Source organism: Corynebacterium sp. HMSC06C06 (assembly GCF_001807295.1).
GTDB lineage: Bacteria > Actinomycetota > Actinomycetes > Mycobacteriales > Mycobacteriaceae > Corynebacterium > Corynebacterium striatum.
In genome coordinates this window covers 1-81,127 of record NZ_KV788482.1, presented here as the reverse complement: position 1 = coordinate 81,127, position 81,127 = coordinate 1, and the positions used below count along the sequence as shown (strand labels likewise).

71 protein-coding genes, 4 tRNA genes, 1 pseudogene and 1 riboswitch are annotated in these 81,127 nt (G+C 60.8%); of the genes and pseudogenes, 27 read left to right on the top strand and 49 right to left on the bottom strand.

All coding sequences use genetic code 11. The features are described 5' to 3' along the window. Window positions 1-26 precede the first annotated feature (26 nt). From HMPREF3153_RS12840 to HMPREF3153_RS04070, 10 genes are all read right to left on the bottom strand, one after another. Window positions 27-293, bottom strand: a complete 267-nt coding sequence (locus tag HMPREF3153_RS12840; protein WP_070420095.1) for a type I restriction-modification system subunit M N-terminal domain-containing protein — start codon at window positions 291-293, stop codon at window positions 27-29. A gap of 496 nt (window positions 294-789) precedes the next feature. After that, entirely contained in the window at window positions 790-1,494 is a 705-nt protein-coding gene (gene rplA, locus HMPREF3153_RS04110) for a 50S ribosomal protein L1 (protein ID WP_005527671.1), read from the bottom strand. Window positions 1,495-1,597: 103 nt separating this feature from the next. After that, on the bottom strand, window positions 1,598-2,041 hold the full coding sequence (gene rplK, locus HMPREF3153_RS04105; RefSeq protein WP_005527670.1) for a 50S ribosomal protein L11: 444 nt from the start codon (window positions 2,039-2,041) through the stop codon (window positions 1,598-1,600). 206 nt (window positions 2,042-2,247) lie between these two features. Further along, the gene (gene nusG, locus HMPREF3153_RS04100) at window positions 2,248-3,093 is read right to left on the bottom strand and encodes a transcription termination/antitermination protein NusG (protein ID WP_005527669.1); all 846 of its coding nucleotides are present in this window, start codon (window positions 3,091-3,093) and stop codon (window positions 2,248-2,250) included. Between the two features lie 194 nt (window positions 3,094-3,287). Then, window positions 3,288-3,620 (bottom strand): preprotein translocase subunit SecE, encoded by a 333-nt coding sequence (secE, locus tag HMPREF3153_RS04095; protein WP_046646506.1) that lies wholly within the window; start codon window positions 3,618-3,620, stop codon window positions 3,288-3,290. A gap of 25 nt (window positions 3,621-3,645) precedes the next feature. After that, window positions 3,646-3,721: transfer RNA gene (locus HMPREF3153_RS04090), tRNA-Trp, on the bottom strand. 132 nt (window positions 3,722-3,853) lie between these two features. Beyond that, a tRNA-Met gene (locus HMPREF3153_RS04085) sits at window positions 3,854-3,925 on the bottom strand. 31 nt (window positions 3,926-3,956) lie between these two features. Beyond that, window positions 3,957-4,032: transfer RNA gene (locus HMPREF3153_RS04080), tRNA-Thr, on the bottom strand. A 289-nt stretch (window positions 4,033-4,321) separates the two neighbouring features. After that, window positions 4,322-4,403: transfer RNA gene (locus HMPREF3153_RS04075), tRNA-Tyr, on the bottom strand. 98 nt (window positions 4,404-4,501) lie between these two features. Beyond that, window positions 4,502-5,506 (bottom strand): polyprenyl synthetase family protein, encoded by a 1,005-nt coding sequence (locus HMPREF3153_RS04070; RefSeq protein ID WP_070420094.1) that lies wholly within the window; start codon window positions 5,504-5,506, stop codon window positions 4,502-4,504. A 99-nt stretch (window positions 5,507-5,605) separates the two neighbouring features. Here HMPREF3153_RS04070 and HMPREF3153_RS04065 point away from each other — a divergent pair, with 99 nt between their 5' ends. Beyond that, the gene (locus HMPREF3153_RS04065) at window positions 5,606-6,865 is read left to right on the top strand and encodes a geranylgeranyl reductase family protein (protein WP_070420093.1); all 1,260 of its coding nucleotides are present in this window, start codon (window positions 5,606-5,608) and stop codon (window positions 6,863-6,865) included. A 205-nt stretch (window positions 6,866-7,070) separates the two neighbouring features. Here the strand turns inward: HMPREF3153_RS04065 and HMPREF3153_RS04060 are convergent, their stop codons facing one another. The 7 genes from HMPREF3153_RS04060 to HMPREF3153_RS04030 all read right to left on the bottom strand — a co-directional run bounded on the left by HMPREF3153_RS04060 (window position 7,071) and on the right by HMPREF3153_RS04030 (window position 15,489). Further along, window positions 7,071-7,763 carry a demethylmenaquinone methyltransferase gene (locus HMPREF3153_RS04060; protein WP_070420092.1) on the bottom strand — a complete coding sequence of 231 codons (693 nt, stop codon included), beginning with the start codon at window positions 7,761-7,763 and terminating at the stop codon, window positions 7,071-7,073. 11 nt (window positions 7,764-7,774) lie between these two features. Continuing rightward, on the bottom strand, window positions 7,775-8,971 hold the full coding sequence (locus tag HMPREF3153_RS04055; RefSeq protein WP_049192499.1) for a glycosyltransferase family 4 protein: 1,197 nt from the start codon (window positions 8,969-8,971) through the stop codon (window positions 7,775-7,777). A gap of 15 nt (window positions 8,972-8,986) precedes the next feature. Further along, the gene (locus HMPREF3153_RS04050; protein WP_070420091.1) at window positions 8,987-9,508 is read right to left on the bottom strand and encodes a DUF3592 domain-containing protein; all 522 of its coding nucleotides are present in this window, start codon (window positions 9,506-9,508) and stop codon (window positions 8,987-8,989) included. Between the two features lie 27 nt (window positions 9,509-9,535). Then, a complete protein-coding gene (gene menD, locus HMPREF3153_RS04045; RefSeq protein ID WP_046646475.1) occupies window positions 9,536-11,161 on the bottom strand; it encodes a 2-succinyl-5-enolpyruvyl-6-hydroxy-3-cyclohexene-1-carboxylic-acid synthase in 1,626 nt (541 codons plus the stop codon). A 31-nt stretch (window positions 11,162-11,192) separates the two neighbouring features. After that, window positions 11,193-11,822 (bottom strand): hypothetical protein, encoded by a 630-nt coding sequence (locus HMPREF3153_RS04040; RefSeq protein ID WP_070420090.1) that lies wholly within the window; start codon window positions 11,820-11,822, stop codon window positions 11,193-11,195. Between the two features lie 58 nt (window positions 11,823-11,880). Beyond that, window positions 11,881-14,307: an excinuclease ABC subunit UvrA gene (locus HMPREF3153_RS04035; RefSeq protein WP_070420089.1), complete on the bottom strand. Its 2,427-nt coding sequence runs from the start codon at window positions 14,305-14,307 to the stop codon at window positions 11,881-11,883. Window positions 14,308-14,469: 162 nt separating this feature from the next. Continuing rightward, on the bottom strand, window positions 14,470-15,489 hold the full coding sequence (locus HMPREF3153_RS04030) for an o-succinylbenzoate synthase (RefSeq protein ID WP_046646478.1): 1,020 nt from the start codon (window positions 15,487-15,489) through the stop codon (window positions 14,470-14,472). Between the two features lie 169 nt (window positions 15,490-15,658). Between HMPREF3153_RS04030 and dcuC the strand changes: the two genes are divergently transcribed. The 9 genes and pseudogenes from dcuC (at window position 15,659) to menE (ending at window position 23,533) form a co-directional block, all read left to right on the top strand. Continuing rightward, complete coding sequence (dcuC, locus tag HMPREF3153_RS04025) at window positions 15,659-17,077, top strand: C4-dicarboxylate transporter DcuC (protein ID WP_070420088.1); 1,419 nt, start codon at window positions 15,659-15,661, stop codon at window positions 17,075-17,077. Between the two features lie 60 nt (window positions 17,078-17,137). Continuing rightward, the gene (locus HMPREF3153_RS04020; protein WP_070420087.1) at window positions 17,138-18,118 is read left to right on the top strand and encodes a 1,4-dihydroxy-2-naphthoyl-CoA synthase; all 981 of its coding nucleotides are present in this window, start codon (window positions 17,138-17,140) and stop codon (window positions 18,116-18,118) included. Between the two features lie 15 nt (window positions 18,119-18,133). After that, window positions 18,134-18,283, top strand: coding sequence for a hypothetical protein (locus HMPREF3153_RS12705; protein ID WP_005527653.1), 150 nt, complete (start codon window positions 18,134-18,136; stop codon window positions 18,281-18,283). A gap of 177 nt (window positions 18,284-18,460) precedes the next feature. Beyond that, window positions 18,461-18,712, top strand: a pseudogene (locus HMPREF3153_RS12995) (hypothetical protein); the annotation flags it as partial. 114 nt (window positions 18,713-18,826) lie between these two features. Beyond that, window positions 18,827-19,993 carry a metal ABC transporter substrate-binding protein gene (locus HMPREF3153_RS04010; RefSeq protein ID WP_049192219.1) on the top strand — a complete coding sequence of 389 codons (1,167 nt, stop codon included), beginning with the start codon at window positions 18,827-18,829 and terminating at the stop codon, window positions 19,991-19,993. Between the two features lie 6 nt (window positions 19,994-19,999). Then, window positions 20,000-20,686 (top strand): metal ABC transporter ATP-binding protein, encoded by a 687-nt coding sequence (locus tag HMPREF3153_RS04005; RefSeq protein WP_049151533.1) that lies wholly within the window; start codon window positions 20,000-20,002, stop codon window positions 20,684-20,686. Further along, complete coding sequence (locus HMPREF3153_RS04000) at window positions 20,683-21,516, top strand: metal ABC transporter permease (RefSeq protein ID WP_235429996.1); 834 nt, start codon at window positions 20,683-20,685, stop codon at window positions 21,514-21,516. The genes HMPREF3153_RS04005 and HMPREF3153_RS04000 overlap by 4 nt, the downstream gene beginning before the upstream one ends. After that, window positions 21,516-22,343 carry a metal ABC transporter permease gene (locus HMPREF3153_RS03995; protein ID WP_049159080.1) on the top strand — a complete coding sequence of 276 codons (828 nt, stop codon included), beginning with the start codon at window positions 21,516-21,518 and terminating at the stop codon, window positions 22,341-22,343. The genes HMPREF3153_RS04000 and HMPREF3153_RS03995 overlap by 1 nt, the downstream gene beginning before the upstream one ends. Before the next feature lie 56 nt (window positions 22,344-22,399). Next, window positions 22,400-23,533, top strand: coding sequence for an o-succinylbenzoate--CoA ligase (gene menE, locus HMPREF3153_RS03990; protein WP_070420086.1), 1,134 nt, complete (start codon window positions 22,400-22,402; stop codon window positions 23,531-23,533). Here menE and HMPREF3153_RS03985 read toward each other — a convergent pair whose 3' ends face one another. Next, entirely contained in the window at window positions 23,534-24,205 is a 672-nt protein-coding gene (locus tag HMPREF3153_RS03985) for a metal-dependent transcriptional regulator (RefSeq protein ID WP_070420100.1), read from the bottom strand. It abuts the gene before it with no gap. 216 nt (window positions 24,206-24,421) lie between these two features. Between HMPREF3153_RS03985 and HMPREF3153_RS03980 the strand changes: the two genes are divergently transcribed. Both HMPREF3153_RS03980 and HMPREF3153_RS03975 read left to right on the top strand, forming a co-directional pair. Further along, entirely contained in the window at window positions 24,422-25,312 is an 891-nt protein-coding gene (locus tag HMPREF3153_RS03980; RefSeq protein WP_070420085.1) for a 1,4-dihydroxy-2-naphthoate polyprenyltransferase, read from the top strand. Window positions 25,313-25,887: 575 nt separating this feature from the next. Further along, the gene (locus HMPREF3153_RS03975; protein ID WP_070420099.1) at window positions 25,888-27,117 is read left to right on the top strand and encodes an MFS transporter; all 1,230 of its coding nucleotides are present in this window, start codon (window positions 25,888-25,890) and stop codon (window positions 27,115-27,117) included. A gap of 17 nt (window positions 27,118-27,134) precedes the next feature. On the opposite strand, the gene HMPREF3153_RS03970 is transcribed toward HMPREF3153_RS03975, so the two are convergent. Beyond that, window positions 27,135-27,464 carry a DUF4229 domain-containing protein gene (locus HMPREF3153_RS03970; protein WP_005527641.1) on the bottom strand — a complete coding sequence of 110 codons (330 nt, stop codon included), beginning with the start codon at window positions 27,462-27,464 and terminating at the stop codon, window positions 27,135-27,137. A 41-nt stretch (window positions 27,465-27,505) separates the two neighbouring features. On the opposite strand from HMPREF3153_RS03970, the gene HMPREF3153_RS03965 reads away from it, so the two are divergent. After that, window positions 27,506-27,790 (top strand): hypothetical protein, encoded by a 285-nt coding sequence (locus HMPREF3153_RS03965; protein WP_005527640.1) that lies wholly within the window; start codon window positions 27,506-27,508, stop codon window positions 27,788-27,790. A 162-nt stretch (window positions 27,791-27,952) separates the two neighbouring features. Here HMPREF3153_RS03965 and HMPREF3153_RS03960 read toward each other — a convergent pair whose 3' ends face one another. The 7 genes from HMPREF3153_RS03960 to hemL form a co-directional block, all read right to left on the bottom strand. Continuing rightward, window positions 27,953-28,210 carry a helix-turn-helix domain-containing protein gene (locus HMPREF3153_RS03960; protein WP_005527639.1) on the bottom strand — a complete coding sequence of 86 codons (258 nt, stop codon included), beginning with the start codon at window positions 28,208-28,210 and terminating at the stop codon, window positions 27,953-27,955. Next, entirely contained in the window at window positions 28,210-29,250 is a 1,041-nt protein-coding gene (ccsB, locus tag HMPREF3153_RS03955; RefSeq protein ID WP_070420084.1) for a c-type cytochrome biogenesis protein CcsB, read from the bottom strand. Before ccsB ends, HMPREF3153_RS03960 begins: the two co-directional genes overlap by 1 nt. Window positions 29,251-29,334: 84 nt before the next feature. Next, the gene (locus tag HMPREF3153_RS03950; RefSeq protein WP_210385545.1) at window positions 29,335-30,978 is read right to left on the bottom strand and encodes a cytochrome c biogenesis protein ResB; all 1,644 of its coding nucleotides are present in this window, start codon (window positions 30,976-30,978) and stop codon (window positions 29,335-29,337) included. Between the two features lie 33 nt (window positions 30,979-31,011). After that, complete coding sequence (locus HMPREF3153_RS03945; RefSeq protein ID WP_070420083.1) at window positions 31,012-31,821, bottom strand: cytochrome c biogenesis CcdA family protein; 810 nt, start codon at window positions 31,819-31,821, stop codon at window positions 31,012-31,014. Next, the gene (locus HMPREF3153_RS03940) at window positions 31,822-32,424 is read right to left on the bottom strand and encodes a TlpA disulfide reductase family protein (protein WP_070420082.1); all 603 of its coding nucleotides are present in this window, start codon (window positions 32,422-32,424) and stop codon (window positions 31,822-31,824) included. A 9-nt stretch (window positions 32,425-32,433) separates the two neighbouring features. Continuing rightward, entirely contained in the window at window positions 32,434-33,042 is a 609-nt protein-coding gene (locus tag HMPREF3153_RS03935) for a histidine phosphatase family protein (protein ID WP_070420081.1), read from the bottom strand. A gap of 59 nt (window positions 33,043-33,101) precedes the next feature. Then, window positions 33,102-34,427 (bottom strand): glutamate-1-semialdehyde 2,1-aminomutase, encoded by a 1,326-nt coding sequence (gene hemL, locus HMPREF3153_RS03930; RefSeq protein ID WP_070420080.1) that lies wholly within the window; start codon window positions 34,425-34,427, stop codon window positions 33,102-33,104. Window positions 34,428-34,591: 164 nt separating this feature from the next. Between hemL and HMPREF3153_RS03925 the strand changes: the two genes are divergently transcribed. After that, on the top strand, window positions 34,592-35,128 hold the full coding sequence (locus HMPREF3153_RS03925) for a hypothetical protein (RefSeq protein WP_070420079.1): 537 nt from the start codon (window positions 34,592-34,594) through the stop codon (window positions 35,126-35,128). A 74-nt stretch (window positions 35,129-35,202) separates the two neighbouring features. Here HMPREF3153_RS03925 and HMPREF3153_RS03920 read toward each other — a convergent pair whose 3' ends face one another. Further along, window positions 35,203-35,370 (bottom strand): DMT family transporter, encoded by a 168-nt coding sequence (locus HMPREF3153_RS03920; protein WP_371440896.1) that lies wholly within the window; start codon window positions 35,368-35,370, stop codon window positions 35,203-35,205. A 75-nt stretch (window positions 35,371-35,445) separates the two neighbouring features. Further along, window positions 35,446-35,511: riboswitch (guanidine-III (ykkC-III) riboswitch) on the bottom strand. Between the two features lie 46 nt (window positions 35,512-35,557). Here HMPREF3153_RS03920 and HMPREF3153_RS03915 point away from each other — a divergent pair. The 6 genes from HMPREF3153_RS03915 to HMPREF3153_RS03890 all read left to right on the top strand — a co-directional run bounded on the left by HMPREF3153_RS03915 (window position 35,558) and on the right by HMPREF3153_RS03890 (window position 41,342). Continuing rightward, entirely contained in the window at window positions 35,558-36,397 is an 840-nt protein-coding gene (locus HMPREF3153_RS03915; RefSeq protein ID WP_070420077.1) for an NAD(P)-dependent oxidoreductase, read from the top strand. Window positions 36,398-36,504: 107 nt separating this feature from the next. Then, window positions 36,505-37,080, top strand: a complete 576-nt coding sequence (locus tag HMPREF3153_RS03910; RefSeq protein ID WP_070420076.1) for an ABC transporter ATP-binding protein — start codon at window positions 36,505-36,507, stop codon at window positions 37,078-37,080. Next, window positions 37,080-38,126 (top strand): ABC transporter permease, encoded by a 1,047-nt coding sequence (locus tag HMPREF3153_RS03905; RefSeq protein WP_246817158.1) that lies wholly within the window; start codon window positions 37,080-37,082, stop codon window positions 38,124-38,126. Before HMPREF3153_RS03910 ends, HMPREF3153_RS03905 begins: the two co-directional genes overlap by 1 nt. Window positions 38,127-38,246: 120 nt before the next feature. Continuing rightward, the gene (locus HMPREF3153_RS03900) at window positions 38,247-39,752 is read left to right on the top strand and encodes an ABC-F family ATP-binding cassette domain-containing protein (protein WP_070420075.1); all 1,506 of its coding nucleotides are present in this window, start codon (window positions 38,247-38,249) and stop codon (window positions 39,750-39,752) included. Between the two features lie 106 nt (window positions 39,753-39,858). After that, entirely contained in the window at window positions 39,859-40,227 is a 369-nt protein-coding gene (locus HMPREF3153_RS03895) for a GntR family transcriptional regulator (RefSeq protein ID WP_070420074.1), read from the top strand. Continuing rightward, window positions 40,224-41,342 (top strand): DUF1648 domain-containing protein, encoded by a 1,119-nt coding sequence (locus HMPREF3153_RS03890; protein WP_070420073.1) that lies wholly within the window; start codon window positions 40,224-40,226, stop codon window positions 41,340-41,342. The genes HMPREF3153_RS03895 and HMPREF3153_RS03890 overlap by 4 nt, the downstream gene beginning before the upstream one ends. A gap of 69 nt (window positions 41,343-41,411) precedes the next feature. Here the strand turns inward: HMPREF3153_RS03890 and HMPREF3153_RS03885 are convergent, their stop codons facing one another. The 9 genes from HMPREF3153_RS03885 to HMPREF3153_RS03845 all read right to left on the bottom strand — a co-directional run bounded on the left by HMPREF3153_RS03885 (window position 41,412) and on the right by HMPREF3153_RS03845 (window position 50,900). Beyond that, window positions 41,412-42,803 (bottom strand): protoporphyrinogen oxidase, encoded by a 1,392-nt coding sequence (locus tag HMPREF3153_RS03885; RefSeq protein WP_070420072.1) that lies wholly within the window; start codon window positions 42,801-42,803, stop codon window positions 41,412-41,414. After that, window positions 42,803-43,843 carry a uroporphyrinogen decarboxylase gene (hemE, locus tag HMPREF3153_RS03880; RefSeq protein WP_046645657.1) on the bottom strand — a complete coding sequence of 347 codons (1,041 nt, stop codon included), beginning with the start codon at window positions 43,841-43,843 and terminating at the stop codon, window positions 42,803-42,805. The genes HMPREF3153_RS03885 and hemE overlap by 1 nt, the downstream gene beginning before the upstream one ends. Before the next feature lie 87 nt (window positions 43,844-43,930). Beyond that, a complete protein-coding gene (locus HMPREF3153_RS03875) occupies window positions 43,931-44,482 on the bottom strand; it encodes a tellurium resistance protein TerC (protein WP_046645658.1) in 552 nt (183 codons plus the stop codon). Further along, window positions 44,479-45,240, bottom strand: a complete 762-nt coding sequence (locus tag HMPREF3153_RS03870) for an MFS transporter (RefSeq protein WP_070420071.1) — start codon at window positions 45,238-45,240, stop codon at window positions 44,479-44,481. Before HMPREF3153_RS03870 ends, HMPREF3153_RS03875 begins: the two co-directional genes overlap by 4 nt. A 73-nt stretch (window positions 45,241-45,313) precedes the next feature. Then, entirely contained in the window at window positions 45,314-46,291 is a 978-nt protein-coding gene (gene hemB, locus HMPREF3153_RS03865) for a porphobilinogen synthase (protein WP_070420070.1), read from the bottom strand. An 89-nt stretch (window positions 46,292-46,380) separates the two neighbouring features. Further along, the gene (locus HMPREF3153_RS03860) at window positions 46,381-48,060 is read right to left on the bottom strand and encodes a bifunctional uroporphyrinogen-III C-methyltransferase/uroporphyrinogen-III synthase (RefSeq protein ID WP_046645661.1); all 1,680 of its coding nucleotides are present in this window, start codon (window positions 48,058-48,060) and stop codon (window positions 46,381-46,383) included. 215 nt (window positions 48,061-48,275) lie between these two features. Beyond that, a complete protein-coding gene (gene hemC, locus HMPREF3153_RS03855; protein ID WP_046645662.1) occupies window positions 48,276-49,163 on the bottom strand; it encodes a hydroxymethylbilane synthase in 888 nt (295 codons plus the stop codon). Window positions 49,164-49,178: 15 nt separating this feature from the next. Then, window positions 49,179-50,546, bottom strand: a complete 1,368-nt coding sequence (locus HMPREF3153_RS03850) for a glutamyl-tRNA reductase (RefSeq protein ID WP_070420069.1) — start codon at window positions 50,544-50,546, stop codon at window positions 49,179-49,181. Window positions 50,547-50,657: 111 nt separating this feature from the next. Continuing rightward, the gene (locus tag HMPREF3153_RS03845) at window positions 50,658-50,900 is read right to left on the bottom strand and encodes a glutaredoxin family protein (RefSeq protein WP_005527603.1); all 243 of its coding nucleotides are present in this window, start codon (window positions 50,898-50,900) and stop codon (window positions 50,658-50,660) included. Window positions 50,901-51,053: 153 nt separating this feature from the next. Between HMPREF3153_RS03845 and HMPREF3153_RS03840 the strand changes: the two genes are divergently transcribed. Continuing rightward, the gene (locus HMPREF3153_RS03840) at window positions 51,054-52,070 is read left to right on the top strand and encodes an HAD-IB family hydrolase (RefSeq protein WP_005527602.1); all 1,017 of its coding nucleotides are present in this window, start codon (window positions 51,054-51,056) and stop codon (window positions 52,068-52,070) included. Between the two features lie 69 nt (window positions 52,071-52,139). On the opposite strand, the gene HMPREF3153_RS12385 is transcribed toward HMPREF3153_RS03840, so the two are convergent. The 5 genes from HMPREF3153_RS12385 to HMPREF3153_RS03820 all read right to left on the bottom strand — a co-directional run bounded on the left by HMPREF3153_RS12385 (window position 52,140) and on the right by HMPREF3153_RS03820 (window position 55,768). After that, window positions 52,140-52,241, bottom strand: a complete 102-nt coding sequence (locus HMPREF3153_RS12385) for a 30S ribosomal protein bS22 (RefSeq protein ID WP_003855542.1) — start codon at window positions 52,239-52,241, stop codon at window positions 52,140-52,142. 255 nt (window positions 52,242-52,496) lie between these two features. Beyond that, window positions 52,497-52,685: a helix-turn-helix domain-containing protein gene (locus HMPREF3153_RS03835; protein WP_005527601.1), complete on the bottom strand. Its 189-nt coding sequence runs from the start codon at window positions 52,683-52,685 to the stop codon at window positions 52,497-52,499. A 206-nt stretch (window positions 52,686-52,891) separates the two neighbouring features. Then, window positions 52,892-53,737: a pyrroline-5-carboxylate reductase gene (gene proC, locus HMPREF3153_RS03830; RefSeq protein ID WP_070420068.1), complete on the bottom strand. Its 846-nt coding sequence runs from the start codon at window positions 53,735-53,737 to the stop codon at window positions 52,892-52,894. A 141-nt stretch (window positions 53,738-53,878) separates the two neighbouring features. After that, window positions 53,879-54,829: a hypothetical protein gene (locus tag HMPREF3153_RS03825; protein WP_070420067.1), complete on the bottom strand. Its 951-nt coding sequence runs from the start codon at window positions 54,827-54,829 to the stop codon at window positions 53,879-53,881. 9 nt (window positions 54,830-54,838) lie between these two features. Further along, entirely contained in the window at window positions 54,839-55,768 is a 930-nt protein-coding gene (locus tag HMPREF3153_RS03820; protein ID WP_080548581.1) for a Ppx/GppA family phosphatase, read from the bottom strand. 33 nt (window positions 55,769-55,801) lie between these two features. Between HMPREF3153_RS03820 and HMPREF3153_RS03815 the strand changes: the two genes are divergently transcribed. Then, window positions 55,802-56,701 (top strand): DUF3109 family protein, encoded by a 900-nt coding sequence (locus HMPREF3153_RS03815; RefSeq protein WP_046645664.1) that lies wholly within the window; start codon window positions 55,802-55,804, stop codon window positions 56,699-56,701. On the opposite strand, the gene HMPREF3153_RS03810 is transcribed toward HMPREF3153_RS03815, so the two are convergent. The 3 genes from HMPREF3153_RS03810 to HMPREF3153_RS03800 form a co-directional block, all read right to left on the bottom strand. Further along, complete coding sequence (locus HMPREF3153_RS03810; RefSeq protein WP_070420066.1) at window positions 56,698-57,396, bottom strand: response regulator transcription factor; 699 nt, start codon at window positions 57,394-57,396, stop codon at window positions 56,698-56,700. The two genes, HMPREF3153_RS03815 and HMPREF3153_RS03810, sit on opposite strands and share 4 nt — an antisense overlap. After that, entirely contained in the window at window positions 57,393-58,655 is a 1,263-nt protein-coding gene (locus HMPREF3153_RS03805; RefSeq protein ID WP_046645665.1) for a sensor histidine kinase, read from the bottom strand. Before HMPREF3153_RS03805 ends, HMPREF3153_RS03810 begins: the two co-directional genes overlap by 4 nt. An 87-nt stretch (window positions 58,656-58,742) precedes the next feature. After that, a complete protein-coding gene (locus HMPREF3153_RS03800; RefSeq protein ID WP_070420096.1) occupies window positions 58,743-59,489 on the bottom strand; it encodes a phosphoglyceromutase in 747 nt (248 codons plus the stop codon). 146 nt (window positions 59,490-59,635) lie between these two features. Here HMPREF3153_RS03800 and HMPREF3153_RS03795 point away from each other — a divergent pair, with 146 nt between their 5' ends. Further along, window positions 59,636-59,935, top strand: coding sequence for a hypothetical protein (locus tag HMPREF3153_RS03795; RefSeq protein WP_070420065.1), 300 nt, complete (start codon window positions 59,636-59,638; stop codon window positions 59,933-59,935). Here the strand turns inward: HMPREF3153_RS03795 and HMPREF3153_RS03790 are convergent. The 5 genes from HMPREF3153_RS03790 to mshA all read right to left on the bottom strand — a co-directional run bounded on the left by HMPREF3153_RS03790 (window position 59,932) and on the right by mshA (window position 65,234). Beyond that, complete coding sequence (locus HMPREF3153_RS03790) at window positions 59,932-61,122, bottom strand: ABC-2 family transporter permease (protein ID WP_141740913.1); 1,191 nt, start codon at window positions 61,120-61,122, stop codon at window positions 59,932-59,934. The two genes, HMPREF3153_RS03795 and HMPREF3153_RS03790, sit on opposite strands and share 4 nt — an antisense overlap. Window positions 61,123-61,408: 286 nt before the next feature. Next, window positions 61,409-62,089, bottom strand: coding sequence for an ATP-binding cassette domain-containing protein (locus HMPREF3153_RS03785; RefSeq protein WP_034656496.1), 681 nt, complete (start codon window positions 62,087-62,089; stop codon window positions 61,409-61,411). A gap of 69 nt (window positions 62,090-62,158) precedes the next feature. Continuing rightward, window positions 62,159-62,815: a response regulator gene (locus HMPREF3153_RS03780; protein ID WP_070420063.1), complete on the bottom strand. Its 657-nt coding sequence runs from the start codon at window positions 62,813-62,815 to the stop codon at window positions 62,159-62,161. Beyond that, entirely contained in the window at window positions 62,815-63,948 is a 1,134-nt protein-coding gene (locus HMPREF3153_RS03775; protein ID WP_082778540.1) for a sensor histidine kinase, read from the bottom strand. The genes HMPREF3153_RS03780 and HMPREF3153_RS03775 overlap by 1 nt, the downstream gene beginning before the upstream one ends. Before the next feature lie 20 nt (window positions 63,949-63,968). Further along, window positions 63,969-65,234 carry a D-inositol-3-phosphate glycosyltransferase gene (mshA, locus tag HMPREF3153_RS03770; protein WP_070420062.1) on the bottom strand — a complete coding sequence of 422 codons (1,266 nt, stop codon included), beginning with the start codon at window positions 65,232-65,234 and terminating at the stop codon, window positions 63,969-63,971. 80 nt (window positions 65,235-65,314) lie between these two features. Here mshA and HMPREF3153_RS03765 point away from each other — a divergent pair, with 80 nt between their 5' ends. From HMPREF3153_RS03765 to HMPREF3153_RS03750, 4 genes are all read left to right on the top strand, one after another. Further along, window positions 65,315-67,033 (top strand): long-chain-fatty-acid--CoA ligase, encoded by a 1,719-nt coding sequence (locus HMPREF3153_RS03765; protein WP_070420061.1) that lies wholly within the window; start codon window positions 65,315-65,317, stop codon window positions 67,031-67,033. 706 nt (window positions 67,034-67,739) lie between these two features. Beyond that, window positions 67,740-69,473, top strand: coding sequence for a long-chain-fatty-acid--CoA ligase (locus HMPREF3153_RS03760; RefSeq protein ID WP_070420060.1), 1,734 nt, complete (start codon window positions 67,740-67,742; stop codon window positions 69,471-69,473). Between the two features lie 245 nt (window positions 69,474-69,718). Next, window positions 69,719-71,533, top strand: a complete 1,815-nt coding sequence (locus HMPREF3153_RS03755; protein ID WP_246817157.1) for a long-chain-fatty-acid--CoA ligase — start codon at window positions 69,719-69,721, stop codon at window positions 71,531-71,533. 128 nt (window positions 71,534-71,661) lie between these two features. Beyond that, window positions 71,662-80,748 carry a type I polyketide synthase gene (locus HMPREF3153_RS03750; RefSeq protein ID WP_070420058.1) on the top strand — a complete coding sequence of 3,029 codons (9,087 nt, stop codon included), beginning with the start codon at window positions 71,662-71,664 and terminating at the stop codon, window positions 80,746-80,748. The last annotated feature ends 379 nt before the right edge of the window (window positions 80,749-81,127 follow it).

Genomic DNA, 81,127 nt, shown 5'->3' with positions numbered 1-81,127 from the left:
CCCCCGACGTGTCCACTTTCCGGGGGTCAGGCCCGTTCCTCTGGCGAGTCAATGGCAGCCATCTCGCTGAAGCGAAGGTGGCGATGTTCCGCATCATAGAACATCTGACTTGGATCGGGTTCCCCACCCAGCAGGTTCGCGGCCTTCTCAGCGGTGCGCTGACGGTCATCGAGTTGGCGTATAAACAGCAGGTAGGTGAACTGTTCAATGACGGTAATCGGATTCGAAACGCCACCCGGCCAAAAGGCATTCCAGATGGTGTCTACTTGAGATTTTACAGAGCCAGTAATCATGTTCACGAGTCTAAAAAGAGGACCATACATTCTTGGGTTCCCGCTCCGGCGAAGCCTCGAACGGACATGCTAGGTCCTGGTTGGTCCTGGCGGGCGCTGGAACGGGCGGGGCTAGTCTGGGCAGTGGGCTAAATGGCGCACCTCGTCGCCAGCCCAGCTTACAAAACTACGAAAACACCGTGGGCCCCGACCTTCTGGTCGGGGCCCACGGTGTCTCTCTATGCGCTTTGGCTATCGCAACGGTTTCTCAGGCCGTCGCGCCCTGCAAAGCTCAGGGTGTTCTCTCTATCTCTCATGCGCCTCTCTCAAACGCACTACATAAGTATGGGGCATGGAACTTGCTAGACAATAGAATAAACCTGTAAGTCGCCTGAGTGTTCCTGCGAGTTTCCTGGCATCTGGGACTCATAAGGGAAAATAAAGAAGGCTCCGACCAAGAGTCGGAGCCTTCGGCAGTCAGCGTCTCGCACAGTGGCGAGTGCTATTCACGCAAGAATTACTCTGCGTAGTTCTTCTGAACAGAAGCGTCAACCGGGATACCAGGACCAGAGGTGGTGGAGATGGTTACCTTCTTGACGTAAACACCCTTGGAGGAGGACGGCTTCAGACGCAGGATCTCGTCGTACAGAGCGCCGTAGTTCTCAGCGATCTTCTCTGCGTCGAAGGAAGCCTTACCCAGAATTGCGTGCAGGTTGGAAGCCTTGTCAACGCGGAAGGAGATCTTGCCGCCCTTGACGTCGGAAATAGCCTTTGCAACGTCAGCGGTGACGGTGCCGGTCTTCGGGTTCGGCATCAGACCACGCGGGCCGAGGACGCGAGCAACGCGGCCAACCTTAGCCATCTGGTCCGGGGTAGCGATAGCAACGTCAAAGTCGATATTGCCCTCGTTGATAGCAGCGATCAGCTCGTCAGTGCCGACGATGTCAGCGCCTGCAGCCTTAGCGGCCTCAGCCTTCTCGCCCTCAGCGAAAACTGCGACGCGAACGTCCTTACCGGTGCCGTTAGGCAGGGAAACGGTGCCGCGAACCAGCTGGTCAGCCTTACGTGGGTCAACGCCCAGGCGGAAGACGACGTCGACGGTAGCGTCGAAGTTCTTGGAGGAGGTCTCCTTGGCCAGCTTGGAGGCCTCGAGCGGAGTGTACAGACGGGACTTGTCGACGAGCTCTGCTGCTGCCTTGTAAGCCTTAGACTTGGTGCTCATTTAAGCAATTCCTTTTCTTGGATTGATGTGGTGTTGGCGGGCCGTAGCTGGCCCTACCACGAGCGACCACACGAGATGGCCGCTCACTTTTTGATGAAGTTGTTTACTTGGCCGGGATGCCATCAACGGTGATGCCCATGGAACGAGCAGTACCGGCGATGATGCGTGCACCGTTGTCGATGTCGCGTGCGTTCAGATCCTCGAACTTGGTCTGTGCAATCTCCTTGCACTGTTCCCAGGTCACAGAGCCGACCTTGTCGGTGTGAGGAACGCCGGAGCCCTTCTTGATGCCAGCAGCCTTAAGCAGCAGCTTTGCAGCAGGCGGGGTCTTCAGCTTGAAATCGAAGGAGCGATCCTCGTAAACGGTGATCTCAACAGGCACAACGTTGCCGCGCTGGGACTCAGTCGCAGCGTTGTAAGCCTTGCAGAACTCCATGATGTTGACGCCGTGGGCACCCAGTGCCGGACCAACCGGCGGAGCCGGGTTAGCAGCACCAGCCTCGATCTGCAGCTTGATGAAGCCAGAAACCTTCTTCTTCGGAGCCATCGAATTACCTCTTTCCTGTGTTACCGGTGCGCTGCCACGATGAATAACAGCGCCCGTCCGGATGCTCACCTCAAGTGGGCCACCGGGGAGAAACGTTTAATTGTCCGTGCACGCAAAAGGCGCACGGCGTTTCATCTTAGAACACCGTGCGCCCTGCTACCAAATCGCGTAGCATGCCATTTTCCCAGGCTACGCGGCACCTGGTTTTAGGAGATGCGCTCGATCTCGGTCGGGGAAAGCTCTACCGGAGTCTCACGGCCGAAGATGGAAACCAGGCCCTGCATCTTGCCAGTCTCTGGGTCGATCTCGGAGATGGTTGCGGAAACGGATGCGAGCGGGCCAGACAGGATGGTGACTGCCTCGCCGACCTCGAAGTCGTGCGCGTAAGCCTTCGCAGCCGCCTTCTCCGGCATTGCGACGACCTGCTCGCCGTCTTGGTCGCCCGCGGAAGACTTTGCCTCCGGTGCAGCCTCGTTAGGCATGAGGAACTTGGCGACGTCGCGGATCTTGACCGGGGTGGCATTGCCCTCGTTGCCCACGAAGGAGGTAACGCCGGGGGTTTCGCGGACGACGGACCAGGCGGCGTCGTTCAGCTCCATGCGGACCAGGACGTAGCCCGGCAGCAGCTTGCGCTTGACGATCTTCTTCTTGCCGTCCTTGTTTTCCAGGATCTGCTCGACCGGAACAACAACCTCGAAGATGGAGTCCTCAACCTCGAGCGTCTGCGCACGCATGTCGAGGTTGGTCTTCACCTTGTTCTCGTAGCCGGAGTAGCACTGGATGATGTACCACTGGCCCGGCTGCTTCTTCAGCTCGCGGGTGAACTGGCGTAGGCGACGGCGGTAGTCATCGTCCTCGGCAGGAGCGGCCTCGGTGGCCTCAGCAGATGCAGCTTCCTCCGCCGGAGCGGACTGATCCTCAGCCTCTGTGTATGCCTCTTCGGTAGCGGTCTCAGACTCAGCCACTGCTTCTGCTGCCTGCTCCTGGACGCTGCCGATAAGAGCAGCTTCGAGGGAGGTCTCTGGGGTTTCGACGTTGTTCTCGTCGCTCATGGTCTCTACTCCATCTTGTCGCGCGCGAGCTTGAAGCAAGCAAGCGCTCTCAATTTTCTGCGCCCCAGCCTACCTGTGGAATGCCGGCGTGACCGCCAGCACCCCGCAAGCACACGAGGGCAAAAAGTATCCCGCCGTTTCCCTCGCCCTTGCGAGTGAAATCAGCGGGATAAAAGCTTCTGCTAAGCAGGTTACTAAGGAGTGAGGATCTTCTCAACTCCGAGTCCTGCCAGCGTGTCGACGCCCCACACAAGGGCAGTCAGAACGATGAGGAAGGCGAAGGTAATGAGGGTGTACTGCACCATTTCCTTTGTGGTTGGCCAGACAACCTTCTTCATTTCGGATGCGACTTCACCCGGGAAAGCGGCCAAGCCGCCGCCAACGGTGGCGTCATCTTTTTTGCCCTCTACGCGTACAACTCGCTTATCGGCATACGACTGGGAAGAGGTGGTAGCTACACCGGAGAGCTGACGCTTACCGGTGGGGCGTGCAGCGCCAGACTTAATCGGCTGCTGTTCATCGCTCACAGCTGGTTCCTCCTTGGAAAAGTTTTGGCAGGGGCGACAGGACTCGAACCTGCAACCTACGGTTTTGGAGACCGTTGCGCTACCAATTGCGCCACGCCCCTATGCATTTGTCTACCAAAGACAGCATGCACAACCCTACCAGAACGGCGATTTACTTAAGAAACCGCCAGCCCTTGGGCCGGAGTCGGTAGTAAAAAAGCACCCGCGCAATCACGGGCGCCTTTCTTTCCCGGTAGCGATGGCGAGAATTGAACTCGCGACACAGCGATTATGAGTCGCTTGCTCTACCACTGAGCTACACCGCCATAATCATGTGCACCAAGGTGCAGAAATGATTGGAGCCCCCTGACAGAATCGAACTGTCGACCTTTTCCTTACCATGGAAACGCTCTGCCGACTGAGCTAAGGGGGCACAGCCTCTTTGAGTAACGAAGTTTTCTTCGCTGCGCTCTCGTTGAAGCCTTGAAAAGATTAACCCGATTTACTCTAGTTACACAAATCGCCAGCTTAATCCACAAAAAATGGGGCTTTTTAAAGCTTTAGATTGCACACTTTTCGCGCTTTCCATAGACCTTGAACGAGCACTACGCTTGACGACGCCGCGACGGAAGAAGGCGCGGTCCCTGGATTCTGCTCCCTGGAATCTGCCCAGCGCTAGCAAAACCACGAAACCCCGTGGTCGAAACCACGGGGTTTATCTGTGCCAGGTAGAAGATTCGAACTTCTGAAGGCAATGCCGGCGGATTTACAGTCCGCTCCCTTTGGCCGCTCGGGCAACCTGGCGTGCACTTGAGGTGCGATTAGGTACTTTACTACGAAGCCCCCGTTGTCGTGCAAATCGGCAGGACACGGGGGCTTTCATAGCGTTAATACGAAGGCAGCTAGCCGACGCGGCGCACGGTGTAGTCAGCCAGCTGACGCAAAGCTTCGCTAGCTGCGCATTCCGGCAAGACGGAGAGCTGTTCCTCGACCACTCGCAGGTAACCGTGGACGTCGTTCATAGCCTTCTCACGGCCACCAGACTGACGCAGCAGTTCAATGGCACGTGTGACGGAAGCGTCGTCGCCAAGCGGGCCCGTAAGCAGGCCGCGCAGCTCGTCACCCACGGCGCCCTCTTCCTCCAGCGCGTAGAGGACTGGGAGGGTAAAGACGCCCTCGCGCAGGTCAGTCCCTGGAGTCTTTCCCGATTCCTTGGAATCAGAGAAGATGTCGATGATATCGTCGACAATCTGGAAGATCATGCCGATGGCGCCGCCAATCTGGCGCAAAGCCGCAGCCTGCTCCGGCGTAGCACCTGCATGATAGGCACCCAGATAACCCGCGGAAGCAATGAGAACCGCAGTCTTCTCACAGATAACCGCCATGTAGTGATCCACGGCGTTGGCCTCACCCGCACCGATGGTCTCACGCATCTGACCGGTCACGAGTTCCTCGAAGGTTTCAGAGAAATGCTCGACGGTATGTGTGTCCAGCTGGGACATCAAGCGTGAAGCGTGGGCGAGCAGGACGTCACCAGCCAGGATGGCCACCGAGTTAGTCCAGCGGAAGTTTGCGGATTCCACGCCGCGGCGACGCTCGGCTTCATCCATGACGTCGTCGTGATAGAGGGTTGCAACGTGCACCATCTCCACCACCGTGGCGGCCTTAACCACCTCGGGGGAGCCCGGACGCGCGCCAAATTCCGAGGCGAGCAGCGCCATCATGGGGCGGAAGCGCTTTCCGCCGGCGCTCGAAAGGTGGCTGACCTTCTCTTTGACGAAGTCCTGCCCACGATCGATCTCGTGGTGCAGCAGTTCCTCGACGGCAGCTATTCCAGCACTAATGCGCTCGCTTAGCTGCGGGTCACCCAAGTCCACATGCGTGGCATGAGTTTGGCCGTGAGACATTAACAGCGTTCCTTTAACTCAAAAATGCGAGTGATAATCGATTACTTACCGTAGTCCATACCACGGCCCTAAACACACTTAAGGTGGATAACCCGTGCAATGATAGTGCGTATGTCGGAGCATATCGATAACGCAAAACTCGTAGACGTGGCCATCATCGGCGCAGGGCCAGCAGGTTCCGCGGCCGCGATCCACGCGACCAACGCAGGCTACGACGCCTTGCTTATCGACGCTTCCCCCTTCCCCCGCGACAAAACCTGCGGCGACGGCCTGACCCCGCGCGCTATGTATCAGCTGGATCTATTGGGCTTGGACGTCAATTCGTCTTATCGCAATAAGGGTTTGAAGCTCCATGGCTATGGCGGGTCCGTCACTGCCCCGTGGCCGTCCAGCTACCCCACGACTGTGGGAACGGCACTGCCGCGCCACGAGTTCGACAACCTGCTTTTCGAAGCCGCTCGCACGGCTGGGGCCACGGTATGGACGGGCACCCCCGCGACTGCCCCTGAGCTCGCAGGAAATCGCGTGACGAGTTTCCGCGTGGGCGAGCAGACCGTGCGCGCAAAGTGGGTCATCGTGGCAGACGGCGTGCGTTCGACGTTTGGCAAGTTGTTGGGCCGCAAGTGGCATCAGGATGAGGTCTACGGAATCGCGGCGCGCAGCTATGCCACGTCCACCTCTGCGGGCGAGCCGTGGATGCACTCCCACGTAGAGCTCAAGGATCAGGACGGAAGTGTGCAGCCAGGCTATGGCTGGATATTCCCGCTTGGCGAGGAATTGGGTCAGGTCAACATTGGTTTGGGAGCTTTGTCTACCGCGCAGCGCCCGGCCCGCATCAATACGAAGAAGCTTCTTACCCACTACGCCGAGAGCCAGCGCGCCGACTGGGGCTTGGGCGACATCGAGAAGGTGGCCTCTGCCCTGCTTCCGATGGGTGGCGCGGTGTCCAACGTGGCCGGCGCCAACTGGATGCTCATTGGCGACGCCGCCGCCTGCGTCAATCCCCTCAACGGCGAGGGCATCGATTATGGCTTGGAGACAGCCCAGCTAGCCGTCTCCCTGCTGGGCACCAAGGACTTCACGCTGGCGTGGCCGGATCTTTTGCGAGCCCACTACGGCGAGGCCTTCGTCCTAGCGCGCACCGCGGCGCGGCTTTTGACCTATCCACAGTTCCTGCCCTTCGCGGGGCCGGTGGCGCTGCGCGGTCCGGTGGGCCGAATGCTCATGCCTGCCGCGGCGCGACTCATGGGCAACCTAGTCACGGACGAGGACCGCGACGTCATCGCTCGCGCGTGGAAACTCGCCGGGCGTGGGGTTTCGGCAGCGCGCCGCGATACGCCGCTGTGGAACTCGCTCTAGGCCCGCGCTCCTTTCCAAATGGTCCCTTTGATCGGGTCCGTTTAGGGGGTAAAGAAACCATTTGGCGGCATTTTTAGCGCCTAAAACCGCCAAAGGGACCACCCCAAAGGGACCTTTTGCGGGGGAGCCTGGCGAAAGCTCAGCAGAGGGCTCAGTGAGTGCTCGGCAGAGAGCTCGGCGGGGCCGGAGCCAGCGTTGCTGGGGCCTAGTGCAGCGGCTTCGTGGCCGAGTGCAGGGCCACGATTCCGAGGGTCATATTCTTCCAGCCGGCGCCTTCCCACCCATTGCGGTTGATGGCGGCGGCCAACTCTTCCTGGTCCGGCCAGGCGCGGATCGACTCAGCGAGGTAGACGTACGCCTCTGGGTTGGAGGAAACCAGCTTGGCAATCGGCGGCAGCAAGCGGGTCAGGTATTCCTTGTAGACGGTGCCAAAGACCGGGATGATCGGCTTGGAGAATTCCGCCACTGCCAGGCGGCCGCCCGGCTTGGTCACGCGGGCCATCTCACGCAGGCCGAGCTCAAAGTCGTGAATATTGCGCAGACCATAGGAGATGGTCACCGCGTCAAAGGTATTGTCCGCGAAAGGCAGTTTCATGCCGTCGCCCGCCACCTTGGGCACGTCACGCGCAGCGCCAGCCGCCAGCATTCCACGAGAGAAGTCGCAGGCCACACACCATGCGCCGGACTTGGACAGCTCTTCGGTGGACACCGCAGTGCCTGCCGCTAGATCGAGGACCTTCTCCCCTGGCTTAAGGTCCAAGCGCTCACGAGTGCGTTTGCGCCAAATCTTATCCTGGCCGAAGGACAACACCGTGTTGGTGATGTCGTACTTGGCACCGACGGCGTCGAACATCTGCGCAACGTCGAAGGGCTTCTTATCGAGATCTGCCTTTGACATAAATAGCTAGTTTAGGCCACTCGCGCACCGAGGGCACGCGCCGCCCACCGCGGCAGCTCGGGGCGCTGGCCCAGGATGGTCAGCGGCACGCGGCGGGTGTCTTCCAAGACTTCCTCGTAGTAGCCAACAAGCTGCTCACACAGTGCCTTCCACGTTTTATTTGAGATGGACTGCCGGGCGTTTTCGCGCAGCTCCGCGTGAATTTCTGGATTCAGCAGCGCATCGACGGCGTTGGGCAGATCCTCGACAAAGGTCGCGACGTCGAGAAGCAGCCCGTTGTAGCCCTCTTCAATGAGATCGACTGGGCCGCCCGCGCGCGGGCCGATGGTCGGAACGCCGGAAGCCTGTGCCTCCTGAATGGCCTGGCAGAAGGTCTCGAACTCACCCGCGTGTACAAAGACGTCGAGGGAAGCATAGGCCGCGGCGAGTTCCTCGCCACCCAGCGCACCGGTAAAAACTGCGCTGGGCAGCTGCGCCTCGAGTAGCGGGCGCTCGGGACCATCGCCGACGATGACCAGCTGGATATCTTTTCTGTCATTGAGCGAAGCCAAGCGGTGCACGCCCTTCTCCGCAGCCAGACGGCCAACGAAGCCCACGACCAACTTGTCCCCCACTCCCCACTTCTGGCGCAGCGCTGCGGAGCGCTTCGACGGGTGGAAGCGCTCGGAGTCCACGCCGCGCCCCCAGTGGCGCACGTTCTTAATGTGGTGATCTTCCAAGTCCTTGATGGTCAGGGAAGACGGAGCCAAGGTCATCTGGCACGCGTTATGAATGGTGCGCAGCCACTCCCATGTGGCATAGGCCAGCGCGGAGGCGTGGTACTTGGTGGCGAAACCGGCAACGTCGGTTTGGTAGAGGGCCACAGAAGGAATGCGCAGCTGCCGCGCCGAGAAAGCTCCTGCCGCACCCAGCACGAAGGGGCTGGCCAGGTGGATGATGTCCGGCTTGAACTCGCGCAGGGCCTCATCCACCGCCGTGGTGGGCACGCCGACCGGAAGCGAGTCGATGAGAGGAATGCGCACGGTTGGCACGCGGACAATGGGGAACCCAAGGTAGTCTGCGATTTCTTCCTGGCCTTCACGGGCACCTGGAGCAATGACCAGAGCCTCATGGCCGGTGTCCGCTAAGTGCTCCAACACTCGCAAGACAGAATTTGTCACTCCATTGACGTTTGGAAGAAAAGACTCAGCCACGATCGCAACACGCATGCGTTCCATCATCCCCTATTCCACTGTAGATTCTGGTGAAGCGTGCGGAAAATCTTGGTTAACATTCTCGTTTATTTGCATCCGGCGCTCAGCTGCACGGGTGCTCACACCCACCGTCCACCATGCACCGGCGGCGATGAGGCTAGCCACAAACATCGAGGACAGCGCAGGAATTAGTGAAAGCGTCCACTCGCGCCCCTCCACCTTCACTAGGTCGGGGTTCGCGCGGGAGTACAGCACCCACACCTGCTGGCCCTCGCCCAGTCCGGTGGGATACAGCAGCCCCGATTGAGGCGAATGATAGATGCCCTTGTTGTCTTGGAAGTCCACGGAGGTACGCGTGATTCCGACGTCAGTAACCGTGGCCAGCGCGCGCCCTGGGTTTGATTCAATGGAGCGGTCATTGAGAAACGCGCCCACAATCATTCCCAGCATGCCCACCAGCGAGGCCACATACAAAGCGATGATGAGCTGGTGCAGCCGGCGGCGATAGACGGCTGGCGTATATCGCGGGACCACCGCCGCTTTGGGGGTCATCGGCAGCCTTGCTGGTGTAGCGCCCACCTACTTGCCGACCTTCGCGGTGATCTCAGCCTGCAGCTGGCGGCGCGTCTCACGGGTGGTGTGCGCCTCCACCACGGTCACGCCCGCGGAGGTCTCCTTCAGCTCAGCCAGGGTATCCAGCAGCTCCTGCGCGGTATTAGCCTCGCGGTAGTCTGCGCCAAAGGCTTCCGCCAGCTTGGCGACGCCCACCCCATGCGGCGTTCCAAAAGCCTTCTCGAAGGAGGCGCGATAGGGCTCCGCCCCCTGCTCGAGCAGCTCGAAGATGCCGCAGCCGTCGTCGTTTGCCACGACGATGGTGAGGTTCTCCGGGCGTGCCTCTCCCTGCGGGATGAGGAGGGAGGTGGCGTCGTGGAGGAAGGTGACGTCGCCAAGCAAGGCGACGACGCGCGGGGCACGCCAAGCGTCTGCGTCGCGGGACTGGGTGGCCAGTGCCACGCCCATTGCCTGTGCGACCGTGCCGTCGATGCCGGCGGCGCCGCGGGGCGAGTAGGTGTCCACGCCGTCGAAGGGCAAGCCTACCAGGGAGGCGTCGCGCACCGGATTGGAAGCGCCCAAGACCAGGGTGTCATCGACAGACAACGTGTCTCCCACCGCTGCCGCGACGTGCAGTCCGGTAAAGCCCAGCTCGGGATTTTCGAGGGTCTCGCGGACGGCGTCGGAAGCCATCTGTGCTGCACCCTGGCAGATCTTCAGCCACTCGCGGGAAGGCTCACCGCTAACCTTGACTGTGGTTCCCAAGGTTGCGGCATCACCGCGTGGGTTGGTGAAGTCGGCGGTGCGGGAGAGCACGATGAGGTCGATGTCTGGATCGTTGATAAGGGCCAGCACGCTGCGGTGCAGCGTGGGGTGTCCGACCACGATGACCTGCTCGACCTTGGTGTTGACCACGTAGTCGTTGGCGGAGACCTGGGCGCGGCGGAAGATGTGCGCCGCTGCCGGGTGCACCGGGTGATACGGTGCGGGCGCGGTCGGCTCAGCGATGGTGGGAACGTCCTCGAGGCCTTCGACCTCCCAGGCTTCGTCGCCGGCGATGACGAGGGTGTTCTTGCTCAAGTCCACGGCTACCTCGCCGTGGTTTAGCGGGCGCGGAAGCGGGGCTTTGTGTTGCGTGAAGTCGGTGGGGGTGGCGGGCAGTTCGGCGTCGAGAAGCGGCATGTCAAACGCCACGTTGATGTGAACCTGGTGGTCTTTGGTGAAACGCTCAGCCACCGACGGGATGTCCTCGACCTCGGTGACCTGGGTGGTCTCGGCGTAGACGCCGAAAATGCCCTGCTGCTGAATGGTCTGGGAGGCGCCGGTGCCCACGAGGCGCGCAGGGCGGTCCGCGCTAATTACGGCCAACGGCGTGTGAGAATGCGCGGCCTCGACCATCGCGGGCAGTGCATTGGCAACGGCGGTGCCGGAGGTCATCACCACGCCCACGTGGCGGCGCTGCACGCGGGCCATGCCCAGCGCGGTAAAAGCGGCGGAGCGCTCGTCGAGGCGTGTATGAACGCGAATGTCCTGGCGAGCAAGCAAGGCCAGCGAGAGCGGTGCGTTGCGGGAACCAGGACAGATAATGACGTCAGCAAGGTGGCGCGCGAGTTGAGCGGCCACCGCCTCGGCCAGCTTCATGGAGTCAGTCATGCTGCCCCATAGTACTAGTGGCGTTTAGGCCTTAGGCACCCCGGCTATTGCCGTTGCCGTTGTTACCGGTGGCTCCATTCAAAAGCTCATCCAGAAGACCTTCAAGACCCTGGCCGCCCTGTTCGAGCTGGTCTTGGATATCCGGCGGCAGCTGGGTCGGCAGCTCTTCGATTGGGTTCGACGGCGCTTCCTCGGTGACGGTCTCAGTCACGGTGGTGGGCGTTTCCTCAGTAACAGTGGCCGTGGTGGTCACGGCCTCAGGCTGCGATTCTGCCTCCGAGGTGGCGTTGCGCCACATGAAAAACAGCGCGCCAGTTGCGATGACCGCGATTGCTGCAATCGCGGCAAAGACCCCAGTCAGGCCGCTGCCGCCACTCTTGTGGGAGCGCTCCGGCTCCACCTCGTAGCTCGACGGAACCGGGTCATAGTCGCGCTCCGGGCCTGGGGTGTAGCCCGAGCTGTAGCCGCTGGGCTGGCCATAGCTGCTCGCAGCTGGCTGCGAGGCACCCGGGAACACCTGGCGCGGGCGGTCATCCGGCGCACCGAACTGGCGAGTGGCGTCGTTGTTGTCAAAGCCTGAGCCGTAGCCCGTCACGCGGCCAATCTGGCGAGTCTCATCGTCAGAGTAGTTGCCGGAATTGTTGCCAAAGTTATTTGCCATGTCCCTAGAACTACCCTATTTCCCTGTGGGTTCGCAGGGAGATACCCGAAAAGTCTCGTTAACTCTTTCGCGCCAAGGCCCGACCGGTAGGCGTAGCCTGCTTAGCCACATCACCCGGCGCGCCCATCGCCACAATTTCTCCGCCCGCGGCGCCTGCCCCGGGGCCTAACTCGATGACGGTGTCTGCCTGCGCGATGACCGAGAGATCGTGCTCGACCACGATGACGGTCTGTCCGGCGTCGACAAGCTTGTGCAACTCTGCGTTAAGCAACGACACGTCCGCCGGATGCAGGCCCGTGGTGGGTTCGTCGAGGAGGTAAACCGTGTGGCCGCGGTGGGAGTTGCGCGAGCGCTGCAGCTCCGTCGCGAGCTTAATGCGCTGGGCCTCGCCTCCGGAAAGCTCCGGCGCGCCCTGTCCGAGGCGCAGGTAGCCAAGACCCACCGCTTGAAGCGTATCCAGCGCGCGGCGGATGGCCGTGACCGCGGAGGAGGTTTCTACCTCTGCGAAAAGCTCGGCAGCCTCGTCCACAGTCAGCTCGAGGACCTCAGCGATGGTGCGGTCTTCCCATGACACCTCGAGGGTCTCCGGGTTATAACGCTTGCCCTGGCAATCGGGGCACAGCGTATAAGAGCCCGGGAGAAAGACGAGCTCCACCTCGATTTGGCCCGCGCCGCCGCAGGTTGGGCATTGCCCCTGCTTGACGTTGTAGGAAAAACGCGAGACCGTCCACTTCCGTTGTTTGGCTTTTTGCGTGTTGGCAAAAAGCTTGCGCACGTGGTCAAACAGGCCGGTGTAGGTGGCCAAGGTGGAGCGCGGAGTACGCCCGATGGGCTTCTGCGTAATCTGCACTAGGCGCGTGACCTTATCGAGGTTCTCCACTTCTGCCACGCTCCACGGCTTGTCTAGTGACTCCTCCTCCGTTGCCTCGTCGGTAACGGCCGTGACAGATTCCCGAAGCAGGCCGGCCAACACGGTGGAGACCAAGGTGGACTTACCCGAGCCCGAAACGCCCGTGACGGCACTGAAGGTCCCGAGGCCGAAACTCACGTCAAGACCTCGCAGGTTGCGGGCCTGCACCCCGCGCAGGGTGAGCTCGGTGCTCGGGGTGCGTCGAGTGCTGCGGGGCGTGAGCTGCCGCTGAGCCAGCGCGTGGGCGGTGGGAGTATCGGCGAGGTAGTCGACTACTGGGCCCGAATAGATGACCTTGCCGCCGCCCTCGCCGGCGAGGGGGCCGACGTCGACAAGCCAGTCTGCCTGGGCCACCAAGTCCATGTCATGCTCCACCAACAGCACGGAGTTGCCGCCTGCGACGAACCTGCGGCAGATATCCATGACGGCCGCGCGTTCCTCGGGGTGCAAGCCTGCCGACGGCTCGTCAAGCACGTACGCAACACCAAACAGGCCGGAGCGCAGTTGCGCCGCGAGCCGGATTCTTTGTAATTCGCCGGCTGACAGGGTCTCCGTGGGTCGGTCAAGGCTCAGGTGCGCCAGGCCCAGCTCCAGTGCGGAACGCAATGCGGGAAGAATCTGTTTGAGCAGCAGATGCTCGGCGCTGTTTTCCTCGGGCTGCTGTTTGTCGAGCAGTGCGAGGAGTTCGTCGAGGGGCAGCTCGTTGAGGGCGTCGATAGGCAGCCCGGCGTAGGTCACCTTCAGCGCGTGGGGGTTGAGGCGGCGGCCGTCGCAGACCTCGCAGGTGTGTGACTCCATGAATTGGAGGGTGCGTTTGCGGAGGGTATCGGACTGGGTTTCGGCAAGCGTCTTATTCAGGTAGCTCGCGACGGAGCGCCACGTACCCTCGTAGTTGCGCTGAATCTGGTCGGCGCCGCGGAGCGGCTTGACGGTGACCACGGGGCGCTCCTCGGTAAAGAGAATCCAGTCGCGATCCTCTTTCGGCAGCTCCTGCCAGGGCGAGTCGAGGTCATAGCCCAGATTCAAAAGGATGTCGTGGAAGTTCTTGCCCGCCCAGGCTCCCGGCCAGGCGGCGATGGCGCCATCCTCGATGCTGAGGGTGGGATCGGGGACCATCGACTGCTCCGTGGCTACGTGCACGATGCCGGTGCCCTGGCAATTGGGGCACATTCCCTCGGGCGTGTTCGGCGAAAAGGAATCCGAATAAAGGCCCTCTGGGTTGTCCCCGGCGCGCGAATAAAGAAGGCGCACCGAATTTGAGATAGCGGAGATGGTGCCCACCGTGGAACGGGCGCCGCCGCCGGAGGTGGACTGCTCCAGGGCAACAGTGGGCGGCAGGCCCTCAATCTGGCTGACCTGCGAATCCACGGCGGAACCGATGAGGCGGCGTGCAAAGGGGGCCACGGATTCGAGGTAGCGGCGCTGCCCCTCGCCGTGGATCGTACCGAAGGCGAGGGAGGACTTGCCCGAGCCCGAAACGCCCGTAACGGCCACGACCTTGCCGCGCGGAATGTCGACATCGACATTCCTTAAGTTGTGGAGGTGAGCATCGCGGACACTGATAAATCCAGTCATGAGTTCCACCGTACCCACAGCGTCTCTGCGGGGTGAAAAGTGCGCATTTTGCCAAATATGGCCAGGAATCTTCGAAGAATCCAGCTCCTATTTGGCAAATTGTGCGCTGCTAGCGAGAAGGTGCCCCGTTAGCGAGAAGGTGCCCCTCCGCTAGCGCGAAATCTAAAGGTACTGCCAGCACTCGCGGACGCGCTCAAACCACCAGTCGCGGCGCTCGGGCGCGGCTGCGAGGTCAGCCAGGCGCGCGGGATCTGGGATCGCCGGAGTGGCTTCCAAATGGCCATCGATAAGCGGGCGCGGCTCGGTGACGTCCTCTATAAAGAGCGAGCCGGTGGCCAGGCCCGCGGCGGCGGGAGTGACGTCAATGTCTTCGTCGTCGAGAATCTTCGGCAGCGCTGCGACAGCCGCCAGCCCCATGCCGATACCCACGGATGTATCCAGGGCCGAGGCTACGGTGATGTCCATGTGGCGCGCACGCAGTTGCTTCGCGACATCCAGCACCCTACGCACTCCGCCCAAAGGCGCAGGTTTGACCACCGCGACGTCGGCAGCCTGCAGGTCCGCGACCCGGAAGGGATCCTCGACCTTCCGGATGGACTCGTCGGCGGCGACGCGCACGAAGAGGCCGTTGCGCATTAATTGGCGGCGAACCTCCGCGAGTTCTTCGGCGGTGGCGCACGGCTGCTCCATGTAGTCCAGGGGCATTAGGGCCTTGGCCGCCTCAATGGCTTGTTCCACGCTCCAGCCGCCGTTGGCGTCGACGCGCAGCACCGGAATGCGGCCCTGCGCGGTGATGTACTCACGCACTGCCTGCACACGGGCGACGTCGTCTGCAAGGCTCTGCCCTGGCTCTGCCACTTTGATCTTGAAAGTGCGGCAGCCCGGGTAGCGCTCCATTACCTCGGGAACCTGCGCGGCGGGTACGGCGGGGATGGTGCCGTTGACCTCGATGAGGTCGCGCACGGGTTCGGGGAAGCCTTCGTAGGCAGCCTCCAGGCCTGCGGCGAGCCAGTGTGCCGACTCCGCAGCTTCGTACTCTAGGAAAGGCGAGAACTCGCCCCAGCCGGCGGGGCCCTCGATGAGCAAGGCTTCGCGGGTGGTAATACCGCGGAACTTCACCGCCAAAGGCAGGGCAACAACATGGGAGCGGGAGAGGACATCATCAATTTCAACCTGGGACATGGAATGTAGCGTACCTGACCCAGTTTTAGCTGCTGCTTAGTTCGCTGCCTGTCACAACAGCTGTTAGAGTAAGAACAGAGGTTATAACAACCGCGGTTAGCCTTTAAGCCCTGCGTAAAGGGCATATTTCTGCATATCTTTTATCCAGCAAAAGGCAGGTCAAACCCGCATGCTTTACCTCATTATTGCCTTGGCGGCCATCGCCGCAGTGATGTGGCTGATTTACAAAAAGGTTCATGCCGCCGCAGCCATCTTCGGTGTCGGCGTCCTCCTCCTCATGATTGCCGCTCTCACTAACCGCGCGGATATGCGCACCGTAGAAATCGAAGCCACAGGCAATGCTTTTTATGACCAACTTTTGGTCGTAGATGCCCTGTTCAAATCCCGCTTTAGCGGCATCGGCATGGCCATCATGGTTTTGTTCGGCTTCGTGTCTTATATGCGGCACATCGGCGCCGACGCCAAGACCGTTGTCGTATTGTCTTCGCCCTTGAAACGCTTCCGCGGTAGCTACTGGCTCGTCCCGGTAGGTTTTCTTATCGGTTCGCTACTCTCACTGGTGATTCCCTCCGCCGCTGCGTTGTCGTTGCTGCTCGTCGCCACTCTCCTACCCGCCCTTATCGCCGCTGGTCTCACGCCTTTGACGGTGGCCGCGCTGGTAGTGACCTCGTCTACCATCATCCCGACGCCCCTTGAGGCAGGTCTGATTCAAGGCGCGGATCTGACAAACATGAGCGTGACCGAGTTTGTGTACGGCTCGGTTGCCCGCGCTACCGTCCCGGCGCTTCTCATTACCGCATTTGTCCATATGTGGTGGCAGAAGCATTGCGACAAAGTAGATGCACGCAAAGCCCACGCTGACGACGCCACCGCAGGCTCCGATACTCTGTCCGAATCCGACCGCGCCACCCGTGAAGCACTTGAGCGAGCAAAGGGACTGCCCGGTTTCTACGCCGTCCTTCCTCTTATGCCACTGTTGCTGATTATTGTTTCGGCAATCTTGAACCGCACCGGCGTCATCCCATTTGAAGCAGATATCCTGCCGGTGACCGTGGTCTCGCTGTTTATCGCCATGTTGATTGAGGCAATCCGCATCCGCTCCATCACAGAGTCGATGAATTCCACCGCGCACTTTTTCAAGGGCATGGGCGAAGGCGCCGCTGGCGTGGTTGCCCTGCTGGTTGCGGCAGCGGTCTTGGTCGAAGGCATCACCCAGATGGGCGTCATCGACATGCTCGTCAATGCTGCCGAGGGCTCTACTGGCGCCGCCGTAATTATTGTTCTCATCTTCGTCGGCGCTACGGCACTGATGGCAGCGTTGACAGGTTCCGGCACAGCCCCTTACTTTGCCTTCTCTGAGGTTGTTCCTGGCCTGGCCGCCCAGACCTCGATTAATGCACCACAAATGCTTACTGCCATTTGGGGCACCTCGAACCTCATACGTCAGGTCTCGCCGGTCAACGCCGCAGTTCTGATCGTCTCGGGCGCAATCAACGTCAACCCCATCCGCCTGGTCAAACGCACCTGCGTTCCGATGATCGCCGCAGCTGTGCTCAACGTGGTTTTTTCCTTCTTGTTCATCGGCTAAAAGCTAACCCGCTCTCTACCAACCGCCGTGACTAATCGCTGCGGCGGTTATTGTGTACCTATGACTTCCCAGGCAAAGGCAACTTCTAAATACAGCACCGACAACCCTTTCAAGGCCGAACTGTGGGACCCAGTGGAAGGCTTCTCGGATCTCACCGACATCACCTACCACAGGCTAATCGGAGACAAGCGCGAAGACGGCATCGTCCGCATCGCGTTTGACCGCCCGGAGGTGCGCAACGCGTTCCGCCCGCACACGGTGGATGAGCTCTACCGCGCGCTCGACCATGCACGTCGCACTCCTGATGTCGGCACGGTGTTGCTCACCGGCAACGGCCCCAGTGAGAAGGACGGAGGCTGGGCATTTTGCTCTGGCGGCGACCAGCGAATTCGCGGCCGCTCCGGTTACCGCTACGCCACCTCGCACGAGCACAACGACGCCGAGGCAGATGCCTCCACCGTGGACGAGGCACGCGAGAAGGTCGAGGGTGGACGCCTACACATCCTCGAGGTCCAACGCCTCATCCGCACCATGCCCAAGGTGGTCATAGCCGTGGTCAACGGCTGGGCGGCTGGCGGTGGGCATTCGTTGCACGTGGTCTGCGACATGACCATTGCGTCCCGCCAGGAGGCGCGCTTCAAGCAGACCGATGCCGACGTGGGCTCCTTTGATGCTGGCTATGGCTCGGCCTACCTGGCCAAGATGGTGGGCCAGAAGTACGCCCGCGAAATCTTCTTCCTGGGCCGCACTTACGACGCCCAGCGCATGTACGAGATGGGCGCCGTCAACGAGGTTGTGGATCACGCCGATCTTGAGGACGCCGCCATCCAGATGGGTCACGAAATCAACGGCAAGTCCCCGACCGCGCAGCGCATGCTGAAGTTCGCGTTCAACCTCACCGACGACGGACTCATGGGCCAGCAGGTCTTCGCCGGCGAGGCAACGCGCTTGGCTTACATGACCGACGAGGCCGTCGAGGGCAAGGAGGCGTTCCTGGAAAAGCGCGACCCAAACTGGGAGCAGTTCCCGTATTACTACTAGTCAGGAGTTAGCACGATGTGGGTTTTCGCCATCGGCTTGGCCACACTTGCACTGGCGGGCGTCATCGGCTCGCGAGTGTGGATGCTCAAGCACATCAAGAATGCGCAGGACCGCGGGGAGCGGCCTTTCGACCAAGAAGATGAGCTGCGAAACCCGTACATCTAGGGCAAACATGACACAAAACACTTAAACTTTTAAGTGAGGCATCACCGGCAATCGCGGACACATAAACACTTCATGTGCAAAGCGTCCAGCATGAAACTTGCCAACTCATTCGCCATACTCGCAGCCCGCGTCGTCCTGGACGCAATCCTCATCGCCCACGGTTGACAGAAGTTCTCCGAATGGACCATCGACGGCACCACTCAGTCCTTCGAGGGCATGGGCGTCCCAGCCGCTTCCATCGCAGCGCCAGCTGCAGCCATCATTGAGCTCGTCGGCGTCATCGCCGCAGCGGGCCTCATGCTCGTCGCAGCTGGCCCCGGAATGCACTCCCTTGACCAACTCTTCTTCAGCAAGAAGGCAAAAGTAGCAAGTAAGGCCACCACCTCCCAACCTCTCGCTTCACCCATTGAAGTGAGAGGAATTTTTTAATTTCAGCGACTCAAAGAGGAGATAGGGCTACCTAAGTTCATAGTATTGAACAATCTAGTTCAGTGGTGCTAGTGTTTGTTGAGTTCACTTCTCCTAATGCAAAGGAAGTTCATGATGAGCTCAAATCTCAGCACCCCACGCCGCCCCCTACAGCGCATTCTCGCAGGCACCTGCGCCCTCGCGCTCGGCGCCAGCCTCGCCGCTTGCAGCGCCTCGAATGAATCCACCGACGCTGCAAAGCCGAAGGATGACAACACCGTCAAGGCCGTGGCCACAACTACCCAGATCTGCGACTACCTCACCCAGATAGCCGCCGGCGGCGTCAAGCTCCACAAGGTCGACTCCCAGGGTGCGGAGACCACCTCCGGCGAGGGCCCAGTGACCCTCGACCTCACCTGTTTGCTCGCCCCTAACGCCAGCGCCCACGAGCACGAGATGACCCCACAGCAGATGCAGGCGCTCTCCCAGGCCGACTACATGTTCGTCAACGGAGTCGACCTCGAGCACTTCCTCGACCAAGCCGTGGACTCCTCCGGCTTCCACGGCGTCATGGCCGTAACCTCGGGCGTCAAGAGCGAAGGCATGGGCGATGGCAACGGCAAGTACACCATCGACGAGGGCATCGAGCACGTGAACCCGCGCCCGTGGCCTTTCCCGGGGGAGGACGGCGAGGCCCCAGAATTCAAGTACGACCCGCACGTGTGGACCTCCCCGAAGCAGGCCAAGATTCAGGTCGAAAACATCGTCAACACGTTGTCCCAGGCCTCCCCGCAGGCCAAGGACGCCTTCACCGCCGCCGGCAAGAAGTACACCGACCAGCTGGAGGACCTCGACAAGTGGGCCAGCGATTCCATGTCCGCAGTTCCTGAGCAAGACCGCGTGCTTTTCTCTTCCCACGACGCCTTCGGCTACTTCTCTAACGAGTATGGCGTGAAATTCATCGGCTCCGCACTGTCTGACTTCAACCACCAGCAGGACGCCACCTCGAGCCACATCGATGAGCAGGTAAAGAAGGTCCGCGAGTCCGGCGCCAAGGCCATCTTTGCGGAGAATTCCAACAACTCGAAGTCCATCGAGGCCATCGCCCGCGCCGCAGGCGTCAAGGCGGTTACATCCGACGACGCTTTGTACGGCGACTCGCTAGGTGTGCCAGGCAGTGAGGGCGAGACCTACATCGGATCCATCGTCCACAACATCAACACCTTGGTCAGCGCCTGGGGCTCCGAGCAGCAACCGTTGCCGGAATCGCTGCAGGCATTCGACTTTGCCAAGCGCAAGTAGCTCTATATGTCTTCCCCATTAGTCACTCTGCGTAATGCCACCTGCGGCTATGGTGCCCGGGATATCCTCACCGACGTTGATCTTGAGATCCGCGCGGGCGAGGCCGTGGCGCTCCTGGGTGCCAACGGTGCGGGCAAGTCTACTCTGCTCAAGGCAATCACTGGCCTGGCTGCCTTGCGCGGCATGGCCACCATCGACGCCTCGCTCGGATACGTCCCGCAGTACCAAGACTCCGACCTGAGCTTTCCCGTCACGGCTTACAAGGTCGTGGAAATGGGCCTTTTGCCCTCAGTGAGCTGGTGGCACAAGTGCACGAGCATGCGTAGCTACCGCGACCGCGTACTCAATGCCCTGCGACAAGTGGGGATGGAGCACCTCGCCGAGACGCGGTTTGGCCAGCTCTCGGGTGGGCAGCGCCAGCGCGTACTCATCGCGCGCGCGTTGGTTTCGGCCCCGGAGCTGGTGCTTCTCGACGAACCCTTCAACGGGCTTGATCAAGAAAGTCGCCGAATCCTGATTCAGATCATTGCGGATCTCAAGGAAGCAGGAATCGCCCTGCTCGTCTCCACTCACGACCCCATCTTGGCGCAGCACACCTGCGACTGGGCGGCGTTTGTGCTCGACGGCAAGGTCCACACCATGGGAACCGAGGAAGCAGTGGAAACCTATATGGAGCAAGGCGCGCGACTGTGATAGAGCAGATTCTCTTCGCCCCGTACCTGCGCAATGCCTTTCTCTTCCTGCTGTGTCTATCGATTGCGGGAGCTGCCATTAGCGTCCTCGTTAATCTTCGCCGCATGGAATTTACGGTGGAAGCCCTCGTGCACTCGGTTTTTCCGGGCATCGTGGTAGGGCTCATCGTGGGCGGCATCCCGGGCATCGTGCCGGGTGCGGCCGCGGTGGCCACGGTGACGGTGCTCGTGCTGGCTTCTCTGGGTTCTGGGCGGGGCCAGTCAGCGCGGAAGCTGGATATGGAAGCCGGAACGGCCGTGGTGCTGACCTTCATGTACGGCATCGGCGTGGTCATCAGTTTGGCCTATGGCGACAAGTCCGGGCAGCTGGAGGCCCTCATGTTTGGCCGGCTTCTCGACGTCACGCAGTCCAGGCTGGCAACCTCCGTCACGCTCTGCGTGATTGCGGCACTGCTCATCCTGACAACCTGGCGCATGCAGATTCTCGTCGCTTTCGATACCACAGCGGCCCGCGCCATGGGCATCAACGTGGCGGCTTATGAGCTCATTGCGAATATCGCGGTTGGCCTAATCGTGGTGGCGGCTAGCTCGGCAGTGGGTGTGTTGCTGGTTATCGGTTTTATTGTCATTCCAGGCCTCTCGGCGCGCTTGATCGCTAGATCCCCGCGCAGCATGTGCTTCTGGGCTGCGGGTTTGTCCACACTGGCAGTGGTGGTGGGATTTGCCATCATGTTGTCCCAAACCACGCATCAGATTTCGCCGCAGGCAATCGTCAGCTTGATGCTGGTTGCCACCGTGCCGTTAGCGGGCTTGAAGGGGGTATTTAGCTGATGGGCCTATCTCATCTTGATCCAGAGATCCTGCGGTTGCCCCTCCTTGAGGCCATCGCTGTGGGATGTTTATCTGGCTTGGTTGGAACCTTGATGGTCATGGGCAAGCGCGTCTTTTTCGCTGAGAGCCTGTCACACGGAATCTTCCCCGGCGCGGTGCTCGGTGTAGTGGTGGCCAACCTTCTGAGCTTGGATCTCTCCACGGGTTTGATGGTGGGCGCGGCACTGTTCTGCCTGCCTTTGGCCTGGCTTATGCGGTGGCTGAGTACCGTCGAGGGCATTTCTTCGACTGCTGCCGCCGGCGTGACGCTCACCCTGGGATTTTCCCTGGGCATCTTGTTGCTGCGCTGGTTCCAACCGCTACCTATCCACGTGGATAGCTTTCTCGTGGGCTCGCTGACCACTGTCAATGCGCAGGATGTCTGGTTTGTCGGCGCCCTGGTGGTGGTCAGCCTTGGCGTGCTGGTGGCATTTCGCCGGACGTTGGTCTCCTTCTACTTCGACCAAACGTTCTTCCGCGCACAAGGCGGAAAGCCCGGCCGCTACGACTTGCTTACCCTCACGCTTATCAGCGTGACCATGGTGGTGGTGATTCCCGCGGTGGGCACTATCTTGTCCTTGGCGCTGCTGGTAGCCCCGGCGGCGGCGTTGCAGCCGTGGATCAAGCGCCCGACCCAGCTCATGCTCGGTGCAGGTTTCGCGGGCATTGCGCTGGCATGCGGCGGGCTCTGGCTGGCGGCCGCACTCAGTTTGTCGGCGGGCGGCTGCATCGCGGTGCTGGCGGGTGTGTTCTATTTGCTCAGCATGGGGCTGCGCGCCTTGCTCTAAACGCCCGGCGCGCCGCCTCCCGGGACGAGCGATATGCCCGGGTAACCTGATTATTCGTGACTCATATCCTCGCCCCACTCCCAGTCGATCCCCGCAATCCCGCAGCTATTTTGGATGAGCTCGAAAAAGCCATCGCTGGGCAGACCACGCTCTTGCCCCTTCCCGCAGCGGACCGCACGCGGGCGGAATTGCTGCGCAACCACATGCGCGCGGGCGAATCGATTGCTGAGGACATTGCTTTGGTGGTGGCCACCTCGGGTTCCACGGGCACACCGAAGGGTGCGCAGCTAAGCCCGCTTAACCTGGTGGCGAGTGCGGATGCCACCCATTCTTTCCTGGGTGGGCCCGGCCAATGGCTACTGGCCATGCCCGCCCACCACATAGCGGGCATCCAAGTGCTCGTGCGTTCGTTGGTGGCGGGTGTGGAGCCACTGTGCCTCGACCTGTCCCAAGGCTTTAACATCGCCGAGTTCGCCCGCGCAGCAGAAGAACTCGCCCACACCGAGGACCGCATGTACACCGCGCTCACGCCGATGCAGCTGCACAAGGCACTCGATTCGCTGGACGGCATCCAAGCGCTACGCCATTTCAACTCCATCCTGGTGGGTGGAGCAGCGCCGCATCCCCAGCTATTAGAATCTGCGCGCAAGCTCAACATCACCGTGGTAACCACCTATGGCTCCTCGGAGACTGCGGGCGGATGCGTCTACAACGGCACTCCCCTGCCCGGCACTGAGGTGCGCATCGGGGAGGATAACCGCATTTTCTTGGGCGGGCCGACCATTGCGCAGGGCTACCGCAATGTGGAATCGCGCGACTTCGTCGATGGCTGGTTCGCCACTTCCGACGCCGGGGAGCTCGACGCCCACGGTCAACTCACCGTCACTGGGCGTCTGGACAACATCATCAACTCGGGGGGCCTGAAGTTGCACCCAGAACAGCTGGAACAGCTCTTGTTGCAGGTACCGGGCGTCGACAGTGCATGCGTGGTGGGCATCCCCGATCCACGCCTTGGCCAGATGATCGCCGCAGCTTACACCGGCTGGGCCTCGCGTACCGACATCCTCGAAGCGCTCGATGACCTGCCTCGGTGGCAGATTCCGCGCGAGATTATCCGCATTGCTGAGATGCCGCTGACCGGTCCCGGCAAGGTGGACCGTCGTGGTGTCGCAGGGCTCTTTAAGAACTGATTAGGCTTCGTTAGCGCGCACCGTCACGTCGGCGGCCGCGACTTCCGCAAGGGAGAACTCCTTGTCCCCTGCGTGCAGGTTAAGCAGGCCCGCAACGCGGGAATCGACTACGACCTCGACGCCTAGGCCGACGCCGTGGCTGTCGAGGTAGCGCAACAGCTCGGTGTCCCCGTCACATACCCGCTCGATGGTGACAGGGGTGTGAAGGGGGACGTCGTCAAGCGTGAGCATGCCAAGGTCCTCGATGCTGCCCTGCGCGTCGGGGATGGGATCGCCGTGGGGATCGCGCTGAGGATGGCCCAGGTGCTGATCGAGGCGATCGATGAAGCGATCGGAGCATGCATGCTCGAGGAGATCGGCGTCCTCGTGAACCTCGTCCCAAGTGTAGCCCAGCTCTTTGACCAGGAAGGTCTCGAGGAGACGATGGCGGCGGACCATGCCCATGGACAGTGCCTGGCCCTCGGGGGTCAGTGAAACTCCAGCGTAGCGCTCGTGTTCCACCAGCCCTTGGGCAACGAGACGCTTTACGGCTTCCGACGCCGTGGGCACCTTTTGGTTCAATCGCCCCGCCAGCTCCTTGAGCGCGATGGGCGCGCCGCCGGAGTGCTCGGAGAGGTCCCACAGGGCTTTGAGGTAGTCCTGGGTACGTTCAGGGAGATCGCTTAAGTGCATGACATTCATCGTAGTAAAGTCCTTGCCCTGCGAGCGATTCACATGATAACTTTTAAGAAAGTTCAACGCATTGAACTTTTGCCACGGGTGTGGCCCACAGCCGTCCTTTCTTGGGTACGTACGACGCGCTTTTGGCATACCCGTGGCTTTTATATGTCCGCCGTGTACGTCCCCTTGTGCACAACATGCCCGCGGTGGCGTGGCACAATAACTGACATGTCATTTTCTGCCTATCCCGCAACTGCCAAAGACTGGTTCCAAGGCGCTCGCCCACATACATGGGCAAATGCTTTCGCCCCAGTCATCGCTGGCACTGGCGCCGCGGCCGCGCTCAATGGCGCGCACTGGGGCCGCGCTTTTCTCGCACTCATTGTGGCGTGGGCGCTCATCATCGGTGTCAACTACGCCAATGATTACTCGGATGGCATCCGCGGCACCGACGACGACCGTACTGGCCCGCAGCGCCTGACCGGCGGCGGGCTGGCGAAGCCGCAGCACGTGAAGTGGGCGGCCTTTGCTTCGTTCGCAGTTGCCGCCGTGGCTGGCATTGCGTTGTCTTTGGTAGCGAACGCCGCGTGGCTCATCTTGGTAGGCGCGCTTTGTATTGCCGGCGCATGGTTTTATACCGGAGGCAAGAATCCCTACGGCTACCGTGGCCTCGGCGAGGTCGCCATCTTCATCTTCTTCGGTTTGGTGGCCGTACTGGGCACGCAGTTCACGCAGGCTGGCCGCATCAGCCTGACGGGTCTTGCGCTGGCGATAGGCATTGGTGGCATGAGCTCCGCAGTCAACTTGGCCAACAACATTCGCGACATCCCCTCCGACACTGAGGCCGGCAAGATCACCTTGGCCGTGCGCTTGGGCGATAAAAAGTCGCGCAACCTATTCACGTGGCTGCTGCTCATCCCGGTTATGCTGACCATTGTCATCGCATTCGATTCCTGGCTGACATTGGCTGCCTTGGTGTACTTCCCGTTTGCACTCCAAGCCGTCCGCACGGTCAACCGCGGCGCCCGCGGCCCCCAGCTCATCCCGGTGCTCGGGATCACTGGCCGCGCAATGCTGGTGTGGGCGCTGGTCAGCGCGATTGCGCTTTTTCTCGTCTAAAAATACTTACTGTCAGCCTTCCCTGTAGGGAAAACGTACGCCGAAGGGCAAGACCTCCAAGCGAAGTTAAAAGTTGCCGATTTAAAATTTTCTGAAATTTAAATCACAAACATTACTCAGAGTGATACACTTCACTCACTTCGTTTTATCTGTCCGCACAGAAAGGTCGAAAGTTGTTTATTTTCGATGAGATTCCAAAAATCGAATCTGTTGGGGGTCTACCCCATCACGGGTAAGAGGGCGAGAGGCTGTGGCCGAGAGTAAGGTCACAATCCAACTGCCCAATGCCGTAAGTCTGGAAAAGTGTCTCCGACAGCTTGAAATTTCTGACCAAAGGCTTTCAAAAATGGGCCCGAATAGACCAGGCGGCCCCAACGATTGGCAATTCGTTTTAAGCGAGTCATTCGACGACGGCAGCGCATGTGTTCACTTTGGCGTTTCTTGGTATGACTTAGAATCTTTCTTAGAAAAGAAAGACAGTTTCCGCGACAACCGGCATACCTCAATACTGCAAAATATAGGAATCGATCCTTCGAGAATATCCGTAGACCACTGGGTGAGGACCAAATAGAGTGTTGAAAACTCCACTAGGTAATGATGGGTCAAAAGGCAAAGTCTTTAGTCTCGTCATTGCCTACTTTTTTATGTCTCTGTGCGGAGCGATGACTTCAATCGCAATCTCACTCAACTTCGCCACTCGGCCAAACGGTGAAGCACTTGTGGCCACAGTTCTAGTAACAGGGGCCTGCGCTCAGGTATTTGTGTCCCCTCTTTTGACACCATTCTTTGATCGAGCAAATCCTTTTACGGTGGCAAAGCTTGGAACAATATTTGAGTGCCTTACTCTCATTTTCTTGTGCGGCTTTCCATCAACGCTCACTCTCATCGCAGGAAATATCGTAGTAGCTACGTTGAGTGGGATTACCATTCCAGCCTATTACGCAATTGCAGATTCAAGCCTAGATGCCTCGGACCAAGCCCGGGCTTTTTCCTACTTGGACACGGCTCGGCTATGTGGCAGCTTCGTAGGCCCTGTACTCGGCGGCGGATTCCTAGACGTCGCCTCACTACGCACAGTATTTGCATTGGAGGCCCTAGCCGTCGGGAGCTCAATTATTGTGGTGCAGCGTTTGCAAAGACAAGATTGGCCCCTAGTTCCATCAACTTCCCCCCACACTCTCAAGGCCGAGGCCCCAAGTCCTCTGCACAGCATTGTTGAAGCTCCAAAAATACTTCTTAACAATCCACGTTCGCGTCAGGCGCTGACAAGCATCTGGGCCGCGATTATCTTCACATCGATTTTTAACGTGGCTCTCGTGTTCTTCGCCACTCAGTCCCTGAATACCAGCGGGTTTTTATATGCAATAGTCGCCCAGTGTTTTGTCGTGGGACGGATTTTAGGCGCAAGATTTTCAGCAAGACTCACGAAAGCAAACGCCCTAGCGACCTTGATCAAAAGTGGAATAGGAATGGGGATCTGCATCTCGATCCCAGGCTTTGTGCCCGCGTTATTTCTCTGTATTCCGCTTTTCGCATTGGCTGGAATGTTTAATGGACTCCAAGTGTCTGCTCTAAGAATAGTGGTCGTCAGCGCCGTCGATCCAAAGATTAAGCCCAAAGCGTTAGTAACGATGGGGACGATTAACAATTCGGCAATGCTGGTTGGATACATTGTGGGTGCACCGACGGTATCTGCCGCTGGACCGAACGCTGCATTAATCATCGCCGGCCTCGGCACAGCACTGTTTACTGCGCTTCCTTCGTTATGGAACAAGCTCACAAAGCCGTTCCTCCGAAGTGATTGAATGCCACGATGTGAAAGCTAGCGGCCTGCCAACTCCGCTTGGACCCAGGCCTTATGAGCCTTGCGCTGAGCGGAATACTCAGCCAAGGTCTCGGTGGCTTCTACGCGCCATTTCTTAAACACGAGCATCGACAGCGGCAGCGCCACGAATAGGGCAAGCAGCGCTGCAAGCAGTACGGGAATGGGGAAACCTGCCAGGATGGCGATGAGCTCGATGACCACCGTGAGAAGGATAAAAAGCACCACGCGGGCCAAGCCGTACCTCCAAAGCGCGGCGCGGGAGCGACGGCGCAGCTCAGGGTCCGGCGTCGGCGGCTCTGGGTGGGATGCGGAAGAAGTATCAGTCATGTGGCTAAAGTCTACGCTTTCGATTCCGTAGGATATAACGCATGGGTCGTTTGATTTTACTTGTCTTGGTTGTCCTTGCCGTCTACTTGGTGTGGAAGGCGTTTGGCCCTTCCAGCTGGAAGAAGCCGGAACAGGTCGAGCAGCGCCCAGCCATCAAGGGTCCAGACGACGATGAAGAGTTCCTGTGGAACCTCGAGAAAGAGCGCTTCAAGGAACGCCGCGCCCGCGAGTTGCAGGCCGAGCGGGAAGCCGAGGAGCGCCGCCGTCAACAGCGCCGCGAGAGCCACCGCGACGAGCCTCCGCGCGACGAAACGGACGAGAAGTAGGGTGCATTCTCCGCCGGCGCGGAATGGTCGCCCTCTAAAGGTCCCTCTCTACGGGTAGCTTTACGAGTAACGGCAACCCTGAAAACGCGCTTCATGGTCCCATTGCCCCACAAAGGGACCTAAGCAATGGGATCATGAAGAAAGTGATGGAAAGCTACGCCGCTAAGTGCGCGGCTGGAAGCTCATCTCTAAACCGAGGGCCTCGGCCACCGCGGTGACCTTCTCCCAGCGCACGCCGGTGCCGCCGTGTTCGATGGTGTGCAGAGTGGAGCGAGATACGCCTGCGGCATCGGCCAGTTGCTGCTGCAGGATGCCCAACTCGCGGCGGCGAGCCGCGAACTCCGCCCCGATGGCCAGCAGCTGCGGGTTATCGCCCGCCGGTTTGCCCTGTTTATTACGCGGCTTGTGAGTATCCGGCATTAGTTCAGCCCCGCGTAGGAGTGCAGGCCGGAGACAACCATGTTGATGAAGAACAGGTTGAAGATCATGAGCGACGTCGCCGCAATGTTGATCCACGGCGAGAACTTACGCCAGGACGGCGTCGCGCGAGCGTGCAGGTAAGCGGCGTAAAGAATCCAGGTCGCGAAGGAGACGGTCTCCTTCGGGTCCCAGCCCCAGAAGCGGCCCCAGGCGGACTCCGCCCAGATGGCGCCGAGGACGATACCCAGGCCCAAGGTCGGCAGCGTCACGATGCCCAGACGATATGCCAGCTGGTCCAGCTTCTTAGCCGAAGGCAGTGGCTTTGCCACCGTTCCAAAGAAGCCATGCTCCTTGCCCTTCGGCTGCCACACGCGCAGCATGCTCAGCAGCGAAGCGATACCGGAGATGATGCCGATAGAAGCACCAAGGGAAACCACGGTCACGTGGATGGGCAGCCAGTGCGACTGCAGCGCCGGAACCACCGGTGCCGACTCCGCATACAACTTGGTGGAGCCGTAGAACATCAGCGCCAAGATCGGGGTCAACATCCATGGCCACAGTGTGCGCCACTCTTTACGCTGCATCGCGATGTTAGCCACGATCAGGACACCGGCCGTGACCATCAAGACGTACTCGTAGAGGTTGCCGAATGGGAAGCGGTGCGTTGCCAGACCGCGCAGCACAATCGCGGTTACGTGCAAGACAATGCCGAGCCAGATGAGCATCTGGGTCATGCCGCCGAGCTTGTCAGCCTTTTCCTCACGCACGCGGGCTTCATCAGTGTGGAAAACGGAATCGGAGGTGTCGGCAGGGGTGGCGTCGGCAAGCGCGGCGTCGTCCTCAGACGCATAAGCGCTGCCGCCCGCAAGCACTGCCTGCTTGGACTCCGCCTTCTTGGCGGCTGCGGCGCGGCGGGCATCGATGACGCCCTGCATGCGACCGTAGTACACCAGCGAAATGAATAGCGCGATGGCGTAAATGACGAAGGCCGTTTGCACGGCAATGTCGGAGAAATTCGACAAATTCTGATCAATCAGCATGTAAAACCTTGCGCTTTAGCTCTCAATAGTTCCTGCATACAATACTCTCGTACGCTATCCACCTCAAACTTTTGGCGGATAGCTTTAATCCTCTACCCAGATCTCGTCTTCTTCGACCTCGTCTGGATCCGGCAGCTCCAGCAGTGCTCGGTGGACTGCGTAGAACTCCTCGGACCAACCAGCACGGTCGGTGCGCGCCAGTCCACCCATCTGGATGTCGGTGCCGCCGTCAGCGGCAGGGCTGATGCGTACCCAGATGCGGCGGCGCTTGATAACTAGCGAGCCCACCAGGGAAACCAGCATCACCAGTGCCGAGACCAGCACCCACTTCTGGAATGGGTCATAAGAAATCTGGTAATTCGCAAACTGGGAGGCACCGTTGAAGGTGACCTTGGTGCCGTCGTCCAACGTCACGGACTCGTTCTGCGAGAGATTCACGCGGTCAATCTTCTGCAACTGGCCCGAGTGCACCAGGGAGGAGTCCAGATCGAAGATGGACTGCGCGGTACCGGTATCCAGGCCGGCGTCGCCGCGGTAGATGTCAATGGCCAGCGCCGGATCGGTCAGGCCCGGGTAAGCAGAGGTGAGCAACTGGCCGTTCTCACCGGACCACTGTGCGGTCGGCGCGAAGAGACCCTGGATGGCGATCTGGTTCTGGCGGCGCTCAAACAAGTCCGGGTACATGCCGGCTGGTGGGTCGAAACGCATGACGCCAGAAGAAAGGAAGCGAACCATGTCATCGGGGCGGAACTGGATGGTCTGGGTGCGCTTCTCACCGTTGGGCCACTCCACCGTTACGGTCGGCGCGTAGCCGTGGCCCTGCAGGTAGACGCGGTTGTGGGACAGGCGCAGCGGGTGATTCACGCTGAGCTCATAGTCCTTCCAGGAGGAATGATCCGTGTAGATGTCATCGCCCTCCGCGTAGGACACGTTGGAGGTAAACATCTCCGCCTGGCCGTTATCCAGGTAATCCGCCGTGAAGTCATGCGCCACGAAGCAGAACGGGTGGAGCCCGGTGCCGTCGAAAAGCGAGCCCGCGCGGAAGGAGTCATAGTTCGAGGTCGAGGTATTGCAGAACTCAGTGGACTGCTCGAGGCTGGCTTCCTTGTCCTGGGAGCCCGACTCGGTCACCACGATGACCTGGCCTTCATAGTTGACCAAACGGCCCGCGGCCACGGTCAGCAGGATTGCCACGAGAGCGACGTGGAAGATGAGGTTGCACAGCTCGCGGGCGTATCCGCGCTCCGCGGAGAAGGACTTGAGGCCGGCGCGGTCATCTTCGGCGCTCGTCTCCGAAACGCGCCACTTTTTCAGCAGCTTGCGGGTGGCCTCTTCGATCTCTTCCGGGGAATGCTCAGAGTGGCCTTCTGCATGCAGCGGCATCTTGTCCAGGTACTTCGGCGCACGGGTAGGCGGAGTCTTCCATGCCTTGTAGTGCTCCCAGGAACGCGGGATGATGCAGCCCACCAGGGAAATCATCAGGAGGATGAAAATGGCCTGGAACCAGATGGAAGAGAAGACGTCGAAAAGCTGCAGCTTGTCGTAGATCTCCGCTACCTTGCCGTGGGACTCGATAAAGTCCGTGACGTTGGATTCGTTAAGGTCACGCTGCGGCAGCAGCGAACCGGGGATTGCGGCTAGGGCCAACAGGAACAACAGCGCCAGCGCGGTTCGCATGCTGGTCAGCCAATGCCATGCTTTACGCAGATAGCTCACTATAAGTTTCATGTCTCTCTGTGCCTTCTAAGCCTTATATGCCTTCTAGATCAGCGTCGCGCCGTACTCGACAGTCCACTGACGAATGAAGTTGATGAAATTACCCCACATGCCGGTAACCAGCGCGAGGCCCACGAGAATCATGGCGATGCCGCCGATGATCTGAATGGTACGAGAGTGCTTGCGCATCCACGAAATGGTGCGCATAGCGCGGGCGGAGCCCAAAGCAACGAGGAGAAAGGGCAAGCCAAGGCCCAAGCAATAACCAATGATGAGCAGGGTGCCGCGCACCGCGGTCATGCCCTGCGTGCCGACGGAAACGGAGATGATAGCCCCCAGAGTAGGGCCCAAGCACGGGGTCCAGCCAAGCGCGAATACGCCGCCCAGCAGCGGTGCGCCGAGCCACGTGGTCCAGCGGCGCGGAGCCATGCGGGTATCCTTCTGCAGCACTGGAACCACGCCCATGAACACCACGCCCATGAGGACGGTGATCACGCCACCGACGCGCATGAGCATCTCCGAATTCAGCGTGAGCGCGGAGATCGCACCAAAGACAGAAACGGTAGCGAGCACAAAGACCACCGTGAAGCCCAGGATGAACAGCAAAGCTGCTGCCACCACGGCCCATTGCCTGCGCTTTCCGACGCCCACCCCCAGCTCCGCGTCGTAGCTCACCTCACCACCGACCACGCTAGCCAGGTAAGAGATGTAGCCCGGAACCAAGGGCACCACGCAGGGGCTAGCAAAACTGACCAAACCCGCTGCTGCTGCGGCAAGAATTCCCAGCAGAAGCGGGCCGGCTGCGACGGTATCCGCAAAGGCCTCACCGACACCGGCGGCGAGAATGTGCTCCATTTATTCCTTCTCCAATGAGTCCACGACTGCGAGGACGTCCTTATCGGTGATTTCCCTCAAGAAAACTGCGGCTGGGCGATGCTGCTTGTCCAGCACGATGGTGGTGGGCACCACCGAGGTGGGCACACCGCCGAGAGCCGCCGCGGTCTTGAATGGCGGGTCATAGATGGACGGGTACTCAAGGCCGTTGTCCTCGAGGAAGTCACGCGAGATTTCCGGGTTGAAGTCGCGCACGTTGATTCCCAAGACCGTTCCGGTGCCGCGCTTGGCCAGCTCGGCATGGACGTTCTGGAGGTCATCGGACTCGGAGCGGCACGGCGCGCACCACTGTCCCCACGAGTTGAGCACGACGATCTGATCCGAAAAGTCATCCAGGGAAATTGTCTTGCCCTCGTTGCGGAGATCTTCACCGGTGAAAGACTTCAGCGGCTTGCGCTGATCCGGCGCGTACGTGATTTCCTTCTGACCGCCTGGGGCAAAGAACTCGAAAGTACCGCCGGTAGCTACGGCATTCTGCGCGTTATCGGCATCTTGACCGCAGCCCGCAAGAGTGGTCGCTGCAACGAGTACAGCTGCCGCCACGGGGAGGAATGTGTTTTTCAAAGCTCTGCCTTAAATCGCCTGTGCAGGTGAAGAATAGAAGATGTCGATCAGCTGGTCGTCCTGGAACACCAGGGAGGTGACCGAAGCCAGATCGCATTCGCGATCCCACGGGGCGTGCGCGAGGCGCTTGCCCAGTGCGGTGCGCTGCACCATCACGATGGGCAGCTGGTGAGAGACGATGATGGCCTCGTGGCCTTCTGCCTTCTGACGTGCGCGCTCGACGGCGTTCATCATGCGCGCGGCAATCTCTTCGAAGGGCTCGCCCCAAGAAGGCTGCAGCGGGTTACGCAGCAGCGGCCAGCGCTGTGGGTTCCACAGCTGGGAGTTCCAGCCCTTGGTGCGCAGGCCCTCGAAGCGATTGCCGGACTCAATGACGCTCTTGTCGACGTCCACATCAAGGCCGGTCACCTTCGAAATCGGCTGCGCGGTTTCCTGCGTGCGCTGCAGCGGGGAGGCCACCAGGTAGGTGACGTCGTGGCCGCGGAATGCCTCTGCCGTGCGCGCCGCCATGGAGTGTCCACGGGAAGACAGGTGGTAGCCCGGAATGCGCCCGTAGAGGATCTTGTGTGGGTTGTAGACCTCACCGTGGCGAACCAGATGGACGATGGTTGTCGACATAAATGCTCCTTTCGCTCTTTACGTGAGCTGCTGCGCTAGTGCGCAAGTAGACTAGCGCACTACTGCGGGCGAACTGCCGCTGCTGCCGCCTGCGCTGCCGGAGCAAGCGCCTTTTCGATTACCTCAAAATCATTGTCGGTCAGGGCGTCCGAAACAAACCAAGTCTCGAACGCTGACGGCGGAACGTAGACGCCGCCCTGCAAAAGCTCGTGGAAGAACGGTGCAAAGCGCCAGGTATCGGCAGCCTTCATGTCGTCGAAATTATTGCCCTGCCCCTCTGCGAAGCGGATGGAGAACATCGACGAGGCACGCTGGATGTTATGGGCCACGCCTTCCTTATCCAGGGCAGCGGTGATAAGGCCGGTGAGGCGGTCTGCATTGGCAGCCAGACGTGGGTAAAGCTCTTCGTTTGCCAGCTCGAGGGACTTCAGGCCAGAAGCCATTGCCACCGGGTTACCGGAAAGCGTGCCCGCCTGGTACACCGGGCCAACCGGTGCGAGATAAGCCATGATGTCGGCGCGGCCGCCAAAAGCTGCTGCGGGCAGGCCACCGGAGACAACCTTGCCGAAGGTGACCAAGTCTCCCGCCACATTGTCGACGCCGAACCACCCCTTGTGGGAGGTGCGGAAACCAGTCATGACCTCGTCGAGGATGAGCAGCGCGCCGTCGGCATGCGCGATGTCCTTCAGCGCTGCGTTAAAGCCTTCTACCGGGGCGACGGTGCCCATGTTGCCGGCCGCTGCTTCAGCGATGATGCAGGCGATTTCGCCTGGGTGCGCGGCAAAAGCCTCGCGCACGGCAGCGAGGTCGTTGTAAGGGACCACGATGGTGTCGGCAGCGGAAGCGCCGGTGACACCCGGGGAGTCAGGAAGGGCGAAGGTGGCCACACCAGAACCAGCAGAGGCCAACAGGGCGTCGACGTGGCCGTGGTAGCAACCGTCGAACTTCAGCACCTTGGCGCGGCCGGTGTAACCGCGGGCTAGGCGCACTGCGGACATGGTGGCCTCCGTGCCGGAGTTGACCAGGCGGACCTGCTCTACTGCGGTGCGCTCCACAATGCGCTCTGCCAGCAGGGTTTCCGCCTCGGTCGGCGCGCCAAAGGAGAGACCGTCGACTGCTGCCTTCTGAACAGCCTCCACGATTGCCGGGTGGGCGTTGCCGTGGATCATCGGGCCATAGGAGCTAACCAGGTCGACGTACTCGTTGCCGTCGACGTCCCACAGGCGGGAAGCTTCGCCGCGGGCGATGACGCGGGCCTGGCCGCCGACCGAGCCGAAGGCACGGACCGGGGAGTTCACACCACCTGGGGTGACCTTGGTGGCGCGCTCGAACCACTGGGTGGACTGGGAAACTGGCTGCTGACTCGTATTAGGCATAGCCAACATTGTAACTGTTCTAGCACTATACAAAAGTTGGAGTCTCCTGCGCGTCTTGCAGCACGTTCGCACACTCGCCGTGCGGGCTGTCCACAATGCGGTTACACTGACGGCACCACAAGTTCAGCGCAGGGGGTTGCGCTGGCAAACGTCACAACTTCGGGGGAAGAATTATGCGTTCGCGCTTGCTTATCTGTGCATTGGGTTTGGGCACTACACTGTGCGTTTCCTGCACAACACACGAGACCACTCCAGTAGCCGTGCAAGAGGACAAGACGGCTCGACCAACCACCTCAAGCGCCACTGCGTGGGATCCCGGCGCGGCTCCGCAACCCATCACCCGCTTGGCACCAGAGACTTCCGCCACAACGGCACCGGAAGTAGCGGCACCAAACCAGGAGCTGCAGTCTGCCGAAAATGCACTCGGCCAAGGCCAACTAGACCAGGAGCACCTGCCTCAAGCTCACACTGTCACCGTCCGCGCCCCGGCCCCTGCGCCACGGCCGGCTCCACGTCCAGCGCCTGCGCCGGGACCTGCCTTTCCGCAGATGCCCAAGCTGCCAGATTTTCCCGTGCCGGCTCTCCCACCTCCGCCAAAGATTCCAACAGCAATCCCGATACCGCCCGAGGTACAGGGAGGTATCGATCAGATCCCTAAGCCACCACCGCTGCCTCGCCCTGAGGACATCTACATTCCGTTGCCTCACTAACCGCATTAGCGAACTTCGCTAATGCGGTTAGTGATGTGATGCGTTTTAATGCACCACATTCAGGCCCACGATGCTTAATGCACCACTTTCAGGCCCACGATGCCGCCGATGATCATTGCGAGGAAAAGGACCTTCCACACGGTAGCGGCTTCGTGGCCGGCCAGGATTGAATAGCCGACAGTGACCACGGCACCGAAGCCGGCCCACACCGCATAGGCGGTGCCCACGGGGATGGTTTTCATGGCCCAGGCCAAGCCGCCCATACGGCTTCGAAAGCACCGGAGGCGATCAGTATGAACCAAGCCATAACTTTTCCTTCTGGCCGTCTTGTCGCGCTACCGGGTACGGCTCCCTCGTCCGGAACGCACAGGCTGCGCGTCTGCGCCTAATCATGGCACACCTGCGCCGGGTAATGGCACACTGGCAGCCATGAAGATTGCATTCCTTGGAACCGGCCGCATGGGCAGCGAGCTTGCTCGCCACCTCATCCCTAACCACGACGTCACCGTGTGGAACCGTACCGCCGAGCGCGCGCGGCCGCTTGTCCGCGAAGGCGCCACTCTCGCCGCCACCCCGGAGGATGCGGTAAAAGATGCTGAGGTCATCATCACTTCGCTGTTCGGCCCGGATGACATCCGGGAGCGTGTTATCGACACCAACCTCATTCCGGAGGGCGTGACCTGGATTGATACCACGACCGTCTCTCCGGAGGCCGCCCGCGAGTTCGCCGCGGCGGTGGAGTCCTACGTCCATGCCCCGGTGGTGGGCTCCCTTGGCCCGGCGCGAAATGGTGAGCTCGGCGTCTACGTGGGCACGCCTGACGACGCCCGCCGCGAACAGGCCATGGACCTGGTTGAGCCGTGGGCTGGTGAGAACAAGCTCATCGGTGTGGAATCGGCCGCCACCGCGGCAATTGGCAAGCTGCTTGCCAACTTGGCACTCGCTGTTACCGCTGAGGGCCTGCTCGAGGCTCTGCAGCTCGGCGAGTCCGAGGGCCTCGACTCTGAAGTCGTTCTGGAGATGCTCGACATCACCGGCTTGGCATTCATCAAGAACATGAAGGGCCCATTCATCACGGGTGAGCGCAACACCACTCCGGGTGACTTCACTGTCGACGCCCTGTGCAAGGACGCCAAGCTCATGGAGGCTACCTCTTCTAAGCCGCTGCCAGCAGTGCACGCCGCCATCGAACGCTTTGAGGAACAGCAGTCCATGGGCCACGGCGACCAGGACTTCTCTTCTATCTTTGTATTCCGCAACAAGGGCTAGCACGAGCTAGCGGTTGCCGACGATTTCGCGCAGCACCCGCGCCAGCTGCGCGTTATCGCCTGTGTCCTGGCAAAGCCTGCGAGCAGCCGAATTGATAGCCTTGCCATATGCTGAACATCGATGCCACTTACGGACACACCGCAGCCCTCGGCCATCTTGCCCGCGAGTTTGCCTCGGGGCGCATGTACGGCCTCAAGGGAGCTAACGGCTCAGGCAAGTCGACGTTGCTCGCCACTCTCGGTGGCGAGCTCGCAACTCTCGAGGGCACCGTCCGGGTTGATGGGGAGGAGGTGGGAACGAGGGCGTCGGCAAGCGCGGTGCTCACCGTGGCCGACCCCATCTTCCTACCGGACCTCACCGTGGGCGAGCACATCGATCTCATCGCCCGGACCACTGGCGTTGACTTCGCTGAAATCATCGAATTGTGGGCGCTTGAGGAGCTCCTGCCCCACCCCGCCACGCGTTTGTCCGCGGGCCAGCGCCAGCGCGTTTTCCTGACCATCCAGCTCTACCAGCCCGCGCAAGTACTGCTTATCGACGAACCCGAGCGCCACCTCGACGCCGAGTGGACGCAATTCCTCAGCAGCGAACTGCGCCACCTGGCGAAAGAAGGTCGCTGCATCATCGTGGCGTCCCACTCGCCTACCGTCACCGATGCGTGCGATGAGTTGGTGGAGCTATGATGCCTGACACCAACTCTCGTACTGGCATGACACGGGCCCTGTCGAAGTTCGGTGACGTCGTTGGAGCGATCGTCATGTTTGGTTGTCTCCTAGGCGTACTCTTTGGCGTATGGCAATACGCCGCCGACTATTTGCCTTTCGTTGTAATTCGCGCCGACGTTGCTCCTCTACAGGTAACGGGCGGCATCCTGGGGCTGCTGGCGCTGATTGTGCTTCTGGAGGCGCTGTTCCCGCTGCGTGGGATGCCAGGCCCCCGGTGGGTTTACTACCTCCGCCCACAAGGACGCCTGCGGGGCATGGATGCAATTTCAGTTCTGCAGCTGCTCGGGGTCACTGCACTCGTGTTGCTGCTTTGCGTGTCCCTCGGTACATCTCCTCTATTCGCGCTGGCAGCGCCAGCATTACGCATGGCCGTAGGCTGGCGTTCCTTCACCGTTGCGTCACTGCTCGCCGCTGGCCGTTCCCGTCAGGTGAGCAGTTCAGGTGTGAACCTGCTCGACTCTGAGGTCAGCTCCGACGCCCTGGCCAGCCAAAGCATGTGGTTGAAACCGCGGATCGGTTCGTCTGCTTCTTTAGCTGGCCTTTTCGCGCGCCGTCTAAGCAGGCGTTGGTACATCGGTGTCGGCGCACTGGCAGTTGCTGGTTTGAGCCTCGGGTTCGCACCGCACCTGGGTTCGCTGGGCATTCTTGCATTTGCCGCCGCTTGGTCCATGGTGGGTGCGGCCGTAAGCCGCGCAGGTTCCTTTGGGCGGATCGTGGAAGGACCTTGGGCAGAGTGGGGTCTTCCTATGAGCGCTGCGATAGGCACAGCGATTATAGGAACGGTCTTTGTTGCCATCGTGTGGCAGCTTTCACTTGCCGCACTTGCAGTCATCGCGGTAGGCCTGGCGTGGGCCGGCTACACTAGGTCCCGCCCTGCCCGCGTGACGCAAATGAGCATGGTCGATACGGGCGGTTTCGGTGCTTCCTTTTCTCCTGAAGTGGTGGGCTACTTAAGCCGTGGTTGGAAAGGCCTCGCAGTAGTGGCAGTGGCGCTTTTCTTGTAATCTCATTTCCCCACAAACTATGGACAGCACGCAGGCACGCTGCTACCCTTCCTTGCCATGAAGATCCGCTCTTAATTCGAAGCTCACATCAACACCTCTGACTCGAAGGCGGATCGATCCATGCCTATTTCTTTCACTGACCTCACCATTGTGTGGCCCGATGGTAAACCCTGTTTCTCGAATCTCAATGGGACTTTTAGTGCACAGTTCACCGGACTCGTTGGCACCAACGGCTCGGGCAAATCAACGCTGGCCAAGGCGCTGGCCGGGATACTCGAACCAACCTCAGGTACCGTCAGTGCCCCTAGCGTCGGGTACCTCGACCAAGACTTAGGTCTAAAAGTCTCCGATACTGTTGCCGACGTGTTCCACGCCCGTGAAGTATTGGAGGCCATCGAGCAAATCGAAGCGGGACACTACACCGACGAGCTCGTAGAGGTCGTCGGCGAGCATTGGGACCTCAAGGAAAAAATCAGTGCTGCGCTCGCGGCGTCGGAATTGCCCATTTCCTTGGATCGCACAATCGGTAGCCTATCGGGCGGCGAGGCCGTTACTGTCGCGCTTACTGCGCTCTTTTTCTCCGAACCTGACGTGATCATTTTGGATGAGCCCACAAACAACCTTGATGCGCAGTCCAAGGAACTTCTCCTTAGCTTGATCGCTGACTCGCCGGCCCAGGTTTTGGTCATTTCACACGACCGCGATCTACTCAATCACGCAGATTGCATCGCCGAGCTCTACCACGGCTCGTTACGCATGTTTACTGGGAACTATGCCTCCTATGAGGAGGCTATTGACCAAGAGCAGGACGCCGCGCTTGCCGACGTCCACCAGGCCAAGGCCGCCTTACGCAAAGAAGTCCGCCAGCGGTCAGCAATGCAAACGCGGCTAGCCCGGGATGAGCGTCGCGGAAAGAAATACGCGGCCTCCAAGCGCAAGCCACCTCTCGCAATGGGCCTGGACAAGAATCGCTCTCAAAACACAGCTGCCAAGCGCTCGCACGAAGCAGCCCAATCAGTGGCAAGCGCACAGCAGGAGTACGACAAAGCTCAGCTGCGGCTACGCGACGATTCTGCCGTCCATATCGAGCTTCCGAGCACTCAACTGCCTAACGCAACCCACGTTCTCCGCAGTGAGCTACTCAGCATCGTGGGCCCTGAGCGCGTCCGACTCGCAGGCCCCAACGGTTCCGGAAAGACAACGTTCCTCAACCGCGTGGCAAACGGCGACGTCGACTACGCACTAGCCTGTGGCTACTTGCGTCAGCGCATAACGCTTCCCGGCAATAAAAGCGTGTGGGAGTTAGTGACCGAGTCCAATCCTCACGCTGCGCCGCAGTATCTGCGCAATCAGCTTGCGCAATTACTGTTCCAGAACGACAGCGTACACGCTCCGCTTTCCCAGTTATCAGGCGGCGAGCGCTTTCGGGCCGAATGCGCCCGGGTCTTGTTGTCAGACCCAGCGCCGAAGTTTCTACTCCTCGACGAACCCACGAACAACCTCGACATTCCCACCGTGGATTGGCTTATCGACGTCCTCTCTGCATACTGCGGGGCAATGCTGGTGGTGAGTCACGACGAACACTTCTGTGCACGCTTGCTTCTCGATCGCACCGTTGAGCTTTAGGTAACTAGTTTCAGCCTAAGCTTGTATCATTGACACCAATACAATCTGTGCTATATTTACTAATACAACGTTGTATTAGTAAGAACAACACAGAAAGTGAGGGTGCATGTTCATCACCCTTAGCCCGGACTCTGACGTCCCACTGTTTAAACAAATCCACGACAAGATAGTTGCGGCCATCGCTCACGGTCAGCTCCGTGACGGCGACAAGCTTGATCCAGTTCGCCGTCTCGCAGCCGACTTCGGCATCAACCCGGCCACGGTCAAGAAGGCCTACGACCAGCTCGTAGCCGACGGCCTCGTAGAAACCGCTGGACGCTCCGGCACCGTGGTCCGCCCAGGCGCCCGCACTGCAGCCCAATCCCAGCAACTCGACGAGGGCCTCACCCGCGTCGCCTGGCTTGCACGCGCGCAGGGCTTCACCGTTTCCGAAATCCGTGACCATCTCGACGCCATCCTGAAGGAACTACCATGATTTTCGCATTATCAATGGCCGCGGTCACCTTAGCTGTGACGTGGGCCCTGGCGGCAGCACCGGCGATGGCCGTCTTGCCCCTTGGCGTTTCAGTACCCCAAGACAAACGCGCTGAGCCTGCAGTAACTGATGCCATTAAGCACTACCGCTGCCTCGTGTGGGCGATTGGTATCGCCGCCACCCTTATTTCAGTGGCCACATGGAAGTGGCCAGCATTCGCAGCGCTGCCTTCCCTTATCGTCATCTTTGGAGCACTCTTTGCTTACGTTAAATCGCGTCGCCGCATCATCGAGGCCAAAGCCGCGGGCGGCTGGTATGACGATGTCGAAACAGCCATTTCTGCACAGATAACTGCCACGTCGCTGAACAACAGCGCGCTGGCCGACCTCACCGCCCAGCCCCGCTTTCCCTGGATTTGGGTCCTCGGCTCACTGCTCATGACCGCAGCTTCCGCGGGCATCGTTGCCCAAGGCTGGGACACGATTCCCGAGACCATCCCTACGCACTGGGGCGCCTCCATGCAGCCCGACGCCTGGAGCGACAAAGGCATCGGCACTGTATTCGGGTTGACCTTCGTTAACTTCGGAATGATCGCAGTCTTCGCACTGATTTTTTGGTTCGTCTGCACCTCATCGGTCCATTCACGTTCGGACCGCTCCATCAAGGGTCAGCTGCGAAACCGCGCGGTAATGGACGCAACAAACCAGGCAACAGGTTTCTTACTCTTTGCAATCTGCCTACCCATGTCGCAGATTCAGGTTGCCTCCGCATTGCCTCGCTACGCCGGCTGGCTGCCTGTGGGATTCATCGGCGTTATCGTCATGAGCCTGGTCGGGGTCATCGCCCTCATCATGATGATCCTGCGCGCACAAACGCGCATCGATGATGCCCTGCGGGGCGTGAATTTCCCTGACGACGGCAAAGACTCCCCCGATAATGACGAGTTCTACAAGTGGGGCATGTTCTATTACAACCCTGACGACCCAGCCGTCATGGTAGACAAGCGCTTTGGCGCCGGCGTGAACTTCAACTACGCCCGCTGGCAGGCGAAGGTTTTCATGGCCGTCATTCTGCTACTGCTCATAGGTTCCGTCGCTTTGCCAATTTTGCTCTAGCAGCTTGTCGGTGGAGGTTTTTCGTAGGCGGCCTGGCTGGCGAAGGGCGAGGGGTTTCCTGCTCTCTAGCTACGCGAGCAGACGCTGCGCAGCCGCGCGGGCATCAGCGATGACGGCTGGCACGCCCACGCCACCGGACCAGGCACCGGTGGCTTCTATGCCAGGGACGTCGGCAAGCGCGGCGTGCGCCGCGGCAACCGTGGCCAGATGGGTCTCGTCGTAACGCGGGATGCCACCGAACCAGCGCTGGGTGAAGATTTCAGAAACGCCCGCCGCGCGGCCATCGAAACCAGTGATGTGCTGGAGGTCGTCCAACGCGTAATCCACCAGCTGATCTTCCTCAGCGCGCAGCAGTGCGTCGTCGCCAAAACGGCCGAAAGACGCGCGGACCAGGGCACCGCCGCGCTCAGCTAGGTGTGGCCACTTTCTCGAAGACAGCGTAAACGCTTTAGCGTTTACGCCCTCTTGATCCGTGCCCACCAGGATTCCGGTGTTATCGGGCAAGCGGTTGCCTTCCGGATCAGTATCCGAGTCGAACTTGAAGCCCACAACTACGGAGCCGGCCAGCTTCACCTTCTTCAGCGCGGCAGCAGCCGCAGGAGAAAGCGCTGGGAGTAGGCGCGCGGTGGTCGGCGCCGGGGTGGCAAAAAGCACGCGGTCATAAAGGCTGGTCTCGTTTGGTGCGCCCTTCACGCGGAAGCCTTCGCCCTCGCGGGTCACGCCGGAGATGAACGAATCCAGGTGGATAGCGGCCCCGGACTTCTCAGCCAATGCCTCGTAGACCTCGGCGTAGCCGCCGCGGAAAGTTTGGAACGGTGCTCCCTTGCCAGGCGTGCGAGGTCGGGCCTCCTCCATCGCCTTGACTGCGGCGGAAAGGGTCACGGGCCCCTCTGCGGCGAGCTTGTCCAAGGTCGCTGCCAACGCCGGGATGGTGGCGCGCAGCCCCAGGTCGTCCGCAGTGCATGAGTACACGCCGCCCAATAGAGCGGAGACCACGTGCTCGACGACGTCGTCGCCGAACTGCTGGCGCACCAGCTTGCCCACGGACACGTCGCCGCCGATTTCCCATTCAAAGGGCTCCTCGTTGTCGATGCGCTTCGCCGTCTCTTCGGAGACCAAAGGTGCAATGGTGGCCGAGGAAGACGGGATGCCCATCATGCCGCCGGAGGGCAGGGACTGCAGCTTCGAATCCACGTAGACCAGCGGGGAAAGGCCCGATGGGGAGACGAAGGAGTCCGCCAAGCCCAGCTGGGTGAAGAAGTCCACGACCTCAGCGTTGCGGGCGAGGAAGGCCTCCGCGCCCATGTCGGTTGGGCCGTCGTTGAAAGGCACGGTGTAGAGCTTTCCGCCAATACGGCCCTCTGCCTCGTAGACGTCGATCTCGTGGCCCTCGTTGCGGGAAGCGATCTCCCACGCGGCTGTAAGGCCCGCCAAGCCTGCACCAATAATTGCGATCTTCATTAGCCCTCCTCGTGGATGATGGCGACGGCGCGGGTGACAGCGTCGGCGTCAGTGGTAGGTAGTACTCCGTGGCCCAAGTTCCAGATATGCGTATCGATGTCGCCGGCCGCTTGGGCTGCCGCGACCTCGCCCTTGATGGCGCGCACTGCGCCGCGGATGGCGTCGTCGCCAGCGAACAAGAGCGCAGGATCCAGGTTGCCCTGCAAAGTGCGGGCGCTCACGCGCTTGGCTGCGGCATCCATGGAGACGCGGTAGTCCACGCCCATGACTTCAGAGCCGGCCTCGGACATCGCGCCGAGCAGCTCGCCGGTTCCCACACCAAAGTGGATGCGTGGCACGCGGCCCTCAGCAGCTGCGAGGATGCGCGTGGAATACGGCAGCACGAACTCGCGGTAATCACGCTCGTTGAGGTAGCCCGCCCAGGAGTCGAAGAGCTGCATCGCGTCGATGCCCGCCTCCATCTGCAGCTCCAAGAAGGAGATGATGGTGGGTGTCAGGCGCTCCATCAACACGTGCCAAGTCTCCGGCTCCGCGTGCATGAGGGCCTTGGTTTTCTCGTGGTTCTTGGACGGGCCGCCCTCCACGAGGTAGCTGGCCAGAGTGAAAGGCGCACCAACGAAACCAATGAGCGCCTGCTGCGGGTTCAGCTCGTCCAGGATAATGCGGATGCCTTCGCGGACCTCGGGAACGTCCTGGTCCAGGATGGGCAGGTTCTCCACGTCCTGACGGGTGCGGATGGGCGCGTCCATGACTGGGCCGCGGCCGGGAACGATGTTCACGCCTACTCCTGCTGCTTTGAGCGGAACGACGATATCGCTGAACAGGATGGCGCCGTCGACGTCGTGGCGGCGGACCGGCTGCAGGGTGATTTCGGCGAGCAGCTCCGGTATGAAGCAGGAGTCGAGCATGTCGATGCCCTCGCGCACTTTGCGGTACTCAGGCAGCGAACGTCCAGCTTGGCGCATGAACCACACCGGCGGACGAGAGGGAGTGCGGCCAGTGGCAGCGTCGATAAGCGGGGCGTTGTTGAGTCGTGACATGGTCCTCATTATGAATCAAAAGTTGGATACGAATCTAGTTAGCCACACCTTCGCTAGCGGGCCCGCGCATGCGATCCCACGCAAAAGCTAGAAGCGCGGGTTGTGCTCGCGAATGAACTGGTTGGAATCAGGGCGATAAAGCAAGAGCAAAGCCACCGCCAGAACCACTGGAATAACGATGAGGATGAGTCCACCCACACCCAGCGCCATCGCGGCGATGTTGACGAACAGCGTCACCGCAATCGCGATGGTGATGATGCGGCGCGACCACTTGGAGCCGTGCGCTAGCTGCGCGGAGCAAACAGCCATGATGATGGCGCACACGATGTTGGAAATAGCTACGAAGTTGCGGTTGCGGGAAAGGTACTCAGCCACTTCCGGGGAGGCAGCGACTTCCTCAGCGCCGGAGTCGCCGAAGAGGCCCACCATGCCAGAGACCAGCATGATGACTGCAGCAATGACGAGAACCCAGTAGGAAAAGCGCAGCGAACGCGGCCACCAGTTTGCATGGTTCGCTGCCGCAGCAGAGTCTTCCGCGCCCTTCTTCTTGCGTCCTGCACGGTTGTAATCAACCGGCCCCGGCCGGGATGGGTCACCTTTGGGTTGGCCGTTTCCTTGGCCCGGGAACATACTTGTCATCGCCGTGGCTCCTGGTCATAGCGACCGGAGTCGCGCGGGGCATCGTGTTCTGAAGTTTTCTGCTGCTTTTCCAACAGCTCTTTGCGTTCCTGTTCTCGGCGCTCGCGTTCTTTGTCGCGGCGTTCTTGCGCGAGTTCCTGCTCCAGCTTGCGCATTTCCTCGAGCTCGCCGGTGTAGTCCAGGGTTTCTTCCTTCACGGAGAATATTAGACCCATTACCGCAGCTACGCCGACCAAGATCTGCACGGTGCCATCGACCATGATGAGCCAGTCCGGCGCCTCGCTGCCGGCCGGGCTCGAGAGGAAGACGAGCAGCGTGCGAAAAGCAAAGAACAAGGAGAACGCGAACCACAGGCGACGTCCCGTGCCCGCAGACTTCTTGTTCTTGTTCAGCAAGTACAGCATCACCTCAAGGACCACGATGATGACCAAAGAAATCAGGCTGGAGAAGGCCACCGAGCCATAACCGATGATGCTGATCAAGGAGTCGGAGATTTCCTGCCCCGAATCCTTCGCGGCTTCCTCAGCAGTCTTGCGAGCCTCGGCAAACAGCACCGAGCGGTTGAGGAGCGTCATCACCACATTCAGTATCTGGTGAATGACCTCAAAGCCCAAGGCGCCGGCCCACAGCTTGAGCATGAGGCTTACTGCCTCAGGGCGCTCCTTTTCCGGTTGCGGAGCTTGTGGGGCTTGCGGGGCCTGGGCAGCAGTTGGAGCCTGCGGGGTCTGCTGAGGGGACTGAGGAGCCGGGAATGTCACAGATATCCTTTTGAAGGTTCGGTCGCTGTTTGAAGCTGGTGGGCCAAAATCACTTCTGAACTTAGTTCAGAAACTACTTCAGAAGTCGCGCTGCGTCGGTGGCGAAGTAGGTCAGAATCTGATCCGCACCTGCACGCTTGAATGCAGTCAAGGACTCCAGCATAACGGCCTCACCGTCAATCCAGCCATTCTGCGCAGCCGCCTTAATCATGGCGTACTCGCCAGAGACCTGGTACACGGCCACCGGCACGCAGGAGCGCTCCACCGCTGCCGCCAGCACATCGAGGTAAGGCAGGCCCGGCTTGACCATGACGAAGTCCGCGCCCTCTTCGATGTCGAGGTCGATCTCCAGCAGGGACTCGCGGAGGTTGCGCGGATCCTGCTGGTAGGTGCGGCGGTCGCCCTCCAGAGAGGAGCCCACGGCATCGCGGAACGGGCCAAAGAACGCAGAGGCGTACTTGGCCGAGTAGGCCATGATGGCGACGTCCTCGTGGCCGGCCTCGTCAAGGGCCTCGCGGATGGCGGCGATCTGGCCATCCATCATTCCAGATGGGCTAACCATGTGCGCGCCAGCGCGGGCTTGGGAGCGAGCCATGTCCTGGTAGAGCTTCACCGTCTCATCATTCTTGACGCGGCCCTTGTCATCCACCACGCCACAGTGTCCGTGGGAGGTGAACTCGTCCAGGCAGGTGTCCGCCATGACGATGAGGTCATCGCCGAATTCACGGCGCAGCTCCTCGATGCCGCGGTTCAGGATTCCCTGCGGATCCCATGCCACGGAACCGGTCTCATCCTTATCCTCGTCCAGCGGCACGCCGAAGAGGTCCACGCACTTGACGCCCGCATCGAGCGCCTCATGCGCGGCGCGCTTCAAGGAATCGAAGGTGTGCTGATAAACCCCCGGCATGGAGGGGATCTCGCGGGACTCGTCAATACCGTCAACGATGAACATTGGCAGAATCAGATCTGCCGGACGCAGTGTAGTTTCCGCAACAAGCTCGCGGAAAGCTGGGGACTGGCGCAGACGGCGGGGGCGACGAATAAGATCCATAATGACTTCTCCTTTGGGCTCACCCTGTCACAGGCGAGCACGCGTGAAGGCTTTTTCTTGTGCCCCGCTAGTCTACTCAGCCGCAGCGTCTATGCAGACTTGGCGCTCGTCTTACGCTTGCGACGCTTCTTACGCGGCGCAGGCAGGTTGCCAGCGGCGCGCAGTGCGGCGACGTGCTCGGCGAGGGCGTCGATAAGCGCAGGCACCTCAGCGACCTCCGGAACCACATCAACGCGCAGGCCCAACTCCTCAGCCGCGGCCTTCGTGGACGGTCCGATGCAAGCAATGATGGTGCGAGCGTGCGGCTTGCCAGCGATACCCACCAAGTTGCGCACGGTCGAGCCAGAGGTAAACGCCACGGCGTCAAAACCGCCCGACTTGATCATGTCGCGCACCTCAGCCGCAGGCGGTGCCGCACGCACGGTACGGTAAGCCACGACGTCGTCGACCTCCCAGCCCAGCTCCTCCAGGCCGGTCACCAGGGCGTCGCCAGCAATGTCAGCGCGCGGCAACAGCACGCGGCCCACAGCATCGATGTCCTCGACGTAGTTGGGGAAGACCTCAACCAGGCCCTCGGCGTTCTGCTTGCGCTTATTCGGCAACAGCTCCGGGACCATGCCCTTGGCGCGGATGGCGTCGGCGGTCTTGCTGCCCACCGCTGCCAGGTGCACGCCTGCGAAGTCGCGGGCATCCAGGCCCAGATCGGCGATCTTCTCCCACACAGCAGAGACTGCGTTGACAGAGGTAAACACGATCCACTTGTAGCGGCCTTCCACGATGCCCTTGATGGCGCGGTCCATCTGCGCCGGGTTACGCGGCGGCTCCACCGAGATGGTGGGCACAGACTGCGGGATAGCGCCGTAGCCAGCCAGACGCGCGGACATGGCAGCCGCCTGCTCCTTGGTGCGCGGCACGAGCACGCGCCAGCCGTACAGCGGGCGATTTTCCCACCAGGAGTACTTAGAACGATCGTCGAAGCTGCGGCCCAGGGTCACCACGAGGTCACCCGGCAGCTCGGCGTCGAGCTTGCCCAAGGTGCCCAAGGTGGTCTCGTGGGTGCGCTGCAGGCGGGTGGTGCCATGCACGGTGACGTAGGCTTCCATGTCCGCGGACATGCCACGGTCGATGAGCTCGCGAGAAATCAGCGGCAGGTCCTCAGCAGTAGCCTGCAGTACGAGCGGCTGCGTCGCACTTGCCAGGGAGTCCCAATCAGCGCCTTCGGTAATGTCCGCCTCGGTGTAGGTCGCGCCCAGCGCCAGACCTGCAAAGGAGGGGACGGTGGAAGGCAAGGACATGCCCGGAACAACCTGGAATTCCAGGCCTGCCGCGGCCACGGCGGAAATCTCCGCTTTGATGGACTCGCGGTTGAGCGGGTTGCCGCTTACCAGGCGGATGACATCGAGGCCGTCGGCTTCAACCAGCGCTTCACGCATTTGCTTGACGACGTCTTCCCCATCCGGGGCATAAAAGACAGCTGCGGTAGGCGCGGCAGGACGCGGCGGCTTGCGGCGTGCGCCAGCCTCCTTGGCCTCGGCGCAGATGCGTGCGTACTCGGCCTCGGCGGCGTCGAGAAGCTCCTGCGGCACGGGGACCGCACGGGCGACAACGTCGCGCACTCCGGAGGAAACCTCGGCGTCGACAATAGCGATGGCGTTCGCCTCGAGAACCTCGCGGGCGCGGACGGTCAACAGCTCAGGGTTGCCTGGGCCGGCGCCCACAAATACGACTTTGCCCAGTTCAGACTGGATGTCCGGCACAGCGTTGCTCATAAGGTTCTTTTCTACGTTTGGGTCTCAGGCGCCCCGCACGGACATGATCGTGCGCAGCGTTTTCCCTGCTACCAGCGGGCGGTGTTCTTCACAGCGTATTAACGGCCAAAATCCCAGGCCAGAAGTCCTGGGATCTGTTTAAGGGGGGCCAAATCATTGGAGGCCAATGATCGTGTGCTAGATACACCTTAAATTATCAAGGCCTAAACAAAAAATTAGTTGCCCAGCAGCTCGGCTGCACCGCGGGAGAAAAGCTCCTCGGAGACAGCGCTGCCCAGCTGGGCTGCATCGCTCAAAGGTCCCGTTGCGGAAGCCAAAAGCTGACGCGATCCGTCTAGGGCGAAGACGCCACCGCGCACGGTCAGCTGACCGTTCTCTATGGTGGAGGTTGCAGCCACGGGCGCGGTGCAGCCTGCCTCCAGGCGGGAGAGGACAGTGCGCTCGCCGAGGGAGGCGGCGGAAGCCTGCTCGTCAATCAAGGTCTCGATGGCACGGGCTGCGGCGGAGTCCTTGACTGCCTCAATGGCCAGCGCGCCCTGCGCTGGGGCCGGCATGAAGGTGTCCGGGGCAAAGACCTCGCTGGCCATATCCTGGTAATCGGCACGGACTAGGCCCGCGTAAGCCAAGACCACGGCGTCGAGTTCACCGGAGGTCACCTTGCCCATACGGGTGTCGATGTTGCCGCGCAGCGGCTGAATGTCGAGGTCTGGGCGCATCGCCTTGAGCTGGCTAATACGGCGCGGCGCCGAGGTACCCACGCGGGCCCCCTCGGGCAGCTGCGCTAAGGTCAGGCCGTCGCGTGCCACGAGGGCTTCGCGCACGTCTTGGCGCTCCGGCACGACGAGGAGGAAACGCTCGTCGGCCGCGGTGGGAAGGTCCTTGAAGGAGTGGACCGCGATGTCGCACTCGCCACCGTACAGCGCCTCGCGCAGGGCCTGCGTAAACACGCCCACACCGATGCGCTCGACGGGCGCCATGTTGACGTCACCATGGGTGGTGACAATGTGCAGCTCGGACTCAAAGCCGTTGACCTTCAGCCAGTCGCGCACGTGGCCCGACTGCGTGGTGGCCAGCTTGGAACCGCGAGTACCGATCTTGAACATAAAAAGTTTTTCCTCTTACTTGGCGTTGTTCTCTTGGCTCTTTTTGACTTCACTCAAGTCGGGCAGCTGGTCGACGTCGACCGCCACACCTGTGCCTTCAATCTGCAGGCCAAAGAGTTCCTGCAGGGCCGTCTCGTGGCTGACTGTACCGGAGTTAGCAGCCAGTTGCTTCGCACGAACGGTCGGCTCGTGCAGGAGCTTGTCCACCACGCGCTTCAAGGCGCGGTTGACGTCATCCATCTGCTTATCATCGAGCTCCGGGTGCTTCTGGGTCAGGCGCGCAACCTCGCACTCGACGAGGTCGGCGGCGCGGCGTCGCAAAGCAGAAACCGCGGGCACCACGTCGCGCACGCGTTGTGCGGAAGCGTAGGCCTCGAGCTCCTCGTTCACGATGCGGCGTGCCTGCGCGTGCGGGCTCGTACCAGCAGCGATGTCGGTATCCGCAGCGCTCAGGGAGCGGCTCAGGCGCTCAATGTTGACCAGGTCCACACCTTCAGCCTCCGCAGCTGCGTCCTCGATGTCACGCGGCAGGGACAGGACAATGAGCATGAGGGTGCGGCCGGTGACGCCATGCTTGGCGACGTCGTCTGCCTCAATGGTGAAGTTCTGTGCACCGGTAGCGGAGATGGCAAGGTCTACCCGGCTAAGCGCACGGGCGCGGTCTTCAAAGTCGATGACCTCGGCGTGAACCCCAGCCTCATGGGCATGGGAAGCCAGGCGCTCTGCGCGCTCGCGGGTGCGGTTAGCGATAATGAGCTCCGCGCCCAAGCGGCCCGCATGCGTTGCCGCGAGGGAAGCCATGGCCCCTGCCCCCAGAATGAGCGCGGTCTTGCCGTGGAGATCCTCTACGCCCATGCGCTGGGTGGCCTGGTCGAACGCAAAGGACACCATGGAGGAACCGGCCTCGTCGATCTCGGTTTCGGTGTGTACTCGCTTGCCAGTGTGCAGCGCGGACTGGGCCAAGGCGTGGATGCGCGGGCCCACAGTTCCTTGCTCAGCCGCGGACTGGTAGGCGGTGCGCACCTGGCCGATAATCTGCTGCTCGCCCATCACCATGGAGTCAAGACCGGAGGTAACCGTCATGAGATGTTCAGCAGCCGCGTCGGCATAACGCACATACAGATAACCGCGCAGCTCATCTTCCGGGACACCAGAAACCTCGGTCAGGACGTGCACGACGTCTTGGACTCCGGTGTGGAAGGAGTTGGTGACCGTGTATACCTCCATGCGATTGCACGTGGAGATAATCATGGCCTCGGACAGAGATTGTGCAGAAACCAGCTCCCCGCAAGCGGTCGTTTGCACCGCGGCATCCATGCTTAGCTTCTCCAGCAGCGCTACTGGTGCCGACTGGTGGGACATGCCCACGACGAGCACACTCATGCACAATCCTCCACTTTCAGATCAACCCTTTGATTGATGCAAATCAACCAAAAGACTACTAGTTGGTTCGGAAAAATCCGAACTAAGGCAGTACTAATTCGCCTGAATCAATTAAGAAGCGAGCTCCGCGGCCAGCTCGTCATTGTCGACTTCCCAGCAAGAGAACTCCTCGCCGTCAATAACCACAACGGGCACGCGGTCGCCATATTCCATGGCCAGCTCTTGATCCTCATCGACGTTGCGCACATTAAATTCGGCGTCAGCAGCCTCCACGACCGGAGTGATTTGTTCCCGGACTCGCTTGCAGGAACCGCAGGTAGTACGGACCATCAACTCGACGACGCGGCGCGACATATAACTATTTTCTCCTGACTTAGACGCTCGAAAAGACGCCATTGGCCTAAAGGTTTACTATGGACACGATAGTCTGCCACACCGTCGAAAGCTGCATGCGTGTCCGCATCCTCTAGTTCCCCTGGGGCCTCCCAGCCCCCTACCCCACCCATAATGCCCAATTCTCCGCGCGACTTCCTTGCAAACTGGACAGCCAGCCGCGGCAATCTCCGCAACTTCTTGGAGAACCAAGCCTTTGCTCCGCTTGATGATGAGGCGCAAAAGGCAGCAGGTGAAGCCGCTGCCAGCGCGGCGGTGGACAGCATCTTCGGGCTGGACCTTAAGTCCTACCACTCGGGCGTGGACTCTGTGCAGGGCTCTTTCGAATCCGCTGGCGCAAAGAAGATCACCCAGCCGGACCCCGACATCCCGCAGGACGCCGGCGCGGCCGCCTTCTTCGACGTGGACAACACGCTCATTCAAGGCTCCTCGCTCGTGGCCTTTGCCTTTGGTTTGTACCGCAAGCGTTACTTCAAGCTGCGGGAGATCCTGCCGATTGCGTGGAAACAGCTGAAATACCGCGTCTCCGGCAGTGAGAACGCCGACGATATCGCCGCCGGCCGCGTTCAGGCCTTGGAGTTTGTCAAAGGCCGCACAGTGGAAGACATGGTGGCACTGTGCGAGGAAATCGTGGACGCCTCGCTGGCTCGCCGCGCCTACCCGGGCACCAACCAGCTGGCGCAGATGCACATCGCGGCCGGCCAGCAAGTGTGGCTGGTGACCGCGACCCCGGTTCAGCTAGCCCAGGTTCTGGCAAAGCGCTTTGGCTTCACTGGCGCTCTGGGTACTGTCCCTGAGGTTGTCGATGGCAAATTCACCGGCCGTCTCGTGGGCGATATCCTCCACGGCCCCGGCAAGACCCACGCAGTCGCGGCATTGGCCACGATAGAGAACCTCGACTTGGAGCGCTGCACGGCCTACTCTGACTCCGTAAACGACGTTCCCATGCTCTCGATGGTGGGGACCCCCGTGGCCATTAACCCGGACTCCAAGCTGCGCGACGTGGCTGAGGACAACGGCTGGCTCATCCGCGACTACCGCTCGGTGCGCAAGGCAGTACGCACCTACGGCCTGCCTGCCATGGCCACTGCTGCCTTCTCCTACGGCAGCTGGCGTTTGATGCGCAAGTAAGGAATCAGTCAACTCCCGGGCTAAGTAGCAAGAAGGCCCTGACTCCCAAAGGAGCCAGGGCCTTAATGTTTACTTGCCAAGCTTACGACGCTGAACGCGGGTACGGCGCAGCATCTTGCGGTGCTTCTTCTTGGACATGCGCTTACGGCGCTTCTTGATGACAGAGCCCATAGTAGGTTTCCTCACTTTCGAGATCAGTACGTACTAAACCTGCCAGCAACAGCCTGGAAATGGCCGCTAAGGTGCACTTCTCAGCAACCCCGCACTCTCCTAGGAATGCTCCTCGGAAAAAGCGGAAGACGCAGGACCGCTGGCACGAATGGTCACTATCTTACCCAGAGTGCACCTGAGCACCAAAAAGGCAGCGCCCACCACCGCAGACCAAGCTGGTCAACAGAGGTGGGCGCTGCAAAGGCGCGAGTAAATTTAAGCTCCGTAAACGGAAGCCTCAAGGTACTCGTTAACAGCAGACTCGTGAACACGGAAAGAGCGTCCAACGCGAACTGCCGGCATCTCGCCTGCGTGAACCAAACGGTAGACAGTCATCTTGGAGACTCGCATGATCTCTGCGACCTCGGCGATGGTCAAAAAGGTTCCCTTATCTTCATTAGCCATAGTTAATCTAACCCTTCAGCCCGTGACGCGCTGTAGGCTTCCCCTCCCACAGGACATTCACGCACGTGCTTGTACTAGCCTAGCGTGAAACCTGTGACTAATGCGACCCAAGAGCCAAATTTTTTCTCAGGTGTCCCCCAGCTAACCTCAAACTCCCCGCACAACTGGTGTCACACCAGGATCACGCTATGAAGAATTTGGTCCACTCAAGGGGACACCCGCATAACAACGATGTCGTTTAAGGCCACAAAAGTCGGGTTCCAGCCAAGCTCCTTGGCGCGCTGCGCGCAGGCCTCAGCCGCGCGGTAGAAAGCACCTCGGATACCCGACTCTTCGAGCTCGCGGATCGCAGCAGCCGTAGTGCCACCAGGAGAGGTCACTCCAGCGCGCAACGCAAGCGGTTCGCGACCTGAGTCCACGAGCATCGCTCCTGCGCCCGCTGCGGTCTGTGTGGCGAGCTTGGTAGCGACGTCGCGTGTAAGGCCCAGCTGCACACCCGCATCAATCAGAGACTCCACCACGAGGAAGAAGTACGCCGGTGCCGAACCCGCCAGCGCGGCAGCAGCGTCGATGTCCTTCTCGGCCACCACAGCCACTTCACCGACGGCCTCCAAGAGCTTGACGACGCCCTCAAACTGCTCATCGCTCACGTGGGTACCCTTAGTTGCCGTACTCATGCCCTTCCCCACGAGCATCGGGGTATTTGGCATAACACGCACCACCGGTACGCCCTCACCAGCCGCAGTCTCCAGCTTTTCGAGCTGAACGCCGGCCGCAAGTGACACAGCGACGGCGGTCTTGGGCAGCTCGGCCTCCGCAAAGACTTCTTCGATGGCATAAGGCTTGACGCAGCCGAACACGAAGTCCGCATCCTGGGCGGCTTCCTTGTTATCGCTGGCCGTCTTCACACCATAGGCCTTCTCCAGCTCAGCGCGACGCTCCTCGCGACGATTAGTCACCACGATGTCTGCGCCGTCGTAGCCCGCATTCACGAGTCCAGAAACGAGCGCCTCACCGATTTGTCCTCCACCAAGTACTGCAATCTTTGTCATGGACACCACAGTGCCAGAAAGCCCGAAGTCTGGCCAAAGCCCACTGTTGGCAAACAAAAAGCGCGCCCCCGTTCTAGTGAACGATGGGGCGCGCTGTGCGTTAAGCGTGGCCGCTCAACCTTGGCGATGAGCGCGGTGGTGCTACATCACGATGAGCAGCGGGCCGAAGGTCAGCACGAGGCCAACGAATGCAGCCAGCGTCATCGAAATGCCGTCCCGGTTGGTGCGCAGTACGTGTACGAGCGCCACCATGAGAGCAGTAACCGCAATGGCGAGGATTGCCACAACAGAGCGGGAGAAGCTATCCCACAGGATTTCAAAGCCCTTAAAGACGACCGCACCAAGAACGATGCCAATGAGTGCAAGGAGAAGTACGGAGAACGGGTTGAGCTTCTCGTCCTCTTCCTCGAAGTCCTCCTCGGTCTCAACAACGTCAGTCTGGTCCTTCTTGTCCAGCTCCTTCTCGCTTGCCTTTACCGAGACACTAGCTTCGGTTGCGCCATCGGTGGGCGGGGTCAGGGCGTCGTCAAGCTTGGTGTCGGATTCCTTCTCCGCAAGCGTGGCCTCAGCCTTGTCCCCCTTCACCGCGTCGCCCTTAGCGACGCCGCCCTTAGCGACGCCGCTCTTAGCGACGCCGCTCTCGGCAGCGTCAGACTTAGCTGCAGCGCCCGCGCCTGCTGCTGCCGCAGCAACGCCAGCGCCGGCCGCAGCGGACTGCTTAGGCGCGGACTTCTCGTCCACGCGCTTGATGACGTGAGTGTCCTCAGTGGAAGGCTGGAATGCACTCTCCGTCTTAGCGTCCTTGACCTTGTCGCTCTCCGGCGCTTCAGCCTTCTTGGAGTCTTCTTCCTGCTTCGGTGCAGGAATGACCGGTGCGGTCTCGTCGATGGAAACGCTGGAGTGCTTCGACTGGGCCGGGGTGGCCGTTACCTTCTCAAGGTTGCCGGTAAGTTCGGCAACGGACACGCCACCGTCTTCCAAGCTACGGCGGCGGCGACGACGGCGCGAGCCGCCCTCAGATTCAGCACCAGCGTGCTCCTTCGCATTACGTGCGAGGAGCTCCGCTACTGTCAACTGTTTTTCATCAGCCACGTCTAATTCCTATTCCAGTCCCTTATCGGTGCGTCGCAGAATCACGCCTTCACGGAGTGCCCACGGGCAGATCTCCAGCTTCTCAATGCCCAAGGCGCGCATGCTTGCCTCGGCCACCAATGCGCCTGCGACGATTTGATGCGATCGGTTAGAACTTACTCCTTCAAGGTCCGCTCTGTCTGCTGCAGTCATGCGGGAGATGAAGGAAATGAGCTGTCGCAGACCCGGTGCAGTCAGCGTACGCTTCACATACGGACCCGCCGAAGAAGGCGCAGCACCCGTCAATCGGGCCAGCGTACGGAAGGTTTTCGAGGTACCCACCGCAAGGCCAGCTTCGCCCATGGCACGCATCTGCGAAGTCGCACTTACCAATTCAGCATCGATATAGTCACGGAGCATATTGACCTTAGCCTTTTCAGGCGGATCGGTATCAAACCAATTGTGGGTCAAGCGGCCTGCACCCAAGTCAAGGGAAAAGGCCAAGTCAGGGTGTTCATCGGCACCCGTGGACAGCTCCAGGGAGCCACCACCGATATCGAGGTTAGTGATGCGGCCAGCCGACCAGCCATACCAACGGCGAACCGCGAGAAACGTCAGGCGCGCTTCTTCCTCACCAGAGAGGATTTCCAGGCGTACGCCGGTTTCCTTCTCCACTGCGTCGAGCACGTGCTCCGAGTTCGGGGCAGAGCGAACCGCCGAGGTAGCAAAAGCCATGAACTCATCACAGCCCAGCTTCCTTCCCAGCTCATTCGCTTCACCGACGGCAGAAATCAGCTTCTTCAAGCCTTTTTCATGGATGTTGCCATCCTTGTCCAGCTGCTCCACAAGGCGCAGTGGGGTCTTCCAATCGCTCATCGGGCTCGGGCGTCCGCCCGTTGCGGCGTCTACCGCAACGAGATGAACGGTGTTGCTTCCGACGTCTAATACACCTAATCGCACACTCCTAGAGTAGTAGGTCTACCGTGGGTAGGTGTGAATCGCCCGAAATCTAAAGAGGTCTACCTCGGTTTTCCAGCTACCTCCCCCGCCGCCGCATCCATCCTCGCGGGCCGCGAAGAGGCTCCTGATTTTCCGCGCGAATGGTTCGAATTCACCAACCCAGCGGACCCGCTCCACGTCTTCTCCATCGATCTGACGTGGGTGGAATCGCACTACACGTGCCAATTTGGGACCTCAGCCTGCCACGGCATCGACAAGCAGCAGACCGACGTCGGGTGCTGCGTCCATGGCGCCTACATGGCCGACGAGACCGATAGGGAGCAGCTATACGACGCCGTCGAGCGCATGCCCGCCAAGTATTGGCAGCTGCGCCCGGCGGGGGTAGATAAATACCTCGCCGAAGAAGATCCCACCGAATTAGAACCATGGCTGGTGTGGGACGAGCTCGATGGTGATGACGGCGAACCAGAACCCGCGCTCAAGACCCCCATCGTGGATGGCGCGTGCATCTTTGCCAACCGCGCGGGCTGGGCCACCGGCGCCGGCTGCGCGCTCCACCAGTGGGCCATGGCGGAAGGCGAAGAGCTGACCGTGGTCAAACCGGAGGTGTGCTGGCAGCTGCCGCTGCGCCGCCACGAGGAATACGAGGAGCGCCCAGACGGCCAAGAAATCCTCCGCACCACCATTGGTGAGTATGACCGCCGCGGCTGGGGTGGCGGCGGCGAGGACTTCGACTGGTACTGCTCCACGGATGCAGCCTGCCACACCTCACCAGAGCCGATGTGGCGCTCTCAAAAGACCGAACTCATCGCTCTTATGGGCGAAGAATGCTACGCCATCTTGGCAGATCACTGCGCGGCCCGAGCACAGGCCGCAGCGGCAGGCGTAAAACTCACCCGCCACCCAGCAAGCGTGAAAGCCGACGCTTACTAAAGCTCAAACTTGTAACCGAGCCCACGCACCGTAACTAGGTGCTGCGGGCGAGAGGGCTCAGCCTCAATCTTGGAGCGCAGGCGCTTGACGTGGACGTCGAGAGTCTTGGTGTCGCCAACGTAATCGGCGCCCCAAATGCGATCGATGAGCTGCCCGCGGGTCAGCACGCGGCCCGCATTGCGCAGCAGGTACTCCAGCAAATCAAACTCTTTGAGCGGCATAGATACTTCCTCGCCGTCCACCATGACGATGTGGCGCTCCACGTCCATACGCACGCGGCCGCCCTCCAGAATCTGCTCCTCGAGCTCTTCTTCTTGGGACTCAGCCGAAACGTCATGCCCGCGGCGCAAGACAGCGCGAATGCGCGCGATGAGTTCGCGGGAAGAATAAGGCTTGGTCACGTAGTCGTCAGCGCCCAGCTCGAGGCCAACGACCTTGTCGATCTCCGAGTCACGAGCCGTCACCATGATAACGGGAACCGAGGAGGTGGCACGCAGTTGCTTGCACACATCGGTGCCGGACATTCCCGGCAGCATGAGGTCCAAAAGCACAATGTCAACGGTGTTGTTGGCGAACTGCTCCAGGGCGGTGGGTCCGTCCGAAGCGAGGATTACGTCGAAGCCTTCCTTCCGGAGGAGGAACGCTAACGGGTCCGCCAGCGACTCTTCATCTTCAACGATGAGGATGTTGGTCATTGTGCTTTGTCCTTTCGACGTGCGGCTACGCGAGCGACGGCACGAGGAAGCCCAGGCGCAGCTGAGCCGATGGCACCATCTACTTCATTATCCTGATTCTCTACGTTATCCGCTGCAGTTTCGTCTTTATAAATAGGCAGCTCGATCGTGAAGGTCGAACCCGTGCCCGGCCGCGACCACAGCTTAATATTTCCGCCGTGGTTGGCCACCACGTGCTTGACGATGGCCAAACCTAAGCCCGTTCCGCCAGTCTGGCGGGAGCGGGCCTTATCCACGCGGAAGAAGCGCTCGAAGACTCGCTTTTGGTCCTCCGGGGCGATACCGATTCCGCGGTCAGTCACGCGTACGAGCACGATGTCGGTACCGACGATCTTGAGAGTCACCGACACCGGCATCTCATCCGGCGAGTAGTGGATGGCATTGGAAATGAGGTTGGAAATAGCGGTGATAAGCAGAGCCTTATCGCCTTTGACCTGCACTCCCACCGGCTTGCCGCGGGTAAGTTCAATCTGATGTGAATCGGCTGCCAGCTGGTTGCGGGAGATTGCCTCATCAACTAGTTCATCTAGATTCAGCGGCTCCATCTCCGGTAGCGCCTCTGCGCCTTGCAACTTAGATAGGGAAATAAGCTCGTTGACCATATCCGCCATGCGGCTGGCTTCTTTTTGTAGTTTGCCACCGAAGTACTCCACGGTTTCAACGTCAGTCGGGTCATTAAGCAGAGCCTCCGCCAGCAATGCGATGCCGCCGACAGGGGTCTTGAGTTCATGGGAGACGTTGGCCACAAAGTCGCGACGTGCTGCCTCCATGCGCACGGACTCCGACTCATCTGTGCCGTACACGATGACAAAGCGGTCGTCGTTAAGCGTCAGCGGTTTGACCACCGCCAACACCTGCGTGACGCGGTTTCCCGTGCGGCGCTTGGGGATGGAAAGGTCCAGCGAGCGAGTTTCCTTGTCCTCAAAGACCTCTTCAGCGACCTTCCAGATGTCAGGATTAACAGACCTGTCATGGACCAGCGACATCTCATGCGCAGAGGGATTGGAAAGAATGACTTCCTTTGCCCGGGAGAGCACGGTGATGCCGGTCGGTGCGCCTTGGATTGCGAGGTGCAGCACCTGGCTCACGGTGGTGACCTGGTTTGCATCGGCTTCGTTGGACTTGCGGTAACGCTCCCAGCGCCCGCGGAACCACGTGATCACCGGTAGGGCGAGGCCGCACACGACCACGCCGGCAAAGAAAGCTAAAACTAGTTCCACGAGTCCACTAAAAAGTTAAATAGTTAAAACGCAACAATCCCCAGGGAGTATAAACCCCCTGGGAACTCTATGGAGTCTTAAAGGTACTTACTTGGCCCCCTGTGCGGCAACAGCGGCTGCGCCAGCTGCGGCTGCTTCAGGATCCAAGTAGGTACCGCCTGGGTTGACTACGCTGCCGTCTTCCGCAATCTCGTAGACCAGCGGAATACCGGTAGGAATGTTCAGACCAGCAATGTCCTCGTCAGAGATGTTGTCGAGGTGCTTAACCAGTGCGCGCAGGGAGTTACCGTGGGCAGCGATGAGGACAACCTCGCCCTTCTTGGCGCGCGGAAGGATCTCTTCCTCAAAGTAAGGAACAAAGCGCTCGACGACGTCCTTCAGGCACTCGGTGCGTGGGACCTGGTCGAGGTCTGCGTAGCGCGGATCATTGGACTGGGAGTACTCGGAGGAATCTTCCAGCTCTGGTGGCGGGGTGCCGTAGGAGCGGCGCCATGCCATGAACTGCTCCTCGCCGTACTTCTCCTTGGTCTCAGCCTTGTTGAGGCCCTGCAGAGCGCCGTAGTGACGCTCGTTAAGACGCCAGTCGCGTACGACCGGAATCCAGTGGCGGTCAGCAGCATTAAGAGCGATGTTTGCGGTGCGGATAGCACGGCGCAGGAGGGAGGTGTAGAGAACATCTGGCAGGATGCCCTGCTCCTTGAGCAGCTCGCCGCCGCGCTTTGCCTCTGCCTCGCCCTTTGCGGTGAGGTCAACGTCTACCCAACCGGTGAACTGGTTGGATTCGTTCCACTGGGATTGTCCGTGTCGAAGAAGAATGAGCTTTCCGTTAGTCATGCCTACAAGCATGCCAGTTTTTAATAGTCCGCGCTGCAACTTTTAGCCTTCGGAGGTAACCGAAAACTCCCTACAATGGGCTTTTATTGCTCAAGAAATCTAAATCACAATTAAATGGAAAACACTCACCGAGAGCAGAAGCTGCCATGCACGTCATTCAGATAGCCCCACCCCACTTGGAAACTAACGATTCCCCTTCCCTGGCACTGCGCGTGTGCCACGAGGCGGACAGTGCACTGGTGGGTTATCTCGCGGGCAACGGTGAAATCCTCTCAATTGCTGACCTCGACGTCCCCACCGCCGAAGGCCCCATCGAACGCGAGTGGACCGAAGAGATGCTGCAAGCTGCCGCCGCGCCCGTGGCCGCGGCTGGGGCATGCTGGTCAAGCAGGCGCTCTGGGGCGAAGTTCTGGTGGACTTCTTGGACGAAGTCACTCACGGGTTAAGAATCTGAGCTCCCGACCATGGGAGCCTTCTTCTGCCAGCAGAAACAAAGGGATGCGAGCGCTACCACAATCACGGGTATCGCTACTGTCATTCGGCCGATATTCGTGACCGTCTCCGGCCAAGCGCTAAAGGCTACAGTCCACAATGGAGTATTCGCTAGGACATCTCCGCCCAACGTAAGCGAAATGATCGCAAACACGATGCTCAGAGCAAGCGTGAACGTGCTCCCGAATCGGGCATTTAATAGCAAGCTTGCCAAAGCGATAATGGTGCCCACTGCGATGCTGAGCACGAGGCGGCGAAGCTCATCGCCAAGCGCACCGCCAGCAATGAGCCCAGCAAGCAAGCTGCATGCTGACATTACAGCGACCACGCTGATTAACCAGTAGATCAAGGTGCTTCGACACCCTCGATATTCGAGCAACATCAACGGCCAACTATCGCGCAGTGCAGCCCATCCCAGCACGGGTGCAAGCCCCGATCCGATGGGCAAAATGCCGAACACGAACAGGCCATGGACATAAGAGGCCGGGTAGAGCAAAGCGGTAAACACCATCAGCATTGCGCTGAGAACCATGCAGGCCACTAGCGCTGGTGTCGTAGCCGCAAAGCAAAGCGCTAAAAATGGCCATGGCCGTTGTGCGCAATCCCTTTTAACCACAGCGGGCTTCCATCCCACCCCAGGTTCATTTGCTGCCACTTTCGAGCGTCGGACTAGCCGTGGGTGCCAGCCATCTGGTGCCCAGAGCGCTACTGCAATTCCCACCAGAGCAAGAAGAACACACAAAGCTAGTGCGGTCCACGGTTTCTCAGCTGCCAAAGGCGCACCCGGCTCAAGTGGAACGGAGTTTCGGTGAATACCCATAATCGGCAGTACAGCTCGCACCGGCCACGCAGGCGGGCAAATCCACCAATTGTCGGCTTCCACGACGGGATTTAGGGCAAAGAATAGTTGCCAGATAACAAACACTACGAGTGTCACTACCAAGTTGGTCAGGCGTGCTACTGCTGCTGCCAATCCAGCAATGCCAATCGAGCCGACAAAGCACAGCACACCGACAGCGAGAATGCGTGAGCTATTCTCGCGCGAATAGACGGCCAACCAACTTCCGCCGAAATTAATTACATGAAACACAGCGATGCTGAGGAGGACAACGAGGAGGCGGGCCAACCTTTCGGCATTCAAGAATCGCGTCCTTCGCACCTTCGGAAGCCCCGCCAAACGCATATGCGTCCCGCCAAACCGAGCACGCTTCTCCCGTGCCTCCGCAGCTGCAGCAAACATTGCAACAAGTGGAGCCGCCATCCCAGTGACATACATTGATTGCCACATGAGTACGCCCGTCGCATCGGTGGCAGGAGATGCAAGGCGAGAAAGGTTATATGTCAGAAGGACCAAAGGCACGGCTATCAAAGGCAGCCACACCAACGAAGTACCGCGAGCGCGCAGCAGCTCTGCGCAAAGTTGACGCCTAAACATTGCGTCCCCCTGCGGTGAGGCGGAAGAACTCCTCTTCCAAGTTTCCTACCGGAGCCAAATCACGCAGAGGCCCCGAATAAACGATTTCACCTTGTGCCAGCACAGAAATGTCATCTGCGAGATGAAGTACTTCCCCCAGTTGGTGAGAACTAACTAGAACCGTGCCGCCTCGCGCAGCCCAGTCACGCAGCAGCTCGCGTAGCTCGCTGATTCCTTGCGGGTCAAGGCCATTTTGCGGCTCATCAAGTACGAGCACTTCGGGGTCTCCGAGAATCGCTTGTCCTAGGGCCAACCTAGCTTTCATTCCGGTGGAAAAACTCTTGGCTTTCTTGCCGCCGACGTCCACCAGCCCAACCACAGCAAGAGCCCGATCTGCCTCCTCCGCGGGCAGACCAAGCAATCTTGTGTGCACAAGGAGGTTATTCCGTGCGCTGAGGTGACCGTAGAAAGCTGGTCCGTTCAAGGACGCACCGACCGTAGGCAGCTCACCGATGGTTCCAGAATCTGCAGATGAAAGTCCCAACAAAATAGACATCAGGGTGGACTTTCCCGCGCCGTTTCGCCCAAGCAAAGCATGTACTCGTCCAGGAGTTACTGAAAGCGAGACGTCGTTGAGGACTCGCTGGTTCCCGAACGACTTGGTGACACGTGACAAGCTAAGTGATGAGGACATGAAAGAAGTATGTCGCCGTAGCTTCTTTCCTGTATCCCCCAGCAGAACCAACCTTGGCCTGAAGTTCTCCTACTGCAGTAGGACTTTTTGGCCTAGCAACACCAAAGCCACGCGGTCCCTAGCTTGCAGCTTCGACATGAGCGAGGAAACGTGCGTCTTTACGGTGGTCTCAGCGAGGACGAGTTCTTGGGCAATTTCCCGGTTAGTCGCGCCACTAGTGATCAGCCGCAGCACTTCCAACTCGCGTCGAGTCACCAACGCAAGCCCCTGCCTTTGCGCTGCTGATAGTTCGGCTCGTCCAGCAATCGCTGCGCGATACCCCTCCAAAACGGTTCCGGTCACTCCGCTTGCTAGGACGGCTTCTCCTGCATAAACCGCACGAACAGCCCCAACGAGCACCTCCGGATCAGAGTCCTTGAGGAGGAAACCATGAACTCCCGCGAGCAATGCAGAACGAACCAGCTCCTCTTCATTGAACGTCGTAAGCATGATTACTCGGAGTGAGGCGTTCCTCGCCAAAAGCGCGTTTGCCGCAGCAATTCCATCCATTCCCGGCATCCGAATATCAAGAATCGCAATATCGAGCGAATGCGCAGCTGCAGCCTCGACGGCTGCTTGCCCATCACCGACCGCGGCAACGACCTTAATGTCCCCTGCGGCATTAAGAATGGTTTCCAACGCACTGCGCAGCAGCGGCTGGTCATCAGCAAGAAGTACTCGAATCATTATGTTGTCCTCTGCGGAAATTGTGCTTCCACTAGGAAGTGCCGAGCGTCTCCGGAGGTACGCACCCAGCCACCCAATGCTGTAGCCCTTTCGGCGATTCCCACCAAACCTACACCGGCTCCTGATGTCTCTCCTTGTGGTCTACCCCATGACTCAACACTCAGCGCAGCAGAATCAGAAAGTTTCAGGCGAACTGTCGCCCCTGTCCCTTGGTGGCGAAGCACATTAGTCAGTGCCTCCGTGATAATCCGGACCAAAGCCAATTGGGTTAGCGCAGGAAGAGTCACCGGGGTATTCGGTAAATCTGCGCTGATATCAAGGCCTGCAGCGCGAAAACCTTCCACGACCTTGGGAATATCGGATAGTTGGCGAGATGGCTCGCGCGTTGTCGGCGCCCGTAGCGAGGACACAATTGAACGCACCTCCGCGAGCGCTCCGTCCGCTTCAGTTCGGATAGTTCGCAATGCTTCCTCCGATGTCCCCGAAGCAACAAGACCAGCATTTGCTTGAACTTTGATGAGGGTCAACGAATGAGCTAGTACGTCATGTAGTTCACGCGCGATAAGAAGCCGCTCTTCTTCCTGAGCTTCACGCTGTCGCGCCTGCCGTTCCACCTCCTTGTCACGCAAACGCACCGCAACTACATAAACGAGTAACAAAAGTAGCCAGTGGAAAAGGAAAGTAAATAGAAAATCCGTTCCGCTTCGGTATCGCTCGGTCAGGTCTGGTTGCAGCTTCCACATGAACGGCGAAGCGAAAGTGCCAGCGAACGTTGCGCCGAGAATAGCCTTTGGAATCCACCGTTCTTCACATAAACGCGCAGAAGAATAAACAGCTAAAGGAGCAGCAACCAACCACGGAGAGAATCCAGAATTCGTCGGGAGCGCCAGCATCCAGGTAATTGCCCATGCCCCTAGACAGAAAATCATCCCTACCGGAGCAATGACAGGCCGCGACCGCCAAATGAGAAAGAACGGGACAAAGGCCCACGAAACCACAGCTTGCACGATGTGGATCTCCATAGGCAGCGGCCCCGGTACCAGGGTGTACAAGAGCGCCAGTAGCACGGCCAAGCCCGCAAGCAGCACATCGCCTAAGCGGAGAGTGCGCAAAAAAGTCATGCCTTTAGACATCAAGTCTTTTCTCCCGCTACTTAGTAACCAATTGCCCGGCGCGCATGGCAATCCGGGACCTCGATGTGCAGGGCTTCCTCGTAGATCTGGGCAAGAACGCTTGCGGACTGGGCCCAGCTGAACTTCGCCGCATGCCCCACGGCGGCTTCGCCCATGCTGATGCGCAGCGGGTCGTCGTCAAGCAAGTGCTCCAAGGCATCCGCCCAGGCCTCCGGCGAGTGACCATCGACTAGCTCACCCGTCTCCCCATCCGCCACGGCGATGGGCAGGCCGCCGACGCGGGAGGCGATGACCGGGGTGCCCGAGGCCTGAGCCTCCAAAGCCACCAACCCGAAGGACTCATTGTAGCTGGGCACCGCCACAACGTCGGCCGCGCGGTAAATAGAGACCAACTCCTCCGGCGGACGCGGACTAAGAAAGCGCACGTGCTTGGAAAGCCCCAGCTTGTGCACCAGGTTCTGGTAGTACTCCGGCGTCGAGTTCGCACCCGATGGGCCGCCGCAGAACAGCACGCGGATATTGCGATAACGATCGCGCTCAATGAGCTCAGCGGTTGCACGAATGAGAACCTCCGGGCCCTTGAACTTCTGCAGTCGGCCCACGAAGGCCACGACCTTGGTGTGGATAGGAATGCCCAACTCACGGCGCGAGCGCTCGGTGTTGCGGTCGGTGCCAGGTGTAAACAGCTCGGTGTCGGCGCCCGGCGAGACCACCTTGATGCGAGAAGGCTCGGCGTCGTAATGCTCGACGAGATCGCGAGTCTCCTGCTCTGTATTCACCACGAGGAGATCCGCGTTATCCACCAGCTGCTGCTCGCAGATGCGACGGGCTTCCGATTCCCGGGTGTCATCGGCGGTGCGGTGCGCATTCTTCACAGCAGCCAGGGTGTGCGCGGTATGGACGAGCGGGACGCCCCAGAGATCGCGCAGCAGCCAGCCCACTTGGCCGGAGAGCCAGTAGTGCGTGTGGATGAGGTCGTAATCAAGATTGAAGCACTTGACGAACTGCACGAGCCCACCCGCGAATGCTGCCAGCTGCGTGGGGAGGTCTTCCTTATCAAGACCCTCGTAAGGCCCCGCAACGATGTTGATGACGCGCAGGTGCTCCTCGACCTCGACGGCCTCGCCTTGGCTGGGACGCGTGGCTCGCGTGAAAATGTCGACGTCGACGCCCTGCCGGGCAAGTTGGCGAGCAATGTTGATGACGTAGACGTTCATTCCACCTGCATCACCGGACCCCGGCTGCTCGATGGGCGAGGTGTGGAGTGAAATCATTGCGATGCGCATAGGCATACAGTCTAGTCATCCGGATTCGGGGCTATACTGGCCCATGCTAAAACTTACGCAACCGAAAGGTGCTGAACCCCATGTCGGCATTCGACACCAAGGAATGGCTCCAGTTCTACCCAGAATGGACCCCGCATAACCTTGACTACGGAGATACCACTCTCCTCGATATTTACGACAACAACCTGGCAATCAACCCTGACAAGCCAGCGACTTACTTCTTTGGCAAGACCCAGACCTTCGCGGAGATGGACAAGCAGGTCCGTCGCGCCGCCGCCGGCCTGCGTGCATTCGGCGTGCGCCCGGGTGACAAGGTGGCCATCGTGGCACCGAACTGCCCGCAGTACGTAGTTGCTTTTTACGCCATCTTGAAGCTGGGTGCCATCGCGGTCCTCCACAACCCGCTCTACACTGCGCACGAGCTGGAAGGTCTGTTCAAGGACCACGGCGCCCGCATCGCTATTGCCTGGGACAAGACGGCTTCTACCCTGGAGAAACTACGCGGCACCACCAATCTGGAGACGGTCATCTCCATCAACATGATTGATGCGATGCCGACCGCCCAGAAGCTCGCCCTCAAGTACCTGCCTTTCTTGAAGTCCAAGCGCGGGCAGCTATCGGCGCATGCCAAAAACACCGTCACCTGGGACAGCCTGGTGGGCAATGCCATCGGCGGCGACGGGCGCGACGTCGAGCCTCCGGCGGACATCACCAAGGACACCATTGCCGTCATCATGTACACTTCCGGCACTACGGGGCAGCCGAAGGGCGCGCAGCTTTCGCACGGCAACTTCTTCGCCGTCATTTTGCAGGGCAAGCACTGGGTCCCTGGCCTGGGCGACAAGCCGGAGCGCATGCTTTGCGCGCTGCCTTTCTTCCACGCTTATGGCCTGGTTATGAACGTGGTCCTGCAACCACTTATCGGCGGCGAGCTGGTCATCATTCCAAAGCCGGACATTACGCTCATCATGGACTTGATGAAGAAGCACACTCCGACGTGGGTTCCAGGTGTGCCGACTCTCTACGAGCGCATCGTCGAGTCTGCTGAGGAGCAGAACATCGACATCAAGGGCGTGCGTGCGGCATTCTCCGGCGCCTCGACTTTGCCGGTGGACACCGTAGAGAAGTGGGAGCAATACACCGGCGGCTTGCTGGTTGAGGGCTACGGCCTAACCGAGTGCTCCCCCATCATCGTGGGCAACCCGATGAGCACCGACCGCCGCCCAGGCTACGTGGGAATCCCATTCCCGGACACCGAGGTGCGCATTGCGAACCCGGACAACCTGGATGAGACCCAGCCGGACGGCGTCGAGGGCGAGGTCCTCGCACGCGGCCACCAGGTGTTCAAGGGCTACCTCAACAACCCGGAGGCCACCGAAGCCGCCTTCCACAACGGCTGGTTCCGCACCGGTGACATGGGCATCATGGAAGAAGACGGCTTCATCCGCCTGGTCTCCCGCATCAAGGAAATCATTATCACCGGCGGCTTCAACGTCTACCCAGGTGAAGTTGAGGAAGTACTGCGTAAGCACCCTGCCATTGACGACGTCGCCGTGGTCGGCCGCCCGCGCTCCGACGGCTCTGAGGACGTCGTGGCCTGCATCGACCTGGCCGACGGCGCGGCGCTCGACCCAGAAGGCTTGAAGGAATTCTGCCGCGAGCGGCTCACCCGCTACAAGGTGCCGCGCACCTTCTACCACTTTGAGTCCCTAACGAAGGACCAGATGGGCAAGATTCGCCGCCGCGAAGTCCAGGCCGATCTGCTCGAGCGCCTGAAAAAGGAGAAGGCTGGGCAGTAGCCGCTGCCGCCTCCTCCGGCCGGGCCTTCGGCCGTACTTCCCGGCCCCGACCAGGCCGATTTCCTGACCCAATTCCCGGTCCCTTCCAAAAGCTCCTTTTGCTCAGCCCCCATCACTGGGTAAAAGGAGCTTTTGGCCGTTTTCTGACGAGCTTCTACTCGACATACAACCATTTGAAAGGGAGCTTTTGCACGGGACCAAAAAGAGCAGTAACAGCCTGAAACGACTAATCCCTCAACCGCGTCATAACACGGATCTGCAATAGGACCGGGTAACCATGGCCAATTATCCCGATCATTAGGAGGACTACCGCTGCCAGCCAGCCTTCGGCGGTAACTACCCAAATCGCGCTTTCGCATTGCGACTATGTGCTTGTTCCAACCGATTCGCCAGAGAAAAGCGTTGAAACAATCCACGCCCCAACGTCGGCTGGCAGCACGTGATAGAGAGAAACGGCGCCACAACGAGACCGTAGATTCCCGCAGCCGTGAAAAGTAAAGCAACCACGAAACACTCACCGCTTCCCCGTCTCGGTTCCTGCAAGAACTATGAGTACAAATGTGAATTCTAGCGGCCCACAAACACGGTGAGCCAAGGAGAGACGGCAACTACCCCATCGCAAAAGTTTGGCAGGCAGAAGTGTTTAGTTCACAAAATGGTTATACTGTCCGAAACAAAACTGTTTGCCACCAAAAGGAGTGACGTCATGTCGGATACCCAGCCATCTGCATACAAGTCCAAAGCCTGGCTTGCCAGCTACGCCGAGTGGACCGACCACTCCCTCGAGTACGGTGAACTCACGCTGCTTGATATCTACAATGAGAACTTGGAAAAGCGCGGCAATAGGCCAGCCACCTGGTTCTTTGGTAGGCAGCAGAACTACCACGAGCTCGACGCCCAAGTGCGTGCCGCTGCCGCCGGCCTCAAGGCCTTCGGTATCCGCGCGGGCGACCGCGTGGCCATGGCACTGCCCAACTGTCCGCAGCACATCGCGGCGTTCTACGCGGTGCTCAAGTTAGGTGCGACTGTGGTCGAGCACAATCCGCTCTACACCGCACACGAGCTGGAGGGACTGTTCCAAGACCACGCGGCCCGCGTAGCCATCGTGTGGGACAAGGTGACACCGACCTTCGAGCAGCTGCGTGAGACCACCCCGCTGGAGACCATCGTCTCCGTCAACATGACCGAAGCAATGCCGCGCCGCCAGCAACTCCTGTTGCGCATCCCAATTCCGCCGATTACGGAAAAGCGCGATCAGCTCACTGCCGCTGCCCCGAATACGGTTCCATGGAACGTGCTCACCGGCACCGCCATCGGCGGCAACGGCCACAAGCTCGAGGACGCTACGGTCAAACCCGACGACACCGCGATCATCTTGTACACCTCCGGTACCACCGGTAAACCAAAGGGCGCTGAGATTACCCACGCGAATGTGTGCGCCAACGTCAAGCAAGGCGTGGCCTGGGTTCCTAACTTCGGGGCTAAGCCCGAGCGCATGCTCGCCGCCTTGCCCTTGTTCCACATCTACGGCCTGACTCTCATCGCAGCCCTCGGCGTGTATGTAGGCGGCGAGTTGATACTTACTCCGGCCCCCAAAATCCCGCTCATCATGGACATCATGAAAAAGCACCGCCCAACCTGGTTGCCTGGTGTTCCTACTTTGTACTCCAAGATCATCGAGGCAGCTGAGGAAAAGGGCGCAGACATCACCGGCGTCCACAACTCCCTGTCAGGTGCTGCGGCGCTTCCCCCAGAAACCGTGGAGAAGTGGGAGTCGCTCACTGGCGGTCTGCTGGTTGAGGGCTACGGCCTCACCGAGACCTCGCCGGTCCTCACAGGTAACCCGATGAACAATAACCGACGCCCAGGCTACATCGGCATTCCGTTCCCGGACACCGAAATCCGCATCGCCAACCCAGAAAATCTTGACGAAACCATGCCCGACGGCGAGGCTGGCGAGTTGCTAGCCCGCGGCCCGCAGGTGTTCAAGGGTTACTTCAAAAACCCCGAAGCTACGGAGAACACTTTCCACGACGGCTGGTTCCGAACTGGCGATATGGCTGTCATGGAATCAGACGGCTTTATCAAGATCGTCTCCCGCATCAAGGAAATGATCATCACCGGCGGCTTCAACGTCTACCCAGGCGAGGTTGAAGAAGTCATCGCCACGCACCCAGACGTGGAAAACGTCGCCGTCGTTGGCCTGCCGCGCGCGGACGGTTCCGAGGACGTCGTCGCCTGTGTCATTCTGCGCGACGGTGCCGCGCTTGACCCCGAGGGAATGAAGGACTTCGCCCGCAAGAACCTCACTCGCTACAAGGTTCCGCGCACCTTCTACCACTTCGAGCACCTCGCCTCCGATCAGCTGGGCAAGATTCGCCGCCGTGAAGTCCAGGCAGACCTCATCGCCCTTCTCGAAAAGAATAAGGCGAAGAACTAAAGCAACCACTCGCTAACGTTGATTCGCTTTTTAGGCAAAAATTTCAGTTAATTCCCCGTTTGCACCTTTTGCGAACGGGGCTTTTTCTAGCTAAAACAAGGCGAATTCGCACCTTATAGTGACTTCCCCCCAGAAACTCACCAGCATTAGCAAGTCTTTCAATACTTAACACGTTAGTTAACTCACATTAGCAACTACACTGTGTTGTAACTAATACTTAGCCTCAGAAACTGAAAGGCATGATCATGGGAGCTTTTGACAACGCCGCTTGGCTTCAGCACTACGCCGAGTGGACCCCTCATTCCATCGACTATGGCGACACCACGTTGGTTGATATCTATACCAACAACCTCACGGTTAATGCCGCAAACCCTGCGACCTACTTCTTCGGCAAGACAATGACCTACGCGGATCTCGACGCCCAGGTTCGCGCCGCCGCCGCCAGTCTCAAGGCCTTCGGCATCCGCCCAGGCGACAACGTCGCCATCCTTCTACCCAACTGCCCGCAGCACCTCATCGCCTTCTACGCCATTACCCGCCTCGGTGCGACAGTCGTGGAACACAACCCGCTGTACACCGCCCACGAGCTCGAGTCCCTGTTCCAAGACCATGGCGCCCGCGTAACCATCGCCTGGGACAAAGCCGCCTGCACGCTCGAAAAGCTGCGTGACGTCACCAACCTCGAGACGGTCATCTCTGTGAACATGATCGACGAGATGCCACCCCTCCAGCGCCTCGCGCTTAAACTCCCGCTCCCACCGCTGAAGGCCAAGCGCGAGGCCTTGTCCGCCGACGCTCCAAACACCGTCCCGTGGTCCACCTTTATCAGCACCGCCATCGGTGGCGACGGCCGCCGCATGCAGTTCCCCGAGATATCGAAGGATGACATCGCGCTCATCCTCTACACCTCAGGAACTACCGGCAAGCCCAAGGGCGCCCAGCTCTCTCACGGCAACCTCGCCGCCAACGCCTTGCAGGTCGATGCCTGGGCCCCAGACCTCGGCCGCGGCCACGAGCGCTTCATGGCTGTGCTGCCCATGTTCCACTCTTATGGCTTCACCATGTCCATCACCTTAGGAATCCTGGCTGGTGCGGAAATCATCCTCCTTCCTTCACCGCAGCTCCCGCTCATCATGGACATCTTGAAGAAGCACACCCCCACTTGGTTCCCAGCCGTACCCACTATTTACGAAAAGGTGCTCGCTGCCGCCAAGGAAGAAGGCGTCGAGATCAACGGCATCCGCTACGCCATCTCGGGCGCTGCCACCCTGCCCGTACACACTGTCTCCGAGTGGGAGACTGATACGGGCGGCACGTTAGTTGAAGGCTACGGTCTTACCGAAGCCTCGCCGGTCGTCACCTGCAATCCGCTGACCGACGCCCACCGTGCCGGCCACATCGGACTCCCCTTCCCAGACACTGAGGTCCGCATCGCGAATCCAGATAACCTCGACGAGACTCAGCCGGACGGCGTCGAAGGCGAGCTTCTCGTCCGCGGCCCGCAGGTCTTCCCGGGCTACCTCCACAACGAAGAAGCCACCGCCGCCACCTTCCACAACGGTTGGTTCCGCACTGGCGACATGGCCGTCATGGACGAGGAAGGCTTCATCCGCTTGGTCTCCCGCATCAAGGAAATGATCATCACCGGCGGCTTCAACGTCTACCCGGCAGAAGTCGAGGCGATCATCAATCAGCACCCCGACGTGGTCAATGTCGCGGTTGTGGGACGCCCACGACACGACGGCTCCGAGGACGTCGTGGCTTGTGTCATCCTGCGCGAAGGCGCGGCGCTCGATCCGGAAGGCCTGAAGGACTTCTGCCGCGAGCGTCTCACCCGCTACAAGGTCCCGCGCACCTTCTACCACTTCGAGCACTTGGCCTCCGATCAACTGGGCAAGATCCGCCGCCGCGAGGTACAGGCTGATCTCATGGCGCTTCTGGAAGAGCCCGACCAACTCCGCCCGGACCACCACGGCGACTCCGCCACCGACACCAACGCCGACGCACATGCCGCAGCCGGCCCGGCAGATGCCAAGTCACCCCCCTCCACTCAAACATGAGAAAAACCTCACATTAAAACGCGTCAAACACATACCTACACACAAGTAGGCTACGGTGACGTAATCGCTTTTAGTTTCTTCACACTAACTAAGGGCATTTCAAACGTCACCAGACTTTAAGAGGGAAAATGTCTTTGACTCCATTGCATTCCATGCCTAATCCAGCCGTCATTTTCGCAGGACAAGGCTCCAATTGGCAGGCCACGCTTAACGACGCCGCGCAGGCCCCCGCCACCGCACAGAACCTGCGGGAGGTACTCGCCGAGGCCCGCCGCATCACCGGCCCTGCCGCACGAGCCACCGCCTCGAGCTGCCCAGGCGCCATCGAGCGCCTCGAGCAACTGCTCGAAGGGGATGCTGCTACTGTGACTGGCACTGCCGCTGCCACTGCCGCCGCGCTCGACGCCTCCCCGGCCGTATCCATCCCCGGCATCGTACTCAGCCAAATCGCCACCATCGAACAGCTGCGCAACCTCGGAGTCACCATCAACGAGACCGCCGGACACTCCCAGGGATCCTTGGGCGAAATGGCCGTCGACAAGCCTGCGGAAGCCCTCGCCCTCGCCCTGCTGATGGGCACCGCCGCCAACGTCGTAGGCGGTTCCGATACCCGTTCCCAGATGGTTTCCATCCGTGGCCTTTCCCGTGAATTCATCACGGAGAACCTGCGCGGCAACACGGTAATCGCCGTGGTCAACGCCCGCCAGCACTTTGTGCTCTCCGGCTCCCCGGAGGACCTCGCTGCAACCCGCACAGCGCTCGACTCCGCAGTACAGGCCTTCAACGATTCCCTCGAAGAGCGCACCATCGGCGGCGACCCCCTTGAGCCGCAATACACCGAGCTGCCCGTGGCTCTTCCTTTCCACAACGCCATTCTCGCGCCCGCTGCCGAGCGCACCGTCGAACTGGCCACCGCCTGTGGCCTCGACGCTGAAAACGCTCGCGAGCAGGCAAAATCCATCCTGGTCCACGAGCACAACTGGCCGCACGTCCTGGCTGAGCTGAAGTCTCGTCACTTCATCGTGCTGGATCGCTCGCTGGCCAACATCACTAAGCGCGTCGTCGAAGGCAGCGGCATCGTCGTGGTGTCTGCGGGCAGCCCGCAGAATCTCGATGCCCTGGCAATCCCCGGAAATTCCCTCCCCACGTCCGTGGACTACTCCGAATTCGCGCCGCGCGTTGTCGAGCTGCCGGGCGGCCGCGCGTTTACCCAGACCCGCTTCTCTGATCTCACCGGCCTGTCCCCCATCATGTTGGGTGGCATGACTCCGACCTCAGCTGATGGCGAGATCGTGGCCGCAGCAGCCAACGCCGGGCACTGGACCGAGATGGCCGGCGGCGGCATGTACTCCGACGAGGTCTTCCGTGCTCACCTCGCCGTGATGGAAAAGCACCTGGAGCCAGGCCGCACTGCGCAGTTCAACACCATGTTCTTCGACCGCTACCTGTGGAACCTGCAGTTCGGCCAGGCTCGCATCGTGCCGAAGGCTCGCGCCGCTGGTGCTTCCTTCAACGGCGTGTGCATCTCCGCGGGTATCCCGGAGGTAGACGAGGCCGGCGAGCTCCTCGCCCAGCTTCATGCCGATGGCTTCCCTTACATCTCTTTCAAGCCGGGCACTGCGAAGCAGATTCGCGACGTCCTCAAGATCGCTGCCGCCTACCCGGACGACCAGATCATCATGCAGGTCGAGGACGGCCACGCAGGCGGCCACCACTCGTGGGTCAACCTCGATGACATGCTGCTCGAAACCTACGCCGAGGTCCGCGCGCACCGCAACGTCATCCTCGCCGTCGGCGGCGGCATTTACTCCCCGGAGCGCGCGGCGGACTACCTCACCGGCGAGTGGGCACAGGCCTATGAACTGCACGCCATGCCTGTCGACGCCGTGTTCATCGGCACCGTCGCCATGGCCACCAAGGAGGCTAAGGCCACCGACTCCGTCAAGGACCTGTTGGTGAAAACCTCCGGTATTTCACCAACCGAAAATGATGGTTGGGTCGGTCGCGGTGCCGGTACCAACGGCGTGGCCTCCTCCCAATCGCACTTGTTGGCAGACATCCACGACCTGGACAACTCCTTTGCGGCTGCCTCCCGTCTCATCACTTCTTTGAGCATCGAGGACTACCCCGCCCACCGCGAAGAAATCATCACCGCGCTGAACAAGACGTCGAAGCCTTACTTCGGCGACGTCGAGAAAATGACCTACGCCGAATGGCTCGAGCGCTTCGTCGAACTGGCTCACCCGTTCGTGGACCCCACGTGGGATGACCGCTTCTTCGACCTCCTCCACCGCATCGAGGCGCGTCTCAACAGCGCTGACCACGGCGAGATCGATACCCTCTTTGGCTCCATCGACGAGGTCCACGACGCTCCGGCCGCGGCGGCGCGTTTGCTGGCGGCCTACCCGGAGGCGACGTCGACAAGCGTGTCCCCGCGCGACGCCGCATGGTGGATTTCCCTGCATTACAAGCACGTCAAGCCGATGCCGTGGGTGCCTGCCATCGATGGCGACCTCAAGGTCTGGTTCGGCAAGGACACCCTGTGGCAGGCACAGGACGAGCGCTACACCGCAGACCAGGTGCGCATCATCCCGGGCCCAGTGGCCGTCGCTGGCATCACCAAGAAGAACGAGCCGGTAGCCGAGCTGCTCGCCCGCTTCGAACAGGCCACCACGGACTCCCTGCTGGCCGCGGGCCAGACCCCGCAGCAGGTCTTCTCCCGCCTGCAGGCCGCACAGGACGAGGCCGCCTTCATCAAGGCCGCACCGACCTTGGTCTGGCATGGCCACCTCATGGCCAACCCGGCCTATGAGATGGACGATAACGCCTACAGCCTGCGCCAAAACGCGGACGGCAACTGGGAGATCGTCATCACCGCCGATTCTTATTGGGACTACCTGCCGGAGGACCAGCGCCCGTTCTATGTCCGCGAGGTCACCGTTCCCGTCGATCTTCCCGAGGGCGTTGCTACCGGCGGCTCCCCGGTGGTCTCGGAGGAGCGCCTCCCGGCCTCCGTATTCACCCTGCTCGAGGGCCTGGCCGGCGTGGGTTCCATGTCTGAGCAGGGCGACGAGATCACGCAGATGCCGCGCATTGAAGAAGGTTCAATCAGCGAGGACGCACCTTATGGTGTGGCCCACTACTCCTTCCACCTGCCGGCCTCCTTGCTGGAGGCGCACACCGCAGTCACCGGTGCCGCACTTCCTGCCAGCGAGGACGCCACTGTGGGCACCCCGGACGCCCTCGTCGGCCCCTGCTGGCCGGCCATCTACACCGCGCTAGGTTCGGGCCTTTTGGAGGACGGCTACCCCGTCATCGAGGGCCTGCTCAATGCTGTGCACTTGGACCACGTCGTGGACGTCCGCGTTCCGCTTGCGACTCTCGCCGACGGCCGCCGCATCGACGTCACCTCCAAGTGCACCGCCATCGACGAGTCCGTCTCCGGGCGCATCGTCACCGTAGAGCTAGAGCTCAAAGACCACAGCACCGAAGAGATCGTCGCAACCCAAATGCAGCGCTTTGCCATCCGCGGCCGCGCCACCGGCACCGCGATGCCGAAGCCTGCGCCTGAGTGGGGCGGCGGCAAGTCGGCCTCCAAGGTCGAGTCCACGCCGCGCTCCTTCGTGGATCGTGCCACCGTCACCGCGCCGCACGACATGAACCCATTCGCGCTGGTCTCCGGTGACTACAACCCCATTCACACCTCCTACAACGCCGCACAGTTGGTGAACCTCCAGGCACCGCTGGTCCACGGCATGTGGCTCTCGGCCACTGCGCAACACCTGGCCGCGCGGCACGGTCAGGTCGTGGGCTGGACCTACTCCATGTACGGCATGGTTCAGTTGCACGATGTCATTGACATCGTCGTCGAGCGCGTGGGCCGCAAGGGTATCCACGTGGCCCTCGAAGTCACGTGCCGCATAGGCGGCGAGGTCGTTTCCCGGGGCCAGGCACTGCTTGCGCAGCCGCGCACCGCTTATGTCTACCCAGGCCAGGGCATCCAGACCGAGGGCATGGGCAAGGGCGACCGCGACGCTTCCCCAGCCGCCCGCGAGATCTGGCGCCGCGCCGACCAGCACACCCGCGAAACACTGGGCTTTAGCATCCGTCACATCATCGACGGCAATCCCACGTCCCTGCGCGTCGGCGAGCAGACCTTCGTGCACCCACAGGGTGTTTTGCACCTGACCCAATTCACCCAGGTCGCCCTGGCAGTCGTGGCGTACGCACAGACCGAGCGCCTGCGTGAGAACAACGCCATCGGCTCCAACTCGATGTACGCCGGCCACTCCCTCGGCGAGTACACTGCTTTGGCATCGCTGGCTAACATCTTTGACCTTGAAGCGGTCATCGACATCGTCTACTCCCGCGGCTCCGCGATGGGCAGCCTCGTTCCACGCGACGCGGAGGGCAACTCCGAGTACGCCATGGCCGCGCTGCGTCCGAACATGATCGGCGTGAGCGGCGATGAGGTGGACGCCTACGTCGCCTCCATTGCGGAAGAAACCGGCGAGTTCCTAGAAATCGTCAACTACAACATCCGCGGTCAGCAGTACTCCGTGGCCGGCACCAAGGCCGGCCTGCGCGAGCTGGTCCGCCGCGCCAACGCTGTCAAGGAACGCGCAGCCGTGATGGTTCCGGGCATCGACGTCCCGTTCCACTCCCGCGTGCTGCGCGATGGCGTGGCCGCGTTTGCAGAGAAGCTCGACGAGCTCCTCCCGGCTGAGCTCGACCTCGACGCGCTGGTCGGCCGCTACGTGCCGAACCTCGTGGCAGTGCCGTTCGAGCTGACCCAAGAATTCGTCGACACCGTGGCCCCGATGGCTCCTTCTGGCAAGCTCGACGGCCTCGACGCCTCCTCGCTTGAGCCGCAGGCACTCGCCCGCCTGCTCCTCATCGAGCTGCTGTCCTGGCAGTTCGCCTCCCCGGTGCGCTGGATTGAGACCCAGGAACTGCTCTTCGACGAGGTCGATCAATTAATCGAGGTCGGCCTTGCCGCCTCCCCAACCCTGACCAACTTGGCCAAGCGTTCCCTGGCCGTGGCAGGCCGCGACCTGCCCGTATTCAACGTCGAGCGCGACCAAGACCAGGTCATGCTCCAGGACGTCCAGGCAGCACCAGAGCCCGAGACCGCCCCCGAGACAGAGGAACCGGCTGTCGAGGCCGCGTCGGTCCCAGCTGCTCCAGCCACCCCAGCCGCTGAATCCGCGCCAGCCCCGGCCGAGTCCGCTCCCGCAGTTCCTGCCCCGGCTGCGCCTTCCGCAGGTGCCGCCCCCGAGCTCACCTTCCGCGCGGCCGAGGCCATCATGGTGCTCTTCGCGTTCCAGAACAAGATCCGCATCGACCAGATCAATGACTCCGAAAGCATCGAGGAGCTCACCAACGGCGTTTCCTCCCGCCGCAACCAGCTCCTGATGGACATGTCCGCTGAGATCGGCGTGCCTGCAATCGACGGCGCCGCAGACGCCGACGTCGCCTCGCTGCGCGAAAAGGTCAACGCCGCCGCCCCTGGCTACGCGCCTTTCGGCAGCGTCCTTGGTGAGGCCGTCACCGCACGCTTGCGCCAGCTGCTCGGCGCTGCGGGCCTCAAGCCCACCGCGGTGGCCGAGTACGTCACCGGCACCTGGGGCTTGCCCGAGTCGTGGGTCGCCCACGTCGAGGCCGAAATCCTGCTCGGCTCCCGCGACGAGGATTCCGTCCGCGGCGGCAGCCTAAACACGGTTCCGTCCAGCGCCACCAGCAAGTCCGCGGCGCACGAGCTTATCGACGCCGCCGTCCAAGGCGTCGCCAATGCGCACGGCGCCAGTGTCTCCAAGGGCGCTGCCGCAGGTGGAGCCTCCGGCGGGGTCGTGGATTCCGCTGCCCTCGAGGCCTACGCCGAGACCGTGACCGGTGAGAACGGCGTGCTCGCCACCGCGGCCCGCCAGGTCCTCACCCAGCTCGGCCACGTCGCCGAGCCTGCCGAGGCCACCGCCCCAGACACCGAGGTCATCGAGACCGTCGAAGCCGAGCTCGGTTCCGGCTGGCTCAAGTCCGTCACCCCTTCTTTCGACGCGGCACACGCCGTGCTTTTCGACGACGCCTGGGCCACCGCCCGCGAGCGCCTCGCCCGCGTAGCACTTGGCGAGATCGCGGCCGACGACGAGCGCGCGCAGCCTGCCGCCTTCCAGGGCGCCGGCGCCACCGTGGCTGAACAGGCCCGTTGGTGGGCACGCTCGGGCAACACCGCCGTCGACTTTGCTCACTTCGAGCAGATAGCCGCAGCCGCCGAGTCCACCGCACACGGCGCTTACGCCGGTGACGTCGCCCTCGTCACCGGTGCCGCTCCTGGTTCCATCGCCACCGCACTTGTCGAGCGCCTCCTCGCAGACGGTGCAACCGTCATCATGACGGCATCGCGAGTGACCCAGTCCCGTAAGGAATTCGCCCGCCGCCTCTACGCCGAGCACGGCCGTCAGGGATCTGCCCTGTGGTTGGTTCCGGCCAACCTCACCAGCTTCCGCGACGTGGACTCCCTGGTGGAGTGGATCGGCTCCGAGCAGCGCGAATCCGTGGGCAACGAGGTGAAGATTCTCAAGCCAGCGCTCACCCCAACCTTGGCATTCCCATTCGCGGCACCGTCTGTTTCCGGCTCGCTCGCAGACGCCGGCTCCTCCACGGAGACCCAGGCTCGCCTGCTGCTGTGGTCGGTCGAGCGCCTCATCGGCGGCCTCTCTGACCTCGCGGTTAAGGCCCCGAGTCCCACCCGGTGCCACGTGGTCCTGCCGGGCTCGCCCAACCGCGGCACCTTCGGCGGCGACGGTGCTTATGGCGAAGTCAAGGCCGCGCTCGACGCCATCCTGGCCAAGTGGAACGTCGAAGCTGGTTGGCCTGCCGGCGTCACCCTTGCGCAAGCCAAGATCGGCTGGGTCGCAGGCACTCACCTCATGGGCGGCAACGATGTCCTCGTTCCAGCCGCACAGAAGGCCGGCATCCACGTCTGGTCGCCCGAGGAAATCTCCTCTGAGCTGCTAGACCTAGCTTCCGCCGAGTCCCGCGCCCGCGCCACCGAACGCCCGATCGAGGCAGACCTCACCGGCGGTCTCGAAGGCTTCTCGCTGACCTCCCTAGAGGTCGAGAAGCCTGCTGCGCAGTCCGCTGCCGAGGCTGCCTCCAAGGACACCACCGCCCGCATCAAGGCACTGCCTTCTCCGGCGCGCCCGGTGCAGCCGCAGCTGGCTGAGGAACTTGGCGACATCACCACCGACCTCGACGACATGGTGGTCATCGCCGGTATCGGCGAGGTGAGCTCCTGGGGTTCCGGCCGCACCCGCTTCGAGGCCGAGTATGGTCTGCAGCGCGACGGCTCCGCCGAGTTGACCGCCGCCGGTGTCATCGAGCTCGCGTGGATGACCGGCCTCATCGCATGGCACGAGGAGCCCACGCCGGGCTGGTTCATCGGCGAGACTGACGAACAGATTGCGGAAGAGGACATCTACGAGCGTTTCCACGACGAGGTCGTGGCCCGCGCCGGCATCCGCGAGCTCACCGATAAATACCACCTGGTTGACCGCGGCTCCATCGACCTGACCACAGTGTTCTTGGACCGCGACATCACCTTCACCGTCGATTCCGAGGCCACCGCCCGCGACATCGCCGAGGCCGACCCAGAGTTCACCAGCATCCGCGAGGCTGACGGCGAATGGGAGGTCACCCGCCGCAAGGGCGCCACCGCAAAGGTACCGCGCAAGGCCACGCTCACCCGCACCGTGGCCGCGCAGATGCCAGACAACTTCGACGCCGCCCGCTGGGGCATCCCGGACCACATGCTCGACGCACTCGACCGCATGGCGGTCTGGAACTTGGTCACGGCCGTCGACGCCTTCATCCAGGCCGGCTTCTCCCCTGCTGAGCTGCTGCAGTCCATCCACCCAGGCCAGGTTGCCACCACGCAGGGCACCGGCATCGGCGGCATGGAGTCCCTGCACAAGGTCTTCGTCTCCCGCTTCCTCGGCGAGGAGCGCCCATCCGACATCCTGCAGGAAGCACTGCCGAACATCATCGCGGCTCACACCATGCAGTCCTTGGTCGGCGGATACGGCTCGATGATCCACCCCATCGGCGCCTGTGCCACAGCCGCGGTGTCCATCGAGGAGGGCGTCGACAAGATTGCACTGGGCAAGGCCGACGTCGTGGTCGCCGGTGGCATCGACGACGTTCAGGTCGAGTCGCTGCAGGGCTTTGGCGACATGAACGCCACCGCGCAGACTGCAGCGATGACTGCGAAGGGCATCGACGAGCGCTTCATCTCCCGCGCCAACGACCGCCGCCGCGGCGGCTTCCTCGAGGGCGAGGGTGGCGGCACCGTCCTGCTTGTGCGCGGTAGTCTCGCGCAAGAGCTGGGCCTTCCGGTACTCGCCGTGGTCGCCCACGCCGCTTCCTACGGCGACGGCGCCCACACCTCCATTCCGGCTCCGGGCCTCGGCGCCCTGGGCGCCGGTCGTGGTCGCGAGAACTCTCGTCTCGCACGCTCGCTGCGCGGGCTGGGGCTGACGCCAAACGACGTCTCGGTCCTGTCTAAGCACGACACCTCCACCAACGCCAACGACCCGAACGAGTCTGAGCTGCACTCCCTGCTGTGGCCGGCGATCGGGCGCGACGCGGAGCAGCCGATGTTCGTCATCTCGCAAAAGACGCTCACCGGCCACTCAAAGGCCGGCGCCGCGCTCTTCCAGACCGGCGGTATCATCGACGTCTTCCGCACCGGCCGCATCCCGGCCAACGTCTCGCTGGACTGTGTCGATCCCCTCATCGCACCGAAGGCGAAGAACCTCGTGTGGCTGCGTTCGCCGCTCGACCTAGGGGCCGCTGGCCGTCCGGTCAAGGCCGCGGCGCTCACCTCGCTCGGCTTCGGCCACGTCGGCGCGCTCATCGTGTACGCCCACCCGGGCGTGTTTGAGGAGGCCGTCGCCAAGCAGCGCGGCACTGACGCTGCAGCTGCTTGGCGCGAGCGTGCCGAGCAGCGCCTCGCCGCGGGTCATGCCCGCTTCGAGGCCGGCATGCTGGGCCGCGCGCCGCTCTTTGAGATCATCGACGGCCGCCGCCTGCCGCACGCCGACGCCAAGGTGATGATTGACGGCTACGGCCTCGTCGACGCCGACAAGGCCGCGGAAATCTCCATGCTCCTCGACGCCGATGCGCGCCTGGGCAGCAACGGTGAATTCCCGGGTGCGTAACCTCTAGCAATTAGGGCCAGTTCAAGTAAGAACTGGCCCTTTCCTTTCGGACTAACCTCGTTTGGCTCTATGTCGCGACGATATTTGCTCACCAACGCTTTTCAATTAAATGTTCCATCACACGCTTTCAAACATCCGCCGAAAAATATTGACAAGCATGATTACGGAATCAGCGATTATGCCAGCTTCACGGCGCGATGAGTTCGGTGCGTGTTTTATTGAATGAGCTAACGAAACTGCATTACGAACAAAACTACGCAGTTCACTATTCGCTGGTCCTGGAAGTTCTACGTCAACAACACGTTCCAGCTGATTTTTTGAGTTTCCCGGGCCTGTCCCCCGGACAGTGGACACGTCGGGGGTTAGCTATGCTGCTTTG

Excerpts from the sequence above, each read along its gene's own strand:
- HMPREF3153_RS12840 (WP_070420095.1), bottom strand. The coding sequence starts at position 293 with ATGATTACTGGCTCTGTAAAATCTCAAGTAGACACCATCTGGAATGCC.
- rplA (WP_005527671.1), bottom strand. The coding sequence starts at position 1,494 with ATGAGCACCAAGTCTAAGGCTTACAAGGCAGCAGCAGAGCTCGTCGAC.
- rplK (WP_005527670.1), bottom strand. The coding sequence starts at position 2,041 with ATGGCTCCGAAGAAGAAGGTTTCTGGCTTCATCAAGCTGCAGATCGAG.
- nusG (WP_005527669.1), bottom strand. The coding sequence starts at position 3,093 with ATGAGCGACGAGAACAACGTCGAAACCCCAGAGACCTCCCTCGAAGCT.
- HMPREF3153_RS04070 (WP_070420094.1), bottom strand. The coding sequence starts at position 5,506 with ATGTCTCACGGCCAAACTCATGCCACGCATGTGGACTTGGGTGACCCG.
- HMPREF3153_RS04065 (WP_070420093.1), top strand. The coding sequence starts at position 5,606 with ATGATAGTGCGTATGTCGGAGCATATCGATAACGCAAAACTCGTAGAC.
- HMPREF3153_RS04060 (WP_070420092.1), bottom strand. The coding sequence starts at position 7,763 with ATGTCAAAGGCAGATCTCGATAAGAAGCCCTTCGACGTTGCGCAGATG.
- HMPREF3153_RS04055 (WP_049192499.1), bottom strand. The coding sequence starts at position 8,971 with ATGCGTGTTGCGATCGTGGCTGAGTCTTTTCTTCCAAACGTCAATGGA.
- HMPREF3153_RS04050 (WP_070420091.1), bottom strand. The coding sequence starts at position 9,508 with ATGACCCCCAAAGCGGCGGTGGTCCCGCGATATACGCCAGCCGTCTAT.
- menD (WP_046646475.1), bottom strand. The coding sequence starts at position 11,161 with ATGACTGACTCCATGAAGCTGGCCGAGGCGGTGGCCGCTCAACTCGCG.
- HMPREF3153_RS04040 (WP_070420090.1), bottom strand. The coding sequence starts at position 11,822 with ATGGCAAATAACTTTGGCAACAATTCCGGCAACTACTCTGACGATGAG.
- HMPREF3153_RS04035 (WP_070420089.1), bottom strand. The coding sequence starts at position 14,307 with ATGACTGGATTTATCAGTGTCCGCGATGCTCACCTCCACAACTTAAGG.
- HMPREF3153_RS04030 (WP_046646478.1), bottom strand. The coding sequence starts at position 15,489 with ATGTCCCAGGTTGAAATTGATGATGTCCTCTCCCGCTCCCATGTTGTT.
- dcuC (WP_070420088.1), top strand. The coding sequence starts at position 15,659 with ATGCTTTACCTCATTATTGCCTTGGCGGCCATCGCCGCAGTGATGTGG.
- HMPREF3153_RS04020 (WP_070420087.1), top strand. The coding sequence starts at position 17,138 with ATGACTTCCCAGGCAAAGGCAACTTCTAAATACAGCACCGACAACCCT.
- HMPREF3153_RS12705 (WP_005527653.1), top strand. The coding sequence starts at position 18,134 with ATGTGGGTTTTCGCCATCGGCTTGGCCACACTTGCACTGGCGGGCGTC.
- HMPREF3153_RS04010 (WP_049192219.1), top strand. The coding sequence starts at position 18,827 with ATGAGCTCAAATCTCAGCACCCCACGCCGCCCCCTACAGCGCATTCTC.
- HMPREF3153_RS04005 (WP_049151533.1), top strand. The coding sequence starts at position 20,000 with ATGTCTTCCCCATTAGTCACTCTGCGTAATGCCACCTGCGGCTATGGT.
- HMPREF3153_RS03995 (WP_049159080.1), top strand. The coding sequence starts at position 21,516 with ATGGGCCTATCTCATCTTGATCCAGAGATCCTGCGGTTGCCCCTCCTT.
- HMPREF3153_RS03985 (WP_070420100.1), bottom strand. The coding sequence starts at position 24,205 with ATGCACTTAAGCGATCTCCCTGAACGTACCCAGGACTACCTCAAAGCC.
- HMPREF3153_RS03980 (WP_070420085.1), top strand. The coding sequence starts at position 24,422 with ATGTCATTTTCTGCCTATCCCGCAACTGCCAAAGACTGGTTCCAAGGC.
- HMPREF3153_RS03970 (WP_005527641.1), bottom strand. The coding sequence starts at position 27,464 with ATGACTGATACTTCTTCCGCATCCCACCCAGAGCCGCCGACGCCGGAC.
- HMPREF3153_RS03965 (WP_005527640.1), top strand. The coding sequence starts at position 27,506 with ATGGGTCGTTTGATTTTACTTGTCTTGGTTGTCCTTGCCGTCTACTTG.
- HMPREF3153_RS03960 (WP_005527639.1), bottom strand. The coding sequence starts at position 28,210 with ATGCCGGATACTCACAAGCCGCGTAATAAACAGGGCAAACCGGCGGGC.
- ccsB (WP_070420084.1), bottom strand. The coding sequence starts at position 29,250 with ATGCTGATTGATCAGAATTTGTCGAATTTCTCCGACATTGCCGTGCAA.
- HMPREF3153_RS03950 (WP_210385545.1), bottom strand. The coding sequence starts at position 30,978 with ATGAAACTTATAGTGAGCTATCTGCGTAAAGCATGGCATTGGCTGACC.
- HMPREF3153_RS03945 (WP_070420083.1), bottom strand. The coding sequence starts at position 31,821 with ATGGAGCACATTCTCGCCGCCGGTGTCGGTGAGGCCTTTGCGGATACC.
- HMPREF3153_RS03935 (WP_070420081.1), bottom strand. The coding sequence starts at position 33,042 with ATGTCGACAACCATCGTCCATCTGGTTCGCCACGGTGAGGTCTACAAC.
- hemL (WP_070420080.1), bottom strand. The coding sequence starts at position 34,427 with ATGTTGGCTATGCCTAATACGAGTCAGCAGCCAGTTTCCCAGTCCACC.
- HMPREF3153_RS03925 (WP_070420079.1), top strand. The coding sequence starts at position 34,592 with ATGCGTTCGCGCTTGCTTATCTGTGCATTGGGTTTGGGCACTACACTG.
- HMPREF3153_RS03920 (WP_371440896.1), bottom strand. The coding sequence starts at position 35,370 with ATGAAAACCATCCCCGTGGGCACCGCCTATGCGGTGTGGGCCGGCTTC.
- HMPREF3153_RS03915 (WP_070420077.1), top strand. The coding sequence starts at position 35,558 with ATGAAGATTGCATTCCTTGGAACCGGCCGCATGGGCAGCGAGCTTGCT.
- HMPREF3153_RS03910 (WP_070420076.1), top strand. The coding sequence starts at position 36,505 with ATGCTGAACATCGATGCCACTTACGGACACACCGCAGCCCTCGGCCAT.
- HMPREF3153_RS03905 (WP_246817158.1), top strand. The coding sequence starts at position 37,080 with ATGCCTGACACCAACTCTCGTACTGGCATGACACGGGCCCTGTCGAAG.
- HMPREF3153_RS03900 (WP_070420075.1), top strand. The coding sequence starts at position 38,247 with ATGCCTATTTCTTTCACTGACCTCACCATTGTGTGGCCCGATGGTAAA.
- HMPREF3153_RS03895 (WP_070420074.1), top strand. The coding sequence starts at position 39,859 with ATGTTCATCACCCTTAGCCCGGACTCTGACGTCCCACTGTTTAAACAA.
- HMPREF3153_RS03890 (WP_070420073.1), top strand. The coding sequence starts at position 40,224 with ATGATTTTCGCATTATCAATGGCCGCGGTCACCTTAGCTGTGACGTGG.
- HMPREF3153_RS03885 (WP_070420072.1), bottom strand. The coding sequence starts at position 42,803 with ATGAAGATCGCAATTATTGGTGCAGGCTTGGCGGGCCTTACAGCCGCG.
- hemE (WP_046645657.1), bottom strand. The coding sequence starts at position 43,843 with ATGTCACGACTCAACAACGCCCCGCTTATCGACGCTGCCACTGGCCGC.
- HMPREF3153_RS03875 (WP_046645658.1), bottom strand. The coding sequence starts at position 44,482 with ATGACAAGTATGTTCCCGGGCCAAGGAAACGGCCAACCCAAAGGTGAC.
- hemB (WP_070420070.1), bottom strand. The coding sequence starts at position 46,291 with ATGGATCTTATTCGTCGCCCCCGCCGTCTGCGCCAGTCCCCAGCTTTC.
- HMPREF3153_RS03860 (WP_046645661.1), bottom strand. The coding sequence starts at position 48,060 with ATGAGCAACGCTGTGCCGGACATCCAGTCTGAACTGGGCAAAGTCGTA.
- hemC (WP_046645662.1), bottom strand. The coding sequence starts at position 49,163 with ATGTTCAAGATCGGTACTCGCGGTTCCAAGCTGGCCACCACGCAGTCG.
- HMPREF3153_RS03850 (WP_070420069.1), bottom strand. The coding sequence starts at position 50,546 with ATGAGTGTGCTCGTCGTGGGCATGTCCCACCAGTCGGCACCAGTAGCG.
- HMPREF3153_RS03845 (WP_005527603.1), bottom strand. The coding sequence starts at position 50,900 with ATGTCGCGCCGCGTCGTCGAGTTGATGGTCCGTACTACCTGCGGTTCC.
- HMPREF3153_RS03840 (WP_005527602.1), top strand. The coding sequence starts at position 51,054 with ATGCCCAATTCTCCGCGCGACTTCCTTGCAAACTGGACAGCCAGCCGC.
- HMPREF3153_RS12385 (WP_003855542.1), bottom strand. The coding sequence starts at position 52,241 with ATGGGCTCTGTCATCAAGAAGCGCCGTAAGCGCATGTCCAAGAAGAAG.
- HMPREF3153_RS03835 (WP_005527601.1), bottom strand. The coding sequence starts at position 52,685 with ATGGCTAATGAAGATAAGGGAACCTTTTTGACCATCGCCGAGGTCGCA.
- proC (WP_070420068.1), bottom strand. The coding sequence starts at position 53,737 with ATGACAAAGATTGCAGTACTTGGTGGAGGACAAATCGGTGAGGCGCTC.
- HMPREF3153_RS03810 (WP_070420066.1), bottom strand. The coding sequence starts at position 57,396 with ATGACCAACATCCTCATCGTTGAAGATGAAGAGTCGCTGGCGGACCCG.
- HMPREF3153_RS03800 (WP_070420096.1), bottom strand. The coding sequence starts at position 59,489 with ATGACTAACGGAAAGCTCATTCTTCTTCGACACGGACAATCCCAGTGG.
- HMPREF3153_RS03795 (WP_070420065.1), top strand. The coding sequence starts at position 59,636 with ATGCACGTCATTCAGATAGCCCCACCCCACTTGGAAACTAACGATTCC.
- HMPREF3153_RS03785 (WP_034656496.1), bottom strand. The coding sequence starts at position 62,089 with ATGTCCTCATCACTTAGCTTGTCACGTGTCACCAAGTCGTTCGGGAAC.
- HMPREF3153_RS03780 (WP_070420063.1), bottom strand. The coding sequence starts at position 62,815 with ATGATTCGAGTACTTCTTGCTGATGACCAGCCGCTGCTGCGCAGTGCG.
- HMPREF3153_RS03775 (WP_082778540.1), bottom strand. The coding sequence starts at position 63,948 with ATGTCTAAAGGCATGACTTTTTTGCGCACTCTCCGCTTAGGCGATGTG.
- mshA (WP_070420062.1), bottom strand. The coding sequence starts at position 65,234 with ATGCGCATCGCAATGATTTCACTCCACACCTCGCCCATCGAGCAGCCG.
- HMPREF3153_RS03765 (WP_070420061.1), top strand. The coding sequence starts at position 65,315 with ATGTCGGCATTCGACACCAAGGAATGGCTCCAGTTCTACCCAGAATGG.
- HMPREF3153_RS03760 (WP_070420060.1), top strand. The coding sequence starts at position 67,740 with ATGTCGGATACCCAGCCATCTGCATACAAGTCCAAAGCCTGGCTTGCC.
- HMPREF3153_RS03755 (WP_246817157.1), top strand. The coding sequence starts at position 69,719 with ATGGGAGCTTTTGACAACGCCGCTTGGCTTCAGCACTACGCCGAGTGG.
- HMPREF3153_RS03750 (WP_070420058.1), top strand. The coding sequence starts at position 71,662 with ATGTCTTTGACTCCATTGCATTCCATGCCTAATCCAGCCGTCATTTTC.